The organism is Clostridium sp. YIM B02569 (genome assembly GCF_022320765.1).
GTDB lineage: Bacteria > Bacillota > Clostridia > Clostridiales > Clostridiaceae > Clostridium > Clostridium beijerinckii.
Map to the genome: position 1 here is coordinate 1 of NZ_JAKJJX010000009.1, position 115,343 is coordinate 115,343.

101 protein-coding genes, 2 riboswitches and 1 other annotated feature (1 of these 104 running past the window's edge) are annotated in these 115,343 nt (G+C 30.0%); of the genes, 18 read left to right on the plus strand and 83 right to left on the minus strand.

Annotated features, from left to right (window positions below; all coding sequences use genetic code 11):
• Positions 1-45: 45 nt before the first annotated feature.
• The 7 genes from L3B96_RS09590 to L3B96_RS09620 form a co-directional block, all read right to left on the minus strand.
• A complete protein-coding gene (locus L3B96_RS09590) occupies positions 46-594 on the minus strand; it encodes a VanZ family protein (RefSeq protein WP_238860558.1) in 549 nt (182 codons plus the stop codon).
• 178 nt (positions 595-772) lie between these two features.
• Positions 773-1,000 (minus strand): acyl carrier protein, encoded by a 228-nt coding sequence (locus L3B96_RS09595; RefSeq protein ID WP_238860561.1) that lies wholly within the window; start codon positions 998-1,000, stop codon positions 773-775.
• 177 nt (positions 1,001-1,177) lie between these two features.
• Complete coding sequence (locus L3B96_RS09600) at positions 1,178-1,390, minus strand: hypothetical protein (protein ID WP_238860563.1); 213 nt, start codon at positions 1,388-1,390, stop codon at positions 1,178-1,180.
• 24 nt (positions 1,391-1,414) lie between these two features.
• Positions 1,415-2,926: an amino acid adenylation domain-containing protein gene (locus L3B96_RS09605; protein WP_238860564.1), complete on the minus strand. Its 1,512-nt coding sequence runs from the start codon at positions 2,924-2,926 to the stop codon at positions 1,415-1,417.
• A gap of 15 nt (positions 2,927-2,941) precedes the next feature.
• Complete coding sequence (locus tag L3B96_RS09610) at positions 2,942-4,300, minus strand: lipolytic protein G-D-S-L family (RefSeq protein WP_238860566.1); 1,359 nt, start codon at positions 4,298-4,300, stop codon at positions 2,942-2,944.
• A complete protein-coding gene (locus L3B96_RS09615) occupies positions 4,287-5,885 on the minus strand; it encodes an MBOAT family O-acyltransferase (RefSeq protein WP_238860568.1) in 1,599 nt (532 codons plus the stop codon). The genes L3B96_RS09610 and L3B96_RS09615 overlap by 14 nt, the downstream gene beginning before the upstream one ends.
• A 547-nt stretch (positions 5,886-6,432) precedes the next feature.
• Complete coding sequence (locus L3B96_RS09620) at positions 6,433-8,115, minus strand: sensor domain-containing diguanylate cyclase (protein WP_238860570.1); 1,683 nt, start codon at positions 8,113-8,115, stop codon at positions 6,433-6,435.
• 1,049 nt (positions 8,116-9,164) lie between these two features.
• Between L3B96_RS09620 and L3B96_RS09625 the strand changes: the two genes are divergently transcribed.
• Entirely contained in the window at positions 9,165-9,716 is a 552-nt protein-coding gene (locus L3B96_RS09625; protein WP_238860571.1) for a hypothetical protein, read from the plus strand.
• 33 nt (positions 9,717-9,749) lie between these two features.
• Here the strand turns inward: L3B96_RS09625 and L3B96_RS09630 are convergent, their stop codons facing one another.
• The 19 genes from L3B96_RS09630 to L3B96_RS09715 form a co-directional block, all read right to left on the minus strand.
• Positions 9,750-10,799: a galactose ABC transporter substrate-binding protein gene (locus L3B96_RS09630; RefSeq protein WP_238860573.1), complete on the minus strand. Its 1,050-nt coding sequence runs from the start codon at positions 10,797-10,799 to the stop codon at positions 9,750-9,752.
• 220 nt (positions 10,800-11,019) lie between these two features.
• Complete coding sequence (locus L3B96_RS09635; RefSeq protein ID WP_238860575.1) at positions 11,020-11,220, minus strand: hypothetical protein; 201 nt, start codon at positions 11,218-11,220, stop codon at positions 11,020-11,022.
• Positions 11,217-12,059, minus strand: coding sequence for an Ig-like domain-containing protein (locus L3B96_RS09640; RefSeq protein ID WP_238860577.1), 843 nt, complete (start codon positions 12,057-12,059; stop codon positions 11,217-11,219). The genes L3B96_RS09635 and L3B96_RS09640 overlap by 4 nt, the downstream gene beginning before the upstream one ends.
• 131 nt (positions 12,060-12,190) lie before the next feature.
• On the minus strand, positions 12,191-12,277 hold the full coding sequence (locus L3B96_RS27430) for a hypothetical protein (RefSeq protein ID WP_343073086.1): 87 nt from the start codon (positions 12,275-12,277) through the stop codon (positions 12,191-12,193).
• A 506-nt stretch (positions 12,278-12,783) separates the two neighbouring features.
• Entirely contained in the window at positions 12,784-13,578 is a 795-nt protein-coding gene (locus tag L3B96_RS09645; protein ID WP_065416663.1) for an ATP-binding cassette domain-containing protein, read from the minus strand.
• Positions 13,544-14,446 (minus strand): ABC transporter permease, encoded by a 903-nt coding sequence (locus L3B96_RS09650; protein ID WP_238860579.1) that lies wholly within the window; start codon positions 14,444-14,446, stop codon positions 13,544-13,546. The genes L3B96_RS09645 and L3B96_RS09650 overlap by 35 nt, the downstream gene beginning before the upstream one ends.
• Positions 14,446-15,462: an ABC transporter substrate-binding protein gene (locus tag L3B96_RS09655; RefSeq protein WP_077855763.1), complete on the minus strand. Its 1,017-nt coding sequence runs from the start codon at positions 15,460-15,462 to the stop codon at positions 14,446-14,448. The genes L3B96_RS09650 and L3B96_RS09655 overlap by 1 nt, the downstream gene beginning before the upstream one ends.
• 530 nt (positions 15,463-15,992) lie before the next feature.
• Positions 15,993-16,406, minus strand: coding sequence for a HutP family protein (locus L3B96_RS09660; protein ID WP_023973440.1), 414 nt, complete (start codon positions 16,404-16,406; stop codon positions 15,993-15,995).
• A 798-nt stretch (positions 16,407-17,204) separates the two neighbouring features.
• Positions 17,205-18,023, minus strand: coding sequence for an acetyl-CoA carboxylase carboxyltransferase subunit alpha (locus tag L3B96_RS09665; protein WP_017210848.1), 819 nt, complete (start codon positions 18,021-18,023; stop codon positions 17,205-17,207).
• 2 nt (positions 18,024-18,025) lie between these two features.
• Complete coding sequence (gene accD / locus L3B96_RS09670) at positions 18,026-18,889, minus strand: acetyl-CoA carboxylase, carboxyltransferase subunit beta (protein ID WP_039771293.1); 864 nt, start codon at positions 18,887-18,889, stop codon at positions 18,026-18,028.
• A complete protein-coding gene (locus L3B96_RS09675; protein WP_017210850.1) occupies positions 18,882-20,234 on the minus strand; it encodes an acetyl-CoA carboxylase biotin carboxylase subunit in 1,353 nt (450 codons plus the stop codon). Before L3B96_RS09675 ends, accD begins: the two co-directional genes overlap by 8 nt.
• A gap of 14 nt (positions 20,235-20,248) precedes the next feature.
• Positions 20,249-20,677, minus strand: a complete 429-nt coding sequence (gene fabZ, locus L3B96_RS09680) for a 3-hydroxyacyl-ACP dehydratase FabZ (RefSeq protein ID WP_238860581.1) — start codon at positions 20,675-20,677, stop codon at positions 20,249-20,251.
• 3 nt (positions 20,678-20,680) lie between these two features.
• The gene (accB, locus tag L3B96_RS09685; protein ID WP_039771297.1) at positions 20,681-21,196 is read right to left on the minus strand and encodes an acetyl-CoA carboxylase biotin carboxyl carrier protein; all 516 of its coding nucleotides are present in this window, start codon (positions 21,194-21,196) and stop codon (positions 20,681-20,683) included.
• Positions 21,197-21,557: 361 nt separating this feature from the next.
• The gene (gene fabF / locus L3B96_RS09690) at positions 21,558-22,793 is read right to left on the minus strand and encodes a beta-ketoacyl-ACP synthase II (RefSeq protein ID WP_238860582.1); all 1,236 of its coding nucleotides are present in this window, start codon (positions 22,791-22,793) and stop codon (positions 21,558-21,560) included.
• A gap of 17 nt (positions 22,794-22,810) precedes the next feature.
• The gene (fabG, locus tag L3B96_RS09695; RefSeq protein WP_238860584.1) at positions 22,811-23,551 is read right to left on the minus strand and encodes a 3-oxoacyl-[acyl-carrier-protein] reductase; all 741 of its coding nucleotides are present in this window, start codon (positions 23,549-23,551) and stop codon (positions 22,811-22,813) included.
• 198 nt (positions 23,552-23,749) lie between these two features.
• Positions 23,750-24,694 (minus strand): ACP S-malonyltransferase, encoded by a 945-nt coding sequence (fabD, locus tag L3B96_RS09700; protein WP_238860585.1) that lies wholly within the window; start codon positions 24,692-24,694, stop codon positions 23,750-23,752.
• Positions 24,687-25,628: an enoyl-[acyl-carrier-protein] reductase FabK gene (gene fabK / locus L3B96_RS09705; protein WP_011968412.1), complete on the minus strand. Its 942-nt coding sequence runs from the start codon at positions 25,626-25,628 to the stop codon at positions 24,687-24,689. The genes fabD and fabK overlap by 8 nt, the downstream gene beginning before the upstream one ends.
• A 354-nt stretch (positions 25,629-25,982) precedes the next feature.
• Positions 25,983-26,954: a beta-ketoacyl-ACP synthase III gene (locus L3B96_RS09710; protein WP_011968411.1), complete on the minus strand. Its 972-nt coding sequence runs from the start codon at positions 26,952-26,954 to the stop codon at positions 25,983-25,985.
• A 14-nt stretch (positions 26,955-26,968) separates the two neighbouring features.
• Positions 26,969-27,418, minus strand: a complete 450-nt coding sequence (locus L3B96_RS09715) for a MarR family transcriptional regulator (RefSeq protein ID WP_011968410.1) — start codon at positions 27,416-27,418, stop codon at positions 26,969-26,971.
• Between the two features lie 494 nt (positions 27,419-27,912).
• Between L3B96_RS09715 and L3B96_RS09720 the strand changes: the two genes are divergently transcribed.
• Positions 27,913-28,524: a hypothetical protein gene (locus L3B96_RS09720; protein ID WP_238860587.1), complete on the plus strand. Its 612-nt coding sequence runs from the start codon at positions 27,913-27,915 to the stop codon at positions 28,522-28,524.
• A 274-nt stretch (positions 28,525-28,798) separates the two neighbouring features.
• Here the strand turns inward: L3B96_RS09720 and L3B96_RS09725 are convergent, their stop codons facing one another.
• From L3B96_RS09725 to L3B96_RS09830, 22 genes are all read right to left on the minus strand, one after another.
• On the minus strand, positions 28,799-29,332 hold the full coding sequence (locus L3B96_RS09725) for a hypothetical protein (RefSeq protein WP_238860590.1): 534 nt from the start codon (positions 29,330-29,332) through the stop codon (positions 28,799-28,801).
• Between the two features lie 358 nt (positions 29,333-29,690).
• Positions 29,691-30,626: a tetratricopeptide repeat protein gene (locus tag L3B96_RS09730; protein WP_238860592.1), complete on the minus strand. Its 936-nt coding sequence runs from the start codon at positions 30,624-30,626 to the stop codon at positions 29,691-29,693.
• A 265-nt stretch (positions 30,627-30,891) separates the two neighbouring features.
• On the minus strand, positions 30,892-33,198 hold the full coding sequence (locus L3B96_RS09735; RefSeq protein ID WP_238860593.1) for a M56 family metallopeptidase: 2,307 nt from the start codon (positions 33,196-33,198) through the stop codon (positions 30,892-30,894).
• A gap of 4 nt (positions 33,199-33,202) precedes the next feature.
• Complete coding sequence (locus L3B96_RS09740) at positions 33,203-33,571, minus strand: BlaI/MecI/CopY family transcriptional regulator (protein WP_238860595.1); 369 nt, start codon at positions 33,569-33,571, stop codon at positions 33,203-33,205.
• Between the two features lie 547 nt (positions 33,572-34,118).
• Complete coding sequence (locus L3B96_RS09745) at positions 34,119-34,421, minus strand: hypothetical protein (protein ID WP_017210862.1); 303 nt, start codon at positions 34,419-34,421, stop codon at positions 34,119-34,121.
• 359 nt (positions 34,422-34,780) lie between these two features.
• Positions 34,781-34,863: riboswitch (cyclic di-GMP riboswitch) on the minus strand.
• A gap of 243 nt (positions 34,864-35,106) precedes the next feature.
• Positions 35,107-36,357, minus strand: coding sequence for a phosphoribosylamine--glycine ligase (gene purD, locus L3B96_RS09750; protein WP_238860597.1), 1,251 nt, complete (start codon positions 36,355-36,357; stop codon positions 35,107-35,109).
• 415 nt (positions 36,358-36,772) lie between these two features.
• A complete protein-coding gene (gene purH, locus L3B96_RS09755; protein WP_238860599.1) occupies positions 36,773-38,281 on the minus strand; it encodes a bifunctional phosphoribosylaminoimidazolecarboxamide formyltransferase/IMP cyclohydrolase in 1,509 nt (502 codons plus the stop codon).
• A 13-nt stretch (positions 38,282-38,294) separates the two neighbouring features.
• Positions 38,295-38,906, minus strand: coding sequence for a phosphoribosylglycinamide formyltransferase (purN, locus tag L3B96_RS09760; protein ID WP_078116405.1), 612 nt, complete (start codon positions 38,904-38,906; stop codon positions 38,295-38,297).
• Positions 38,894-39,895 carry a phosphoribosylformylglycinamidine cyclo-ligase gene (purM, locus tag L3B96_RS09765; RefSeq protein ID WP_011968400.1) on the minus strand — a complete coding sequence of 334 codons (1,002 nt, stop codon included), beginning with the start codon at positions 39,893-39,895 and terminating at the stop codon, positions 38,894-38,896. Before purM ends, purN begins: the two co-directional genes overlap by 13 nt.
• A gap of 69 nt (positions 39,896-39,964) precedes the next feature.
• A complete protein-coding gene (purF, locus tag L3B96_RS09770) occupies positions 39,965-41,380 on the minus strand; it encodes an amidophosphoribosyltransferase (RefSeq protein ID WP_238860601.1) in 1,416 nt (471 codons plus the stop codon).
• A gap of 257 nt (positions 41,381-41,637) precedes the next feature.
• Positions 41,638-42,345, minus strand: coding sequence for a phosphoribosylaminoimidazolesuccinocarboxamide synthase (gene purC / locus L3B96_RS09775; protein ID WP_011968398.1), 708 nt, complete (start codon positions 42,343-42,345; stop codon positions 41,638-41,640).
• Positions 42,345-42,824: a 5-(carboxyamino)imidazole ribonucleotide mutase gene (gene purE / locus L3B96_RS09780; RefSeq protein ID WP_017210869.1), complete on the minus strand. Its 480-nt coding sequence runs from the start codon at positions 42,822-42,824 to the stop codon at positions 42,345-42,347. Before purE ends, purC begins: the two co-directional genes overlap by 1 nt.
• Before the next feature lie 506 nt (positions 42,825-43,330).
• A complete protein-coding gene (locus L3B96_RS09785) occupies positions 43,331-47,077 on the minus strand; it encodes a phosphoribosylformylglycinamidine synthase (protein ID WP_238860603.1) in 3,747 nt (1,248 codons plus the stop codon).
• 513 nt (positions 47,078-47,590) lie between these two features.
• Positions 47,591-48,292: a hypothetical protein gene (locus L3B96_RS09790; RefSeq protein WP_238860605.1), complete on the minus strand. Its 702-nt coding sequence runs from the start codon at positions 48,290-48,292 to the stop codon at positions 47,591-47,593.
• Between the two features lie 382 nt (positions 48,293-48,674).
• On the minus strand, positions 48,675-48,842 hold the full coding sequence (locus tag L3B96_RS09795; protein ID WP_011968395.1) for a zinc-ribbon domain-containing protein: 168 nt from the start codon (positions 48,840-48,842) through the stop codon (positions 48,675-48,677).
• Positions 48,843-49,108: 266 nt separating this feature from the next.
• Positions 49,109-49,795, minus strand: a complete 687-nt coding sequence (locus L3B96_RS09800) for an amino acid ABC transporter ATP-binding protein (RefSeq protein WP_011968394.1) — start codon at positions 49,793-49,795, stop codon at positions 49,109-49,111.
• A gap of 15 nt (positions 49,796-49,810) precedes the next feature.
• Complete coding sequence (locus L3B96_RS09805; protein WP_077855716.1) at positions 49,811-50,452, minus strand: amino acid ABC transporter permease; 642 nt, start codon at positions 50,450-50,452, stop codon at positions 49,811-49,813.
• Between the two features lie 63 nt (positions 50,453-50,515).
• Positions 50,516-51,349, minus strand: a complete 834-nt coding sequence (locus L3B96_RS09810; protein ID WP_238860606.1) for an amino acid ABC transporter substrate-binding protein — start codon at positions 51,347-51,349, stop codon at positions 50,516-50,518.
• A gap of 148 nt (positions 51,350-51,497) precedes the next feature.
• Positions 51,498-52,013: a hypothetical protein gene (locus tag L3B96_RS09815; RefSeq protein ID WP_017210874.1), complete on the minus strand. Its 516-nt coding sequence runs from the start codon at positions 52,011-52,013 to the stop codon at positions 51,498-51,500.
• Positions 52,014-52,198: 185 nt separating this feature from the next.
• Positions 52,199-53,017 (minus strand): EcsC family protein, encoded by an 819-nt coding sequence (locus L3B96_RS09820; protein ID WP_238860608.1) that lies wholly within the window; start codon positions 53,015-53,017, stop codon positions 52,199-52,201.
• Positions 53,018-53,476: 459 nt separating this feature from the next.
• Entirely contained in the window at positions 53,477-54,424 is a 948-nt protein-coding gene (locus tag L3B96_RS09825; RefSeq protein ID WP_171788732.1) for an SPFH domain-containing protein, read from the minus strand.
• 3 nt (positions 54,425-54,427) lie between these two features.
• Positions 54,428-54,859 (minus strand): NfeD family protein, encoded by a 432-nt coding sequence (locus L3B96_RS09830; protein ID WP_017210877.1) that lies wholly within the window; start codon positions 54,857-54,859, stop codon positions 54,428-54,430.
• Between the two features lie 317 nt (positions 54,860-55,176).
• On the opposite strand from L3B96_RS09830, the gene L3B96_RS09835 reads away from it, so the two are divergent.
• The 3 genes from L3B96_RS09835 to L3B96_RS09845 all read left to right on the plus strand — a co-directional run bounded on the left by L3B96_RS09835 (position 55,177) and on the right by L3B96_RS09845 (position 59,177).
• A complete protein-coding gene (locus L3B96_RS09835) occupies positions 55,177-57,075 on the plus strand; it encodes an NAD(+) synthase (protein ID WP_238860610.1) in 1,899 nt (632 codons plus the stop codon).
• 224 nt (positions 57,076-57,299) lie between these two features.
• On the plus strand, positions 57,300-58,328 hold the full coding sequence (locus L3B96_RS09840; protein ID WP_077830733.1) for a branched-chain amino acid aminotransferase: 1,029 nt from the start codon (positions 57,300-57,302) through the stop codon (positions 58,326-58,328).
• Positions 58,329-58,745: 417 nt separating this feature from the next.
• Complete coding sequence (locus tag L3B96_RS09845; RefSeq protein ID WP_238860612.1) at positions 58,746-59,177, plus strand: hypothetical protein; 432 nt, start codon at positions 58,746-58,748, stop codon at positions 59,175-59,177.
• A gap of 51 nt (positions 59,178-59,228) precedes the next feature.
• Here the strand turns inward: L3B96_RS09845 and L3B96_RS09850 are convergent, their stop codons facing one another.
• Positions 59,229-60,935, minus strand: coding sequence for an ABC transporter ATP-binding protein (locus L3B96_RS09850; RefSeq protein ID WP_161223292.1), 1,707 nt, complete (start codon positions 60,933-60,935; stop codon positions 59,229-59,231).
• Between the two features lie 97 nt (positions 60,936-61,032).
• On the opposite strand from L3B96_RS09850, the gene L3B96_RS09855 reads away from it, so the two are divergent.
• The gene (locus L3B96_RS09855; RefSeq protein ID WP_017212760.1) at positions 61,033-61,284 is read left to right on the plus strand and encodes a hypothetical protein; all 252 of its coding nucleotides are present in this window, start codon (positions 61,033-61,035) and stop codon (positions 61,282-61,284) included.
• Between the two features lie 37 nt (positions 61,285-61,321).
• On the opposite strand, the gene L3B96_RS09860 is transcribed toward L3B96_RS09855, so the two are convergent.
• From L3B96_RS09860 to L3B96_RS09875, 4 genes are all read right to left on the minus strand, one after another.
• Positions 61,322-61,990: an ABC transporter ATP-binding protein gene (locus tag L3B96_RS09860; protein WP_238860614.1), complete on the minus strand. Its 669-nt coding sequence runs from the start codon at positions 61,988-61,990 to the stop codon at positions 61,322-61,324.
• On the minus strand, positions 61,987-62,742 hold the full coding sequence (locus L3B96_RS09865) for an ABC transporter permease subunit (protein WP_238860616.1): 756 nt from the start codon (positions 62,740-62,742) through the stop codon (positions 61,987-61,989). Before L3B96_RS09865 ends, L3B96_RS09860 begins: the two co-directional genes overlap by 4 nt.
• Positions 62,717-63,715 carry an ABC transporter substrate-binding protein gene (locus tag L3B96_RS09870; RefSeq protein WP_238860618.1) on the minus strand — a complete coding sequence of 333 codons (999 nt, stop codon included), beginning with the start codon at positions 63,713-63,715 and terminating at the stop codon, positions 62,717-62,719. The genes L3B96_RS09865 and L3B96_RS09870 overlap by 26 nt, the downstream gene beginning before the upstream one ends.
• 791 nt (positions 63,716-64,506) lie before the next feature.
• Positions 64,507-64,926: a YaaR family protein gene (locus L3B96_RS09875; protein WP_238860620.1), complete on the minus strand. Its 420-nt coding sequence runs from the start codon at positions 64,924-64,926 to the stop codon at positions 64,507-64,509.
• A gap of 319 nt (positions 64,927-65,245) precedes the next feature.
• On the opposite strand from L3B96_RS09875, the gene L3B96_RS09880 reads away from it, so the two are divergent.
• On the plus strand, positions 65,246-67,858 hold the full coding sequence (locus L3B96_RS09880) for a calcium-translocating P-type ATPase, PMCA-type (protein ID WP_238860622.1): 2,613 nt from the start codon (positions 65,246-65,248) through the stop codon (positions 67,856-67,858).
• Positions 67,859-68,013: 155 nt separating this feature from the next.
• Entirely contained in the window at positions 68,014-68,316 is a 303-nt protein-coding gene (locus L3B96_RS09885) for a hypothetical protein (RefSeq protein ID WP_011968378.1), read from the plus strand.
• Between the two features lie 175 nt (positions 68,317-68,491).
• Here L3B96_RS09885 and asnB read toward each other — a convergent pair whose 3' ends face one another.
• Positions 68,492-70,336, minus strand: coding sequence for an asparagine synthase (glutamine-hydrolyzing) (gene asnB, locus L3B96_RS09890; protein WP_011968377.1), 1,845 nt, complete (start codon positions 70,334-70,336; stop codon positions 68,492-68,494).
• Between the two features lie 637 nt (positions 70,337-70,973).
• Here asnB and L3B96_RS09895 point away from each other — a divergent pair.
• Complete coding sequence (locus L3B96_RS09895) at positions 70,974-72,389, plus strand: spore germination protein (RefSeq protein ID WP_011968376.1); 1,416 nt, start codon at positions 70,974-70,976, stop codon at positions 72,387-72,389.
• Between the two features lie 73 nt (positions 72,390-72,462).
• Here L3B96_RS09895 and L3B96_RS09900 read toward each other — a convergent pair whose 3' ends face one another.
• Together L3B96_RS09900 and L3B96_RS09905 are read right to left on the minus strand one after the other, a co-directional pair.
• Positions 72,463-73,299 carry a S1-like domain-containing RNA-binding protein gene (locus L3B96_RS09900; RefSeq protein ID WP_011968375.1) on the minus strand — a complete coding sequence of 279 codons (837 nt, stop codon included), beginning with the start codon at positions 73,297-73,299 and terminating at the stop codon, positions 72,463-72,465.
• Positions 73,300-73,507: 208 nt separating this feature from the next.
• Positions 73,508-74,008 (minus strand): gamma carbonic anhydrase family protein, encoded by a 501-nt coding sequence (locus L3B96_RS09905; RefSeq protein ID WP_026015891.1) that lies wholly within the window; start codon positions 74,006-74,008, stop codon positions 73,508-73,510.
• Positions 74,009-74,191: 183 nt separating this feature from the next.
• Here L3B96_RS09905 and L3B96_RS09910 point away from each other — a divergent pair, with 183 nt between their 5' ends.
• Positions 74,192-75,202: a CehA/McbA family metallohydrolase gene (locus L3B96_RS09910; protein WP_017212753.1), complete on the plus strand. Its 1,011-nt coding sequence runs from the start codon at positions 74,192-74,194 to the stop codon at positions 75,200-75,202.
• A gap of 223 nt (positions 75,203-75,425) precedes the next feature.
• Here the strand turns inward: L3B96_RS09910 and L3B96_RS09915 are convergent, their stop codons facing one another.
• The gene (locus L3B96_RS09915; protein WP_023973477.1) at positions 75,426-75,746 is read right to left on the minus strand and encodes a hypothetical protein; all 321 of its coding nucleotides are present in this window, start codon (positions 75,744-75,746) and stop codon (positions 75,426-75,428) included.
• Positions 75,747-75,994: 248 nt separating this feature from the next.
• Between L3B96_RS09915 and L3B96_RS09920 the strand changes: the two genes are divergently transcribed.
• From L3B96_RS09920 to L3B96_RS09930, 3 genes are all read left to right on the plus strand, one after another.
• Complete coding sequence (locus L3B96_RS09920; protein WP_011968371.1) at positions 75,995-76,465, plus strand: Lrp/AsnC ligand binding domain-containing protein; 471 nt, start codon at positions 75,995-75,997, stop codon at positions 76,463-76,465.
• Between the two features lie 74 nt (positions 76,466-76,539).
• Positions 76,540-76,740, plus strand: a complete 201-nt coding sequence (locus L3B96_RS09925; protein WP_011968370.1) for a DUF378 domain-containing protein — start codon at positions 76,540-76,542, stop codon at positions 76,738-76,740.
• A 219-nt stretch (positions 76,741-76,959) separates the two neighbouring features.
• Complete coding sequence (locus L3B96_RS09930; RefSeq protein ID WP_238860624.1) at positions 76,960-77,718, plus strand: putative ABC transporter permease; 759 nt, start codon at positions 76,960-76,962, stop codon at positions 77,716-77,718.
• Positions 77,719-77,903: 185 nt separating this feature from the next.
• Here the strand turns inward: L3B96_RS09930 and L3B96_RS09935 are convergent, their stop codons facing one another.
• Complete coding sequence (locus tag L3B96_RS09935; protein ID WP_238860626.1) at positions 77,904-79,655, minus strand: phosphoenolpyruvate carboxykinase; 1,752 nt, start codon at positions 79,653-79,655, stop codon at positions 77,904-77,906.
• Between the two features lie 397 nt (positions 79,656-80,052).
• Between L3B96_RS09935 and L3B96_RS09940 the strand changes: the two genes are divergently transcribed.
• Positions 80,053-80,934, plus strand: coding sequence for a ComEC/Rec2 family competence protein (locus L3B96_RS09940; protein ID WP_238860628.1), 882 nt, complete (start codon positions 80,053-80,055; stop codon positions 80,932-80,934).
• 156 nt (positions 80,935-81,090) lie between these two features.
• On the opposite strand, the gene L3B96_RS09945 is transcribed toward L3B96_RS09940, so the two are convergent.
• The 8 genes from L3B96_RS09945 to L3B96_RS09980 all read right to left on the minus strand — a co-directional run bounded on the left by L3B96_RS09945 (position 81,091) and on the right by L3B96_RS09980 (position 90,124).
• Complete coding sequence (locus tag L3B96_RS09945) at positions 81,091-81,840, minus strand: ribonuclease H-like domain-containing protein (RefSeq protein WP_238860630.1); 750 nt, start codon at positions 81,838-81,840, stop codon at positions 81,091-81,093.
• Between the two features lie 14 nt (positions 81,841-81,854).
• Complete coding sequence (locus L3B96_RS09950) at positions 81,855-82,583, minus strand: HAD-IB family hydrolase (RefSeq protein WP_011968365.1); 729 nt, start codon at positions 82,581-82,583, stop codon at positions 81,855-81,857.
• A gap of 261 nt (positions 82,584-82,844) precedes the next feature.
• A complete protein-coding gene (locus tag L3B96_RS09955) occupies positions 82,845-83,381 on the minus strand; it encodes a nitroreductase family protein (protein WP_238860632.1) in 537 nt (178 codons plus the stop codon).
• 29 nt (positions 83,382-83,410) lie between these two features.
• Complete coding sequence (locus L3B96_RS09960; protein WP_238860634.1) at positions 83,411-84,565, minus strand: AI-2E family transporter; 1,155 nt, start codon at positions 84,563-84,565, stop codon at positions 83,411-83,413.
• A 131-nt stretch (positions 84,566-84,696) separates the two neighbouring features.
• The gene (gene argS / locus L3B96_RS09965; RefSeq protein WP_023973482.1) at positions 84,697-86,388 is read right to left on the minus strand and encodes an arginine--tRNA ligase; all 1,692 of its coding nucleotides are present in this window, start codon (positions 86,386-86,388) and stop codon (positions 84,697-84,699) included.
• Between the two features lie 181 nt (positions 86,389-86,569).
• Positions 86,570-86,848, minus strand: a binding site (T-box leader).
• Between the two features lie 55 nt (positions 86,849-86,903).
• On the minus strand, positions 86,904-87,545 hold the full coding sequence (locus tag L3B96_RS09970) for a site-2 protease family protein (protein WP_011968361.1): 642 nt from the start codon (positions 87,543-87,545) through the stop codon (positions 86,904-86,906).
• 483 nt (positions 87,546-88,028) lie between these two features.
• Entirely contained in the window at positions 88,029-89,069 is a 1,041-nt protein-coding gene (locus L3B96_RS09975) for a dipeptidyl-peptidase IV (RefSeq protein ID WP_238860635.1), read from the minus strand.
• Positions 89,070-89,089: 20 nt separating this feature from the next.
• Complete coding sequence (locus L3B96_RS09980; RefSeq protein WP_173706932.1) at positions 89,090-90,124, minus strand: phosphodiester glycosidase family protein; 1,035 nt, start codon at positions 90,122-90,124, stop codon at positions 89,090-89,092.
• A gap of 185 nt (positions 90,125-90,309) precedes the next feature.
• On the opposite strand from L3B96_RS09980, the gene L3B96_RS09985 reads away from it, so the two are divergent.
• On the plus strand, positions 90,310-91,281 hold the full coding sequence (locus tag L3B96_RS09985) for a biotin--[acetyl-CoA-carboxylase] ligase (RefSeq protein WP_238860637.1): 972 nt from the start codon (positions 90,310-90,312) through the stop codon (positions 91,279-91,281).
• Between the two features lie 754 nt (positions 91,282-92,035).
• On the opposite strand, the gene L3B96_RS09990 is transcribed toward L3B96_RS09985, so the two are convergent.
• Positions 92,036-92,986 (minus strand): L-lactate dehydrogenase, encoded by a 951-nt coding sequence (locus L3B96_RS09990; RefSeq protein WP_065416716.1) that lies wholly within the window; start codon positions 92,984-92,986, stop codon positions 92,036-92,038.
• Between the two features lie 262 nt (positions 92,987-93,248).
• On the opposite strand from L3B96_RS09990, the gene L3B96_RS09995 reads away from it, so the two are divergent.
• Together L3B96_RS09995 and L3B96_RS10000 are read left to right on the plus strand one after the other, a co-directional pair.
• Positions 93,249-93,878, plus strand: a complete 630-nt coding sequence (locus tag L3B96_RS09995; RefSeq protein ID WP_238860639.1) for a 3'-5' exonuclease — start codon at positions 93,249-93,251, stop codon at positions 93,876-93,878.
• Between the two features lie 160 nt (positions 93,879-94,038).
• Positions 94,039-94,200 carry a rubredoxin gene (locus L3B96_RS10000; protein WP_011968355.1) on the plus strand — a complete coding sequence of 54 codons (162 nt, stop codon included), beginning with the start codon at positions 94,039-94,041 and terminating at the stop codon, positions 94,198-94,200.
• Between the two features lie 233 nt (positions 94,201-94,433).
• Here the strand turns inward: L3B96_RS10000 and pflB (L3B96_RS10005) are convergent, their stop codons facing one another.
• The 3 genes from pflB (L3B96_RS10005) to pflB (L3B96_RS10015) form a co-directional block, all read right to left on the minus strand.
• On the minus strand, positions 94,434-96,665 hold the full coding sequence (gene pflB, locus L3B96_RS10005; RefSeq protein WP_173706933.1) for a formate C-acetyltransferase: 2,232 nt from the start codon (positions 96,663-96,665) through the stop codon (positions 94,434-94,436).
• 69 nt (positions 96,666-96,734) lie between these two features.
• A riboswitch (ZMP/ZTP riboswitch) is annotated at positions 96,735-96,833 on the minus strand.
• Positions 96,834-97,105: 272 nt separating this feature from the next.
• Positions 97,106-97,831, minus strand: coding sequence for a pyruvate formate-lyase-activating protein (gene pflA / locus L3B96_RS10010; RefSeq protein WP_011968353.1), 726 nt, complete (start codon positions 97,829-97,831; stop codon positions 97,106-97,108).
• A 343-nt stretch (positions 97,832-98,174) separates the two neighbouring features.
• Complete coding sequence (pflB, locus tag L3B96_RS10015; protein ID WP_238860641.1) at positions 98,175-100,406, minus strand: formate C-acetyltransferase; 2,232 nt, start codon at positions 100,404-100,406, stop codon at positions 98,175-98,177.
• Between the two features lie 639 nt (positions 100,407-101,045).
• Here pflB (L3B96_RS10015) and L3B96_RS10020 point away from each other — a divergent pair.
• Positions 101,046-102,428: a DUF2334 domain-containing protein gene (locus tag L3B96_RS10020; RefSeq protein WP_238860643.1), complete on the plus strand. Its 1,383-nt coding sequence runs from the start codon at positions 101,046-101,048 to the stop codon at positions 102,426-102,428.
• A 33-nt stretch (positions 102,429-102,461) separates the two neighbouring features.
• Here the strand turns inward: L3B96_RS10020 and surE are convergent, their stop codons facing one another.
• The 13 genes from surE to L3B96_RS10085 all read right to left on the minus strand — a co-directional run.
• Positions 102,462-103,223 (minus strand): 5'/3'-nucleotidase SurE, encoded by a 762-nt coding sequence (surE, locus tag L3B96_RS10025; protein ID WP_238860645.1) that lies wholly within the window; start codon positions 103,221-103,223, stop codon positions 102,462-102,464.
• 695 nt (positions 103,224-103,918) lie between these two features.
• Positions 103,919-104,593, minus strand: coding sequence for an orotate phosphoribosyltransferase (gene pyrE / locus L3B96_RS10030; protein WP_011968349.1), 675 nt, complete (start codon positions 104,591-104,593; stop codon positions 103,919-103,921).
• Between the two features lie 91 nt (positions 104,594-104,684).
• Positions 104,685-105,581 (minus strand): dihydroorotate dehydrogenase, encoded by an 897-nt coding sequence (locus tag L3B96_RS10035; protein ID WP_238860647.1) that lies wholly within the window; start codon positions 105,579-105,581, stop codon positions 104,685-104,687.
• 21 nt (positions 105,582-105,602) lie between these two features.
• Complete coding sequence (locus L3B96_RS10040) at positions 105,603-106,346, minus strand: dihydroorotate dehydrogenase electron transfer subunit (protein ID WP_238860649.1); 744 nt, start codon at positions 106,344-106,346, stop codon at positions 105,603-105,605.
• A 35-nt stretch (positions 106,347-106,381) separates the two neighbouring features.
• On the minus strand, positions 106,382-107,254 hold the full coding sequence (pyrF, locus tag L3B96_RS10045) for an orotidine-5'-phosphate decarboxylase (RefSeq protein WP_168981675.1): 873 nt from the start codon (positions 107,252-107,254) through the stop codon (positions 106,382-106,384).
• A 319-nt stretch (positions 107,255-107,573) separates the two neighbouring features.
• Positions 107,574-108,809: a dihydroorotase gene (locus L3B96_RS10050; RefSeq protein ID WP_238860651.1), complete on the minus strand. Its 1,236-nt coding sequence runs from the start codon at positions 108,807-108,809 to the stop codon at positions 107,574-107,576.
• A 19-nt stretch (positions 108,810-108,828) separates the two neighbouring features.
• Positions 108,829-109,260, minus strand: coding sequence for an aspartate carbamoyltransferase regulatory subunit (locus L3B96_RS10055; RefSeq protein WP_238860653.1), 432 nt, complete (start codon positions 109,258-109,260; stop codon positions 108,829-108,831).
• Between the two features lies 1 nt (position 109,261).
• Entirely contained in the window at positions 109,262-110,188 is a 927-nt protein-coding gene (pyrB, locus tag L3B96_RS10060) for an aspartate carbamoyltransferase (RefSeq protein ID WP_238860655.1), read from the minus strand.
• A 302-nt stretch (positions 110,189-110,490) separates the two neighbouring features.
• The gene (locus L3B96_RS10065; protein ID WP_011968342.1) at positions 110,491-111,267 is read right to left on the minus strand and encodes a serine hydrolase; all 777 of its coding nucleotides are present in this window, start codon (positions 111,265-111,267) and stop codon (positions 110,491-110,493) included.
• Between the two features lie 94 nt (positions 111,268-111,361).
• Positions 111,362-112,459, minus strand: a complete 1,098-nt coding sequence (locus L3B96_RS10070; RefSeq protein ID WP_077855655.1) for a 6-phosphofructokinase — start codon at positions 112,457-112,459, stop codon at positions 111,362-111,364.
• 601 nt (positions 112,460-113,060) lie between these two features.
• Entirely contained in the window at positions 113,061-113,921 is an 861-nt protein-coding gene (locus L3B96_RS10075) for an undecaprenyl-diphosphate phosphatase (protein WP_077855656.1), read from the minus strand.
• Positions 113,922-114,252: 331 nt separating this feature from the next.
• Positions 114,253-115,230: a type I phosphomannose isomerase catalytic subunit gene (locus tag L3B96_RS10080; RefSeq protein ID WP_011968339.1), complete on the minus strand. Its 978-nt coding sequence runs from the start codon at positions 115,228-115,230 to the stop codon at positions 114,253-114,255.
• Positions 115,231-115,298: 68 nt separating this feature from the next.
• On the minus strand, positions 115,299-115,343 hold the end of the coding sequence (locus L3B96_RS10085; protein WP_238860657.1) for a hypothetical protein. 1,776 nt of this gene lie beyond the right edge of the window; only the last 45 of its 1,821 coding nucleotides appear in the window; its start codon lies beyond the right edge, outside the window; its stop codon occupies positions 115,299-115,301.

Genomic DNA, 115,343 nt, shown 5'->3' on the forward strand with positions numbered 1-115,343 from the left:
CAAGGATTTATCATAGATGTTTTTTTATTTTATTTAGTTGTAAAATTATTCAAGTATTTTTGCACTATTATAGTCAAAACTATTTCTTTTATAAATCTTATAATAACAAAAGTAAAATAATCCCAATCCAATCATCGCTCCCATAAAATCAACTAAAATATCACTAACTAATGAAGTCCTTCCTGGTATAAAATATTGATGAAACTCATCAGTTACGGCATAAAATAAACAAATAAACAATATATAAATTATCATACCTTTTCCGCTTTTATTATAAGAAAAAAGTGCACCGCAAACTAGAATTGCTAGTACCATATACATAAATGCATGAGCATTTTTTCTTACTATATGATCTAAATTACTTGCTTCTTCCTGCTTAACATTAATGCTATTCTTATTTACCTGTGAACTATCACTACTGCTTACTGCCTTATCTTTATTTTCAGCTTGTGATTTTTCTTGATTTCTTTGAGCATTTTCAATTATATTAACCACCTTAGTGCTTTGTTCATGAGAAATTGTTCCGTTATTTCCTGACATATAAAATATAAATCCCATCCAGAACAAACATAAAAGTATAACGATTTTTTTCAAGTGACCACCTCTTTTTAATTAGACCGTTTGTGAATTTGATTTCAATACTGTTAATAGTTATCTTATATTATACCCCATAAATCACTTGCTTAAAACAAAAGTTGCACTAAACATAATTTAGTGCAGTAACTTTATATAATTATAATTTTTAATCTCGCCATTTAACTTATAATAAAATCTATTCCTCTAAAAGATGTTGTATCAAGTTAAAAATTGCTTCTGCACTGTTAAAATTTTCAGGAATTATTTCAATTGCAGGAACTTCAATATCATATTCATCATCAATTACATTAACAATTTCAACAATATCAAACGAATCTAAAATTCCTTCATCAACTAAAGTTGTACATGTACCAAAATCAACATCATCTCTAACACCTTGTAATAATTCAATTAACTTTTCCATAGTAGCTCTCTCCTTCATTTTATGATTTCACTTATTTAATAAATATAAATTTGTCATCTATCTCTTTTCACTAATCAACAACTTAAGAATTTGATTTATACTTTACACTAAATAACATACTAGAAAGGAGAAACATTTTTATGCAGCAGGCATTTGAAAATAAGCTGTTAAAAGTTCTTAAGCAGAGAACCCAAATCTTTGATTTGGAGAGAATCGCTTACTCAGCGAACGAACGTGAGTCGAGTTTCCTCTAGCGGTTGTTTCACTAATGCTTGTCACAATGAAATTGGGAGCAAGCATTAGTGATTCAACCTGCAATTTAGCACTTTCAGCGAAATTTTCATAGTCCTGCGAAATAACAATGTTTCTACTTTCGTTAGATTCCCGCATAAATCTAAATTTAATGTTGTTTATTTATTTTATATATTCTTCTATTAGCTTCTTACGATCAATCTTTCCATTCATATTTAGTGGCATACTGCTTCTGTTATAGCAGACATTAGGCAGCATATAACGAGGCAGCTTTTTCTTCAAATTCTGTGATAGTTTTTTAGTCTCAAGGTTTCCTGAATATACAGCAACAATTTGATCACTTTCTTTATTATATAGGCAGCAGCACATATCCACACCTTCTAAGGCGCTCATTGCATTCTCTATTTCACCTAATTCTATTCTATTCCCCATATGTTTAATTTGAAAATCTTTACGCGAAACATAAACCAATTCTCTATTTTCATTCCAGTAAACTAAATCTCCTGTACAATAAACAGTTTCAGGATAGTTCTTATTTAATGGGTTTTGAATAAATGCTTCTCTTGTTTTTTCTGGATTATTATAATATCCACATACCAAGAAAGATCCACGAATTAGCAATTCTCCAACTTTTCCACATTCCTTAACAAGTTGTCCATCTTCATCCACAATCAAAGCATCTACGTTATTACATGGCACCCCTATTGGGATAGGTTCATCATCATTAAACTCTCTGTCAACTATATAGTATATTCCTATATCTGTGATCTCAGTTGGTCCAAACAAATTTGCATATACTGCATAAGGAACATGTCTTCGCCATATATTAAGCTGTTTAGTAGGCATTGTCTCTCCTGCAAATAAAATCTTCTTTAAATCAGGCAGCTTAATGACATCTAAAGCTCCTAAATTAGCCACTATGCTTAATGCAGATGGAACCCAATAAATTGTGTTAACCTCTTTTTCATTTAAAAATCCAAGTAACTTTACTGGAAATGAAAATAACATTTTAGGAATAATGTATAATGTTGCTCCACTTCTAATAGTTGCAAATATATCTAATACAGACATACTAAAATAAAATGGTGTCTGATTTCCAAAAGTAGTATTTTCATTCAACTCAAAAGTTTTAACTACCCAGTCTGCATAATCAATTACAGATCTATGGCATACAATAACACCTTTTGGAATTCCTGTTGACCCGCTTGTAAAAAGAATGTACAAAGGATCAGTATCGATCATTTGTCTTCTTGCAGCCACTAATTTTTCTTCATTTTTTGGTAACATATAAATTTCATCGTACAATATTTTTATGCAATCTGTTTCTATAAGGGAAAGATATTTTTCTGTTTTATCGTCGTAAATTATAGCAGCTGGCTTCAATGTATCCAATATTATGTTAATACGCTCTACAGGCATTTGGGCATCCAATGGAACATAAAAACATCCTGCATATGCTGCACCCATGAATGCTGAAATATTCCGTGCGCCTTTTTCCATATAGACAACAACAGCTTTACGCATACCTATGTTTTCTATCAAAAAACTACCAATACTTTTAGATTCTTCAACTAATTCATGATAAGTCAATTCATATTTTCCATCAGAAAAAGCAACTTTATTTGGAAATTTCTTTTCTGATCTTTCAAGATAAGATAAAATGCTTTTTTCCATAATATTTCCTCCATATTAATTTGCTATTGTTTTAGAGACATCTTCGTCATAATGACGAATTTCATCATTATTTTTAGATCCTTTTGCCCTAGCATTTACTCGTATTTTAAACTTCTTATAAGACTTAGAATCAAAAACAAAATCTGGATTTTTATCATAATCTCGTATAATATGCTCCTGTCCGGTTTCTGAATCTAATAATACAAATTGATATTCTGGTATAACTTTAGACCCATGCAGAGAATCAGCCTTTAATGTTATAGTACTATCACTCTTTTTCCAATTGAACCATGCAGATGAAACATAATCTATTGATGCATAATATTCATCTTCCGTATAAAAATATTTGCTCATATCATCACCATTTTGGCGCTTCTTTAGGAAAGCTGCTAGAGACTTAGAGAAAGCTTCTACTCCCTTAGTATTCAAATGCTCAGTATCAGAAAGATAGTCATTTTTAAGCTTAAACAATTCTGCCTTTATTAAGTTATAATTGTAATATTGAATATTTAAGTTCTTTGCTATCTCCGCTACCTTATTATCAAATTCAAAGTAATTTTTTACTCTGAGAATTTGAAATGTAGGAAACGGTGTGGTTAAAAGAATTAACTCACAATTATTTTCCTTGCATAATTGAGATATCTTCTTCAAATATTCTGTATCTTTTGAGTTTATATCACCTATATTTTTATTAGAAGGAGGTAATTTTAAATTATCGTAATTTAAAGTTCCTTTTTGATCACTAGGATCAACCTTATTGAATCCTTTTCCTACATAGCCACTCTTATTATTTTCCATAGCTTCTACCTGTCCCGGTTTTGGATAATCTGTATAAAAAGAATCAAACTTTCCATAAATATTGTTCACTACATCTAGAGGTGATTTTACATCATATCCACGCCACGGAAATAGCCTGTCTAAGTAAGAACCATCTTGGGACGATGCAAAATAATATTCAAGCTTATTTAAAAATGATTTCATATATAAAGAAACTGAAAGAAATACTATTGGTTTTTCTTCCTTACTAGTAAAATTATCTGGATCAACCGTCAAAACAATTAGTTTAGGTTTATGGTAAGAAAACAGTTCTTTCAGTGAATAATAAGTACCAACAAACATTTGCTGAGAAAATGCATAATTAAAAGTATTCTCTCCCAATTCCTTGTCCATAATATACGGATTAATGTCTCTTTGAGATAGTGAAGCACCTGCAAATACCACATCAAAGTCTTTTTTCTCAGAATACATTTCACGCATTGTCATTCGTGAATAATTTCCCTTTGGCACAAGGGCAAATGCTAAGCCATAACTTAAAATAATAAATACCATTATAAATATGATTCCACTAAACCATTTATATTTAAAATTGCGCATACATAAATCCTCCTAGAAGATTTCCAGAACTAGCATCAAAGCTTATGACAGCAAAAATTAATGCATAAAATACTGCCCACCTAAAAACCAAATTTTGCTTAGATAAAAATTCACGTATCTTTACTCCTCTTTCTTGTAATACACTTACTGCAAACAAAATAACCGTTGCCCAAAATAAAATTCTAAAATCCTGTTCTTTAAGTCCAAGTTTATAAATTGTACCATCAAGTAATTGCGTAATTTTAAAATTTGCTACAGTATTATGTAACATGTATAGTGAAGAATTTAGATTACTCGCCCTATCAAAATACCATCCTAAATTTACAATAAAAAACGTTCTTAATATCCTAAATAAATGATATGAGAAGCATTCAGTATTTACTTTAGTTACTCTTTTTAACCATTCATAAAACGGTTCTAGAATAGTGCTAAAGGCAATAACAATTCCATTATATAATCCCCACGCTACGTAATGCCAATAAGCTCCATGCCAGATACCAACAACTAAAAATACCACTAAGTTAGAAAAGGCAACTGGAATGATTCTTCCTGCTTTTCTTCCAAGATGTTTATTTGCTAGTTTTGATACTTTGGACATTTTCTTTGAAAGAGCTAGTGGATAAAATATATAATCACGCATCCAAGCACCTAAAGTAATATGCCATCTGCGCCAGAATTCTGATAGCGAGGTTGAAAAATATGGTCTTCTAAAATTCACAGCCATGTTTATTCCAAGTAATTCAGAAATCCCCATAGCCACATCAATTCCACCTGAAAAATCTGCATATTGCTGTAATGAATAGAATAAAACTCCTACTACTGTAATTGCACCACTATAATTATCATAGTTCTTAAATGTTTCATTAACCAATGTAATTGCTCTATCTGCAATTACCATTTTCTTAAAAAGCCCCCATAAAATCAATTGGAGACCATATTTAAATTTCTGCCAATCAAACCTGTGAGTTTTATATAATTGTTCTGATAATTTATCAAATCTATTAATAGGGCCTTGTACAATTTGAGGAAAAAATGAAATAAACAGTGCAAATTTAAATAAGTTTTTTTCTGCTTTATATTTTCCATTATATACATCAATTAGGTATCCCATGGACTGAAAAGTATAAAAAGATATTCCTAATGGCAACAGTAAATCCAACTTCATTGGAACTGTTCCATGATGCGTTACCATGTTAAACAATCCAACAATGTTTTTTGATAAAAAATCAAAATATTTTAAAAACCCTAAAATTCCAAAATTACTTAATAAAACACACCAAAAAATTATTCTCTGCTTCTTCTTTGCCAGAGCCTTTATTTGTTTCTTACTTTCAGGTGTCAGTGTTTCTTTTTTTTCAGTTAATTCAATTTTCATATTTTCGCTAATTTTACTTATAATAATTGTTCCAACCCAGACTGTCAAAGTCGTAAAAATTATATATCCAACAGTCTTTACACCAGCAGATATATAAAAAATGTAACTTCCAATAAGTAAGCATATCCATTGAACCTTCTTAGGTAAAATATAGTATGTCAAAATCAATATAACAAAAAAAATACAAAAATTAAATTGCAAAAACGACATTATTCCACATCCTTATAAAGAGCTTAATATACATGTTTCAAAAAGTTTAATTCATAGAAATTTATCTTAAAATATATACTGCAAGTCACAATTTACAATGCACAATTTACAATCATGACTAAAATTCTTGCAATATTTTTAGAATTATGATGAAGAATCATTTTTTCAATATATAGTTTTATAAAGAATGAATTATACTATTTAAACTTATATATGGCAAAAAATATTTAATATCCAAACATTTTTTATTATAGCACTTTATAACATTTGTTCCATATGTAAAATAACAAATATAAGAAATTTTTAATACTTTTGTATAGATAACCCAACTAAGACCTAAACTTATGCATATAACTCGCCGAAATCATAAATTGTTTATCTATAGTCCACATATTATTCCACAAAAAATACGTTGTATCGACGGTAAGTGGTATTCCCGTCGGTACAACGCATTGCTATTTCATATGTATATTGGAAATATTTTTATTTATGTAATATCCTGATCTAAATTTCAGTGTGAAACTATATATTAATTTTGGATTATTTTTTAATCCATATTTAATTCTGGCTTCCATATGGTTACTTGATTCTTTCCATTTCGTTTTGATTTTAATGATGCTTTATCTGCATTTTTTATTAACATTTCCTTATCATAATTGACATCAACTAAAGAGCTAATTCCTACACTAATCGTAATATTAAAAGTGTTAGATATAGACTTAGATTTGCTTAGTCCAACTTTTTCAGAAATCCACTTCTTAAAGATATTAGAATTAAATAATTTTTCCGATTTGAAAGTGCTTTCTTTTATCAATTCTACATCTAATGCTGTTTCTTCTTCCTCTTTATCACCAATTTCAAATTTATAATCACTAATAATATTTTTTATTTGTTCCATAATAGCCCCTGCATCTTCACTATTAGTATAAGGCAAAATTATCGTGAATTCATCTCCACCATATCTAAATATGACATCTTCATCACGCAAAATGCTTCTCATAACTTCTACAACCTTTTTTAAAAGAAGATCCCCTACTGGATGTCCATAAGTATCATTATATTTTTTAAAATTATCTATATCAATCATTGCCATAGATAGATCATTCTCATCCTTTTGAACTTTTATAATATATTCATCAAGCATATCTTGAAAATAACGATGATTATAGACTCCTGTAAGTCCATCTCTTGTAGCTAATCTTTCTACATTTTTGTATAAAAAGGCATTTTCTAGTGCACTTGTCAAAGGTGTTATGGTTCCATTTATAAGTTCAATTTCTTCTATTGTCAATTTATTTTTTGTGTTTATATGTAAAATACCCATACAACTTTCTTTTGATAATAGTGGAATAGAATATATGTATCCTTTATCTGTTTTTATTTCAGCCATATGTTTCTTTTTAAAAGCTTCTTCCACAGTTCCACTAAACTCCAAACCTTTTTTATCATCCCCATAAGATGAAATAACACTAATCTTATTTTCATCTACTTTATCAAATATACCTAAAGTACATGAATGAACTTCTATAATCTCAGTTACTATCTTAATACCCATATTAGATACCTCTTCCAAATCCATAGATGAGGTTATTCTTTTAGTTAGCTCAAACAGTCTTTGATTATTTTGATTTTCTTTTTGAAGCTTAGCAGTTAATTTGGCATTATTTATAGCAAGTCCAATTTCTCCAGATATAGTATTAATCAATTTAAAATCTGATTCTCCAAAATCTGAAGCTTTTTTACTTCCTAAAACTAATACACCCAATATTTTTTCATGCATTTTTATAGGAATTGTAATCTGAGCTCTTGTATCACTTATGCACCGTATATATCTAAAATCCTTTTGAACATCATCCGTGAGTAACCCCTGTTCTTTATAAAATGTCCATCCAACAAGACCTTCACCTATTCTGAAAGTTGTCTTCTCTAACTCTTCATATAAAACATTAGAATGTGATTTCAGTTTAAGTTCATCTTTTTCTAACAAAAATATTAATCCAAAATCTGCATTTGTGTGAGTTACAAGACGAGCTAATATAGTATCTAATAACTCTTGGATAGATGCCATATTATATATAGCAAATGCTGTATCATATAAAATACTATTTTCAAATTTTAATATTCTTATACTTCTATTTATTTTATCTATTTCATTGAATAGAGATTCTCCATCTATTAATTTAACATCATTAGAATATTTCCTATCTCCAATATTTAAATTACTTTTCATTTGTTTTAATTTTATATATACTCTTATAATTTTATTTACAATAATGGCTAATAATAAAATAATAGTAAACATGAAATAAATAAAATTGCTAATTTCCCATTTTTCAAAGGATATAATTATTTTTTGCTGCACTAAAATAATAAATAATGTAGGCATTAATATAGCAATAGTACTAAAGATTAGATACAGTTTAAATGTAAAGCTTTTACTCACTATTAAATCTCCCTTTTCGATATAATATATGTTTCAATGCACAATGCACAATTCAAAACACAAGCCACAGTTCATAATTTTCAATGCATAGTTCACAATTACTGCTAGAATTCTTGCAGTACATATTCAATTTAATAAATATTAATCAAATTTTTATCTTTCACTTTTAACTATTTCTGATTGCATACTTCATAAACTTTGGCTAAGTAAACACATCCACAACTCCATATATTTAAAATCAATGCTTCTCATAAATAATTATCCCCTCTTGCTCTAGATCCAAAGAGAATAACTTTATTAATACTTTCGTACTTATAGCATATGCGCAATATATCATCAACAATTTTCTGTTCTAAATTCAAACTTATCTCTCATTTGGCTTGTCACACTTAACATACATAATATTATAACCTATAAATTATTTACTTAAAACAATAAATGTACTAAGTACTCTTTTATGGCTGTCACTATTAACTTCTGCCATAATATATTTTATATAAATTTTCATTCATCTATCTCAAACCCTCATGTTTCCTATAAATATTTACATATTTAAATATTTTCCTAGGTAAATATTTTTCTATAAACATACTTACCTAGAAAAATATATTCCCATGAACCTATTTTCCTAGAAACATTTAAACCTATTTTTATTCTAAAATATGAACCTAGAAACCTATGAATATATGAAAAAATTTAAATTTTTTCATATTAAAGTATTTATATATTTTAATATTTGCATATATCTTATATGAGGGGGTAATTAATTCTGCATATGATAAGGCTTATATAATCTATTATTTCTTCATATTTTAATACATAGGGAGGAATTATAAATGAACATGTCTGTAAAAAAATCTAAGGTAAAAGGCGAAATCAAGGATGATTTTTCCATTGAGGAAAATGAATCTTCAGATATATTTACCTTCTCAGAGGGAGAGCTTAAATTAGATGGGACTCTTATAAAATCTTTTTCTTTTGATTCTGATGAAGACCTTATTGAGCATCCTGCGCCACCCACAATTCACGATAACACCAACACCAACTACTACAACAATAATAGCAATAATAATAATAATAATAATTACAGTAACAATGATAGCACTAATACTACACCTAATTTAAATTCTCATGATATTCCATATAATCCTGATATCAAAAATGAAATTTTGGACCACAGAACTTTAAAAGTTAATCCAAATGGAAGAACACCATCTGTTGATGGCGAAGTTTTTGATATGGTAAGAAGCTATACTTTAAGACGCTCTACTGTAAGAATCTTAAGTAAAATTAAAGCTATTCATATTGATGATAATGTTTATTTAAATACCATTGTTGATGAAGCTATTCGTTATTACTACGAATACCTTAAAACTCAAAACAATTAAGTTAATCTTCTTCTATTTTAATACCTAATCAAATTATTTCTTATATATAATTTGATTAGGTATGCGAATTGCAACTCCTGTTTCATCAAATTTATAATCAGTACCTTCAATGGGATCTCTCCCTTGAACCATATTCATTCCTATAGTATAAAGTGCTTCTGCCATGGCCTTTGGATCTTGAAAAATAGTCCCTAACATTAATCCTTCGTTAATTAACTTCTGTGATTCTGGCAATCCCTCAACACCAACTACTGCAATATTTTTTTCTTTATCTCCTAAATTATATCCATAGGATTGTAGTGCTTCAATTGCACCTAATGCCATAGAGTCGTCATTTGCAATTATGACTTCAATCTTAGGTCCAGTTTTTAAAAATAGCGACTCTATGGCCTCTTTTGCGAGTTCTCTACTCCAATAAGCAAATACTCTTTCAATCTCCTGAGTTTCTACTCCTGCTTCACTAAGTGCTAAAAGAGAATATTTTGTTCTATCAGCTGCTACCAAATTATTTCTTTCACCTTCTAAAAGAACATATTGCATTATTCCATCATGGTTCTTATCAATGGAATCTCTACTTGTGTTCCATTCATTAGCAAGAATCTCGCCCTCCATAATTCCATCGCTTTTTGCATCTAACCCTATATATAGAGATTTATTGTATCTTTTAATCTCACTTAGCAGCGGCTCCCTATTAAAAAATATCACTGGAATATTAGCTTTAGCAATTTGATTAGTAACTCTTTTTACCGTTAATTCATCCCTGTTCTTAACTAGATGCATTATTATAAGATCAACACCTTCTTTAAGTACATTATCAAGCTGCTCATTTTGCACTGCTTGATTTGATTTAGCATCATAAAACGTAAATTCTACTTTTCCTGGATTTTCTTCTTGAATATCTTCTAAATCTTTACGCACTAAAGAAATATAATCATCACTAAAATTTATTAAAAATACAGCTACTCTAATAGGTCTTTTTTCAGCAGCATTAATACTCGCAAATGTGGCTTTTTCTTTAAAGCTAAATAACATATATGACATTATCATTAGAAACATTATAATAGATAGCATTTTCTTAAACATTTTTACTTCCTCCAACAGTAGAAATTTTCCACAATGTTATTATGTATATCGCGAAAATATTTATGCTAAGCTATTATGGGTATTTTACAATTATTTAATATTAAGTGTAAGTAAAATAGAGTGGTAATAAACACCACTCTATCGAAACTCTAAATTTTCATTCAGCATAATACTTATACTTGATAATTTTTATTTTCCACAGGAGTGAGGTTACCCAATCCTATTCAAATATATCTGGTAAAAATTTATATACTTCACTTTCATTTTTAAATATAACTTCTATTTGCTCAGAATATGGTGTACATTTACTTCCTTTAAAAAAGTTATATAATGCTGATGATATTCCCATAACAATTCTATTATGAGCCATTGATATTCTTGAGCTAATAAAATACAAAATTAATTCCAATATTAAATTCACTTATCTAACTCCACTTTAACTTCGTATTCATTTAAGATATTATTATCATCTTCATACTTTATGCTTGAATCTGGTTTGTTATTATATACTCTTATAATAAGAGTTGTTGTTCCTGGATCTAAAACAATATTATCATTATCGACAAGCTTTACTTTTCTAACTTCACCAATATCTGAATATGAAGTAACCCTAAATACTTTAATATACTTTTCATCTAATCTTTTTATATTAACACTTATATTATCTGATGACGCTTTTGCATAATAAGTTCTCTTATTTTTTGCTTCGCTAACTATATTATTACTATTATATTTGTCATCGCTATAAAGTTCCATTGCACTACCATCTTTATTTAGCAATCCTATTTTGTTGTAATAAGAATAATAAACTGTTACTTTACATGTATCTGATCTTCCACTTCCGTCATTTGCTGTACATGTAATTGTTGTAGTTCCTTCTGATATTCCTTTTACCTCTCCATTTGAACTTACCCTTGCTACATCTGTATTACTAGATTTCCATGTTACTTTTTTATTGTCTGCATTGCTTGGCAATACTGTTTCCTTTAGCTTTAAAGTATCTCCTTGATTAATAACTGCGCTTGATTCATTTAACATTACTCCTGTTACGCTTACTGTATCTTTATTATTAAGACTTTTATCTGATTCTTTTTCGGAATTAACCTTTAACTCTGATTCAACGTTGTTTACTATAGTATCCGTTGATTGAACTGAGTTTCCTTCCGTTTCTGTAGCATATATTTCTATAGGATTTAATACTGATACTGATGCTACTACCAGTAAACCTGATATTACTTTTATTAATTTAAGCTTTTCCATACCTCATTCTCCTAACCATTTTTATTTAATTATACCATATTTTTCTTTTAAAATTTCAGATTTTTTAATCTCACTATGTTATTACCGCGTATAAGTTTACTAAATTTAATAATCCTACCTAACATGGATTTTTATATTCCTGGAGTCCCCATTGCTCCATTATTATCAAAATAATACCATTTGGAAGATTTATCATCATAATACCAGCCAGTTTTCATAGCTCCATCATGAATATGATAAATTTAACTCTAAAATTATAGTTGTTTATTGCTTCATTTCGTTTAATATTATTGTCAGTATAGGTTAACCTTCTTAGAATTTTTGTGTTGCAACATAACCTAAAATATCAGAGGTATCTATGCTATTTCTTTATAAAATTTTATTAAAGCAATCTATGGATTTATATCTATAGAAGTATTTCTCAAATTTATACACAAGTCAAGTTACCTAAATTATAACAGAATCTGTTTAGCAGACTATAGATTTCACTTCTTTTAAAAGTTACCCATAGATTTCACTCGGCTATAATCTCTTTCGAAAAGTAAAACTATTTTCATTATACTTTACGAAGATTTTGCCTTCATAATCAGTTACTAAAGAATAAAAAAATACATCGTCAAATAGATATTATCTTTTTATGCCATATCTATTTGACGATGTATAATTTGATTTCTTATTTATTATTGTTAAATATACTTTGCTAAGCTTTAGCCGCTTAAGTATCCTATCCAAACAATGTCCTATCACTTAAGGCTTCTGCTCCATTAGCTTTCTCAAAGAGTCCAAGAAGTTTATTATTATCTAACTTTTCTTTTTCTTCCCCTTTGACGTCAACTAAAATCTTGCCTCTATGCATCATGAAAAGTCTATTACCATTTTCAAGAGCATGTTTAAGATTATGGGTAACCATAAGGGTTGTTATTCCGCTGTCTTTTACTATATTTCTTGTTATATCCATTATTATTTCTGATGTTTTAGGATCTAGTGCCGCTGTATGCTCATCTAGTAATAATAATTTTGGTTTAGACATTACTGACATAAGCAGAGTTAAAGCCTGTCTCTGTCCTCCTGATAAAAGTTGTACTTTATTATAAAGCTTATCTTCAAGCCCCAAATTAAGTTCTTTTACCATCTCTTTGTAATAATCTATCCTCTTTTTATTTATCCCAAAGCTAAGCCCAAAGGATTTTCCTTTATTATCTGCAAGAGCAATGTTTTCTAATATTGTCATATTAGGTGCTACACCCATTGATGGATTTTGAAAAACTCTCCCAATGGACTTTGATCTTGCGTATTCAGGTTTATTAATAACTTCATCACCATCTATTAATATTGATCCTGAATCTGCCTCAAGAGTTCCAGATATCATATTTAATAATGTTGATTTACCTGCTCCATTTGAACCTATTATACTTATGAAGTCACCTTGTTTAACATCCAATGATAATCTATCAAAAACCCTATTTTCATTTATTGTATTTTGATTAAACACTTTGGATAGTTGTTTCACTTTTAACATCTTTAGCACTACCTCCTATAACAGATTTTCTTTTCTTAAATTTCAAGACACCGCTATTAGAGCATAATGCTATAACTACAATTATAGCTGTCATTAATTTTAAGTCATTGGCATTTAATCCAAGTTTTAATACTATTGCTATTGCCGCCTTGTATATGATTGCCCCTAGTATTGATAAGGTAGTCACTTTAACAAAAGACAACCTCTCAAATAATGATGTTCCGATAATTACTGCCGCAAGCCCCATTACAACAGTACCAGTTCCCATTCCAACATCACTAAATCCTTGGTATTGTGCAGTTAGTGCTCCTGCAAGTGCAACTAATGCATTACTTATCATAAGACCTAACACTTTAACTAAATCTTTATTTACTCCAAGAGATGAAACTACTTGTTCATTATCTCCGACAGCTATAAGCAAAAATCCTGATTTAGTCTTTAAATATAGATCTAATAGTATTTTAACTACAATAACCATTATTAAAATCACTACTATAGCCGGAATTGATGACTTAAATAAATTAGGGGTATTAAATAATGGAACATTTGCTTTTCCCATTATTCTTAAGTTAATAGAATATAATCCTATCATTACTAATATTCCAGCCATTAAATTTGTTATTTTAAGCTTAACATGCAAAAATGCTGTTATTCCTCCAGCTATCGCTCCACCTAAGGTTGCTATTATTATACTACTCCATGGATTAACCCCATTTACCAAAAGAGCTGCGGAAATTGCAGCCCCAAGTGGGAATGTAGAGTCCACTGATAAATCAGGAAAATCTAAAATTTTATAAGTTATATATACTCCGATTGAAACCAATGAAAATAGCAGCCCTTGTTCTAAAATATTTATTAAAACACCCACTACTCAACGCCTCCAGTTACCTTTTTACAATTTGATTCGATATCTGCTGGAAGTGTTATATTCAGTTTCTTCACTACATCAGTGTTTATAGTAAATGACATATCACTTAATGTGCTTATTTCAACATCTGATGGCTTCTTTCCATCTAAAACTTCTGCTGCTTTATAACCAGCTTCTTTTCCTAATTTGTAGTAATCTATTCCTATTGAAGCAAGTCCACCTTTATTTACTACTGCTTCTTCTGCACCTATTATAGGAACGTTTTTATCTAAACAAAGTTTACCTACTAACGCATATCCTGAAGCAACTGTGTTATCTGTAGGTGTATATAATACATCTATTTGACCTAAAGCACTTGCTAAATTTTGATTTATCTCATTAACATTTGTAACACCAATTTCTTTTACTGCTAAGCCTTGTTTATCTGCCGCTGCTTTAAGCTCATCAACTTGAGTTACAGAATTTGTTTCTGAAGTGTTATAAATTACTCCTACTGTTTTTGCATTTGGAAGTAATTTTTTTAATAGTTCTATTTGCTTGTCCACAGGGACTTTATCAGATGTACCTGTAACATTTGTTCCTGAGCTCTTCCAATCCTTTGCTACTTCTGCTTTAACAGGATCTGTTACTGCTGTAAATATTATTGGAATATCTTTAGTTGAATTATAAGCTGCTTGAACTGCTGGTGTTGCAATTGCAAAAATCAAGTCTTTCTTTGCATCTGTAAATTGCTTAGCAATTGTTTGCGCATTAGCTTGTTCACCTTGAGCATTTTGCTGTTCAATTTTAATATTCTTACCTTCTTCATATCCCTTTTCTTTTAATCCATCGACAAATCCCTTATTAGATGCATCTAACGCATCATGTTGAACCAACTGAATTACTCCAATATTCTTCACTGCCGATGATGAAGCGCCTCCATTATTAGAATCCGTTGCACTTTTTCCACATCCCGCAAGAATTCCTCCAACTAAAACTGTACATAGCAGCATGGCTGCTTTCTTTTTTCCTACCATATTTCTATCCCCCTACTATATTCTTATTATCAATTTCCTACTATACTCCAAAATGCCAACTACCTTCTCAATAAATACAATCATAAATATATATCTATATTTATGATAAATATTCAAATAAATTGATAATAATTTATAAATCTTTTAAGTTATGATATCATATTTTGAAATACTTGTAAAGTTTCTACCTCTACTTTGCAAGCTTTTTTAGTTTTTTATTGTAAAAATTATAATTATGTGTTTGTAACCCTTAACAACAATAATCTTTGTAGCCATAAATTATAAATATTATATGACTGCAAAGATTACAGCATACATATATACGCATAGAGTATTTGAAAATAAAACATAAAAAAGGTTCTAGCATGAAGGTTTTTCCACTTTAGTTTGTCACACAAAGAGTGAGACTTTTTAAAACGAATACAACCTTGCAAGCCTAGAACCTTTTTTGTTTCATATCTTAAAATATTCAATATACCGAAAAGGACAATAACCCAAATAACAAAGAACTATTTTTCCGCCTATAAAATTTATAAAGGCAATGCCCTGTGACCTATTCCTATAACTACTTCATCCAAGTGCAGAAGTCCAATACTTAAGAATATACACACTGAAATATGTTCTCCACCTCTAGCTATTCCAATTTTCCCACCTACATTTTGGCCATTTGCTCTATTTGCAACTTGAATAACCGCATCTCTAGTTGCACCTATAACAGCACCTTCATGCAAATGTTCTTCTCTTATTAACTCGTTTCTTTTTGCAGCAACTAATGCACTTTCAAGTATTTTAGCTATTGATGAGTTTATATTTCCACCCACATTTACTGCGGTAACTTTAATCCCCTTCTCTGCATATACTTTTTTTAAATGCTCTTCTTCATGTCTATCACATATAGCCATTTTAGTAGCTATCTTTGCAACTCTTGTACTATTGCTTTCCATAACTTGATACCTCCAACGTATTCTCTAGGCACATTATAACACATTAACTTTTCTTATACTTCAAAATAATCTGATAATTCATAGATAAACAAAAAAATAGGACTAAAGAGTACTTCTCTACTCTTTAGCCCCTATATTAAATCTTGCCATATATAAATCAATTGTAAGCTATAGATAAACAATTTAAGAATTAGACTTATTAGATGAACATATTTACAAAGTCACTAAAACTTTAAGCTCATATCTTCACTAGAAATCATAAATATATTTGTGAAGAAAACATTTGAAAATGAGCTGTTAAAGGTTCTTAGCTGTAGGTTGTTCCATTTTAGCTTGTCAAACTGAAAGTTGGAGCATGCTAAAATGGATACAACCTGCTGCTTAGAACCTTCAGCGATATTTTCATAGCTTTTCGGAATCAAAATATTTATGATTTCGGTAAAGTATAATATAAGTCTAGTTTTACAGTTGGATATCTATAGATTTATACTATAGATAAACAACTTAAGAATTCGATTTATACTTTGCAATAAATATCATACTAGAAAGTAGAAACATTTTTATGCAACAGGCATTGAAAATGAGCTGTTAAAAGGTCTTAATTGTAGATTGTTCCATTGATGCTTGTCACAATGAAATTGGGAGCAAGCATTAGTGGTGCAACCTGCAATTTAGCACTTTCAGCGAAATTTTCATAGTCCTGTGAAATAACAATGTTTTTACTTTCGGTGGATTATTGCATAAGTCTAGGTTATATATTGTTTATCTATATAAAATATATCGCAACTAGAAATATAATTAATAAAAGTTTCCCATAGCTCTGAATTTATTATATCTATTATCTATTAGTTCATTTAAATCTTTTTCTTTTAATTCTAACAAGCTATCTACAATTGTTTTCTTAAGAACCTCTGCTGTTTTAACAGGGTTTTTATGTGCACCACCCCTAGGTTCTTTTACAATACCGTCAATTATATCAAAACCCTTTAAATCTTTAGCAGTAATTTTTGCAACTGCTGCTGCTTCTTTAACTCTGCTTGGATCTTTCCATAGAATCGAAGCAAATCCTTCTGGTGAAAGAACTGAATATATAGAATGTTCTAACATAAAAATTTTATCTGCAACTGCTAAAGCTAAAGCTCCTCCGCTTTCGCCCTCACCTGTTATAATTGAAATTATTGGTGTCTTTAATCTACTTAATTCAAAAAGATTATTTGCTATAGCCTGCCCTTGACCTCTTTCTTCTGCTCCCATACCTGGAAATGCTCCCATAGTATCTATAAAACAAATTATTGGCCTTTTAAATTTTTCGGCCTGCTTCATAAGTCTTAATGCTTTTCTATATCCTTCCGGATTAGGCATTCCAAAATTTCTTTTTATATACTCACTAGTATTTGATCCTTTAGTTATTGCTATAACTGTAACATTTATATCATTAATAGATGCGATTCCACCAATTATAGCTTGATCATCACCAAAGTTTCTATCTCCATGAAATTCAATGAAATCTTTAAATATAGTTTCTATATAATATTGCCCAGATGGTCTGTCTTTGTGCCTTGCTATTTCAACACTTTCCCATGGTGTTACATTAATTTTCATAAAATCTTTATCCATAATTAATTCCTCACTCCATGCAAAATAAGAATTTTATATATACATGCCCTCATATTCTTTCTTTCAACAATGGCATCAACAAAACCTTTTTCAAGTAAAAATTCTGCTTTTTGAAAATTATCCGGAAGAGTTTCTTTAATTGTGTTTTCAATAACTCTTCTTCCTGCAAATCCTATTAATGCATTCGGCTCACTTAAAATGATATCACCTTCCATTGCAAAACTTGCAGTTACTCCTCCAGTTGTTGGATCTGTTAATATAGAAATATATAAAAGACCAGCTTCACTATGCTTTGCTAAAGCTGCACTTATCTTCGCCATTTGCATAAGTGAAAAAATACCTTCCTGCATTCTAGCACCGCCAGATGCTGTAAAAATCATTAATGGAAGCTTATTTTCTGTAGCATGTTCTATAAGTCTTGTAATCTTTTCACCAACTACAGTTCCCATACTTCCCATCATAAAGAAGCTATCCATAATAGCACATGCTACTTCTATACCATTTAGCTTTCCAACTCCAGTAACAACAGCTTCTGTACTATCAGTCTTAGTGCTTTTCAATTTTTCTTCATAGCCTTTAAAATCTAATGGATTAGTAGTTTTTAAGTCTTTCCAGAATTCCTTAAAAGTATCTTTATCAAAAAATACTTTTATTCTTTCTTTTGCATTAAGTCTAAAATGATGACCACAAGTCGCACAAACGAACTTAGAATTTTCTAAGTCTTCTGCATATATCATCGAATTACACTTATCACATTTTTCCCACATACCTGATGGTATATTAGGCTTTTCTTCAGAAACACTCTTTTTTAACGTTGAGGATTTAACAGTTGCATATTGTCTTTTTACAAATAAATCCTTAAGCATTCTTCTTCACCATCTTTTCTGCTAAAAATGAAGTATCATAATCTCCTTCTAAGAATTCTTTAGTATGAAGTATTGATAATTCAAAATCAATATTAGTCTTTACCCCACCTACTGCAAATTCTGCTAATGCTCTATCCATTTTTACAATAGCTTCATTTCTATTATCACCAAAAGTAATTAATTTAGCTATCATAGAATCATAGCAATGAGGAATTTTATACCCACAGAATATAGCTGAATCAACTCTTACTCCCATCCCCCCTGGGACACAAAGCTCTTCGATTGTTCCCGGACATGGTCTGAAATCATGTTCTGGATCTTCTGCATTAACTCTGCATTCTATTGCATGACCTTTAATCTTTATATCATCTTGAGTATAAGCTAATTTTTCTCCTGAAGCTATCTTCAATTGTTCTTTTACTAAGTCTATGCCTGTAATCATTTCAGTAATTGGATGCTCTACTTGTATTCTCGTATTCATTTCCATGAAGTAGAAATTATTATCTCTATCAAACAAGAATTCTATAGTTCCTGCATTCTTATAATCTACAGCTAAAGCTGCTCTCTTTGCAATTTCACCCATTTTAGCTCTTAATTCTTCTGTTAATACATTTGATGGTGCTTCTTCTAAAACCTTTTGGTTCTTTCTTTGCATTGAACATTCTCTTTCACATAAATGTATAACATGGCCATGTTCATCAGCTAATATTTGAAATTCAATATGCTTTGGCTTTTGAACAAATTTTTCTATATATAATGAATCATCCCCAAAACAAGCTTTTGCTTCTGTTTTAGCAGTTTTAAAGCCCATCAAGAATTCTTCATCATTATTAGCAACTCTTATTCCTTTACCGCCGCCGCCTGCTGATGCTTTTATCATTATTGGGTATCCAATACCTTTTGCAATTTCTAAAGCATGGGCTTCATCTCTGATTTCACCTTCATATCCAGGTACTACTGGGACACCAGAAGCTTTCATAATTTCTCTTGCTTTAGCCTTGTTTCCCATAAGCTCAATTGTCTCATAATCAGGACCTATAAATTTAATATTGCACTGTCTACACATCTTTGCGAATTTAGGATTTTCTGATAAAAATCCAAACCCTGGATGTATAGCGTCAGCTCCAGTTAAAACACATGCACTTAGAATGTTTGTTATGTTTAAATAACTATCTTTAGGCATTGCAGAACCAATACATACAGCTTCATCTGCAAGTTGAGTATGAAGTGCTTCTTTATCTATTTCTGAATAAACAGCTACTGTACTTATTCCCATTTCTCTACAAGCTCTAATTATTCTAACTGCAATTTCTCCTCTGTTGGCAATTAGCACTTTCTTTAACATTTTTATCACCTATCCTACTGCAACGCAAAAAGTATTTCAGCTTCACAAACTGTTTTTCCATCTACTGAGGCAATCCCTTTTCCAATACCTATAGGTCCTTTAATCTTAATAATTTCACAGTATAAATCTAGCTTATCTCCAGGTACAACTTTTCCTTTAAATCTAACTTTATTGATACCTGCAAATAATGGAGTCTTACCTTTAAATCTTTCCATTGAAAGAATAGCAACTGTTCCTGTTTGAGCTAAAGCTTCAACTTGAAGTACTCCTGGCATAATTGGTTCTTCTGGATAATGCCCTTGAAAGAATGCTTCATTTGCAGAAACATTTTTATATCCTCTTACAAATTGTTTTTCTTCTATTTCCATTTCAGTTACTCTATCTATTAAAAGCATTGGGTATCTATGTGGTATAATTTTTTTTATTTCATTTATATCAAGCATTAATTATTCCCCCTTAACCTTAAATAATGGCTGGCCATATTCTACCATATCTCCGTCATTAGCTAAGCGTTCTACTATTACTCCATTATATTCGCTTTCGATTTCATTCATAAGTTTCATAGCTTCTATAATGCAAATAACCTTTCCCTTAGAAACTGTGCCGCCAACTTCTACGAAAGGTGAGCTTTCTGGTGATGCTGAAGAGTAAAATGTTCCAACCATAGGAGAAGTTATAATACTTACATCCTTATCGTCTATAACTACTTCTTTTTCAGCAGCCTTTACTTCTTCTTTCTCCACTATATGATTTTCTGATCTTTCTACTGAACTAAGTGAACTAGCAGCAGTGTTAACCTGATTATTTACAGCTGGAGTATAATTTCCTGAGCCATTATCAGCTAATCCTCTAGTTAATGATTTATCCATCTTTATATGATCATTTCCACTTTGAAGCTCAAAAAAGGCTAAACTTGAAGAGTCAACCAATTTAACAAGCTCTTTAATTTTTTCAAAGTCCATAAAAATATCCTCCTCTTATATATGTTGCAATTCACAATTCACAATTCATAATTTAATTCACAATTCATAATGCACAATTCACAGCTTAATGCACAATGCTCAATTCACATTTCAATTCGCAATGCACAATGCTCAATTTTTAATTCACATTTACGTGTGAAATTCTTGTAATATTTTTAGAATTATTCTTAGGAATTATTTTCTGCAATGTATATATATATATATCTTATTCAAAAATATTATTTATATATTTTATGCCGTACTAAGTTACATTCAAAAGTTAATATTTCTTATTAACTGCATTTAACTTTTCTGGCATAAAATATATGTAACACTTTTTATTTTACCAAATATATCTTTATTATTTCCACTTTTTCAAAAGTAAAGTGGCATTATGTCCACCAAAGCCTAAAGAGTTAGTAAGTGCATATTCTAAATCTTGCTTTCTTCCAACATTAGGAACATAATCTAAATCTAATTCTTCATCTTTTGTTTTATACCCGATTGTTGGTGGGATAAATCCTTCTTCAAGAGCCTTTGCACATATTATTGCTTCAATTGCTCCTGCCGCTCCTAAAAGATGACCTGTCATAGATTTTGTTGAAGATATTGGAACTTTGTATGCTTCTTCTCCAAACGCTTTTTTAATAGCTGCTGTTTCAAATTTATCATTTAATTCTGTTGAAGTTCCATGAGCATTTATATAAGAAACTTGTTCTGGTTTAATTCCTGCCTCTTGCAACGCATCAGCCATAGCTCTTGAAGCTCCTGCTCCTTCTGGATCTGGAGATGTAATATGATATGCATCACAAGTTGATCCATATCCTACAACTTCAGCTATGATATTTGCACCTCTAGCTTCAGCATGTTCTAAAGATTCAAGAATTACAACTCCTGCACCTTCTCCCATTACAAATCCACCTCTTTCCTTATCGAAAGGAATAGAAGCTCTTTCTGGATTATTTCCTGAATTTAATGCCTTCATACTATGGAATCCAGTAACTCCAAGTCTAGTTATAGGTGCTTCTGCTCCACCTGCAAGCATTACATCTGCATAACCATGTTTTATTGTTCTAAATGCATCACCAATATTGTTTGTTCCTGTTGCACAAGCAGTTACTGCTGATGTACATGGTCCTCTTAATCCATATTTAATAGCTACATTTCCTGCACCTAAATTTATTATTGTCATAGGAACGAAAAATGGAGATACTCTTTTAGACTTTCCAGTTGCAATTTTAGTACATTCAGTTTCAATAGTCTCAAATCCACCTATACCAGATCCAAGCATTACGCCAAATCTCTCTAGATTTTCTTTTTCTAAATCTATTCCTGAATCCTTTATTGCCTCATCTGATGCAACCAAAGCAAATTGAGCAAATCTATCTAATCTCTTTGCTTCTTTCTTACCTATTAAAGTATCTGGATCAAAGCCCTTAACTTCTGCTGCTATTTTTACATCTACTAAATCTTTATCAACTAAAGTTATATAATCTATTCCTAGCTTTCCGCTTTTTGCATTATCCCAAAACGTACTTACATCATTTCCTATCGGAGTCAGAGCTCCCATCCCCGTAATTACTACTCTTCTTTCCATAAATCTAACTTCCTCCATTACATTAACATTCCACCGTCAACTTGGATAACTTGCCCTGTAACATAATCTGCACTTTCACTTGCAAGGAAAGCTACAACATTTGCTACATCACTTGCTTTTCCTAATCTCTTAAGCGGTATAGTCTTCTTCATCTCTTCTTTGTATTTATCTGCTAGAGCTTCTGTCATATCTGTTTCGATATATCCTGGTGCTACTGCATTTACAGTAATTCCTCTTGAACCAATTTCTCTAGCTAGTGATTTTGTCATTCCAATTACCCCTGCTTTAGATGCAGAATAATTTACTTGACCTGCATTTCCAGTAATTCCAACAACTGATGAAAGATTTATTATCTTTCCATGTTTCTGTTTCATCATAATTGGAGTGATAGCTTTTAAGCAGTTAAACACACCTTTTAGATTTACATCAATAACATTATCAAAGTCTTCTTCTTTCATTCTGATTATTAATCCATCTTTTGTGATTCCTGCATTATTTACCATTATATCTATAGTACCAAATTTTTCTTTGGCAGAATTGATAAGATTATCAACTTCTTCTGACTTAGATATATCACCTTTTACACATAAAGTTTCTACACCCATGCCTTTTATTTCATTTTCAACTTCTAATGCTTCTTTTTCATTACTTCTATAATTTAAAACTATATTAGCTCCAAGAGATGCAAGCTTTAAAGCTATTGCCTTTCCAATTCCTCTTGATGCTCCTGTAACAATTGCACATTTTCCTTTTAGCATATATTAAATTACCTCCTATTGTTATAAACAATTAACCTATAACTGAGCTGCAAATAATTATTTATAATCTATCTACTCATTCTAAATAATTATTCTTATATTTTACAATAATAAGCCTACATTTAAAATCCTAGCAAACCAGGTGTCAGTTAAGATAAAAATGCAGAGACTTACTTTTAATAAATATATATTTATATATTAAAGATTGCTTTTAATCTTATCAATTGTATTTTTCAATGAATCCATATCCTCAACATTTAAAAGACTTGCACTCTTATCTATTTTCTTAACAAATCCTCTAAGTGCTTTTCCAGGACCTACTTCTATGAATGTATCAACGCCGCTATCTATCATATGATTTATAGTCTTTTCAAAAAGGACTGATGTTCTTATATGTCTCTTTAATAATTCTTTAACATCATCTTCTTTTTCATAAGGAAGTCCTTTAACATTTGAATAAACTACTTTGTTAAGTTCTTTAATATCAACATTTTTTATAGTATTAAAGAATTCTTCACTTGCAGGCTCAAGAAGGGAACTATGAAATGGTCCACTAACCTTTAGCGGAATTCCAAGGCCTCCTAATTCTTTTGCAATTTTTACGGCTTCATCGATTGCTTTGTTTTCTCCTGAAATAACTACTTGGCCTGGGCAGTTATAGTTAGCCCCTTCAACTATTCCAAATTCACCTGCTCTAGTTAATAACTCTTGTATCTTTTCATCATTTAATTTTAACACAGCAGCCATTTTTCCAAGGCCTTCTGGTAGCGCACTACCCATTATTCTTCCTCTTTCTTTTATAAGAAGTAATCCTTCTTCTAAAGAAAGTGCTCCCCCGTATATTAACGCTGCATATTCTCCTAAGCTAAGGCCTGCTGCATAATCTGCTTCAATGCCATTTATCTCTAGTGCTTTTAACGCGATAAGTGATGCAACAAGTATTGTAGGTTGTGCATTTTCTGTTGCTGTTAAAATTTCGTCAGGCCCTTCAAGCATCATTTTCTTAATAGGCATATTTAAAATTTCTTCACTACGATCTAATATTTCTTTACATTCTGGTATATTATCGCAAAGTTCTTTTGCCATTCCAATAGTTTGAACTCCTTGACCTGGAAAAAGAAATGCAGTCTTACTACTATTCATGATTCCCTCCAAAACGCTTAAATATTTCATTTGATTCTGTAAATAATTCTTCAATCATTTCCTTACATGATTGTTCCTTGCAAATAAGTCCTGCTATTTGACCTGACATAAGTGATCCATTATCCACATCACCATCTACAACAGCCTTTTTAAGCGCACCAATTCCAAGCTTTTCTAATTCTTCAGCAGATGCTCCTTCTTTTTCTAACTTAAGATAAGTTCTTGCAAGCTTATTTCTTAGAACTCTAACTGGGTGACCTGTTGGTCTTCCTGTTACTTCTGTATCTATATCATTGGCTTTTAGTACTTTATCTTTATAATTTTGATGTATTGTACATTCTTTTGCCACTAAGAATCTTGTTCCAACTTGAATTCCTTCAGCGCCTAGCATAAATGATGCAGCTACTCCTCTACCATCACCTATTCCTCCAGCTGCTATAACTGGTACGCTTACAGCATCAACAACTTGTGGTACTAATGTCATAGTAGTTAACTGACCTACATGCCCACCTGATTCAGTACCTTCTGCAATAATTGCATCAGCTCCTGACTTCTCCATTCTCTTAGCTAATGCTACAGAAGCTACTACTGGTATAACCTTTATTCCATGAGCTTTCCATTTTTCCATATACTTTCCTGGACTTCCTGCACCAGTTGTAACAACAGATACGCCTTCTTCACATACTAATTCTGCTATTTCCTCAGCATTTTCTGCCATTAACATTATATTTACACCAAATGGTTTATTTGTTAATTCTTTTGTTTTCTTTATCTGTTCTCTTACCCATTCAGTTGGTGCTGCCCCAGTTATTATTCCAAGTCCACCAGCCTCACTTACTGCTGAAGCTAAAGATGCATCTGCAATTCTTGCCATAGCACCTTGAAATATAGGATATTCTATTTTTAACAGGTCACATACTCTATTTTTTTCCACAACATATTCCTCCTACCATTACCAATCACAAAATATCGCTTAATGTACTATCTCTTACTATAATAATGGAACTTCCTGTATTTTAATCTTATCTATGTATAATAGTCATTTCACCTATCATGATAAGTAATTTTACTATTATAGCATATTTTTATCAATGAGATTACTAAAAAGTTAAAAATAAGTTCATATTCTCCAACGTTTATACATTGGTTTTTTTATAAATATTAAATTGCATCTTGTATTATTTTTAATCTCAAATGATATGATATTTATTTCCATAACCATTCCATTCTTATATATAAATCTATTTTAAAGTTAAATAATAAAAGCTTATTTAACTATTATTTTTAATTACCACTCAAGTAATGTTGCTGCATAAGTTAACCCACCACCAAATGCGACAAGAATAATTTTATCACCTTTATTTAGTAAGCCTTTTTCATACATTTCATTTAAAGCTATAGGTACTGTTGCAGCTGATGTATTTCCTACCTTTTCTAAGTTCAAATAAAACTTATCTTCGCTTAATTTCAACTTTTCTGCTGCTAATTTTATAATTCTATAATTTGCTTGGTGAGGTACTATATATTTAATGTCATCAAATGAAACATTAGTATCTTTCATAACTTCAGTAACGGCTTCATCTATTGCAGATACTGCAAATCTAAGTATTTCTCTACCATTCATATCGATAGTTCTTTTAGCTAATTTTTTCTCTTTCGAAAAAGGAGTATCAAAATCAGTAGCGCCTATAGTAAGTGCTTCCCCCTTTTTCCCATCCGCTCTTAAATATGATTTAATTATTCCTGGTGCCTCATCCCTCTTAAGTACAGCAGCACCAGCGCCATCTCCAAATAAAATACAAGTGCTTCTGTCTGTCCAGTCTGTTACTTTTGAAAGAACTTCAGCTCCAACTACTAATGCATTTTTATAATTCATAGACATCATTAAAGCTTTAGCTGTCTCCAAGCCGTATACAAATCCTGAACATGCAACACTTATATCAAAACAAGCTGCCTTACTTGCATCTAAATTACTTTGAACTAGACATGCAACCGATGGTATAAACATATCTGGACTAATTGTAGCAACAATAATAAGTTCTAAATCTTTTGCATCAATACCAGCTCTTTCAAGGGCAAGCTTAGCTGCTTTTGTTGAGATATCAGATGTATTTTCTCCTTCTGAGATTCTTCTTTCTCTCATACCTGTTCTTTGCACTATCCACTCATCACTTGTTTCAACGAATTCACTTATTCTATCATTAGTAACTACTAGAGATGGAAGATATGCTCCAATTCCAGCAATTTTAATATTACTCATATTTTTCTCCTTCATTATACTAATTCATATTTTTCTTTAAAAAAGTTATTTATTTTACTTAAAGAAGAAATTAAAATTTCTTCCTCTTCTAACGTTAATCCTTCTATTGCATTATTTATCATTTCTCCATGAAATCTCTGATGGATTCTGAATGCTAACTTTCCTTTTCTAGTTAATTTAATAAGGACAACTCTTCTGTCTGTTTCTATCCTGTTTCTTTCTACATATCCTTTTTTAATTAATTTATTGATAGCAGTTGTTAAAGTACTTACTGTAATTTTTAATTTCTGCGCTACCTCTGACATTGTTCTTTCACTGTACATACCAATAGATTCTATAGTATGAATTTCTGTTATTGAAAGATCTGAAAGTACACCATTCTTTAAACTTTGCTCCTCAATTTGTAAGACATCATTAAATAACTGCACCAAAAGCTCGTTAATCAGTTTTGTTGATTTATCCATTTATCTGCACTCTCCATTTTGGCATCCAAAAATATCTTCTAACAAAAATTATATTCAGTGTTTATAAAATGAAAAATTTGGTAATGAAAATTCTAAATATCATACCAAATACGCAATCTATTGACCAATTAGACATATGAAATAAAATAACAAGCAAACGACATAAAGATATTTTGTCCTAAGATTGACTGAGGAAAGTTCATTTTGAATTCAGAATGAACTACATGAAAAGTTTCACTTTACTTTAGACAAAATATATAAACAAACATATTTACTTTATATTTTCTGAGTATGCCTCGCCTTTAATCAAAAAGTTTTAAAATCAAATAGTTTGATAATCAAAATATACTATACTCAAAATACATTGTCAAATTTTTTTCAATTTTTTCCAGTCTCTTGTATGCTTTTAATTAGCAATTTCATATGATATAATTAATTAAATTAGTTAATATTATCTATAATATTAATTTTTAAACATAGGAGGTGTACATATCATGACTAGAAAGTTAATTATAGCTACAGTTTTAATGTTAAGTACCGTAATGGTTTCTTGTAGCACAAAGCCTAGTGATTCCCCTAAGCCTAGTGATAATAACACTACTACTGTAGAGCAAAATAAAGACGACAATGGCTCTTCTAATGCTGATAGTAAAAAAGCTAATGAAGCTACAAGCGATACAAAAAAAGTAAATAAGGTAAAACTTTCTATATATAGTATAGATGATAATTCTTTAGAACCAAATGAATCAGGTACTATTGAGGTAAATGAAAATTCAACTCTACAGGACAAGCTAAAAGAATTAGCAAAAGCTGTATCAGAGAAAAAATTTGACAATTTACCAATTGAAGTTAAATCTATAGATACTGTTAACGGCAAAAAAGTTGCTACTATAAACTTAACTGACTCAAATAATAAAAAATGGGTTCCAAAGTTTCAAGGATCAACTGGTGGTTCAGTTACAGCTAATACTCTAATTGAGAATTTCCTTCAATCTAATAACAAATCTAAAGGCGAATGGATTGATGGTGTAAAATTCCTATATAATAATGAAACAATAGAATATGAACATGCATCAGACTTATCTACTGTTAAGTATGCAAATTAATTACATTAAGTTATAACAAAAAGAAGCCAAGCTTTAATATTTAAAACTTGGCTTCTTTTGCTTTTTATCTTATTATCCAGTATTTCAACAAAATCTCTTCTTATATAATGGTATCTATTTCAAAGTTCTTCAAATTTTTCTTCATTAGAATATATATATGTTGCAAAAATAATTCTTCATCATAATTCTAAAAATATCGAAAGAATTTTAGCCTTAATTGTGAACTGTAAATTGTAAAATGTGCATTGTGAATTGCAATATATATTTCAATTTATTAAGAAATTACTGTATATGTTTGAGTATAAGCTATTTGTTCATCACCTAATGTAAGGTAATAATATATAGGTATCATATACGTTGAATAAAATAACGTTGAAGCTTCCGGCACATTGCTTTCTATTGCTCTTACTAAGAGTTGTTGGTGCTTTAAGCTTACAATATAGCAATTAGCTATAATTACAATTTGTTCTGCAAAAAACACGTCAGAAATTGAATTTGAATATTTATCCGCATGATTTACCAAATTAGTCCTAATAATTCTAAGCTGCTCAATATAACGCTGTATCTCAACATCAAACTTCTTTAAGTCATCAACTGGTGTATCTGGTTTTATATTATATACAGTTAAATTTGCCCGTATAACTTTAATTTGATTTAAGCTGTTAATAATATCCTCCTTATTCTGCAAATTAGATATTTTAGGGCCAAACTGCTGAGGTATACTTGGAATTTGTGCATATACTAAATTACTTGTGAATACTGTTATGAATATTATAAACGTTATCAAACGAATTATTCTTTTACGCATTATTATTCCTCCATATTATAATAAATCCACCTTATTTACAAAAAGAATTCTTTAAGTTTATCCTTTGTTATTTTAAATATTTTATTCCTAAAAAAGCAGATTATATTAATGAGGATATGCGCACTGCTCAAAGGGCAGCCGTTCTATTGTTTCCAGTACTGTATATAGGTATCCAAGCTAAGACATGAACTTATGCATATAACTCGCCGAAATCATAAATATTTTGTTCCAAAAAGCTATGAAAATATCGCTGAAGGTTCTAAGCAGCAGGTTGTATCCAATTTAGCACTTTCAGCGAAATTTTTATAGTCCTGCGAAGCAACAATGTTTCTTCTTTCGGTATACTATATGCATAAGTCTATGTCTCAAGTTGGATATCTCCCCAAAGGTTCTTATATTCTTCAAGTTCTCTTATTGGATCCAATTCTTTGTCTTTCTTCATATACTCCAAAAAGAATTCATTTAATTCTATACTTTTTTCTACATCTCTTAATGCTTTTAAATTTTCATTTATATTTACATAATAGCAAGCTCTATTATAATATAAAAAACCTTCATCATCATTTTCTTCTATTCCCTTACTTATTACTTCAATAGCTTTTTTAAAATTACCTTCTTCTCTATATTCTACAGATAAATTTAAAAAACTATAGGGATAATTGGGATTTGCTTCAATAGACTTGTAATAATATCCTTTACTCTCTTCTATCTTATTTAACTTATTTAAAATTACTGCTTTATTAAATAATATCTTGTAATGTCTATCATCAATTTCTAGAGCCTTATTTATATAATTCAGTGCATCAATATTTTCATTGTTTTCTTCTAAAATACAAGCTACATTTGCATATGCCCACATATAATTAGGATTTATCTCAATAACCTTTTTATAGTTACTTATCGCCTTATCCTTTTCACCTGATTCATCATATATATTGGCTAAAAAGAAATATGCTTTATCATAATTAGGATTTTTTTCTATGGCCTTCTCATAATAATTTTTAGCCTTTTCTAACTCATCATTTTCATCATATATTATTGCCAAGCCATAATATGCTCTAGCATCATCCTCATCTAATTCAATTACTTCTCGATACTTTTTCTCTGCATCACCAGATAATCCAATTTCATCATAAATTAATGCCATATCCATCAGCAATTCTATATCTTCTTTTCCTATATTTAAGGCATATGCCTTCTGATAAAATGAAATGGCTTTTAATAAGTTATTTTCTGACCTTAAATTTCTCGCCATATTTATATAATTATTGTATAAATAATTTTTGTTTTCCATCTTGTTCTTCATCCATTCATTTGATTTGTTAATTCTAATATTTATTATGCTCAAATATACTCTTAAATTTAATCCTGATAAAATAATTACTTCCTTAGAATTATATCACTAAAATAATAGAATACTCAATTTATATACAATTGAGTATTTTATCATATTGAACTTATATAAATTGCAATTCACAATGCACAATTACAGTCAAAATTCTTCTAATATTTTTAGAATTATGATGAAGTATTATTTTTGCAACATATATATGAAATGTTTACTTTTTATATACATCTATAACATTTTCAGTTTTATAATGACCGTAGTACCAAGTATTTGTATAAGAAGTTGATCTAAAATTCAAAGAATCAGCAAGCTTAGTTTCTACTCCATCCTTTGTCTTCCATAAACTAAATGAATCTCCATCTTTTCTTACAAATAATATTTGGTTTTCTGATAAATATTTTGGCATGAAATCAAATGATTTATTATTTGTAATTTGAGTTATTTCTTTTGTTTCAGTGTTTACTTGATAAATATAGTGTGGTTCACTTTCCCAGTTTTTCGAACTTTGTGACATATCATCTTTTAAGGCATCAGCTCCAGAATATGCTATACTTTTTCCATCACTAGAATAATCCGGTGTCATTGATACTTGATTTTCTGGAATTAGACTTGTAAATTTGTTAGCTTTGATATCGAAAATTCCTAATGTTTTGTTGCTATACATATCTCTATATTCTCCATTGTTAACAGCAACTATGCTGCTATCTACTGGATTTTGAGAAATATTATCTTTATATGCCAATGCAATCATATTATTATTTTCTATAACTTTATTGTTTAAAAGATCATATACTGCAAATTCTGTCATATCTGCTGACATTGAGCCTGAATTAGGTTTGTTCCATATATACATATATCTATCATCACTTGATACCCTCTCAACATTAGGTCTTGATCCAATAGATTCAAATAATTCAGATACTGTATATTGATTTCCAATCTCTTTATTATTTCCTTCTTTTTCTTCCAAAATAACCTTTTCTTCTTTAGTATCTAAATCATAGCTAATTATACCTATTGATTTAATAGTTCTCCCTTTGTCTGTAGTAGTTTCTAGCTGTTTGTTAGCATATACCTTATTTTTACTATCGCAATTGATATTAAAATAATCATACTCATTGCTTATAATATCCACTAACTTTTTAGTATTGGTATTATACATAGACATCCCTGCATTTTTAGAAGAGCAAATTAAGTTTCCTGAGTTATTCCAATCATATGACTCTACATTTTTAGCTACTTCAATTACTTCACGAGTCTCTATATTGCAAATATATAAATTATCTTCTTTAGTATAAGCAACATATAACCCATCTTTAGATATTTTCGGCAATTTAATTTTTTCATTTTTATCAAGAAGAATTGGGTTATTTTCTTTTAGTTCAGACATGTATAGCCCATCATCTGATACAAATACTGCAAATTCTGCTCCTTTAGCACTTTTTGCTGTATCACTATTACTAGCAAATACAGTTTTTGAAGCAAGCAAACTAGTAGATGTAAAAATCATGGTTACCATAAGTGAAATACAAACAACTATTTTTTTTGACTTTTTAAAAAACACTATATTTTTCAAGCGTGTCTCAATCTCCTTCCTACTTTTACAAACTGATGCCCCTAAGCTTAGGGATTTATTCTGAGAATATTCTATTAACTCTAATATAATTTCTCCATAATATTTTCTTTTTGATTTATCCATATTCTTTATAAGTTGTTCATCTAAAGACAGCTCACAATTTATATTTATCCTATTTCTAATAATATAAACAATAGGATTAAACCAATTGATTATATTTGCTAAAAGCGCTACTGCCTTCACCCATAAATCTTTACGTTTAAAATGAATTAATTCATGATCCAGTATTATTTCAAGCTTGTCCAAATTGTGGTTCATCTTAGGAATTGTGATAGTAGGTGTTAATATTCCTGTAATCATTGGACTTTTAATGCCACCACATTCTTTTAGATTTATCTTCCTATATATATTTAATTTTTTCTTACAGTTTTCAAAAACATCAATTATTGATTTATCATCAATAATATCACTTACACTTTTAAGTTTTTTATAAAAAGAAATATATACGTAAGTTTCCTTAATTACTAGTATGAGTACACCTAATATCCATGCATAAATCAGCATATTTCTATTCATTATTTTTTGCATCATACTTGTCTGCTTTAAATCCACTTGGCTTTGGCTTACAGGCTTAAGAGTACCATCCCCTTGCAAAACTCTTATCTCATCACTTTTATCATTGCTCTTAAGCATCTTTTCATAATTTTGCTGTGCTACTGTATTTGTATCCTGCATTGATAAATAATTCTTATATTCCACTATTTGAGGCAGTTTAACAAAACTCCCAATAGGTATAATAAAAATCAAAAGCGTTATAAATAGCATATAATAATTCCAAGTAGCACTAAAAGTTTTCTTAGTAAATGGCCCAAATAAACAAAGTATTAAAAACATAAAACTGCCTGCTAGTGACATTTGCAGAATATAATTTAGAATATTCATATGTCTACACCTCTTTGAGCCATTCTTTCAACTCTGCAATATCCTTATTGCTTATTTTCTTATTATTAAACAATGTTGCCATAAAGCTTTTAACTGATCCCTTATGCATATCTTCTAAGAAATTATCAGTTTGAATAGCTTTATATTCTTCTTCAGTAATTTTAGGAAAATAATTATTTAACTTTCCTACTTTAGTTACACTCAAAATCCCCTTTTCAGTTAATCTTGATATCAACGTCATTATTGTTGTTACCTTCCATGAATTTTCTTTTGGAAGCGCGTCTAAAATCTCAGCTGTAGTAATTTGATCATTCTTGTTCCATATTATTTTCATTATCTCCATTTCAGCGTCCGATATCTTCCCTAACTTCATATTCAATCATCTCCTCTATATAATTCTACAAGGTGTAGTATTCATGTTTTTATACTACGCCTTGTAGAATTGCATGTCAATATATTCCTATGAATTTTTAATAAAAAACTTATTGCATATGCATGTTACAATTCACAATGCACATTTCACAATTATGGCCAAAATTCTTGCACTATATATGTTGCAATAGAATTTCTCCATTTTGGTTTTAACTAAACATTCACTTCACTAAAATTTTAATGTAAATTTATTATTTCAATATATCTATTCAAACCAAACTACACAAAATAAGCTATTAAAAACAGTTAATGCAGGGCTAGTCTCCTTTTGCTTGTCCTAATGAATTAAGAACATGCGCAAGAAGATGTAACCCTGCATTAGTACTTTACAACGAATTTTTCATAAATCTGCTAAGTAAACATATATGTTGAAATTCACAATGCACATTTCACAATTACACCTAGAATTCTTACAATATTTTTAGAAATTTTATGAAGAATTATTTTTGCAATATATACTGAATTAATTTATAGCAATTTTTATTTTTCTATTTCACTTTCCATTTATATCTTGTTTCTAAAAATTCCCCTTGTCTATCATATCCTTTTATATTATATCCCATCTTGTTATATCCTTGCCTGTCATATCCTCCACTATTATATCCTTCTTTATCATATCCATATTTATCGTACCCGTCTATATTGTAGCCTTCTGTATTAAAATATGTGCCATTTTTATGAACCCCTTTTTTATCAAAACCCTCTTCATTAAATTTTGTACCGTTTTTATGAATTCCTTTTGAATCAAACCCATGTTCATCATATTTCTTTAACCTATTAAAAAATAACATAAAGATTGCACCTCAATTTTAATTTATTATCTATATACTTATTTATAGATATGCCAAGTGAAATCTAAATCTATGCATATAGCTCACCGAAATAAGGATTATGCTGTTGTTCCAGTTTCTAAAGAATTATGATGGATGATTCTAAGATTACAAGTTGCACCAAAGATGCTAGCTTCAAAGACAAGCTTTGAACTAGCATACTTGGAACAACTTCCAATCTAAGAATCAGAACCATCAAATTCCTAATGAAACATTTCACAAAAGCATAATTCTTATTTCTAGTTAGTACATATTTCATAGTCTAGATATAGTTTATAGTTGGCTTATCTATATTCGAGTCAACAAAAAAAGACCGACCTTAATAAAAAGGTCGGTTGCACTATTAACTCATCGAATATAAAGTGCCCAAGTAAATATTCGAATCACAGTTTCCTTATATACATAATATTACTATTTCATGATTATTTTAACATGGAATTAATTACAAATCAATGAACAAATGGTGAATAAAATGAAACAATTTTAAATTTTAACATATACATTGCAATTCACAGTGCACAATTCACAATTACGGCTAAAATTTTTAGAATTATGATGAAGAATTATTTTTGAAATATATATAAGCTATTAGGTGTTATTGATTAAATAATAATAATACCTAATAGCTCATTTCTTTAATATATATTTATTTATGTGTTCCTATATCACTTCTACAATATGCCCCTTCAAAAGTGACATATTTAATATTTTCGTAAGCGTCTTTTCTAGCTTCTTCTAGAGTTTTTCCAAGACCAATAACTGATAGCACTCTTCCACCGTTAGTCTTTAAAACTCCGTCTTCTGCTTTAGCTCCTGCTAAGAATACTTTATCTTTAACTTTTTCATCAATTGTTATCTCATAACCCTTAACAAAGTCTCCTGGATATCCTTTAGATGCTAAAACAACATTTATGCAGACACCATTATTCCACTTAACTGTGGTTTTATCTAGTTCTTCTCTTAATGCCGCTTCGATAACTTCTACTAGGTCACTTTCCATTAGATAAAGAACTGATTGTGTTTCAGGATCTCCCATTCTTACATTATATTCTAAAAGATAAGTTCCTTTTGCAGTAATCATGATACCAAAGAAGATTATTCCTTTATAATCAAAGCCTTCTTCTCTAATACCAATTAAAGTCTTAGCCATAATATTTTCTTCAAAATCCTTCATCACATCTTCTGTCACATAAGGATTTGGAGCTAATACACCCATTCCACCTGTGTTTGGTCCTTTACCTCCATCAAATATCTGCTTATGGTCTTTACCTGATATGAACGGAATTATCGTCTTCCCATCAGTGATAGATAGAATTGAAGCTTCAACACCTTCTAGGAATTCTTCAATTACTATTTTTTGACCCGCTCCATTGAAGATATCATCTACCATATAAGATTTTACTGCTTCTATTGCTTCTTCTTTAGTTTCACATATAGCAACGCCTTTTCCTGCTGCGAGACCATCTGCTTTAACTACTGTTGGATAAGGACAGACTTCTAAATATTTAAGCGCTTCATTGACATCTGTAAATGTTTCGTATTCTGCTGTCTTAACGCCATACTTTTTCATAAATTCTTTAGAAAAGCTTTTACTTCCTTCAAGCATTGCTCCATTTTCAGCTGGTCCAAATATCTTTAATCCTTCTGTTTTAAACTTATTAACAATTCCCTTTGTTAAAGGATCTTCTGGCCCAACTATTGTAAGGTCAATAATTTCTTCTTTAGCAAATTTAATTAATTCATCAATATCAATTATGTTTACATTTTCGCATTTATTTTCAATTGCAGTTCCGCCGTTACCTGGAGCAACAAATATTTTTTCAACCTTTTCACTTTTTGCAAGTTTCCAAGCCAAAGCATGTTCTCTACCACCTGAACCAATTAAAAGAAGTTTCATTTACATACCTCCAAAATAATATTCCGTTATAGATAAACAGCATACACTCATAGCTTATGTTACAACCAACCGAAAGAAAGGATACTCTGTTGTTTCGGTTGTCTTAGAGAATACAACTTTGGATTTCTAACATTAAAAGTTGCGTCCATTTCTGCATGCTCCCAATGCAAGATTGGTACAAGCAAAAATGGAACAACTTCTAATGAAGAAATCCTACAGCCATATTCTCAGATGCAACACTGCACAAAAGAGTACCCTTTCTTTCTAATGTGGGAGTCATTTCAAAGCATAAGTCTAATTCATAACTTGTTTATCTATAACAATTAACTTAAAAAAACACAGGGTTTTTATTATATATTTTCAATCCAATATAGAATTTATTGCTTAATCACCTAATATAAATAACTTATCTATATTAATGCTTGAAGTGTCTATATCCTGTAAATACCATTGCTATTCCATGTTCATTACAAGCATCTATTGATTTTTGATCATTCATTGAACCACCTGGCTGAATTATAGCCTTAATACCACTTTTCGCTGCTTCATCAACTACATCTCTAAATGGGAAGTAAGCATCTGATGCAAGGATTGTAGCTCCTTTTCCTCTCTTTAAAGCATCTTCTGTTGGCCAGATTCTGTTAACTTGACCCCCGCCAATTCCAAGTGCTATTCCGTTATGAGCAACAACTATAGCATTAGATTTAACGTATTTAACTACTTTCATTCCAAATAATAAATCATTCATTTCTTCATCAGTTGGTTTCTTTTCAGTTACAACTTTAATTTCTTCTACTAATTTATTATCTTCCTCTTGAACAAGCATTGCCCCATCAACTGTAACCATATATTTATCTGCCTTTGGAGTTTTATGGAATTTAAGAACTCTTAAGTTCTTTTTAGTCTTTAAAACTTCTAAAGCATCTTCATCATATTCTGGTGCAGCTATAACTTCTAAGAAAATTTTAACCATTTCCTCAGCAGTTTTCTTATCTACTTTTCTATTAAATCCAATGATTCCCCCAAATATTGAAGTTGGATCTACTTCATATGCCTTCATATAAGCTTCATAAGAATCTTTTCCAATTGCAACACCACAAGGTGTATTATGTTTTAATGCACAACATGCTGGTTCATCAAATTCATTAGCACATTTCCAAGCTATATCAACATCTTTAAAGTTATTATAAGATAATTCCTTACCATTTAATGTTTCAAAAGTATTCATAGCTCCATCAAGCATTGTTGATGCGTAAACAGCTGCAGTTTGATGTGAATTTTCACCATATCTAAGGCTTTGCATCTTCTTATATGAAACTGAAAGATATTCTGGATATTCTTCCTCATCATCAGCTAACAAGAAGTTTGAAATAGCCCCATCATAAGCGCTCATAAGATTAAATACTTTACCAGCTAATTTCTTCTTAGTCTTATAAGAAGTTTCGCCATTTGCTTCAACCTCTTCCATAACAACTTTATAGTCATTTTTATCAGAAATTACTACAACATCCTGAAAATTCTTAGCTGCTGCTCTAAGCATTGTAGGTCCGCCAATATCTATAAATTCAACCTTTTCTTCAAATTCTAAATCTTCTTTAACTTTCTCAAAGAATGGATATAGATTTACAACTACATAATCTATGGTATGAATATTTCTTCCTTTTAATGTATTCATATGCTCTTCATTGTCTCTTATAGCTAATATTCCAGCATGAACTAATGGATGAAGTGTTTTAACTCTTCCATCTAACATTTCAGGAAAATCAGTAACTTCATTGATTTCAATTACATTTAATCCATTTTCCTTCAAATATTTATAAGTTCCACCTGTTGATACAATTTCAACATCTTTAGATACTAAAAATTTAGCAAAATCTAAAACTCCCTCTTTATCAAATACGCTTATTAAAGCTCTCTTTTTCACGAAAAGGCCTCCTTTATTCTTCTATCTTGACTCTACCATCAATTACTCTAATTTTATTTTCGCTAATTAACTTAATTGCCTTAGGTAATATTTCGTGTTCTTTTTCTAAAATCCTCTTTTGAAGAGTTTCCGCATCATCTTCAAAATAAACTGGCACAACTTCTTGAAGAAGTATTGCACCACCATCAACTTCAGAATTTACAAAGTGAACTGTACATCCTGAAAATCTTACACCACTTTTAATTACGGCTTCATGAACCTTTAATCCGTACATTCCAGGTCCACAAAAAGATGGAATTAAAGATGGATGAATGTTTATAATTCTATTATCAAATTCTTTTAATATTTCCCCATCTAAAATTGCCAAAAATCCTGCAAGAACTATTAAATCAACCTTTCCCTTTGTTAATTCTAAGATCTTGTTAGAGGATTCTTCACCATATTCACGCCTATTAACAACAAAAGTATCTATATTATGCTTTTTTGCTCTCTCTAAAGCATAAATATTATCACGGCTTCCTATAACCATCTCTATCTTAACATTCATATAGTTACTTTCAACCGCATCTATTACCGATTGTAGGTCTGTTCCGCCCCCAGAAACCAAGACCGCTATTTTAAACAAATACCTTCACCCCCAGATGTTACGTATCCTATTTCATAAGCTTTTTCTCCCATTTCTACTAAAGCCTTTATAATAGGTTCCACATCTTCATCTTTAACAGCAAGAACAAACCCTATTCCCATGTTAAAAGTGTTATACATATGTTCCTTATCTACACCTTTTTCAATGATTCTTTCAAATATAGCTGGAAGTGGATATGAATCTTTGTTAATTACAGCTGTGAAGTCTCCACCATTAAACATTCTTGGAACATTTTCTATAAATCCACCACCTGTAACATGAGCCATACCTTTAATCTCATAGCTTTCCAACAATTTAAGTACTGGTTTCACATAAATCTTAGTTGGTGTAATTAATGTTTTCCATACTTCTTCACCATTAAATTCTTCATTTAAATCTGGGAATACTTTTCTGATTAATGAATATCCATTAGAATGTATTCCAGAAGAGGCTATACCAATCAACTTATCTCCATCTTTAATATTGCTTCCATTAATAATCTTATCTTTATCAGCTATACCAACTGCAAATCCAGCCATATCATATTCTCCATCTGAATAGAATCCAGGCATTTCAGCTGTTTCTCCACCAATTAAGGCACAGTCAGAATCAACGCATCCATCCGATATACCTTTAACTAAATCTGCTGCAACTTCAGCTTCAAGCTTCCCGCAAGCTATATAATCTAAGAAAAATAATGGTTTTGCCCCATGGCATAAAATATCATTTACGCACATAGCCACGCAGTCAATACCAACTGTATCGTACTTCTTGTTCTTAAATGCTATTTCAAGCTTAGTTCCTACTCCATCAGTTCCAGAAACTAAAACTGGTTTTTCATAGCCTGATGGTAATTCAACCATCCCAGCAAAACTTCCAAGACCATTTAAAACATATTGACTCATAGTTCTTGCTGCGTATTCTTTTATAAGCTTAACTGACTTATATCCTTCTTCTATGTTAACTCCCGCTTCTTTGTAAGTAATCATTTATTAACTCCACCTTTCAAAATGCTATTGACATATTCAAAAAACAATAGATGAATGTGCCGTAGATGTCTATATCTCTTTCTCTACTGGTGTTGCAACTGGGTAAACGCCATTAAAGCATCCCATACAAAATTCTTCTCTATCACCGCAGCTCTTATAAACGCCTTCTTCACTTAGATATCCTAAATAATCTGCTCCAATCATATCTCTAATCTCTTCTATAGTGTTATTAGCAGCAACAAGCTCACTTCTATAAGGTGTATCTATTCCAAAATAACATGGATACTTAACACTTGGTGATGCTAGTAAGAAACTAACTTCTTTTACACCTACACGTCTAAGTGATTCAACTAAATGTTTTGATGTAGTACCTCTTACTACTGAGTCATCAATAAGTATAACTCTTTTTCCTTCTAAATTTGATTTTAGTGGATTTAACTTTACTGCGACTGCTCTTTCTCTTATTTCTTGAGATGGTGATATAAAAGTTCTTCCAACGTATCTATTTTTAATAAATCCAGTATCATAAGGTATACCAGAAGCCTTTGCATATCCGATAGCTGCTGGTATTCCAGAGTCTGGAACTGCTATAACAACATCTGCATCTAATGGATGCTCTTTATATAACTGCTCTCCTGCTTTAACTCTTGTTGTGTGAACTTCAAGACCATCAATTCTCGAGTCTGGTCTAGCAAAATAAATATATTCAAAAGCACATGTCTGACATTTAGTATTTTCAGAATATCTGTATGATTGTATTCCTTCACTATCTATTATAACTATTTCTCCTGGTTCTATATCCCTTACAAATTCAGCACCTATTGCATCTAAAGCGCAGCTTTCTGAAGTTAGAATGTAACCTTCTTCAATTTTCCCCAATGAAAGTGGTCTAATTCCATGTGGATCTCTAGCCCCAATTAATCTATCCTTTGACATAATAGTTAATGCAAATGATCCTCTAACAGCCGACATAGCATCAACTACTGCTTTTGCAAAACCTTTTTTAGCACTTCTTGCTATAAGACATGCAATTACTTCAGAATCTGTTGTAGTATGGAAAATTTGTCCTCCATCTTCAAGCAATTCTTTTATTACATCTGCATTTACTAAAGTTCCGTTATGAGCCATCGCTATTGGTCCCATTTTTGATGAAACGAGTATTGGCTGAGCATTTTCAATACCTTTTCCACCAGCAGTTGAATATCTTACATGGCCTATAGCTATATGACCTTTTAGCTTTTCTAAATCTTCCTGCTTAAATGCTTCAGTGATTAAACCTAATCCTTTATGTATGTCAATTTTTTCACCATCTGCTACTGCAATTCCAGCACTTTCCTGCCCTCTATGTTGAAGAGCATAAAGTCCATAGTAAGTCATTGATGCTACATCTATTGGCTTATTAGTATATACTCCAAATACCCCACACTCATCCTTAAATTTATCATTACTTGGATCCATTATTAATTCAAAATTCGGATTACTCATCTATACAATCCTTTCACTAATCTATTTTTGAAAAACTTAAAATACATGAGAACTAATGCACAATTAAGGATGAAATTTTTTTGGACTTCTAAATCACATAATTCATCAAAATTCATCAGATAGATAAGAATTTAAAATAACACTCAAGACTTAATGTACGAATTCTCAACCTTCCTCTGTGAACTTAGTTCCCTCATTGTGCATTGCTAATTGCATTCTAATATAAATTTTATAGTAAATTTGATTCTAAATATATACTACTTAGAAATTCTCTTTAATATTTCAACATAAGCATCTTTAACATTACCTAAGTCTCTTCTGAATCTATCTTTATCTAATTTTTCTCCTGTTGTTGCATCCCAGAATCTACAAGTGTCTGGTGATATTTCATCAGCTAAAACTATTGTTCCATCTGCACATCTACCAAATTCAACTTTAAAGTCAATTAAGTTTATGTTTTGTTCTTTAAATACAGCTTTAAGAGTGTCATTAATTTTTGCTGTCATATCATAGATTACTTTTAATTCTTCAAAAGTAGTTGCACCAATTCCAACTGCATGATAATCATTTATTAATGGATCTCCTAGTGAGTCATCTTTATATGATAATTCAAATACAGTAGTCTTAAGCTTAAATCCTTCTTCAAGACCTAATCTCTTAGCCATACTTCCAGCTGCAACATTTCTAACTATTACTTCAAGTGGAACTATTTCAACCTTTTTACATAATTGTTCTCTATCATTTAGTTTCTCTATAAAGTGAGTTTTAACTCCTGCTTTTTCTAATATTTCAAATAATACTGAAGTTATAGCATTATTCATTATACCTTTGTCTTCGATTTGACCTTTCTTTTCTCCATTGAATGCTGTTGCATCATCTTTGTAATATACAATTACTTCATCAGCCTTATCTGTTGCGTAAATTTTCTTTGCTTTTCCTTCATATAACATTTCTAATTTTTCCATTATAGTTCTACCCCTTCCGCATTTTCCTCAATGAATTTTTTCTTCATATTTAATCTGAATTCTTTTAATTTATTTTTTAATTCATCATTATTAACTGATAACATTTGAACCGCTAACATTCCTGCATTGTAGCTGTTATTTATACCAACAGTTGCAACTGGGATTGATTTTGGCATTTGTACTATAGAATATAATGCATCAACACCTTCAAGAGCTGCCTTAACTGGAACTCCTATTACAGGAAGTATTGTCTTTGATGCTATTACTCCTGGTAAATGTGCTGCAAGACCTGCTCCAGCTATAATAACTTGACATCCTTGAGCTTGAATTTCTTCTAATGTTTCTTCTAATTTTTCTGGTACTCTATGAGCTGAAAGTATAAACGCTTTGTATTCTACTCCAAATTCCTTTAAAGCATTTGCTGCTCCTCTCATAACTTCTGTGTCTGATTTACTTCCAAAAAATATTGCTACCTGCATTTTTAAGCCTCCTGTTTTTGTAATGTTCCTATTAACATTTATATATTTCTCTTAAGGGCTGTACCCCGCATTATAAGTGAGAATCGAAATCTTTGATTTCGCCCTTCGAACTTAAGCAGACATCTCAAAAGTGAGTGTCCAAATTTTATATTTGGAAACATGAACTTTCTCTTTGAGCATCTATGATTTGATGATGGTCGCTTACTCTGTGATCACTCAGCGAACGAAGTGAGTCGAGTTTCCTTTAAATATCCCCAACCCGCATTACAACTATAAATATTTACATATTTATCTTTTTAAATATTTATATACTTAACTTTATACATATTTAAAAATTTAACTTTTTACATATATACCTTTTTAAGTTTTTAAATATAAAACTATTTTTATATTTGAGTTTTTATATTCTGTAAACTTTATTACATCCATCAACAATCCACATATATCTTTTCAAATTCTAAAGGAATTTGCTCCTTCGCTGCGAAATGTGCATTGTAAATTGTGCATTACTTAAAGTAATTTACTCCTGCTTTGAATATCTTTTGATCAAAATCTCCTGGAATATTTCTATATAAATCTGTTCCTATTCTTTCACTATGTGCCATCTTACCTAAAACTCTTCCATCTGGACTTGTTATACCTTCTATTCCGTACATTGAGCCATTTGGATTGAACGGCATATTTAGTGATACATTTCCATCAAAATCAACATATTGAGTTGCTACTTGACCATTGACAATTAATTCTTTAATTAAGCTTTCTGGTGCAACAAATCTTCCTTCACCATGAGAGATTGCAACTGAATGTATGTCTCCCACATTAACTTCACTGAACCAAGGTGATTTATTTGAAACAACCTTTGTACTTATAATTGAAGACATATGTCTGTTTATATTATTGTAAGTCAGTGTTGCCATATCTTCTTTAATATCTACTATTTCACCATATGGTACTAAGCCTAATTTAATTAACGCTTGGAAGCCGTTACAAATACCAAGTGCTAATCCATCTCTATTTTTAAGTAATTCCATTACGCTATTGCTTATCTTTTCATTTCTAAGAGCATTGGCAATGAATTTACCTGAACCATCTGGTTCATCCCCTGCTGAGAAGCCTCCTGGAATCATAAGAATTTGAGCAGTACTTATTTCTTTTGCAAGTCTTTCAATAGATTCATTAAGTGCTTCTTTAGTAATATTTCTAAATACTACTTGAGTAACTTCTGCCCCTTCTTTTTCAAATGCTCTAGCACAGTCATATTCACAGTTGTTTCCTGGGAATACTGGAATTACAACCTTTGGCTTAGCTACTTTAATAGCAGGCGAAAGTGTTGATTTCTTATCATATAAAACTGTTTCTACTTTTCCTTCTACATCTTCAGTTTTAATTTTAAATACTGAGCTTAATTTTTCTTCGTATGTTTTTTCTAAAGCTTCTATATCTAAATTCAAATCATATTCCTTAGAAATTATAACTGCTGAACTTATTGTCTTACCAACTTCTTTATATAAACACTCTTTGAATTCTTCTTCTACATTAACACCATTCTTAACTTCTAGTACTATAGTTCCATAGTTAAATCCAAATAACTCATCCTTTGTTAAGTTTTCAATTTCTGCACCAATTCTATTTCCAAGTGTCATTTTAGTAACAGTTTCTGAAACTCCACCATACTTAACAGCAGATGCTGAAATTACTTTTCCGCTTTGAATTAAGTTATATAGTACATCTAAGTTCTTCTTAAGCTTTTCGACATTTATAGTTCCATCTTCTAGTTTTTCAGTTTGAAGTAAAACTAAACTTGATCCTGCTTCTTTAAATTCTGGTGATATTATATTTCTAGCTTTTTCTACTCCTGCAGCAAATGATACTAATGTTGGAGGTACATCTAAATCACCAAAACTTCCTGACATAGAATCTTTACCACCGATTGCTGCTGTTTCAAATGCCATTTGAGCTTCATAAGCACCAAGCAATGCTGCAAATGGTTTGCCCCATCTTGAAGCTTCTATTCCTAATCTTTCAAAGTATTCTTGGAATGTAAGTCTAGCTTTTCTGTAATCTCCACCCATTGCTGCAAGCTTTGACATACTTTCAATTACTGCATAGTATGCCATGTGATACGGGCTCCAAGTACCAAGTTCAGGATTAAATCCGAATGTCATTAATGTAGCATCTGCACTTTCTCCATCTAGAACTGGGATTTTAGCTGCCATTCCTTCTGCTGGAGTTTTTGCATACTTCCCACCAAATGGCATAAGTACTGTTCCATGTCCTATTGTTGCATCAAATCTTTCTGATAATCCTTGCTTTGATGATACATTTAATTTTCTTAAATTATTTATCCATTCTTCTTTAACATCAATATCTGCTACTACATATGGATAATTAACTGGCGCTTTAACTGTAACATTTGTCTTTTGAGTAGCACCGTTTGTATCTAAGAAAGTTCTCTTTAAGTCAACTACGTTTTTACCTCTCCAGAATAATCTAAGTCTATCTGTATCAGTAACATGCGCTACTAAGTTAGCCTCTAAATTTTCTTCATTTGAAAGTCTTATAAATTCATCTGCATCTTCTTTCTTAACAACTACTGCCATTCTTTCTTGTGATTCTGAAACCGCAAGTTCCGTTCCATCTAAGCCTTCATATTTCTTTGGAACTTTATCTAAATCTATATCTAATCCTCTGCAAAGTTCTCCAATCGCAACTGAAACTCCACCTGCGCCGAAGTCATTACATCTCTTAATCATCTTTGCTACTTTAAAATTTCTAAATAATCTTTGAAGTTTTCTTTCTGTAGGAGCATTACCTTTTTGTACTTCTGCTCCACATTCATTTATTGAATCTACCGTATGTTCCTTAGATGAACCTGTAGCCCCTCCAACACCATCTCTTCCAGTTCTTCCACCTAGTAAGATAATTACATCGCCTAAAACAGGTTCTTCTCTTACCACATTTTCCTTAGGTGCTGCTGCAATAACTGCTCCAACTTCCATTCTCTTAGCTGCGTAATTTGGATGATATACTTCTTCAACCTGACCTGTTGCAAGACCAATTTGATTTCCATATGAACTATATCCATGAGCTGCTCCAAGTGTTATCTTTCTTTGAGGAAGTTTTCCTTCTAATGTATCTTCAACTGGAACTGTTGGATCTGCTGCCCCTGTAACTCTCATTGCTTGATATACATAAGTTCTTCCTGATAGAGGATCTCTTATAGCTCCACCAAGACATGTTGCCGCTCCCCCAAAAGGTTCGATTTCTGTTGGATGATTATGTGTTTCATTCTTAAACATTACTAAATAATCTTCCATGCCTTTATCAGTTTCAATTTTCACGTTAATTGAACAAGCATTTATTTCTTCGGAAATATCCAAATCTTCAAGTTTTCCTCTTTTTCTAAGTTCTTTCATAGCAATTACTGCCATATCCATAAGAGTTTTATCCTTTTCTTTCTCGCCATAAACATATGATCTAGATTTTATATAACTTTCATAACTTGCTTTTATTGGAGCTGTGTATTTATTATCTTCAATTTGGACATCTTCTAAGATAGTTGAGAATGTTGTATGTCTACAATGATCTGACCAGTATGTATCTATAACTTTAATTTCAGTTATACTTGGATCTCTTTTCTCTCCTTTGAAATAATCTTGAATCATAAGAAGATCATCAATACTCATAGCTAAACCTTGTCCACTATGAAATTCTTTTAATTGATCCAATGTCTTGCTGGTAAATCCATCTAAGATTTGTACATCTTTAGGTATGTTTGAAAGCGATGATAAATCTTTGCTATTTATATCTACTTCCCTTGAATCGACTGGGTTTATATAATATTTCTTAATTTTTTCAATATCATCTTTTGAAAGGTTTCCTTTTAATAATACTACTTTAGCTGATTTTATTTCAACCTTGTCTTCTGCGGTTAATAGAGCTAGACATTCTGAAGCTGAATCTGCTCTTTGATCGTATTGACCTGGCAAATATTCTACACCAAAAGCTACTTCTCCTTCATTCATTGGTAATTCTGATTCGTAAACTACATCTACTGTTGCTTCAGAAAAAATTGTGTGTAAAGCCTTATTATAATATTCTTCAGGTATATCTGATATTATATATTTATTAACAAGTCTTACGTCTTCTAATCCAGTTACTCCTAAGTTATCTCTAAAATCATTTAATAAACTTTGAGCTTCTACATTAAATCCTTTTTTCTTTTCAACGAATACGCTTCTAATATTTAACATTTTAATTCCTCCAAAAAATATTATGAGATTTAGCCTAGGTGCATTCAAAAAATACCGCATCAATATACTTGTATATTGGACTTGTTATTTTTTTAATTTACCTACTCACTACACCTTCGTAATGGCGAATGTTTTCCGATAACACTCTACTAACTTTCGTATCGATACCATAAGATTATCATCTAACACGTATGTTGTCAACTCATTTCATGTTAAAATTTCATTTAATTTGCTTTTATGCGAATTATATATTCATATTTTTCTTTTATAATTCGTATTTAGTGTGTTTATTATTTTTTTTGTGTACTATAGGGTATTTTTTCTTTTTCTTAAATTTTGTATGTTTTTATTGTGTAAAGCATCAATTTGAGCATACATATATGCTCAAAAAAAGACGCAGATAATTATTAAGAGCTTCAAATTAAAGCTAGAAATCTAATAAATAACGCAAAAAAGACTTACCTTTTAGCATAAAAGTAATAAGTCTTTTTTATTTAAACAATGTGAAGTTTATTATACCGAAAACTTATATTCAAACCTTTCATTAAAATTTCCATTCAAGCTGTAATATACTGTATGAAGATTCTTTGAGTAGACCATAGAAAATGCAGTAATCCATTCTCCATTTCTTTGACTTACGGTGTCAAGAATAGTAAATGCTGTTTCAACATTTACTTGTTTTGTCTTTTCTAATGCACATGACACTGTTTTAAATCTATTACAATCGCACTTAATATTTTCATATAAATTATCCCATAGTGAGAAATTCGTCATAACATAAAATGGTGAAGATTTTGCTGGATTACTTATACTTCCACGACCAGGCTCTACTATCCAAACATTTGCATTAGAGTCGCAAATCATATTGTGGCAACTCCAGTTTGGCATATTAACAACTTCAATGTCTTTTAGATACTCTTCTAAATTTTCAGTACAAATAACATCATTAATAATATCTATAATAAGTTTGGTTGTATGAGTAACTTTTTTGCTTGGTCTTCTGTATAAACCTTTACCATTTGAATCGACTGCAAGATTGTTGAAAAAACGTCCAAACTTATCCACTCCAAATGATGGAGATTTTCCACGCCCACCATCAACAAGTATGGTAAACCAGTTAGGATTTTTAGTATCAATAGCATACTTCATACCATTGTTATCAAAGTTCATCCCAATAATTGTATCTTGTCCCCTATACACAAAGCTTGTACACATAAAAAAACCTCCATCATATTAATTTACATTTAGATAACTCTTTTTCGTTATTCAATTACAATTGTATATTAATATTGTATTTTAATTATCCTATATATACAAATATTATTAAAAGATATGTATGTAAAAATAGCAATAATACTTTAGAATATTACCGCTATTTCTACGTTACTTTTTATGATATTTCACTATTTTGCAGCTCGAAACAGAAACTGTCGGATGATTATAGTGTTTTTTTATTTTTCTAACTGTATACTTCTCTATCTAAATACAGTGATTTACGTAATACCTGATAAAATAAAACATTCAGCATTTCAAATTCTATAATTCTCTGCACAAAAAATAAAGAGCCATAAGATTTCTCTTATGACTCAACAACTTACTATCTATCGAAGTTTCTGTTGTTTCTTTGTTGCTTTCTAGCTCTTCTACAATCAGGACATCTAACTGGATCGTTATCAAATCCTTTTTCTTTGTAGAATTCTTGTTCTCCTGTTGTGAAAACAAATTCCTTTCCACAATCTTTACATACTAAAGTTCTATCTTCCATTATAAAAATCCTCCCTTTTTCCAAAGATTATAACCTGATACCTAGACCCAATCTCTGAAACAGAGGCGAATGTACAGTATTGATTAAATCTTGAATTATCTTACATTCTTATAATACCACACTTTGCCACATATTTCAACACTAATTCGTGTAATTAAATTATCAAATTTAAACCTTCTCAATTTATAATATATCAAAACTTACATTCTTAAATATATAATTTGTTAAAAAAAATGAGGTTTAATCCAACCTCATTCTTGATATAGCTAGTCTTCTTCAAACATCAGACCCTCTTGCAATTTTCCAGCATCCATTGATACTATTCTATCTGACACTTTTTTAGCAAAATCCATATCATGAGTTATAATCATCATACTCATGCCTTTTTCACTTAAACGCTTTATTAAATTTGCAACTTCCCCAGTTAATCCTGGATCTAGTGCAGAAGTTGGCTCATCAAAGCACATTATTTTAGGTTCAAGCACTAATGCTCTTCCAATAGCAACTCTTTGTTTTTGACCACCAGATAATTCAAATGGATAGTTATTTTTCTTTCCTAACAAGTCTAAGAAACCTAAAGTTTCTTCTGCTTTCTTTATTGCTTCTTCTTTTGACCATCCTAACACCTTTTGTGGTGCTTCAATAAGATTTTCTAAAACACTCATATGCGGAAATAAGTTAAAATTTTGAAATACTAATCCTATATCTTTTCTTATTTCTTTTAACGCATTTTTATCTACATACTTACCATTTTTACATAAAACTTTTCCGTTAACTTCTATATCGCCTTCATCACAATGTTCCAATTCATTTACACATCTAAGTAAAGTTGTCTTTCCGCCACCTGAATTTCCAACGACAACTAATATTTCACCTTTTTTTATATGAAGATTAACACCTTTTAAAACTTCTGTATTTCCGAATCTCTTTTTCAAATTACTTACTTTAAGCATATAATCTCCTCCACACTATTTATAATAGTCATACTTCTCTTCAATTTTCTTTAATACTTGACTGAAAATTGCTATTACTACTAAGTAAACAGCACCAACTATTAAAAGTGGTACCAACGAAACATCTCTATTAGCAGCAGTCTTACCTATCTTTAATAGCTCGTCCATACCAACTACATAAACTAATGAAGTATCCTTCACTAAAGTTGTTATTTCATTCGCAACTGGTGGTATTACTGTTTTAAATGCTTGTGGAAGTATTATTCTAAAAAATGTTTGTTTAGAACTTAAGCCTAGAACCTTAGCCCCTTCAACTTGTCCATTATCTATAGACTCTATACCTGCTCTAAATATTTCTCCAAAATAAGCTCCATAATTTAAAGTAAACGCTAAAATTGCTGCTGGAAATCTATCAAAGCTGATTCCTACTAGAGGAAGTCCAAAGAAGATCACAATAATTTGCAATAACAGAGGAGTGCCTCTCATTATAAGAATATATATTCCACTTATTTGTTTAAGTATTAGAGATTTAGATGTCCTCATTACAGCGATTATTACTCCTAGCGGAATAGATAATACTAAAGTAAGTACAAAAATTTCTAATGTAACTTGTAATCCCTCTAATACTTGAGGCATTATCTCTAAAATATAACTCAAAGTTATTTCCTCCTCTTTATTTTCAAACTATTTGTATAAATATTTGTGATTATCTAATTTGCACTATTTAAGAATTATATCTTGTTCGAACCATTTCTTTGATATGTCTGCTGCAGTTCCATCAGAAATCACTTCATCTAAAGCTTTGTTAAAAGCTTCTACAAATTTAGTATCACCTTTTCTAATTCCAACACCGTACTTTTCACTTCCAAAATTATCAGTTAAGATTTTATATTTTTCTTCTCCTCTTGCTTTCATATAATATCTTGCTAAAATCTCGTCTACAACAATGGCATCTAATCTCTTTGCTTCTAAATCCATTAATGCAGCGTTATTATCTTCAAATGTAACAAGTTTTCCACCATCAAAAGATTTTTCAATATCACCAGCTGCTTCAACTGCATCTACTGCTGTTGATCCATTTTGAGCACCAACTTTTTTACCTGCTAAATCATTTTTAGATTTAATATTAGAATCTGCTAATGTTACTATAACTTGAGTATTACTTAAATATGGCTTTGAAAATTCAACTTTTTCTTTTCTTTCATCAGTAATTGAATATCCATTCCATATTAAATCTATATTACCGTTATTAAGTTCAGTTTCTTTCATACTCCAATCAATTGATTGAAATTTCACCTTTTTATTAAGTTTTTTACCTACTGCATTTGCTAAATCAACATCAAATCCAACTATTTCCCCGTTCTCATTCTTAAATCCCATTGGAACAAAAGTATCATCTAAACCTATTACTAATTCATCCTTATCTAATGCACTTTTTGCTGCCTTTGATTCTGATGATTTATTGGCATTCCCGCCACATGCAACCAAGCTTACTCCCAATGTAGCTATGATAGCAACTACTGTTAATTTTTTTATTAAACTATTTATTTTCATATGTAATAACCCCCTACATCACTTTCTATTTATCACTTTATCATACTAAAGCAAAAGAATCAAGTATTTTTTATATTCTAAATTATAACAGGCATAATGAAAGCTTCATTAGCCCATCATACCTGTCAAAAATTTGGAACTATAAATTTTATCTAGTGGTCGCTATTCTATCTATCGCTCTTTCAAGGTTATTCATATGTGATGTAAATTCATCTACTGTATCTGTTACTTGCTTTTTATCAATTGGATCCTTAAATGTATCTGCTCTATCTTTTGCATCATCAACATTATCTTTAATTTCATCTAATTTATTAGATATATCATCAAATTTATTTTTAATATCTTCACTTTTTCCTTCAAAATCAGCATTATTGAGCTCGTCCGTTAATTCATCTGCTTTATCATTTAATTCTTTCATTACACGTGTAGTATCACTATCTACTTCATTAACTTTATCAGAAATTTCCTTAGGGTTAGACTTTAATTTATCCATTAATTCCTTCATCTTATCTGATTCAAAAACTTCATTAACCTTATCTGCAGATGGCTTTTCATCTGTATCTTCTTTTGTTTGAAGTATATAATCATCTTTAAGATTACAACCAATTAAAGAAAAAGAAAGTATTAATAAAAGTATAAAGCTCATTATATTTTTCTTTTTCATTTCTTCACCTCAATTTGTTTTATAATATATATTACACAAATAATCCTTCATCATAATTCTAAAAATGTTACAAGAATTTTAGCCGTAATTGTGAATTGCAACATATATAGTCTATATTAATATTTTTTTGCTAATCTTTCAATAATGAAATTGAGGCTCACTCAAACGCAACAAGTTCATCTAAGCTAAAGCGTATTTTTCAATTTAGATAATAATCTTTTTTTATATTTTATACTTGCCACTTCGCTTATATCAGCTAATAATCTATAATTTGATATTCCACCATATACTCCAACTATCGGTATCCCCTGAATAACTTTTGACACAACTATATTTTCAGATAAACATTTTGAAGCTGACTCAATTAATTCATTTATATCAACCTTAAGGTCATGATTATTTTCAATACTATAAGCAATTCTATCCACTTCATTTGAGTATAGAATTTTTTCATCTGTTTTTATAGAACTTGCACAAATTATATTTAATATAAATGCCTTTTCACTTTTAGACTTATAATCAAATCCATAATTCACACAAATCTCATACACAGTTTTTAATATTACTCCAATAAACACGGGTATATCCGGTATTCCAATTCCTAATATACCAAGTAATGTGCCTTCGGCTGCTGTGATTCCTTTATTTATAAGTACACCTTTTTTCACTCTTTTATCTATTCTGCTTAAATTTTTGTTATTCATCTGCTTAGATAAAATATACTCATCTATATCTGCTTCATTCTTAATTTTCTCTGAATTATAGCTTTTCTCTATTACTGTAGTACCTTTTTCAAAGACATAATAAAATCCCTTTTCAAATGCTTTCTCAAAAGTTTCTATCATATTTTTCGGAATTTTTTCTTCTAATTGCTCTTTTACAGGCAATATTTTATTTTTTATATATTCATTTTCTTTTTTATAAAAGAATTTTTCTTCCCTTTTTATTAACTTTTTCATTTGACTATTTAATATTCTCTCTTTTCTTTTATCTCTATAATCCATGCGCAGCTATACCGAATCCCTTCTATAAATAATAAATTACTGTATTTAATTAACCTACTTATATAATATAATAATTGCACCAAAAACGGTATCTTAAACACAATTATTCTATTTACTCAAAATCATATATATTGCAAAAATAATCCTTCGTCATAATTCTAAAAATATTACAAGAATTTTAGCCATGATTATGAATTGTGCAACGTGCATTGTGAATTGCAATATATTAAATATGTAAAAGTTCTAGCAAATAAATTAAAATTTGCACGCTCTACATTGGTTCTCTACTTAAAGGAAACTCGATTCACATTCGTTCACCGGGTACTCACAGAGTAAGCGACCATCATCGAATCATAAATTCGAGATGTCTGCTTAACTGATTCACACAAAATCAAAGATTTTGGTTCACTACTTAAAAGAGAGCAATTATCTTGCTCTCTTTTAGGTGTATTTAGTTTATTATTTCTTTCCTGATCCTTTTAGCATTTCTCCAATTGCAGCTATACTCCCAAGAGATGATAAAGTCTCATTTGGTAATATAAGCTTGTTTGCTGGACTGTTAGCCATTTCTTTAAGTGCTTCAACTTGCTTTAATGCTATAACAGTTTCATTTGTTCCAGACTCAATAATAGCTTGGTTTACTTTTCGTATAGCTTCTGCTTCTGCAGCAGCTATTTCTTCTATAGCCTTTGCTTTACCTTCTGCCTCTAATAACTGAGATTCTTTTAAACCTTCTGCTCTTCTTATATTTGCTTGCTTTTCTGCTTCTGCCGATAAAATCTTAGCTTGTTTTTCTCCTTCTGCTTTTTCTATTTGAGATTGTCTCAAACCTTCTGCTTGAAGAATCATAGCTCTCTTATCTCTTTCAGCTTTCATTTGTTTTTCCATTGCTTGTTGGATTTCAGCTGGTGGAACTATATTTTTAATTTCAACTGAAAGTATTTTTATACCATAAGCATCAGTGACTTCATCAATGATGCTTAATAAATCTTGATTTATCGCATCTCTTCCTGATAAAATTTCATCTAATGACATATTACCTAAGATATTTCTCATATTAGTTGTAGCTGAGTATACAATACCTGATTGAAAACTTTCAATATTATAAACTGCATCTCTTGCATTCAATACCTTATAAAATATAACATTGTCTACTAATATTTTAACATTATCTTTAGTTATAACCGATTGTGGCTCCACATCTAAAATTTGTTGTTTTGTAGAAATCTTCCTTCTAACAAAATCTACAAATGGCACAATAAAATGTAATCCTGGTTCCAATACTCTATGGAATTGTCCAAATCTTTCTACAACATATAAATGCCCTGTATTTACAACCTTAATTGATGAGATAACTACTATTAATATTAATAGTAAAATAACCCCTAAAATTATAATAACACTCATAATCTAGTCCTCCTGAACCTTTTCAATTTTTAATTTTATACCTTCTATTCCTTTGATAGTAAACTTGTCCCCTTTGTGAATAATATCGCCTTCATTTATTACAGTCCAATATTCTCCACCAACTTTAACTTGGGCTTTATCTCTAATCTCTTTTTCGCTTATCATAATTTTTCCTACATATGTTTCTTCCATAAGTGGTATTCTTTCGTTTGCTGCTTTAAATTTTTTCTTGAGTAACGGGTATCCAACTGCAAATGATATTATATTCAGTACAGAAAATACTATTATTTGAATTATAAATGGTACTTCCATTACTCCACACACTGCAGCTACGACAGCACCTACTGCGAATAGTGTAAAACAAAAATTACTAGTTAAAATATCTATTGCAAATACGCATATAGCTATAACTAACCAAAAAACTGCCGCCCCCATACAACTTCCCTCCTTAAAAATATCATAATATTAGTTCTAAGATTTACTGTCCAATTTTTACATACATACTGGAATTTGTAATCTTATTTTATATTATACAGTGTATTTATGAATATTTCAAGATATTTATTAACTTAAAAAGAGTTATTTTATACCTTTTATCTTTTTTTGATTTCACAAACATGTTAGTATATAATTATTAGGATATGTTTATGTTTACTAAGCAAAATATACTTAAAACGTATTTAATTATATTAGAACTATATCTTATAAACCAATAAAAAAACTTAAATTTTATAATTGCAAGGAGTGATTAAATGGATTTTATAAAAGTCGCAGCTGCTTGCCCTAAAACTAGAGTTGCAGATGTTGATTATAATGTTAAAAATATTTTACAGTGCATAAATGATGCAGGAAAAAATGAAAGTAAATTCATAGTTTTCCCAGAACTTTGCTTAACAGCTTATACTTGTGGAGATTTGTTTTTACAAGAATACTTACTAAACAAAGCTTTAGATGGAATTTTTGAAATATTAGAATCTACTAAAGACTATGATACATTAATTGCTGTAGGTGCTCCACTTCTCTGTGAAAGTACTTTATACAATTGTGCCTTTTTATTATTTAAAGGAAATGTTTTAGGAATAGTTCCTAAATCATATCTTCCAAATTACAGTGAATTCTACGAAAAAAGATGGTTTACTGAAGGTCTTTCAATTGAGGACGAAAGAGTAGATTTACCATTTCAAAAAGATGTTCCTTTTGGAGTAAACTTAATTTTTTCATCAAGCATTGCAAACTTTGGAGTTGAAATTTGTGAAGACTTATGGGTAACAATTCCACCAAGTTCTTATCTTTCTCTTATGGGAGCTCATATAATTGGAAACCTTTCTGCATCAAATGAGCTTGTTAGTAAGATGGATTATAGAAAAAGCCTAATATCAAATCAAAGTGCTAGATCAATCTGCAGCTATATATATTCTTCTGCTGGTGTTCACGAATCCACTACAGATGTATTATTTAGCGGGCATTTATTAATAAGTGAAAATGGTTCATTATTAAAAGAAAATGACAGATTTCAAAGAGAAAACGAAGTAATATATTCTATAGTTGATGTATTCAAATTAAAGTCTGAAAGAATGAAAAATTTGAGTTTTAGAGATTCATCTAAGTTTATCAATAAGAATCCTAACACAATTAAATTTGAATTTAGTGATGTTTCAATAAGTACATTTGATAGATTTGTAGATAAACATCCATTTGTACCTTCTTACGAAAAAGAAAGAGAAGTTCGCTGCAAAGAAATATTTAACATTCAAGCTGCTGGCTTAGCAAAGAGATTAGAGCATACAGGTTCTAGAAAAGCAGTGGTTGGAATTTCTGGAGGTTTGGATTCCACACTAGCCTTACTTGTAATAGTAAAGACTTTTGAATTACTTGGTATTGATAAAAAAAATATAGTAACCATTACTATGCCTGGTTTCGGTACTACTGATAGGACTTACAATAATGCTATTAATTTATGTAAGGAATTAGGTACAGATCTTAGAGAAATAAATATAGTTAAAGCTTCTCTTCAACATTTTGAAGATATTGGTCACGATAAAGACATTCATGATGTAACTTACGAAAATGTTCAAGCAAGAGAAAGAACTCAAATTTTAATGGATCTTGCTAATAAAGAAAGAGGACTTTTAATAGGTACTGGTGATTTATCAGAGCTTGCTCTTGGCTGGTGTACATATAATGGGGATCATATGTCAATGTATTCTGTGAATCCATCTATTCCAAAGACTCTTGTGAGATATTTAGTTCAATATGTAGCTCAACATGAATCTACTGAAGTTGTACGCGATATTCTTATGGATATACTAGATACACCTGTAAGCCCTGAATTATTACCTAAGGATGCTAACGGTGAAATCGCTCAAAAAACGGAAGATATTGTAGGTCCTTATGAGCTTCATGATTTCTTCTTATATCACTTTATTAAACATGGCTCAACTAAAGAGAGAATATTCTTTTTAGCTAGGGCTGCCTTTAAAGATGATTACTCTGATGAGGAAATACAAAAATGGCTTGATAAATTTATTTTTAGATTCTTTACTCAACAATTTAAAAGAAGTGCTCTTCCTGATGGACCTAAAGTCGGAAGTATTTCTTTAAGTCCTAGAGGTGACTGGCGTATGCCATCAGATGCTAAGGCTTGGGAATAATCTACTATTATATATAATTTGATGAAAAACCTTAATTGATTTATTATTAGATTACTTAAGGTTTTTTGATGTGGACATTTTTTCAAATGTGAAAAGTTCTTAATTGTGCTTTACACTTTTTTCAAATGTGTGGAAATTTTTTTTGGATAGTGCTAAAATAGATGTTATTAAATAACAATAATAAACAATGGCAATAAGCCTTATAGATTTGGAGGAATATAAAAATGGGGAAAAAAGCTGATATAGACTGGGGTAAATTAGGATTTGATTACATAAAAACAGATCTTCGTTATATTTCAGTTTGGAAAGACGGAAAATGGGATGAAGGAAAACTTGTCGAAGACAATATGCTTAGTATAAGTGAGGCTTCTACGGTTATTCACTATGGCCAAAGTTGTTTTGAAGGACTTAAGGCATATACAACAAAAGAAGGAAAAATTCAATTATTTAGACCTGACTTGAATGCAGATCGTATGAATGAAAGCTGTGACAAACTTCTTATGCCACATATTCCAAAAGAAAAATTTATCGATGCGGTTAAACAAGTTGTAAAGGCAAATGAAAAATATGTACCACCTTATGGAAGTGGTGCAACTCTATATATTAGGCCATATTTAATGGGAGTTGGTAACAACATTGGTGTTAAGCCTGCTCCAGAATATATTTTCGGTGTATTTTGTATACCAGTAGGACCTTATTTTAAAGATGGTGTATCTCCTTGCAATTATATAGTTTTAGATGACTTTGATAGAGCTGCTCCTCATGGTACTGGCGGAAATAAAGTTGGTGGTAACTATGCTGCTTCATTACAAGCTCATGCTGAAGCTGTAAAAAAAGGATTTGCTGATTGTATTTACCTAGATCCAGCTACTCATACAAAGATAGAAGAAATAGGTGCTGCAAACTTCTTTGGAATAACTAAAAATGATGAATTCGTTACTCCTAAATCACCATCTATTTTGCCAAGTATAACAAAGAGATCTCTTCTTTACATTGCTGAACATTATTTGAAAATGCCTGTTTATGAAAGAGAAGTATTTATTGATGAAATAGATCAATTTAAAGAGGCTGGTGCTTGCGGTACTGCTGCAGTAATAACTCCTATTGGTGGAATCCAACATGACGATAAATTGCATGTATTCTTTAGCGAAACTGAAGTTGGTCCTATAACTCAAAAATTATATGACTTACTTTTAGGAATTCAACTTGGTGATGTTGAAGCTCCAGAAGGCTGGATATACGAAGTAGAATAATATTTATAAAATAAAGTTAAAAAATAGTATGAACTTAGCTAAAAAGTAGTTCATACTATTTTTTTATACTATTATTTAGAATCTCTGTATCATATCTTTCAATCGAATTTGAATCTTCCATTCTTAAATAAGTGCTTAAGCTTTAGAATGTTAAGTATAAATTTATTATATCATCATATATTTTACTCTCTTATTATATTATATATGTTGCAATTCACAATTACAGCTAAAATTCTTTTAATATTTTTATAATTATGATGAATAATTATTTTTGCAACGTATATATATTAATCTAATAAATATACATTATATTATAGAATATTTAGTAAACTTTTCTAGTAGATATACGAATATATAAGTAATATATTAATACTAATTATTGAAGCTGAATTTATAATTTTAGGGAGGGGATATTATATGAGTGATAACAGAATAATTTCTAGAAGTGAATATATTGTGGCTAGTGTATCTGGTGCTGCTATAGATAATAAAATAATAAAGAGACCTTATACTAACCCTCGAAATCCTTCCAATAAAAAACAAAATAATGCTAAATCTTTTGACAATACTTTGCATTCATCAGCTTCACAATCATCATCAAATGACAATTCAACGACTTTTTCAAATGAATTGGAAAATATGGCAAGATTAAAAAGTGAAGAAAACTCCAGATTAGTTCAGGCAAAGTTCAACAACAAAATAAAAGATTCTGAAACTAGCGAGAAGAATCCTACTGAAACTGAATTGCATAACAAGCTTGCTCAAGCTATGGATGTTGATGTGGATATATCTACTATATATAAAAAAGTACAATTGCTAAATTCATTAAAAAATGAATCTAATAACTGATAAGAGGTTGCCAAAACATATGGTTTTTGGCAACCTTCTTTTATCTAAAGTTTACACTGCTGCTAGTCTATGTAAATTACTGTACTCTCCTTGTTTCTCCATTAATTCTTCATGAGTTCCTGCTTCTATTATGCCTGTTTTTCCAAGTACAATAATTTCATCTGCATTCTTAATGGTAGACAATCTATGTGCAACTACTATGGTTGTCCTTCCAGCGCATAACTTTTCTAAAGATTCTTGAATTATGCGTTCTGTTGCATTATCTAGTGCCGATGTTGCTTCATCCAAAATTAATATTGGAGGATTCTTAAGAAAAACTCTTGCAATGGAAATACGCTGCTTTTGCCCACCAGATAATTTAACACCTCTTTCACCAATGTAAGTATCATACCCTTCTGGTAATGTATTTATAAATTCATGAATATTAGCCATCTTAGCGGCTCTTAGTAATTCTTCTTCAGTTGCATCTGTCTTTCCAAACAGTATATTATCTCTTATAGTTCCTGTAAATAAGAAAACTTCTTGCTGAACTATTCCAATATTTTCTCTAAGAGAATCTAATTTAACATCATAAATGCTCTTATTATCTATTAAAATATCTCCACTATCCACTTCATAAAATCTTGGGATAAGATTACAAAATGTTGTTTTACCTCCACCAGAAGCTCCTACTAATGCCAACATCTTTCCTTTATTTATTTTAATAGAAATATTTTTCAAAACTTCTTTTCCTTCATAGCTAAAATTAACATCTTTAAATTCTATTTCCCCTTGAACATTTTCAAGTTCAGTCGCATTTGCTTTATCTTTTTCTTTATCTTGACTCATTATTTCTATATATCTTTGGAAACCAGTAATTCCATTTTGAAATTGCTCCATAAAATCAATAAGTTTCTTTATTGGGGTCATAAAGATTTTTATAAACAGCATATATGCCATAAAATCTCCAATGTTTATAAGTCCAATAAGTGTAAATATTCCTCCCCCTATTAAACCTACGTAACTTAGCACGTCCATTCCAAATCCTGCACCAGAAGAATATTCTGCCATTACTTTGTATGCTCTTTCTCTTGCATTGATGAACTTTTTGTTTCCTTTTTCAAATTTTTCTTCTTCGGCTTCGTGACTTACAAATGCTTTTGATATTTTTATTCCTGAAATACTATTTTCAAGATTTGCATTGACTGCTCCTGTTTCTACTTTAGTTTCAAGAAAAGCTTTATTCATCTTCTTTCTCTCATATAAAGTAAACCATACTATAAATGGTATGAATGCAAATATTAAAACTGTAAGAGGTATATTGATTGTACACAATATTATAAATGAACCTATAAGCATCACTATTGATATAAATAAATCTTCTGGCCCATGATGAGCAAGCTCTGAGATATCCATTAAGTCATTAATTATTCTAGACATTATATCCCCTGTTTTATTATTATCAAAAAAGCTATTAGGTAATTTTTGAAGGTGCTTAAATATATGTCTTCTCATATCCCCCTGCATTCTAACACCTACAACATGTCCCCAATACTGCATGAAGTAACCACATGCAGCCTTGATTCCAAAAATTATAAGTAATGCTATGGCAAATACAATAATTGTCCTTAAATCTTTATTAGGAATCGATTCATTTACTAGATCCCTTGTCATAACTGGATATACTAAATCGCATAAAGATGCGATAAGTGCTACTACTAAATCTAAAATAAATAATAATTTATATGGTTTATAAAATGAAATAAATTTTTTTATCATTTAAAATCTCCTTCCTCTAATGAATAAAATTCATATGGCTTGTATATACTTTAATATAATACATAATTTCCCAATTGTAAGGTGGTGAATAACTTTTATGAAAAAGCTATTTTATTTTGTAAGCTTCTGCTTAGCAATTCTATTGCCTTTATTTTCACTAAATATCATAGCAAGTAAATCTGATCCAGATTATTTTTTCCCATTAATCTTTATTTGCTTAGGCCTTTGTGATACATTGCTTGGCATTAATTTATTAAATGCAAATAAAAAATTTTTGGGTATTTCCAGTTTTGTAATAGCAAGTTTCTTATTCGTTTTAGTTGGAAGCAAAATTTGTATATATAATTAAAAATGTGTACTAGTAGTGCATTCCTACTATATAACTTTTATATTATATTTAAAATTTCTTCCTTACATTTATCTAAATTCTCAATGAATGTTCCTGCTATTTTAACTGGTCTATTGTTAAATACTATTATATTCCCTCGGAAATATATAGCTTCATCTAGATCATGAGTAACCAATATAACCATTCTTTTTTCTTTATCTAATAAATTTTTAAATTCATCAATTATGGCATATTTCAACTTATAATCTAAAGATTTAAAAGGCTCATCCATTAAAATGACCTTTGATGGCTTTCCAAATGCTCTTGCTATGTTAACTCTTTGTCTCATTCCTCCGCTAAGTGCATTTGGATATTTGTTTTTTGTATCGTAAATTCCAACTAAATTTAATACTTCATCAATTCTATTCTCTAAATCAGAATCCTTGAAATATTTTTCTAATGCAATTTCCAAGTTTTCTTTAACAGTAAGCCACTCAATTAACCTATCTTCTTGAAATATATAGCTTATATCACTTAATGAAACGCCACTTATCTCTCCACTTTGAACATCTATTAGACCTGCTATAATGTCTAATAGAGTACTCTTTCCACACCCAGATTTTCCTATTATACAATTTATCTTATCGTCGTAAAAATCTATGTTGAAATTCTTAAAAATTTTCTCAGTTCCATATGACTTATTTAGACTTTTAATACTTATATTCATTTGGACCACCTATATGTTCTTTTCCTTAACAACTTATTTAAAAACTCTAAAACTAGAGATACAATAACAATAATTACAATCCATGCAAAAATCCCTGGAGTATTAAAATTAACTTTTTCTACCTGTATCTGTGATCCTATCCCAAACTTTGGCTGCCCGTATACTTCTCCTGCAATTACAACTTTAAAAGTCAATGAAAATGTCGATACAAAGATGCTCATAAAATAAAATTTCATAGTTGGAATATAGATCTTTTTGACCTTATTTTTTAGGCTCACTTCATATATCTTCGTCATATCGATTATTTTTTTATCTATTTGCAAAAGGTTATTTCGTATACCTTCATAAAGGATTGGAAAAATGATAGCAAATCCTGCAACAAATGGTGTACTATCCTTATCAAACCACACCAATGAAAGAACTACTAACACCATAGTTGGAATTGTCTTGCTAAATGAATTTACAGGCTCCATTAAATACTTGAAAAAGGGATACACTGTTGCGAGCACCCCTAAAATCATTGAAAAAATCAAAGCTAATACATAACTAGTCGCAGTCCTGTAAAAACTGCTAAAAATTATCTTTAACGAATTTTTATCACCAAAAATATTCTTAATAGCTTCTAATACTTGTTCTAATCTTGGAATATATATGTCATTATTTATTATTACTGCAATTAGCTGCCATATCCCTATAAAAAATATACATGATAGTAAAGTATATAATCTACTTTTCCATGAATATTTCATCATTTGGTATACTTCCTCCTATTGTTTTTGGATCAAATTCATTTAATTTTTTAAAATAAGTTTCATATTCTTTATAACAATCCTTTATTCCTACGTATTTTATATTTGACCTATCAATAGCTTTTACTACTATTGGCTTCTTTGCCGAAACTCCTATTTCTTCGCAATAATCTCCAACAGTTTCTTTATTATTATATATCCACTCTTCTGAATCTTTAACTTGCTTCAAAAGTTCTGAAACAAATTCCTTATCATTTTCTAACAATTCCTTCTTAACTATAATTGTTGATTGAGGATATCCATATTGAGAGTCGTTTAATTTTTTCCATTCTTCATTTAAATTTAGCATTACATTAAACTTATCATTTTTACTCTGAACTGTTGATAAAGCCGGTTCTGGAATTACTGCATATTCTGACTTTCCAGATAAAATTATTGGTGCAAGCTCATTTACTGTATTCACATAGCTAAAGTTAATTTCTTTATCTGCATCAATACCTTTTTCTTTAAGTATTGTTCTTGCAATTATATCAGGCGTTAATCCCTTCCCAATATTGTAAACTTCTTTTCCTTTTAAATCTTCAACGCTTTGATTTTGATTAGTTGTACCTATATAAAACGATCCAAATCCAACTGTTCCTGCTATTTTATATTCCTTGTTCTTATTAAACACAGTTGCCGCCACGTTTGAAGGAACAATTGCAATATCTGGCTCACTCTTCATAACGCTTGTAACTAAGCTGTCAGAGTTTTGCTCTATGGTATAATTAACATCATATCCAGATTTAATTTCTGGTTTTTCTTTTATAAGTTTAGCTACTGCTATAGCTGTAAGCCCATCTGGTGTTACAAAGCTAATATCTTTTGTTGATTTCTTATTATCTTCAGATTTGCTTTGATTTGAGCTACTGCCACAACCTGCAAATGTAAGAACGCACAATATCATAATCAAAAATGATGATACCTTTTTTTTCATTCTAATTCCCCCTAAAAAATATTAATATCTAAATTAAGAATTAAATCAAAATACTTAATAGTAATATTAATTAATTGATATTCACTATTAATTATAATAACATATTAAAATTGAAATACCAAATCTGTATGAATATCCAACTTTAAAACTATATTTATGCGATAACTTACCGAAATCATAAATATTTTGTTCCGAAAAGCTGTGAAAATATATTTATGATTTCTAGTGAAGATATGAACTTAAATTCTTATCAACCTTGTAAATATTTTCATCTAATAATTCCAATTTTTGATTGGATATCTATATAGATGCCCCGATTATAAGTTAGATTTATACTATGAAATATATCTCAACTAGAAATAAGAATTATGCTTTTGTGAAATGTTTCATTAGGAATTTGATGGTTTTGATTCTTAGATTAAAAGTTGTTCCAAGTATGCTAGTTCAAAGCTCGCCTTTGAGGCTAGCATCTTGGGTGCAACTTGTGATCTTAGAATCATCCATCATAATTTCCTTAGAAACTGGAACAATAGCATAATCCTTATTTCGGCGAGACATATGCATGAGTTCGGGTCTTAATTGGGGTATCTATATATAATTTCAATAAAGATTAAAAACGACAAAAGAACATGTAGAATAATTATTAAACATGTTCTAATATATTTCTATTTATAAAAAATATACATTTATATGCTTACTGAAATTAGATTTCCACATTCCCATCTTGATTGAACGATTAACTTAATAGCCTTGTAAATGTGAATATGTTATTGCAACACGTATATCATTTATTATCTATATATATCAACAATCATCCCTTGAATTTCATCAATTGTTGACGCTATATTTATATTATCTTTTTCATCAGAAAGGAGTGCTTTTGTTAATTCTTCAAGTTTTCCATCAACAGTATCAACCGTTACGAAATACTGAGTCTGCCAAAAGCTAATATCTTTTTTAGTCTCATACATGAACTTTAGTATCGATTCTAAATATTCTTTTATCATCTTCTTGTACATAACTACATCAACATAAGTCTTAGTAGTTACGAGCCTGTTACCCCTTTTTTTTATGTCATCTATCATTTTTTTGAGTTGTTCTTCTGATTTTTTATGTCTTTCCTGACTAAAACTTTGGGAAAAATCCTTTTTTTCAGGAACAATTTTTCTCTCAGAAGTTACGGTACCTCTTCGCACTCTACCAATCTCCATGTATATTCAATCCTTTCTTAACTCAAAAATAAAGTTTATCTAAAAGTTTAAAACTCTAAAAATAGCTAATTACGCTCTATTGTACATATGTTGCAATTCACATTTCACAATTAAAGATAAAATTCTTGCAATGTCTTTAAAATGATTATGAATAATTATTTTTGCAATATATATAATTAATTATATCAAAATCCAGTTATTTTCTCTACTTAATATTTGATTTTGATATGTATATTTCATTTTTTCCCATGTATATAAATTCATTAAACCTCTAATATATATATGTATATACTAAATTATGAATGGAGTGATGTTATCCATGTGGTTTGATGCACCTTCACAAGAAGTTCTGCAAAAATTAAATGTTAATCCTGATGTTGGGCTTTCCGAATCAGAGGCAAAAGAGCGCCTTGAAAAATATGGAGAAAACAAATTAGCTTCTCAAAGCAAAAAGAGCCTTTGGCAGCTATTCTTATCTCAAATAAACGATGTTATGATTTATATACTTTTAGTTGCAGCAATTATTTCTGCATTTATGCACGAATATAGTGACACAATCGTGATACTGCTTGTAATTTTAATAAATGCCCTAATAGGGGTATTTCAAGAATCTAAGGCTGAAAAATCTCTCGAAGCATTAAAAAAATTATCTACCCCAAAAGCCATAGTTAAGCGAGATGGTATTATAAAAGAAATACCTTCTGAAGAAGTTGTTGTGGGTGACATTATTGTACTAGATGCAGGAAGATATCTCCCTGCTGATTTACGATTAATTGAAAGTGCTAATTTAAAAATAGATGAGTCAGCATTTACTGGCGAATCAGTCCCTGCTGAAAAAGATAGTAATGTTACCCTTGCAAATGGCAATATACCTATAGGTGATATGATAAATATGGCCTTTATGTCCACTTTAGTGACTTACGGACGCGGAACTGGTGTCGTTGTAAATACTGGAATGAATACACAAATAGGAAAAATAGCTGATATGCTAAATAAAGAGGAAGACAATACGACTCCATTGCAGCGAAGACTTGCATCTCTTGGAAAAACTTTAGGCTTTGGAGCTGTAGGTATTTGCGTGTTAATCTTTGTCATATCAATGTTTCAAGGACGAGATTGGTTCGAAATGCTTTTAACAGCTATAAGTTTAGCTGTTGCTGCAATTCCCGAGGGCCTTCCAGCAATTGTTGCAATAGTACTAGCAATGGGTGTACAGCGAATGATAAAGCAAAATTCTATAGTAAAAAAACTTCCAGCCGTTGAAACTTTAGGCTCTGTTAATATAATATGCTCTGACAAAACTGGAACCTTAACTTTAAATGTAATGACAATAAAAAAATGCTGTATAAATAATAAACTTGTATCTATTGATAATTGCGATCTAGGTGATAATGATACCAAATTGTTGTTTGAAGGAATGATTTTATGCAATGATGCTACTTCAAAAGATGGTAGTAAAACAGGAGATCCTACTGAAATTGCTTTGCTTGATGCTGGAATCAAGTATGACTTATATAAAGAAGATTTAAGCACAGATCACTCAAGGGTTGATGAAATTCCTTTTGACTCCGATAGAAAGCTTATGACTACAGTAAATAAATATGATTCACATTTTAAAGTCTTCACAAAAGGAGCTATTGATAATTTACTTAAACTTTCAAACAAAATCTTATTAAATGGAGAAATAATTGATTTCACACAAGAAAAAAAGGATGAAATCCTAAAAATATCTAATCTAATGTCTGACGAAGCCTTAAGAGTCCTCGGTTTAAGCTATAAAGACATAAAGGATGAAAGCGTCAGCATAGATTCTCTCGAAAAAGATTTAACTTTCGTAGGATTAATGGGAATGATAGATCCTCCTAGAGAGGAAGTTAAACCATCAATTGCTTTATGTAAGCAAGCTGGAATAACTCCTATTATGATAACTGGAGATCATAAAAATACTGCTTTTGCAATTGCTAGTGAACTTGGAATTGCAAATAGTATAAATGAATGCATGACTGGCGCTGAAATTGATAGCTATAGCGATGAAGAATTTAATAAAATAGTTAACAATTATAAGGTATTTGCTAGAGTTTCTCCAGAAAATAAAGTTAAGATTGTAAAAGCATTTAAATTCCATGGGAATATTGTATCTATGACTGGTGATGGCGTTAACGACGCTCCATCTTTAAAGGCTGCTGATATAGGTGTTGCTATGGGTATTACAGGGACTGACGTCGCTAAAGGTGCTGCTGATATGATTTTAACTGACGACAACTTTACCACAATAGTAAAAGCTGTAGAGGAAGGAAGAAATATTTATGCAAATATAAGAAAAGCTATAATATTCTTATTGTCCTGTAACTTGGGCGAAATAGTTTCTTTATTTGTAGCTATTCTATTAAATTTTGATCCACCATTATTACCAATTCATATTTTATGGGTGAATTTAATAACAGACAGTTTTCCTGCTCTTTCTCTTGGTATAGATCCAAAGGATCCAAGCGTAATGGAGCATCCACCTAGAAATCCAAAAGAATCACTTTTTGCAGAACACATGGGGTTATTTCTGGCTTTAAATGGTGTACTAATTGGTGGTGTAACATTAGCTGCTTTTCTTCTTGGTGAAAGATTGTATATGAGCTCCCTAGTTCATGCTCAAACTTTAGCTTTTGTAGTTTTAAGTTTTTCCCAATTATTTTTTTCACTCTCTATGCGAAGCAGAGAAAAATCTCTTTTAAAGGTTGGACTCTTCACAAACAAATATTTATTGCTATCAATTCTACTTGGTATGTGTATTCAATTTTTAATAATTATAATTCCATTCTTCGCTGATGTATTTAATGTATTTATTTTAAGTGCCAGAGATTGGCTTCTAGTCATATGTATTTCTTTAATCCCATTCTTGCTTAACGAAATATTTAAGTTAATTAAATATCATAGATAAGCATAAGGTAATTAAAACATTACATTTATTACAATATTTTAATGATCAATTTTTATGAATATTGACAAACTTTTTTTATCTTTTTAATTATAGTTGAAACAAGATAATATCTATAGTACAATCTATCATATAAAAGGGATTTAGGAGGTATTAAAATGATAATAAAATGTATAGATAATGATCTTTGTTCAACTTTAACTTTAAATAAGGAATATGTGGTCATAGAAGAAGCACCTGAATATTATGTAATTATTGATGATAAAAATGATGAAACAACTTGCAGAAAATCAAGATTTGAAATTATTGAAGATGGTGGTTTAACTAAGAAAGCTAAAGCTACTATTACAGAATTAACTTATCAATTAGAAAATGATTTTAAAGACATAAAACAATTTTCAATTAGAAAAAATTCAAAAGGTGAAATTAAAGAAATATCTGTAAAGTTCAAATATATCTAGAAAAAAGTTCTGCTGGAAGGCAGAACTTTTTTAATTCACAATTCACAATTCACAATTCACAATTCACAATTCACAATTCACAATTCACAATTCACAATTCACAATTAAATTTTTAGATATATATTTTTAAAACTCCAAAGTAGCTTACCCATAATTGTGAATTATGAATTGAAAATTAAATTAGTAGATTAACATTATATTCTTCAAGCCAAATATTTACTTGAATCAAGAAAGCAAGCAATTGTGGTCCAGTCATTAGCTGCCCATACCATGGAGCTTTATATGATTCTCCTTTTGTGAGTATTATCTCTCTAACTACCTTTTCATCAATGATTTCATGAATTGGTGAAGATTTCTTATCTAAAATCTCAGTTATCATCTTACATACAATGTCTGTATAAACTGGATTATGTGTCTTAGGATAAGGACTCTTCTTTCTGTATATAATGTCATTTGGCAATATTCCTTCAAAGGCTGCTCTTAATAATCCTTTTTCTCTGCCTTTATATAATTTTACATCAGCTGGCAAGTTGAACGCATAATCAACCAATCTAATGTCGGCAAATGGAACTCTTGCTTCTAATCCATTATACATACTAGTCCTATCTTTTCTTGTAAGAAGCTGAACCATGAACCATTTTAGATTTAAATATGACACTTCCCTCATCCTATAATCTCTCTTACTCTCCCCATCAAGATGAGGGACTTTACTTAGAGATTTTTCATATTGAGTTCTAACTAATTCCTCTAGCGGCATATTTTTTAATTTCTTATTAACTATAGCCTTTCTATCATTAACAAACCTTGACCATGGGAATGTATCTAAATAGAACATTTCATCCCTTGTAAACCAAGGATATCCCCCAAAGATTTCATCAGCACACTCTCCTGTAAGTCCAACTACAAAGTCTTTACGAATTTCTTTGCAAAATAGAAGCATTGATGAATCGATATCTGCCATACCAGGTAAATCTCTTGATATCACAGCATCTCTTAATGCAGCTGCTAAATCTGAATGATTCAAAACTACTTTTCTATGATCACTATTTATAAACTTTGCCATTTCTTCTGACCAGTATTCATCTGATGTCGGTTGAAATAATGACGCTTTAAAATACTTTTCATTGTCTTCATAATTAATCGCATAAGTAGTAAGCTTCTTTCCCTGTTTTCTAAATTCCTCAGCAGCTATTGCTGATATAATTGAGGAGTCTAATCCCCCTGATAGGAATGTACAAACAGGTACATCTCCAACTAATTGTCTCTTTACTGCATCTATTAATAATTCTCTCGCATGAACTATCGCTTCTTCTGCTGTTTCATGAAATTCTTTTGCTTCAACTGTCCAATATTCCCACTTTTTAATGTTTCCATCACCTGAAACTAATAAACAGTTGGCTGGTGCAATTTCTTTTATATTCTTAAATACTCCGCTTCCTGGTATTGTCGCAGGTCCAAGCCCAAATATTTCAGTTAATCCTTCCATATCAATTTCTCTTTTAACTCTTGGATCTGCTAAAAGAGTTTTTATCTCAGAACCAAAAACAAGGGTATTATCATGAACAGTATAGAATAATGGCTTAACCCCCATTTGATCTCTAGCTAAAAAAACTTCTCTTTTATCTTCATCAAAAACTCCAAATGCAAATATACCTATAAGCTTATTTACACAGTCCTTCCCCCAACAAATATACGATGTAAGCAATACTTCAGTATCTGAATAAGAATCAAAAGTAAATCCTTTAGCCTTTAATTCTTTTCTTAAATCCTCAGTATTATATAGCTCACCATTATAAACCAATGTGTATTTCTTACCCTCAAATATTTTAGTCATAGGTTGCAATCCACCTTCTGGATCTACAACTATAAGCCTTCTATGGCCTAATAAAACATTTGGAGATATATAATATCCTTTTGCATCAGGTCCCCTCTTCTCCAAAGTCTTTATCATATTATTTAATATATCTTTATCTTGTACTATATTCTTTTTAAAATTTACTAATCCAGCAATTCCGCACATCCATTTCACCTTCTAATAGTATTGATACTATTAAAATATGCACATTTGAAAAAAGTGCGATAGCACATTAAGAACTTTTTACTTTAAAAAAAGTGCGACAGCACAATTAAGATCTTTTCAGCTTTGAAGAAGGTGCGACAGCACATTAAGATCTTTACACATTTGAAAAAAGTACGCACAGCTAAAAAGAGCACAAAGTGCATTTAGGATCCTTTCACAGTTAAAAAGAGCACGAAGTGCAATTACGATCATTTCACATCTAAAAAGAGTGCGACAGCACAATTAGGAACTTATTAATCACAGTTAATATCTTTTCACTTCTGAAAAAAGTATACTCCTTTAAAGAGAGCACACAGTTCAACCAATATCATTTCACACAAAAAAAGTTCGAACCACAATTAGGAACTTATCAAGTACAGTTAAAAACTTTGCGTACAAAAAGTGCACTATACCCAAAAAACTTTTCATATTTATGAGAAATGCATCACCTATAAAAGTGAAATAGCATTAAAAAAACTTCTCCCTCTAATAATTGTATAAAGAATTATAAACTTATATATTTGATAAACATGAATACTATTTCTTATCTGTAACATACTAGATATGTATATTTAAATAGAGAGAGAAGGTAAAATAATTGAATGTTGCAAACAATTACCAAGCAAATATTGACTTAATTCATTCAAATTTAGTTGTAGATAAAAGTTTCGATATCGTTGAACGAAACTTCATTGTTGGGGGAAGAAGCTCTGTTTTATATTTTCTGAATGGTTTTATTAAAGATGCTATCATGGAGGAAATATTAAAATCTTTCTTTAAGATAACACCTGAAACAATGAATTCATACAAAACAATTGATGACTTTATCAACAATAAAGTCTCACACGTATCCGTTAAAACTGAAACTGATTTAGACAAAATTTTAATCGCGTTATTATCTGGCCAAACAATAATGTATGTTGATGGCTATGATTCATTTATACTCTTAGATTTGCGTACTTATCCAGGTTCAGATTCATCAAAACCTGAAAAGGAAAAAACTTTAAGAGGTGGAAGAGATGGCTTCATTGAAAAGTTAGTATTTAATGCTGGTTTCATTAGAAGAAGAATAAGAGATCCTAGATTAGTTTTTGATATACATCAAGTTGGTAATGTCTCAAAAACAGATGTATGTATCGCGTATATAGATGGAGTAGCAGATAAAAAAGTTCTTGATTTAATAATTGATAGCATATCAAAAGTAGATATAAAAGCTTTAACGCTTTCTGACCAAAGTTTAGTTGATGTAATGTGCACAAAAAATTGGCTTAATCCATTTCCAAAGGTAAGATTTACCGAAAGGCCTGATGTGGCTGCTGCACATATAGTTGAAGGAAAAATAATTATTATTGTGGATAATTCTCCAAACGTAATAATTCTCCCAACAGGAATTTTCGATTTTTTACAAGATATAAATGATTATTATTTCCCTTTATTCACTGGAAACTACCTAAGAATTGTTAGAAATTTCGTAATGTTAGCGACAATATTATTAACTCCAGTCTATTTGATGATTGTAAATGGGAATATTTTTATACCGAGTTATTTTGACTTCTTGAAACCGCAAGAGGAATTTGCTTTGCCTCTGCTCGGTCAATTCATGCTTTTAGAATTTGCTGTTGATATATTAAAGCTGGCTGGTTTAAATACTCCAAGCCCACTTGGAAGTGCAATGTCTTTGATTGGTGGTTTAATCCTTGGTGATTACGCTGTAAAAACAGGCTGGTTTATTCCTCAGTCTATATTATATATGTCCATCGTTACCATAGGAGACTTTACTCAACCTAGCATAGAAATGAATTTTGCTTTAAAATTTGCAAGGATGATTTTACTTATACTTTGTGGATTCTTTGGTTTCTGGGGCTTTATAGGTGGTATTATATTTATTCTAATAGTTATGGCAAGTACAAAAACAATAGCTGGTGATAAATATTTCTATCCTTTAATTCCATTTAACTGGAAAGCTCTTAAAAATTTATTATTCAGAACACGAATATCAAACGATGTGCAATAATTTCCATAAATAAAAAGTGAGATATTTAGAATTAAGCATTTTAAATATCTCATTTTCTTATATAGGTATATTATTACAATAACCTAGTTCCCTCTTTATCCTGTGTAATTAGTTTCTCTCTCATTAGCCCGCCTAATGTCATTTTAAAATAATTTTTACTTGTATTAAATTCTCTCTTTATATCATCAGGTGACGATTTATCATTATAAGGCATAAATCCACCATTTGCTTTTAAATAATTAAGTATTGTTTCACTTAATTCACTTCTTGCTTCTAACCTTTTCTTTCTCGTTGTAACTCCAATAGTCCCATCTTCATAAATCCTCTTAACTCTTCCCTTTATTTCCTGTCCAGGATATATGTACTCAAAATGTTCATTGGCTAATATTAACCCTCTATATTCACCATCTATTGCAACATTTAAGGTCGCATTCTCATTTATTTCATAAACTATAGCATTTACTTCATCAGAAACTTTATATTTACCTTCTTCTGCTATATCTAAATAAGAGTGTATTCTAGTAGTTGCCGCTAATCTATCAGTTTTATCTACATACATATAAAATAGATATTTTTTTCCTTCTTTAAGCTTGTAACTTTGCTCTTTTAATGGGACGAATAAGTCTCTTTCAAGCCCAAAGTTTACGAATGCCCCAATATTATTTTGGCTTACAACTTCTAGATAACCAATCTCTCCAACTGTTAATAATGGTTTTTTTAGAGTTGAAATCATCCTATCCTTTGAATCTCTATAAATGAATACTTCTAATTGGTCGCCTTCTTTTATTTCATGTCCCTTTGCCGCACTGTTTGGAAGTAAGACCTCATCACCAAAATTATCTTCAAGATAATATCCAAAGTCTACTTTTTTACTTACTTTTAATTTACTATATTGCCCTACTGATATCATTTTTAATTTCCTCCATTAATCATAACAACTTAATCGATGTTATCTTCTTTATTACTTTTCTTGATCATTCTATATATTGAAATTAACTTTCTACATTGCTATCCTCAATTTGGTACTCACATTACTAGAACCTTGAATGTAAATTTATTACTACACAATATGATAATAACTCGTATCTTTTCTTTATATAAAACATGTTAAATCTAAATTACTTGAAATCTTTACTCAATTCCAGATAACTTATATATGATTTCTTAATTCCTTCAATTTCTTCTTGTGTTAACTTTCGTATCACTTTTGCTGGATTTCCAAGTATCAAAACGCCATCTTCAAATTCTTTATTTTGAGTTATTAAACTTCCTGCTCCTATAATTGTATTATTGCCTATTTTTGCTCCATTTAATATTATTGATCCCATACCTACTAAAACATTATTTTTAATGGTGCATCCATGGATTATTGCGCCATGCCCTATAGTACAACCATCTCCTATAACTGTATTATATCCATAATCAACATGTACCACACAATTTTCTTGGATGTTTGTATTCTCTCCTATAGTTATTGATGCTTCATCACCTCTTATAACAGCACCAAACCATATATTCGCATTTTTCTTAAGTGTTACGTCTCCAATAATTACTGCAGTTTCTGAAATATAAATATCGCTATCCAAAACAGGTTTTTTGTCTTTATAAATTTTCACCATAACAATCACCTCACTAAACACTAAGGTTATTTTAACATTACATTCACTTATTGTCATTATTTTGCTCACTTTAGAAATACGAAATAAAATAATAATTTAAACCATAATTAATTATTAATTGTGAATTGTGCATTGTGCATTGCAATATATATATACTATAAATAATTTTTAGAGGTAATAACTTTGGGGAAAAAAAAATCACCTAAAAATAAGCTTAATATAGATGATCTGAATTTTTACTATGGAATTCCTCATGCTCATTGCAATTTTTCCACTGGACATGGAACTCCAATTGAAGCATTTGATTATGCACGACATAATGGCCTTAATTTCCTTATTTTAACAGACCATAATAATCATTTAACAAAAACAATAAAAGTAAAAAGCTCTGAGCTAAGTAGATGGGATGCGCTAAAATATTTAACTGTTCGTTATAATAAAAAACATGAAAACTTTTTAGCTGTGGTTGGTTTTGAAAGCAAAACTAATCCGTTTGGAGACATTAATGTAGTAAATCCAAACAGGTTCTTTACTGGAACAGTAAATAATATGCAACTATTAGTTTTATGGATGCTTAATAATCCTAATGCATTTATTTCAATTAACCATCCCCACAAAACAATAACATATTTAGAATACAACTCTATTTTAAATAAACTAATAACTTCAATAGAAGTTGGAAATGGATCTTATCCAAACAAGTATTTAAGATATGAAAAATATTATTACCATTTACTCGATAAAAACTGGAAACTAGGCGCAATCAATGGTCAGGATAATCATAGATTAAACTTTGGTGACGATGAAAATTTAACATGTATAATTGCAGAAGAGCTTACAACTCAGTCTCTAGTCGACGCTTTTAGAAAACGACACACTTATTCAACAGAATCCAGAACTTTAACTATGTACTTTACAATAAATAATGAATTTATGGGCGATATTATACCTATGGAAGATGATAATTTACAATTTTCAATTTTTGCCCATGATCCTAATCACAAAATATTAGAAATTGATATAATATCTACTGGTGGGACTATAATAAAAAAAATATCTAACTTGAATTTAAATAAAGTAAAATACTTGTATTCTCACGAGCCCTTAAAAACTGAGTTGTGGTATGTAATAAAAATAGCACTGGATAATAACAAAATCGCTATTAGTTCTCCCATTTTTAGAGGTCAAGAATAATATTGTTTATATACTTAAAATATATATGTTGCAATTAGCAATTCATAATTCACTATGCACAATTACAGCTAAAATTCTTGCAATATTTTTAGAATTATGATGAAGATTTTTTGCAACGCATATATATTCTTAAAAAAATAATTCATATAAAAAGAAATAGAATATATAATTTCAAAACATTTACATTGTTATAAATCATACATTCTATTTCTTTTCTATGTTTCTATTTATTTTTTTTAACTCTATTTGGTTTAGCTTTTGGCTTAATCACTATTTGCTTTTCTTTTTTCTTAAGTCCGCCTCTTTGTGTAATATCCATGAACCATAAGAAAAATAGAACTGCAAAAATAGATAATCCACTTGAAATATAAGTATTTGATGCACCTACGAATATTTGGGCCGCAAATAATACTGCAGCTATCGCTAAAGGTATCCACTTATTTATACGCACTTTACCAAATATAAATTTTTTGCATAATGCATAAGCTACAAATATAACAAGAAGCATTACTACAAATAAAATAATTGATGTAAAAAGATTCATCTACTCACATATCCTCCTATAAAAAAGTCTATATGGTTAATGATAATTTATATATAAACTATTATCAAGCATTCCTTTTAATTGGTGTTGATTTCATCAGTATACATTATAATCAAAAAGTAATAATTTTTATTAAAATATCAATATTATAATTTTTTTTTAACAAATTTATAGTTTTATCTTTAATTATTCGCGTATATTTGATAAAATAGAAAAAGTATATGATATAAAAGATATGAGGTGATATAATGAATTTAATTTCAAATAATCATTTAGATGAATTAGATTTACAAATACTTGACTTATTAATAAAAGATTGTAGAACTCCTTACTTGGAGATTGCCAGAATATGCCACGTAAGCGGTGGTACTATTCATGTAAGAATGAAGAAAATGGAAGATCTAGGAATAATAAAAGGTTCTAGAATAATTTTAAACCTTCCTAAGCTAGGATACGATGTATGTTGTTTTGTAGGTATCTATGTTGATAAAACATCTTCTTTTAACTATGTATTTGACCAAATGTCAAACATAAAGGAAGTAGTTGAATTGCATTTAACTACTGGTGATTATTCTATGTTTGCTAAAGTTGTATGTGCTAATATTTTAGATTTGCAGAATGTTTTACTTAACAAGATAAATAACATTGATGGAGTACAAAGAACTGATACATTTATTTCTCTATCTCAACCTATAGACAGAAATATATCATTAGAATAATTATAAAAAAATAGAATAAAAACACATTTTTATATACATACTAAAGGTATCTTATAATAAGGAGTGTGTTTTTTATGAAAATTTTAAATTCAATTTCACTTGCCCTTATAATTATAGGCGGCATTAATTGGGGCTTAATAGGTTTTTTTAGATTTAACTTAGTAGATTTCCTTTTTGGAAGTTTTTCAATGTTATCTACAATAATTTATTGTTTAGTTGGAATTGCCAGTTTATATTCTATCTCTTTTTTCGTTCAAGAAAGATCTAGAGTATAATGCAGCATAATAAATATTAATATTATATTTGTTAAAATAAAAATGACTTAAACGCTAATTCTATAGCTGCTAATCTCAATATAATATTTATTTATACTTAAGCTTTATACATAGTGATAAGAAATTTTTAATGTAAAATTAATATTTCTTTAGCTATGTTTTGATATATAATGGAATAAATTATTAATACTTATATTTTACTAGGAGGTTAGTATACATTTGCGTACAGTATTAAATTTTAATTTTTATAATTTAATATATTTTTTTGTATTCTATTCATTTGCTGGCTGGTGCCTCGAAGTCTTGTATTATTTTAAAAATGAACGTAGGTTTGTTAATAGAGGCTTTTTATATGGTCCCTTTTGTCCTATATATGGATTTGGTGTCTTATTTCTTGTAGTCTTTCTTGATAACTACAAACATAATATTTTCGCCTTATTCTTCTTAGCCTGTTTCTTTACAACAGTCTTAGAATATATTACTGGTTTTGTATTAGAAAAAGCATTTAAGACAAAATGGTGGGATTATACTGGCGATCCATTTAATATACATGGTCGTGTTTGTTTACTTTATTCTCTACTCTGGGGAGTTGGTGAGGTAGGCATAATTAAGATAATACATCCTATAGTGGTAAACATAATCAATAATATTCCCAAAACACTTGGTGAGGTATTTATTTTCTTTATTATTATTTATTATCTTATTGATTTTAGTTTAACTATAGCTTCGTTAATGCAATTTGAAAAAATGTCTTTTGCATTTCAATTTGTGCCAGCTAATTTTTTATTTGATAAACCAAGTTCATTATTGAGCTTTACAAAAGAAAAAGCTGTTGGTAGAATTAGACACTTTGAATCATTTTTCAGTAAGCTAAAAATGAATTTATATAATAGACAATCAAGACAAAACTTTTCAAGTATTTCTTATAGATCTTTAAATATTTTTAAGGCTTTAAGAGATAAATTAAAAAGAGATTAAGGTAAAGTATTTACCTTAATCTCTTTTAGGCACATGAAAATAAATAACAATTCCAAAGTTGCCATGGATATTTTTCGTTAGACAAGGCGGCAAATTGCCCTCATAGCGGGTCAATTTGCCAACGTAGCATAATGGTAAATAGGCTGGCAATTGGACTTGTTATTTATTTGATTGTGCCTTAGTATTTATTTCATGCCTTTAATTTCATCGAATAATTCTATAGCTGCATTTCTTGGCCCATTTTTTTCTTGCCCTTTTACACCTAAACAAGTTCTAATTTGTCCAACTTTCACTTGTCCATTTTCAAACATTATCTTAAAATATTTTTCTATAAGAATATTTGTTTCATCCTGCTTTTGCGCTGGCCCAAATGGATTTGCAAAAAATGACTCTACTAACCCCTTCTCCGTTGTTGTTCCCTTCGCCATTCTAGCACCTGCTTTAAATACTTTAATTGCTTCCTCTGGAGTTTTAAAGTAATCTAAATACTTTTCTCCTTCATTAACGCCGTCGTAGTTATTAGCATAGAAGAAAAAGTCTATTGGATGTCCCTTTGATATTTCCTTATATGATGCTACTGGTACTACAAGTCTAGCGTTGACCTTATCAGGATTCATAAATATACTTCTATCCATTTCTTTAAAGGCGTATCCTTGATCTAAGTCATCCAATCGGACAAATGCACCAATCTCAGTTCCATATCCATTAATTAATCCATCCTCTATTTTAAAAGTTCCCATATCATCAAAGATAATAGTCATATCTGAAATATAATCTTCGCTTAAACTACGAAAAGCTTCTAAACTTTCAGATTTACCAGCTCCGCTATCTCCCATGATAACAACATTAGCTTCATCTCCGCTTTTTAAAATAATATTCACCATTGAACCATGTATTGGCAAATATCCTCTCTTTATCATTATTAAGTTGTATAATGTTAATGTCATCTTCTTTATATACCCAAAATAATCTATCTTTTCTGAATGATTTACATATCCAAGCATTATATCATTTTGAACATCATCAAAGAACACTGTTTTTAGATCTTCATCGTTATCTTTAGCTCCAAACACATAAATAATATCAGGCTTTCTTCCCCTTGTTTCTTCACTTCTAGCCATCTCGAACAGATTACATAAAGTTATTCCATGTTCCATAAAATCTCTATGGAAATAAATGAAAGTAAGTAACCCGCCTATCTTAGCTGGATAACAAAACCAATGTTCTTTATTTATTTGTGCATACTTTAATGGGTTATATTTTATCTCTGTGAACATTCCATCTCTTGTATTCTTTTTAGGATAAGTTATAAATGGTGTTTCTAAAAGTATATGATCAATAAATGGTACTTCCTCTAAAGCTTCATATCCATTTGGTCTTACCCATTCCATTTCATGAATCATTATGCAGGCATTTCCACCAGCTGGTATTTGTCTATAAACTTTTGGCTGATATCCTGCAACATGCTGTTCAATTTTTCTGTACAAACTTAGAATTAATGTAGAAAAGTTAGCATTTGCTTCTGTAAAACTAACTGCTGCAAGGCCTTGTTGAACCTTATATCTATGAACTATTGTATATCTTTCAAGCTTTCTCCAAAATAAATAGAAATCTTCTATAAATACTACAAACTTGTCCCTATCTTCCAATAATTTCGAATATGAGTCACTAATCTCCATAATTTCCTCAACACTCATAACTGTTAAATATTTTATTACTACAGTTAAATCTCTCCTAATGTCTATAAGACTATCTGTATCTAATGTCTTACTTAAATATCTGTATGCTACTGAATTTTTCTTTTTAGCTCTTCTTAGATAAACCTCTAAAATTCGTCTAAATCCATCACTTTCTAGTATAGCCTCAAAGCTATTACAGTACTTTGCTGTAAAGTTTATCATCACTTTGTCATTACTCATAGAAAATTCTTTCTTCATTTCATGGCCCCCCATATGAATTTTTTCATATTTAAATATTGCATTTTTCTTTTCAAATTCCACATATTGAAATAATTATATCATACTTTTTGCAATATTCAACCTTTGCATTTTTCATTTTAAAGTTTTTTTCATCTAGAAATCATTCGAGTTCATAAGAAATTTCTTAAATTAAAATTCAACAAAGTTAATTCCTCCACCCCTATCTGACTATGCTATAAAAAAGCTCAAAAAGCTCATTATATGAATATTATATCGTCTTTTTACAATTATGTTCGTGTTTTATTTTAACTTTTTATTTTTCTTTTGCTTGCATTTAGAATAATTTTGTTTCCATTACATTTCCTTAAATGGTAGAATTATATTAAAACTATATAATCAAGGAGACAACTTTTTTATGAACAAAAATAAGTATAATATTAAAAAATATTTATTAACTTTTCTTGCAATTCTATTATTTTCATTTTCCATAGTAAGTTGTGGCCTTACAAAATCCAATTCAAATAAAGCTAATAACGCTGATACAAACAAAATACTTGTTCATTATATAGATGTAGGCCAAGGTGATTGCATTCTCGTTCAAGTGAATAACAAAAATCTTTTAATAGATTCTGGACCTAAATCTGATAGAAGAAAACTTTTTAACTATTTATCAGGGCTAAATTTAAATAAATTAGATTATGTAATTGCAACTCATCCACATGAAGATCATATTGGTAATATGGATGATATAATAAAAACTTATAGTATAGGAACTTTCTATGCTCCAAAAGTTGAATCCACTACAAAAAGCTTTGAGGACATGGCAGATGCTTTAAAAGATAAAAATTTAAAGGTACATGTATTGAAAAATAATAGTAATTCTATTGACTTAGGTGAAAATACTAAAGTAAATGTCTTCTCTCCTAATAAGGATTTTTATGATAATTTAAACAACTACTCTCCTGTAATAAAAATTCAATATGGTAACACTTCTTTTTTATTTACTGGTGACGCCGAAAAGGAAGTAGAAAAAGAAATTCTTAATAATAATGAAGATATCAGTGCAGATGTGCTTAAAGTGGGACATCACGGATCCTCAACTTCTACTAGTAAAGACTTTCTAAAAAAAGTTAATCCTTCAATAGCAGTTATATCTGTAGGTAAAGGCAATATATACAATCATCCTGATGCTATTACTACAAAATTATTGGATGAGAGCAATATAAAAACTTATAGAACAGATAAAGATGGAACCATCGTCATTTGCTCAGACGGCTCTAACATATCAAAAAAATAGATCAACACAGAAAGGGATGCTTTATTATATTAAAAGCATCCTAGCTGTTATTAAAGCATTAAAATAGACCCCAAAAACTTGGAGTCATTTAAAAATCAGAAATAAAATTTAATTATTTCTAAATTATTTATTTCTATCTTATTTATTTTGCAGTCATTAATTAGAATTATTACTCAATGAATTTTCTTGAATATCATCCGCTTCTTCTAGATTTTCTAAATCTTCAACTTCATCTTCAGCGATAGCTTCTTCGATGATATCTTCATAAATATATTTTTTCCAGTTTACATATATATAATATAAATTTATGACATCCTGCTCATTATACAGAAGAATTTTTTCAATTTTCTCTTCTGGCATTCTTTTGAAATAGCTTTTATCTTTCATAACTTTGTGAAAAGTTTTAGCTAAATTAGATCCGCTGATTACCTCTCCCTCTCTTACAATATCAAAAACTTTTTCTAACTTTTTAAGCCCAATAGACAATTTTTTATTCTTTTCATATTCTTTTTGAATATCAATCGAATCAAATTCTTCACTAAAATTATAATATATATTATTTTCTTTGAAAAGATAATTAATAACTGAAAAATCATTATTCCCTGAAAAAGTGATAATGGCCTTTTTTCCTTTTTGTTTCATCTTTATAAAATATTCTTTAGCGAGATACAATATATGTGTCGCCTCATCTCTATCTTCAATCATATATTGGGTTACTAGAATATTATTATTTTTCTTATCATACTCACACGCCCCAAATACTCCAATACACTTAGGCTTCTTATATACATAATGCTCTAAATCAAAGAAGATAATTTCTTCTGGTGTATATTCTTTATCTAGAGACTTCATCATAAATTCTTCACTATATTCTTCAACCTTCACCTTATTTTCACGAATAATCACAGTATCACTCTTTTCTATAAGAATTGTATATCCTCAATGTCCAAATTGTATATTACATCCTTTCTTTCAACAACAACATTCACTCTTTTTATTAATTCTCGATCTTTCAATACTTTTTGCAAAAGTTCTTTAGTTGGATTCATACAATAAGGATGTTTTACATTTTTAAACATAGTATAATCGCCTGCTGTATCTCCATATGCATAACTATCGTTTAAATCTATATCATACTTTTTAACAAATTCATTTATCGCCTTCGATTTACTTTTACTATCCCACATTGGTGTAACTTGCCCTGTATATACATTTTTATCATCTATAATATATTTTGCACCTATATAATCTGTAAAGCCATATTTCTTGGCCATCTCTCCAACAAGTTCTGAAGGCGATCCAGATATTATAATTAGAGTATGGTTATTAGCTTGATGCCACTTTATTCTGTCCCTCGTAAAAGTATATACTCTATCGCCCTTTTGTTCTACAACTTTCTTAGCTATATATTCCATTTGATACTTCTGTAATCCTTTAATTGACTCAATATATATATCAATCATTTTCAACAGATATTGATCATAATCACCTTGCCTCTTATCCCACTTCATAAAGTAAGGCCTTAAATCATTATACCATCTTTCTGAACCTATAATTTCATATTTAACCATCTTTTTAAATACTTCTGTTATTAGTCCTTCTCTGTATAAAGTTCCATCTAAATCAAAAAACGCACCTATATTTGCCATTAACTCACATCCTTTTATACTTATTTATTATACTTTATTTTTTCATTTCAGAAAAGCTTATAAAATCTATCTGATTAATTTAAATATATATGTTGCAATTCACAATGCACATTTCACGATTCACAATCACGACGGAAATTCTTGCAATATTTTTTGAATTATGATAAAGAATTATTTTTGAAATATATCATATAAATTGTATAAGTAAAAACACTACCAAATATATTTATTATTGATAGTGTCGTTAAAATTTATCCATGACTATTCTATAAAAGTTAGAATTTCATCTATATTCTTTCTCACTTTTTTTCTTATATTATCATTTTCTGGATATCCAACAGCCACTACTAATCTAATTCGCTTTAATTTATTTATATTTAAAAGTTTCTTTAGTTCTTTTTCATTAAACCAACCTAAAATACAAGTACCTAAATTTTGTTCTGTTGCCGCTAAACATATATGCTCAGTTGCAATCCCAATATCAACAGATCTATAATCCTGCTGTTTAATTAATGCTCCAGCTCGTGAAGTTAAATTTCCACTTTCCTCCACCACTATTATAAAAGCTGGACATTCTGTAGTAAATTTATTCATAACTGCATCCTGTAAGCATTCTGAAACCTTAGGCACTAGCTCTTTATTATTAACTACTACAAAATGCCATGGTTGGCTATTACATGCTGATGGAGCTAATCTGGCAGCATCAATACATTTTACTAACTTTTCTTTTTCAACAGGTTTATTTAAATACTTTCTACAACTTTGACGTTCATTTAATAAATCAATAAATTCCTTCATAAAACTTCTCCTAAATTCTTTATAATCTTTTATAAATCAATTTCTCCAAGACTTTCTTTCTTAACTAATCCTGGATTCTTTTTTCTAAACTCCTCTACTGTTTTCTCATAATATATTTTTATGGTTGCCATTGTAGGTGATCCTAGAAGCATTCCAAAAGGTCCCCAAAAGCCACCGCCTATTGCAACTCCTAATATTATCCCTAATGGACTGACTCCAACCTTTTTTCCTATAAGCTTAGGATCAAGGTACCAAGCATCAAAAAGATGAATACAAAGTAAAAGTATAAACACCATAAAAGTCTTCATAGGTGAAACAAATATTGCAACTCCTGCACCGACTGCTTCACCAATGAGTGGTCCAAAATAAGGAATCATATTAGTAATCCCTTCTATCAGGGCTATTAGTGGTGCATAGGGTTCCCCAACAATTAATAGACCTATAAGTGATATAAAACCTATTATTGCTGAATCAATTGCTTTTATCCCTATATAAACTCCTATCATTTTATTATAGGTTCTAATAAATGTAACTAACTTATTCCCCTTTTCTTCATTAAAAATCATATATATTATGGTTCTAGCACGTTTTAACAACTTTTCTTTATCCATTAAAACATAAATTGAAATTAAAAAGCCAAAAATCACACTAACTAAATTTGATGTAAATGATAATAAGTACATAATAAAATTTTGTAGTAGCCCTATGGTTACACTTCCTATCTGGCTTGACATTTCCTGTAGCTTATTTAAAAGTCCTGCTTGTACAATCAGTGTCTTTATTCTTTCATTTTGAAGAAGAGTATTGATCCACTTTTGTATAATTTCCACATAGGCCGGCATTTCTTTAGTTATATTTACTATACTGTCTACTATACTTGGTATCGTAAAAAATAATATTATAATAATTAAAGCTATAATTATAAAATATGTAATCAATATCGATATTGCTCTTTTAGTTTTGAAATTACTTTCAAAAAAACTTACTACTGGATTTAATATATAAGCACAAATAATAGCATATATAAAAGGCAACATAATAGATAAAACTTTTCTGCCTATATCAAAGAAAAAATTATAATTATCTATAAGTTTGTATCCAATTACACCTATTAAAGCAAATATTAAGATATCCCTATATTTAATATTTCTATTTATAAACAATTCATTCCACACCCTCTCCATGCTTTTTTCAATTATACCATATATCACTTTTTTAAGGCATATAAAAGAAATTAATGAGTCAAAAAATAGAGGGTTGCTACATAAGACACCCCTCTATTTCAAAAAATTATAATAAATTTAATATTAAATAACTACATTTTTTCTACTACATCTATTCCAAGTAACTCTAATCCATTTTTTATTACTTGTAAACTTGCTTTAACTAAGTTTAATCTTGTAGCTTTTAAATCCTCATCTTCTAAGTTCAATACTGAATGCGCATTATAGAATTTATTAAATCCTTTTGCAACTTCAATTACGTATCTTGTTAATATTGAAGGTTCTAACTTATCTAAGGCTAAAGTTATTACGCTATTAAAGTTAGCTATACTCTTAACTAACTCAAATTCTTCTTTTGAAGATAATTTACTATAGTCAACAGTTCCAGTACATTCTTTACCTCTGTTTAATATACTATTTCCTCTTGCATATGAATATTGAACATATGGGCCAGTTTCTCCATCAAATGATAATATTTCCTTCCAATCAAAAACAATATCTTTTTCTCTTGAGTTTTTAAGATAAGTAAAGATTACCGCTCCGACACCAATTTTCTTTGCAACTTCCTCTTTATTTTCAAGTTCTGGATTTTTTTCATTTATAACTTCCATTGTCTTCTCTACAGCTTCACGAAGTAAATCATCAAGTAAAACAATCGATCCATTTCTAGTTGAAAGTTTTCTATCTGCAAATTTAACTAACCCAAAGCCTACATGAACACAGTCTTTAGACCATTCATGTCCTGCAAGTTCTAACACTTTAAATACTTGTTTGAAGTGAAGTGCTTGAGGAGTTCCAACTACATAAACACATTTATGAAAATCATAAGTTTTCTTTCTATACATAGCAGCTGCTAAGTCTCTTGTAGCATATATCGATGCCCCATCACCTTTAAGTACTATACAAGGTGGCATATTATATTCTTCAAGCATTACAACTTGAGCCCCATTACTTTCTACAAGAAGTCCTTTTTCTTTCAATTCATCAACAACAACATCCATCTTATCATTATAAAATGCTTCTCCAGCTAATGAATCAAATTTAACTCCTAAAATGTTATAAACTCTTTCAAATTCTTTTAAGCTCAACTCTCTAAATCTAGTCCAAAGTGCTGTTGCTTTTTCATCACCAGTCTCTAGTGCCTTAAAGTTTGCTCTTGCTTCATCTTCTAATGAAGGATCTTTTTCAGCCTCTTCGTGGAATTTAACATATATTCTAAGTAATTCATCAATTGGAGCCTTTTCTAATGCCTCTTCGTCTACCCATCTATCATACGCACTTATAAGCTTACCAAATTGAGTTCCCCAATCTCCCAAGTGATTCAATCCTACAGTATTATATCCTTCCTTCTTAAACATCTTATATAAAGAATTACCTATAGCTGTAGTGAATAAGTGACCAACATGAAAAGGTTTTGCTATATTAGGCGAAGAATATTCAACGCAAACTGTTTTCCCTTCCCCTATATTTGATGCTCCATAATTTTCTCCATCTGCTAAAACCTTTTTGATCGTATTTTCTGCAAATACTCCTTTATCAACGAAGAAGTTAACATATGGCCCTAAATTCTCAATTCTTTCAAATCCATCAGTTGACATAGAATTCTTCAATTCTTCTGCTATCATATTTGGAGCTTTTCTCATAACCTTTGACAATTGGAAACATGGAAATGCATAATCTCCCATTTCTGGCTTTGGCGGTATTTCAATCAATTTTTCAATAGCTTCAATTTCTAATTCCACATGTTTTTTTATTAGTTCTGCAACTTTACTTTTATAATCCATAATATCCTCCTTATATTTAGACAAACTCTTCATAAATTAAATAGCTTTATAATTTGTAAGAATGTATTTCTTTATTCTTCCTCAAAATTTAATTTTCTTAGTCAGTATTTCTCATAATAAATGCACAAATTTAACTTCGATATAGATTCCTAAAGAACAAAAAAAATCCGCCTCTTAAATAAAAAGAGACGAATTATCCGCGGTACCACTCTTATTGTATTTTATATAAATAAAATACCTCTCAACTTTTAACGCAATTTAACTTGCGACCAGCCCTACTAAAGGTTTAAAAATAATAATTAATATATCATACCAGCTATATTAGATTATTATCTTTTTAACTACTTATTTCAGGTGATTTCTCCAAGGCTCTTTTCACTTAATCTATCCATAGGGCTTACACCATCTCCCTATTCGCTAAAGGAATTAATTAAACTACTTTCCTCTTCTTAGAATTTTTCAATATTAATGATAATAAATTATACAAATTATCTTAAATTTTGTCAACTTTATTTTTAAAATAGGAAACGTGTTATTAAATTAGTAATTCCTAAAAGCATATTACGTATAACGCCGGCTGGTATAGAAATTATTCTTCCTCCAACAAAGATTAACGCTAACATAATGAACATTTGATATTGATAAAATTTTTCTTCAAATCTATAGAACGTATTTGGACTTAAATCTCTTAAAAGACTAAAGCCATCTAGTCCTGGTATTGGTATTAAATTAAATAATCCTATATTTACATTAATAACAAGCGTCATATATATCATTCGCTCTAAAACACCAGCTAATGCATCTGGTAAAAATCTATATGCAAAACTATAATAAAGTCCCAAAACTATTGAAGTTGCTATGGCAACTAAAAAATTTGCAATTGGTCCAGCTAAACTTACTTTCAAGTCATCTTTATAATAGTTTTTATATGCCGATGGATTAGTTTGTACTGGCTTTGCCCATCCAAAGCTAAAGATAAGTACAGCCACAAATCCTATAGGATCAATATGCGCAATTGGATTTAAAGTCAATCTTCCTTGAAACCTTGGTGTCTTATCTCCCATTCTATCTGCTATTAATGCATGTGCATATTCATGAAATGTAAAAGCGATAAGCATCCCTGGAATCATTAAAATCATATTAAGTACTGAATTCATGTTTTCCTCCTTTTTCGATATGTATGTTTTATATTATATCATACTTAGAACAAATCCTATTAAAAGAACATATATATTTCAACTAAATAATATTACTCTGTTCTTATAGACTTATTCATTTTTGCCACCTAATAATTTAAGATAAATTTTTATAAATCAAACTTTTTAGGTATATATATTCTTTATCTTCCTTACGCTATTATAGTGTCTTAAATGTTTATATAAAATGTATATATTGATTACTATTTATTCCCAACATTATATCATAAAAGATTACTATCAACAATGTAAATGCACTCATTAGTTTATATCAGAACATTGTTCTATATGTTGTACTAATAAACCTACATTTAAAATTTTAGTAAAACAAATGCTCAATTAAGACAAAAGGTAGAAACTCAGTTACAACATATACATTATAAGATCTAATTTAATAAAGAGTGTTTAATTTCAATTTAATTAAACACTCTTTATTTACAATCTTTATTTACTATTATTTAAACTTTTATAAACTAATTTTCCGCTATTATCTTCAGTCGCTATGAAATCTTCTTTAATCTGAACAAGTTTTCCTTCATATTCAACTTCTTTTCCTGTACTTAAATTCTTAACACTACCTTTAAGATTATCATTGACTAGTATTTCACTTTTATTACTAAAATACAAGTCATTAGCACTTACAACCGAATCAAGTGTTGCCTTTTTCCAATTTGCTGTATCTTCATCAACTTTTCCATAAGTGATACTGGTAATTTTATCACCGTTAAGCTCACCAATATAAATCACATCATTTCTGTCGATTCCAAGAAGCGTCAGATTTTTATTACCACTAAATGTTAATTGCTTATTAGGACTCGTAACAAAAAATTTACTATTCAACTTATCTTCATATATTAATCTATCGTTGTGGGGAACTACTTGCATATTTCCTAAGACATTAGTCTTAAGTTGCACTTTACTCATATCATTATTTATATCAATTCTATAAACTATACTCTTTAATCCACCTTTATAAATATCTACATAATACACATTTGTAAATATAGATGCACTTATCTTACTAACTTCCATATCATCTTCAGCTGAGCATATTTCTTTAACTAAAGACTCTGTTGAATTCTTTACATTATAAGTTATAATTTGAACTTTAGATTCGCCCTCTTTTTTGGCTTTCTCTGCTATTACTAATATGTCTCTTTCTTGAAGCCAATCACAATACATAATAGTTCCTTTGCTTTCTGTTGTGACCTTATTACTCGTACCTGTAGCAGTGTCCTCCAAATATAACTCTTCATCTAATTTATATATTAAATACTTACCATCATATGATATGCTAACATCCTTAGCTTTACTTGGAATACTAGCCTTAATATCTTTTGTAATATCTTTCTTCTGAACTTCTATTTTATTACTTTTAAATTCTGACGTATGCTTAAAAATAAAATTTTCTAAAATATATAAGCCAGAAATTTGTAATAGTATAGATAACAATGCCCATGCAGTTATCTTCTTAAACATCTTCATAATTCTACCTCACCTTCTGTTTATTTAACAATAACTGCTGTTGGAATAGTTCTTTCTCCCATACTATTTGATGGTTTATTTCTAACTTCTCCATAGTAATACAATGTTGTCGATTTTCCACCATCCAAGTTCATTGCATTCCATGCACCTAGCTGATGCATAATCTCTTGTAATTCCTTTAATGTTGCTCCTATGCTTCCAATTTCTCTACCATCTATAACTAGGAGAATTATTGAGCCATCCTTCATTTGTCCTATAGCAGTTTTAGGGGCTGTCCCAAATCCTCCATCACCGTTTATCTTTACCATATTTCCATTAATTATTAATGCCGGACCAAAACTTAAAGCTTCCTGAATTCCAAGCTCTTTAAGTTTGTCTACTGTATAATCACCTACAACCATCACTCCATTTTTATCTATCCCAAAAGTTGTTGTTGGGTTATCTCCTACATCATTAACTTTCACTTCACCACCAGTCATTACAATTCCTGATGCCAATCCACCATTTCCTGTCCACTGAGCAGCAGAGGATTGATCCGTAAATGCTCCACCATTAATGGCAGCTATAGCATCATTGTTTTCAGCAATTGTTGATGTAGTCTCACCTTCAACTCCCAATTTAGAACTTACTCCAATTTTAACTCTTGTTGGGTCCTTTACCACTAAATAATAACCAGTATACTTAGAATTTTCTATATCATGAAGTTCTATAGTATCATCTTTAACCTTTGGAACTTTAATATCAGATATATTAGTAGTTTCACTAGTTTCTTCAGTTGAGTTTTCTCCCATAATTTCAGCTATTTTTTTATCTGATAAGAACCATGTAGCCAGATATTGATGACTCATTGAAGTCATTGCTGCTCCAACATATTGGCTTTTCGCATTATCAAATGGTCCATATAAAAGTAAAAATGGGAATGTACATCCAGTAAAAAATAATTCAAATGCAAAAAATATAGCTAATGTCTTAAATGAAATCTTATTTACTCTTTTCTTGCTTTTTTTTACCTTAGATTTCTTATTTATATTCTTATTTTTTCTATTTATATCCATTTTATTATCCTCTCTAAAAATGCATTTTAGTTGCATTTATAAAAATTACACCAGACCTAATTATATAATATTTTCAATTAGATTACAATAATTTCATTTTTCCAGCATTTTATTCTATTTGGTACTTGGATTTTGCTTTTAAATACTCACATTATGTTATAATTAGTCTTAGGAGGTATATATAAATGGAAGATAAAATTTTAAATGAATTAAAAAAATCTCAAGATTATGTTTCTGGCGAATACCTAAGTTCTACTTTAAATGTTTCACGAACTGCTATATGGAAACATATAAAAAACTTAAAATTAAAAGGCTATATAATAGAAGGAATTTCTAATAAGGGATACAAATTACTTAATTCTCCTGATTTATTAAATAAAAATGAAATTCTACCTTTATTAAAAACATCTGCTATTGGAAAAAGCATAGTTTACTTTGATGAAATAGATTCTACAAATATTAAAGCAAAAGAGCTTGCACAGAAAGAAATCGAACACGGTACTATAGTAATTGCAGAAAAGCAAACTTTAGGAAGTGGTCGCTTCAATAGGAAATGGGTTTCTCCAAATGGCGGTCTTTGGTTTTCATTAATATTAAGACCTAAACTTCCTCCAACGGAAGCTCCTAAAATAACTCAAATTGCTGCTGCTTCTGTATATAAGACACTAAGTAATTTAGGTATTAATTCAACCATTAAATGGCCTAATGATATACTTTTGAATGACAAAAAGTTTTGTGGAATCCTAGCTGAAATGAAATGTGACATGGATAGTGTTCATTATTTAGTTTTGGGCGTAGGGATGAATATTAATATAGATGAAAGTGACTTTGATGATAGTATAAAAGCAATTGCCACTTCACTAAAAATTGAATATGATAAAGATTTCAAAAGAAGTGAGATACTTTCAGCCTTCTTAAATAATTTCGAAGTATTATACAATAACTTCATAAATAAATTAGATCTTTCCGAGACAATTTCAATCTGCCGAGATCATTCCAACATTTTAGGTCGAAAGGCAAAATTAATCACATATAATAATGAAGAAATTGTTACCTGTGTTTCTGTTTCTGATAACGGCGACCTTATGGTCATAGATGGCAGCGGAAATGAAAAAGCTGTAATTACTGGAGAGATTAGTTTTAATGGAATGAACTAAAAAACAGTATTGCGAAACACTCAAAATGATGAGATAAGCAATCGAAAGAGAATACATATATGTTCCACATGACTAGAAAAATTTCGTTGGATATATCTAAATAGAAAGTTGCACCATTTCTTCATGCTCCTGCGACAAGCGCAGGACAAGCAAAAATAGAACAACTTCCCATTAAGATATAAGCAACTTATTTTTCAATGCCTGCTTCACATATATGTATTCTCTTTCTTTGTTTTGCTATCATTTTGAGTATTTCAAATATTATAAATTTATGATGATAGTTATAAGAAAAAGTCACAGACGAATGTGTAGTGGTATCTTTTACCAGCTGCTTTTTCAAATATATGTGAGAAAAACTTAGGAATCAATATAGACTCTAAAATATTTAAGTCAATTATTAGATGGGATATTGCTAAATGCAGAAATATAAAAATACTTGCATAAATATGAATTTGATTTAGGTTTACTACTAAATAAAGAAAGAGAATATCTGCTTTTGTGGAGTGTTCATTAGAAGATCTTGCTGGCTGTGATTCTTAGATTAGAAGTTGTTCCAAATATGCTAGTTCAAAACTTGCTTTTGAGGCTAGCATTTTGGGCACAACTTCTACTTAGAATCACCCGGTAAAATCTTCAGAGAACCAGAACAAACGCATATATTCCCTTTCGAGAGTTCAGCAGTAAACTTAGAACCTACTCTACTGCAAGTATTTTTATATTTCGCTTAATACACAATACATTTAGTTAATTCTAGTTATTTATTCACAACTTTTTCAATATGTCCTTTTAGAACAGTTGCTGATTCTTTTAACTTTTTCAATTCTTCATCATTTAGAACAGGGTTTACAATTCTTACAACACCCTTACTATTTAAAATTGTTGGGACTGCTAAGTAAACATCTTCTATTCCATACTCTCCCTGCATCAAACACGATACAGTTAAAATAGTATTTTCATCTCTTAATATAGCTTCTACTATTGTATTTACTGCTAATGCTACAGCAAAATAAGTCGCATTTTTCCTACTTATTATTTCATAAGCTGCATTTTTAACATCGCTTTCTATTACTGATTTTACATCATCATCCCACTCTAAATTGAACTTTTTAGCATATTCTTCAAAAGTTTCTCCAGCTATGCTTGCAGTACTCCAGCTAACAACTTCGCTATCACCATGTTCTCCCAAAACATACGCATGGATATTATTATTATTTACATTAAAGTATTTACCAATAACGTATTTTAATCTTGACGTATCTAATACAGTTCCTGATGCTATTACTCTTTCCCTAGGGAATCCAGATAACTTATAAGTTATATATGCAAGCACATCACATGGATTTGATACTACTAACAAAATAGCATTTGGGCTTGCTGCTGCTATTTGTGGAACAAAGCTCTTAAATATATTGTAATTTTTTTCAATAAGATCTAGTCTAGTTTCCCCTTCTTTTTGAGCTGCACCAGCTGTAATTATAACTATATCTGAATCTCTAGTTTCTTCAATACTTCCTGCATAAATGCTAACAGGCTTTACAAAAGAAGTACCATGAACTAAATCCATAACTTCTCCCATTGCTTTATCCATATTTATATCAAATAAACATATTTCTGTAGCTACTCCACTATTCATTAATGCATATGCTGTTGTTGCACCTACAAAACCTGCACCAATCACAGATATTTTACGTTTTCTTTCTACCATTATATATTCCTCCTAATTAATACAATATTAATTCTATTCTTTCCAGATAACAAATTTATTATTTGCTCATAAAAAGTTTCATCTTAAATTATTATCCAACAATTTTATTAATTAATAATCATTCTTATCTGATTATACCTTATTTGAATTTTTTCGTAAATACTATATAATTAAATTTAGCAACTTAATAATGAATTTATTAGTAAGCATATAGACGTAATTATTTTTAAATGTTTTACGCAGAAGATGGAGGTACACTTTAATGAAATTATTATTTTTTGATACAGAAACCACTAGTATAAAACCCGGCAGCATATGTCAGTTAAGTTACATAACTGTTGATGCTAGTACAAAACCTCAGATAACTACTGGTAAAAACTTCTTTTTTACAGTCGATGAGATGGATCCTTCTGCCCAAGAAATTCATGGTTTTTCTTTAGAGAAGCTTTATGAATTATCTGATGGACAATATTTTGAGGATTTAGTACCTGAATTTCTTGATGATTTTATGACTGCTGATTTTCTAATTGGTCATAATGTTAATTTTGATGTTAGATTTTTAAAACATGAACTATTATCTTTAGGAGAGGATTTTTATCCAAAAAATGTTTTCTGTACTATGGCTTACTATAGAGATATATGTAAGATTCCAAAAGCCAATGGAGAAATCAAAAATCCAAAATTATCTGAAGTGATAGATTGGTTAAACATATCAAGCGAGCAAATTGTTGAGACATCTGAAAAATTATTTGAAGGTAGTGGAAATTATCATGATGCCAGATTTGATACAGCTGCAACATATTTAACTGTTATCGAAGGATTAAAGAAAGGCCACTTTCCAAAAGGGTATTTTTCAAATCTTCTAGCTAGCAACTCAAACGGTTTAAAATAAAATATAATTTTTATTAATTAACACCTCAATAAAAATATCATATAATATACTATAACTTGTTGTTTTTACTCTATATATTCTTTATGGTATCTAGAATTTTAGATTTAGACAGTTTTAAAATTTATTCTTGTCTTGTTTAATTTATAAATGAGGTGATAAAATGAAAAAATATGTTTGTGAAGTATGCGGATATATTTATGATCCAGAACTTGGAGATCCTGATGGTGGAATTGCTCCACATGTAGATTTTAATGATTTGCCTGATTATTGGGTATGTCCCATTTGCGCTTTTAACAAAGATAATTTTTCTGTACTAGAATAACACATTATAAAAATTATATTTAACTCATCTCGTAAAAATTAGTATACTTAAAGACAATTTAAATTAATATTTTCATATGAAACCAAAAAGACTATATGGACTGGAATATTATGTCCTATAGTCTTTTTATATTTGTAATTAATTTATTAGCCTCAATCCATTTATGTTTTCTTAAAATTTTTGTGCATTTAAATTCATCAAAACTTTACTATAAACACAATAATTTTATTTTACTAAATACTTTCATGGAATGTTCTGCTTATAACTTCTAATTGCTGTTCTTTTGATAATCTACTGAAGTTAACAGCATACCCTGAAACTCTGATTGTAAGTGTTGGGTATTTATCGGGATTTTCCATAGCATCTATCAATGTTTGTCTATTAAGAACATTAACATTTAAGTGATGAGCTCCTTGAGTGAAATATCCATCTAATATTGCAACTAGGTTATTAATCTTTTGATCTTCATTTTTTCCAAGTGCATCTGGAACGATTGAGAATGTATTCGATACACCGTCTTGGCAAATTTCATTATATGGTATTTTAGCTACTGAGTTAAGTGATGCTAATGCTCCATTAATATCTCTTCCATGCATTGGATTTGCTCCTGGTGCTAAAGGTTCACCTTTCTTTCTTCCATCCGGAGTTGTCCCTGTCTTCTTACCATACATTACATTTGATGTGATTGTTAGCGCTGATAATGTATGTTTTGCATCTCTGTATAGTGGATGTTTCTTAAGCTCTCCAGAGAATTTAGTTACTAATTCTACGCCTAAATCATCTGCTCTATCATCATCATTTCCGTATTTAGGGAAATCTCCTTCAACTTCAAAATCTACAGTTATACCTTCTTCATTTCTAATTGGTTTAACTTTTGCATATTTTATAGCTGATAATGAATCTATTGCTACTGATAGACCTGCAATACCAAATGCCATTAATCTTTCTACTGCTGTATCATGAAGAGCCATTTGACTTGCTTCATAAGCGTATTTATCATGCATAAAGTGGATTATGTTCATTGTATCTACATAAACTTTTGCTACATACTCTAATACTTTGAAGTAATTTGCTTTTACTTTATCAAAATTAAGAATTTCTTCGTCTGTAAGTTTTTCAATTCCTGGCACTACCTTAATACCTTTTAATTCATCTACTCCACCATTTATGGCATATAAAAGTGATTTAGCTATATTTGCTCTAGCTCCAAAGAATTGCATTTGTTTACCAACCTTCATAGCTGATACGCAGCAAGCTATTGCATAATCGTCTCCATATATTGGTCTCATAACTTCATCATTTTCATATTGAATAGAGTCTGTTTTTATTGAGATTTCTGCACAATATTTCTTAAAGCTTTCAGGTAGTTTATCTGACCATAAAACTGTTAAATTTGGCTCTGCTGATGTTCCAAGATTAATTAAAGTATGAAGATATCTAAATGAATTCTTAGTTACAAGTGGCTTACCATTAATGCCCACACCACCAATTGATTCAGTTACCCAAGTTGGATCCCCTCCGAATAACTCATTGTATTCTGGAGTTCTTAAGTGTCTTACCAATCTTAACTTTATAATTAATTGATCAACTATTTCTTGAGCTTCCTTTTCTGTAATTAACCCTGCTTCTAAATCTCTTTCAATGTATATATCTAAGAAAGTTGAAGTTCTTCCAAAGGATGTTGCAGCTCCATTGTTTTCCTTAATTCCTGCTAAGTATCCAAAGTATAAATGTTGTGCTGCTTCTTTTGCATTTGATGCTGGCTTAGATATATCAATTCCATATTTCTCTGCCATTGATTTTACTTCACCTAAAGCTCTAATCTGCATTGAAACTTCTTCTCTTTTTCTTACTAATTCATCAAGCATATCACCGTTTAGATTATCAAGATCCTTTTTCTTTTCTTCTATTAAGTAATCTATACCATAAAGAGCTACTCTTCTATAATCACCTATTATTCTTCCTCTACCGTATGCATCTGGTAGGCCTGTTAATAATCCAGCACTTCTCGCTGCTCTTATTTCTTTTGTATACGCATCAAATACACCTTCGTTGTGAGTCTTTCTGTATTTTGAAAAATGCTTATTAATTTCTGGATCAAGTTCATATCCATATTCCTTTAATGAACTTTGAACCATTCTCATTCCACCAAATGGATTTACTATTCTCTTAAGTGGTGCATCTGTTTGAAGCCCAACTATAACTTCGTTATCTCTATCTATATACCCAGGATCATAATTATCTATCCCTGATACTCTATCTGTAGCAACATCAATTATTCCCTTTTTTACTTCCTCAACTATTAAGGCATAAGCTTTGTCCCAGACTTTGCTTGTCCTTTCTGTTTTCTCTTCTAAGAAACTTCCATCACCCTCGTATAATTTATAATTTTTTTGTATAAAGTTTCTTACATCAATACCCTCTTGCCATGTTCCGTTTTTGAATCCTTCCCATTGTTTAAACATAATTTTTCCTCCCTAAAATAATTTAATTATATAATTTTTTCCATATAAAAAAGCCGACGCAATCCAGGCTTTTTTTGCCCAGACGGTCGGCTTTTTGTGGCATATAAGATAATATGCCTAGTCATACTTCATGTGGTAACTCCACTTCCGTCAGTCATATGACTAATATCTAATATAAGAATAATACCAAACCATTTAGTTTGTCAACAAGAATAATTTTACACTTATTAGTATTAGGCATAATGAAGAAATAACGAGCCCATCTGTAAAACATATTTTCCATTATGCTTCATCAGCAGATTTCACTAATAGGCTCGCTATAAGCCCAATCTGCTTCTTTGCCTACTAAAAAATAATCATAGCATTTTGGACTCGTTATTTTATTTCATATGCCTTAAGTTAATCTTAATGCTAAATTTAAAATCCCCATTGAACCCATCTTATTTGCCATAAGAATAATCTCCAAATATCTCTTTCTGGTATTTTTTAATTAATTCTTTATCCATAGCTTTTACATTTTCAAGAGGATATTTAATCCCTAGTCCTTCATACTTATTTGTCCCTAATAAATGATATGGAAGTAATTCTACTTTCTCAACATTAGGTATCTCGTCAATGTATTTTTTAAGTTCCTTTAAATGTTCTACATCATCTGTTAATCCTGGAACCACAACATGCCTTATCCACATCTTTGTATTATTTCTCTTCATCGCTTCTAAGAATTTCAAGGATTCATCTATATTCATTAAAGTTATATTTTTGTATCCTTCTGGTGTAAAATGTTTTATATCAAATAAAACTAAATCTGTATATTTTAATATTTCATCATAATCACCAAATCCATAACCTGCTGTATCAATACAAGTATTAATTCCTTTACTTTTGCATAGTTTAAGAGTTTCTAGTAGAAATTCTGGCTGCCTTAAAGGCTCTCCACCTGAGAATGTGACTCCTCCTCCACTACTTGCAAAATAAGTTTTAAATCTTTCAATCTTATTAACTAGCTGTTCTGGAGTATATTCCTCTCCACCATTAGTAGCCCAAGTATCAGGATTATGACAATACTTACATCTTAACGCACAACCTTGTAAAAATACTACTACTCTAATTCCTGGTCCGTCTACAAGACCCATGCTCTCTATTGAATGAACATTACCTTTTACCATTTGTTACACCCCCTATACTTTATTATACTTCAAATTAATATACATAAGTTCTAAATAATATAATTCATCCTCTATAAAATTATTTGGGGACATTATCTAGTATTTTAAGAGAACGCTTATTGAATTAACACTTTTAGAATATATATTAATTTATTATTCCCTTAAATAAGCTATTAATATTTAAGCGAATTGTATATGGTACACTATATCATTACTTAATATTATCTAACTCTATTGTTTCTTCATCATAAGGCAAAAGAAGGGAAAGTTCACCTTCCCCTTCTTCCAAAAATTTATTTATTTTATAGTAATCCTTAACTAATATACATTACTGTACTTCTCATTAGATGCTCTCATGGAATGTTCTGCTTATAACTTCTAATTGTTGTTCTTTTGATAATCTACTGAAGTTAACAGCATACCCTGAAACTCTGATTGTAAGTGTTGGGTATTTATCAGGATTTTCCATAGCATCTATCAATGTTTGTCTATTAAGAACATTAACATTTAAGTGATGAGCCCCTTGAGTGAAATATCCATCTAATATTGCAACTAGGTTAGTTATCTTTTGACTCTCATCTTTTCCAAGTGCATCTGGAACGATTGAGAATGTATTAGATACACCATCTTGGCAAATTTCATTATATGGTATTTTAGCTACTGAGTTAAGTGATGCTAATGCTCCATTAATATCTCTTCCATGCATTGGGTTTGCTCCTGGAGCAAGTGGTTCACCTTTCTTTCTTCCATCTGGAGTTGTCCCTGTTTTCTTACCATACATTACATTTGATGTGATTGTTAGCGCTGATAATGTATGTTTTGCATCTCTGTATAGTGGATGTTTCTTAAGCTCATTTGAGAATTTAGTTACTAATTCTACGCCTAAATCATCTGCTCTATCATCATCATTTCCGTATTTAGGGAAATCTCCTTCAACTTCAAAATCAACAGTTATACCATCTTCATTTCTAATTGGTTTAACTTTTGCATATTTTATAGCTGACAATGAATCTATCGCTACTGAAAGTCCTGCAATACCAAATGCCATTAATCTTTCTACCGCTGTATCATGTAGTGCCATTTGGCCTGCTTCATAAGCATATTTATCATGCATAAAGTGAATTATGTTCATTGTATCTACATAAACTTTTGCTACATATTCTAATACTTTGAAGTAATTTGACTTTACTTTATTAAAATCAAGAATTTCTTCGTCTGTAAGTTTTTCAATTCCTGGTACTACCTTAATACCTTTTAATTCATCTACTCCACCATTTATAGCATATAAAAGTGATTTAGCTATATTTGCTCTAGCTCCAAAGAATTGCATTTGTTTACCAACCTTCATAGCTGATACGCAGCAAGCTATTGCATAATCATCACCATATATTGGTCTCATAACTTCATCATTTTCATATTGAATTGAATCTGTTTTTATTGATATTTCTGCACAATATTTCTTAAAGCTTTCTGGAAGCTTATCTGACCATAAAACTGTTAAGTTTGGCTCTGCTGATGTTCCAAGATTAATTAAGGTATGAAGATATCTAAATGAATTCTTAGTTACAAGCGGCTTGCCATTAATACCTACACCACCAATTGATTCAGTTACCCAAGTTGGGTCCCCACCAAATAATTCATTATATTCTGGAGTTCTTAAGTGTCTAACTAATCTTAACTTTATAATTAGTTGGTCAACAATTTCTTGAGCTTCTTTTTCTGTAATTAATCCTGCTTCTAAATCTCTTTCAATATAAATATCTAAGAAGGTTGAAGTTCTTCCAAATGATGTTGCAGCTCCATTGTTTTCCTTAATTCCTGCTAAGTATCCAAAGTATAAATGTTGTGCTGCTTCTCTTGCATTTGATGCCGGCTTAGATATATCAATTCCATATTTTGCTGCCATTGATTTTACTTCGCCTAAAGCTCTGATCTGCATTGAAACTTCTTCTCTTTTTCTTACTAACTCATCAAGCATATCACCATTTAGATTATCAAGATCCCTTTTCTTTTCTTCTATTAGGTAATCTATACCATAAAGAGCTACTCTTCTATAATCACCAATTATTCTTCCTCTACCATAAGCATCTGGAAGACCTGTTAATAATCCAGCACTTCGGGCAAGCCTTATTTCTTTTGTATACGCATCAAATACACCTTCGTTGTGAGTCTTTCTGTACTTAGGAAAATATTCTTCGATATTTTTATCTAACTCATATCCATATTCTTTTAAAGAGCTTTGAACCATTCTCATTCCACCAAATGGATTTACTATTCTCTTAAGTGGTGCATCTGTTTGAAGTCCAACTATAACTTCGTTATCTTTATCTATATATCCAGGTTCATAGTTATCTATTCCTGATACTCTATCAGTCGCTACATCTATAATTCCTTTTTTAACTTCTTCTACTATTAATTCATAAGCTCTCGCCCATACTTTGCTTGTTTTTTCAGTTTTATCTTCTAGGAAAGTTGAATCTCCTTCATATAACTTATAATTTTTTTGTATAAAGTTTCTTACGTCAATACTCTCTTGCCATGTTCCGTTTTTAAATCCATCCCATTGTTTAAACATTAGTTTTCCTCCTTTATACTTTTGATTAAAAACTTTGTTAATTTTTAATCAATTAATTCATACCATTATTGTATACTTTAATTAAATACATGTCAATGATATCTTTTATCAATTAGTAATTAGTTTCACTTTTTTGTTAATAAATCTATCAGACTTTCATAAGATAATATTTCTATAAGTTCGCGAAATAAATTTTCCCCTTAACTTGTCACTTATTGCTAATTAAGATATTATCTTTAATTTATAAAAAATATTATTAATAAATCAAGTTATTGATTTATTTATCTCTAGATTACTAACTGCAAATATTATAACCTTTACCATTTCTTAAATTTATAATATTTTTCTTTCAGTGTATAAATCAATTTATATTGACATATTAGTATTATCAGAAAACGTTTTAAACATAATGTTATTTACATTTATAATTTTTAAATATTCTTCAATCTTTTAAAATCCATTTTTGAATTTCATATTTTAGATTCATAAGCTTATAAAACTATACCAAAAAGTTTTCTTTGTCAACTTTTTTTAGAATTTATAACATAAATTTAACATTCATACAAAATAATTGACACAAAATAATGATATAATTTTGTTACAATATTGTTTATACATAATTCAAAGGGGAGAAAACATATGCAAAGGAATGCTAAACTATCTTTATTTTCTTTTTTAGCAATAGCTCTATCTGTCTTTATATTATATCAAGTTCTTTCTTATTTTAATTTTTTTAGAAAGAATCTAACTATTATTAATAAAACATTATACTCAAGTATGCTACCAGAGGAAAAATTTAAAAGTACGTATACACCCAAAATTAAATTTTCGGACAAACCTGTAACAAAAGTAAATGATGTAACCATAAATATTTTGAACACAGGAAATCTAACTAATGTTCCAATACTGCTAAAAGCCCAAAGGTATTATATACCTCTAACTTTTATTTGCAGTAAACTCAATTATACCTTAGATACTTCTAATAATTCCATATCAATATATAATGATAGTAATAAAATTTTCTTAAATGAAACCACTTATGAAAAGAATTCTAGAAAAGGTAATCTTCGTGGTAATTTACTTAACAATAATGGTAGCTATTATATTTCAATTTCAGATATAGAAGAAATTTTTGATTTATTTGCCGTATTTGACTTTCAAAACAAAAAAATAAACCTAATACCTAACGATGTAAAGGAACCAGAAGATTCAGCTATACTATATAGCGATAAAATTGGTTTAATACGTTTTGAAGATTTTGGTTGCGGTTATACAAATGTTGTAGATAAAAATCAAACCAAAATAAAGATAATGGCTAATTTGCTATTTTCCCAAGGACTGAAATTTCATATTTCATGGATACCTAGATTTGTAGTTCCTTCAGCAAATTTTGATAATGATTTGTTGACGAATGATAACATTGTAAATGTAGGATTTGTAGATGTATTAGATTATGCTCTTAATAAAGGTGGAGAAATAGGTTTACACGGATATACTCATCAATCTGGTAATGACTCAAGCGGAACTGGTGAAGAAATGTCTAAAGACGTAAATAGTACAGAAGCTGAGACTAGAGCAGTGATAGAAAAAGGTATAGATACTGCAAGTGCTCTAAATATTCCTATCTCGTATTACGAAAGCCCTCATTACAGAGATACTGAGCAACAAAAGAAAATAATTAGTGAATATTTTCAGTTCATATACGAGCCATATGATTATACAAAAAAGAACATATATAAGCCAGATGATTCTCACTTATTTGTTCCAACTCCATTAGGTCGTATAGCTGATCCATCAACAGATACGACTCGTATGGTAAATACGATTAATGAAGGAGATGATGATACGCTTAATAGCTTTTATTATCATCCATCTATAGAAATAGATTATATAAACTTTAACCTAAATGGAAACAAACTTAACGTGAATTATGATACACGTTCACCTTTGCAACAAATAGTAAAAGCACTTAAAGATAATGATTATACTACTGTTCATATTGATAATCTTATAAATAAGTAGTAAAAAAGGCTTGCCACGCATATGACAAGCCTTTTATTTTTCAAATATTTTCGTAACATCACTTAATATTGCAAAATTAGTAAAATCAAAATGAAGCGGTGTTAATGTAACATATCCTTGAGATAGATAATATAAATCACTTTCTTCTTCCTCTATAGCATTTCTTGTTCCTTTTGTTGTATACAAGTCACCTTCTTCATTACTTTCTAAAAGTATATATTCTGTTTTATATGTGGACCTTCCAATCTTACAGACTTTGATGCCCTTTATATCTCTTTCATTAAAATTTGGAATATTAAGATTTAATACCACATCACTTTTTAAGTATTCTTCCTTTGCTATATTTAAAACTTTTATCGCCCATTTAACAGCCTTAGAATAATCCTCATTATCTTTCCCATATTCAACATCCATTGAAACCGCAATTGATGGAATTCCATATATAGTTCCTTCTATTGCTGCCGATACCGTACCTGAGTATAAAATATCAGTTCCTACATTTGGCCCCTTATTTATACCAGATATTACAAGTTCTATATTCTCTTTCAAAAAGGATAACCCAACTTGAGTACAATCAGCAGGCGTTCCTGAAACACTATAAGCCTTACAATCTAAGCCTTCAATGAATTCTTCTTTAATTTTAATCGGACTATGAATAGATATTGAATGACTAGACGCACTTTTTTGATCCTTGGGCGCAACAATTGTAACCTTATGCTCCTTAGAAATTTCCTTTGCTAAAGCAATTATTCCTGGTGCATTTATTCCATCGTCGTTAGTAATTAAAATATTCATATTTCCTCCTTACAACTGTATTTTGTTTATAACTTAATGTAACGCAATGAATAACCGAAATATAAAAACACTTGCAGTCTTATGAACATTTAAATTTCCTGCTAAACAACCGAAATGGAATATATGTGTTTGCTCCGGTTCTCTGAAGATTTTACTGGGTAATTCAAACAATATAAGTTGCACCCAAAGTGCTTGCTTCAAAGGCTACGCTTTGAACTAGCACATTTGGAACAACTTATATTCTAAGAATTACTTCCAGCAAAATCTTCTTATGAACACTCCTCAAAAACATATATTTCATTTCTTTGTTTATCTTAAATTTAAAGTAAAGCATATTTAGGCAAGTATTTTTATATTTCTGTTGTTACAATACCTTTATTTTAACTATATTGTAACTTTTTATAAAATATATATTCTCTTTTTCTATATTAAGTGTTACTAAAAGAACTAAAGTGATAATAAAACAAAGAAAGAGAATACATATATGCGGAACAGGCATTGAAAAATAAGCTGCTGCATATATTAACGGGAAGTTGTTCCAAGTCTGCTTGTCATGGGCTTGTCGCAGGAGCATGCAGACTTGGGTGCAACTTCGCATTTAGATATGCTAAGCGAAATTTTTCACAGTCCTGAGAAACATATATGTATTCTCTTTCGGTTGTTCATTGCTTCACGTTGAGTTGTTCTTAATACTTTTATTTTGCACCATATTGTTTGTAATATTCGTCAATTCTACCTTTAACTTCGTCTGTTATAAGTATAGTTCCGTTAATCTCTTTATTGTATAAATATTCTATAACTTCCGCCATTGTAACTATGGCACAAGTTTTAAATCCGAATTTTTCTCTGATTTCAGTTAAGGCTGATTGTTCACCTTGCCCTCTTTCCATTCTATCTACCGATATTATAAGACCTTTAACATTAACATCTGCTTGGCTTTTTAAGATAGGCATAGTTTCGTAAATTGATGTTCCTGCTGTTGTAACATCTTCAACTATTAGTACTTTATCTCCATCATTTAGTTTACTTCCTAAAAGAATTCCTGTATCTCCATGATCTTTTACTTCTTTTCTATTTGAACAATATCTTACATCAATATCAAATGAGCTAGACAAAGCAATAGATGTTGTAACGCTTAGAGGAATTCCTTTGTATGCAGGCCCAAATAATACATCATAATCATCTGCAAAGTTTTCTTTTATTGCCTCTGCATAAAATTCTCCAAGTCTTCTTAACTGGCTTCCTGTTTGATAGTTACCTGTATTAACAAAGAACGGAGTCTTTCTTCCACTCTTAGTAACAAAATCTCCAAATGTAAGTACTCCACATTCTATCATAAAATTGATAAATTCTTTCTTATATGCCTTCATTTAAAATTCCTCCAATATCTACTTTGTAATTATTAATATTCACTTATCAGTTGCTTATTTTCATTATTAGGAATTAGGATTTATGATCAATTTATATTATTCCTATAATCTCGTTAATATCCTTAATTCCTTGTTCCTTCAAGAAACTTTCCATTTCTTCAACTATTTCTTTCCCAGCCATAGGATTTACAAAATTAATCGTTCCTATCTGTACTGCGCTAGCTCCTGCCATCATAAATTCTACGGCATCTTTACCACTTGATATTCCTCCAAGTCCTATTACTGGAATATCTACAGCCTTAGCCACTTCATAAACCATTCTAAGAGCAATTGGTTTTACAGCCGGCCCTGAAAGACCTGCAGTTATATTATTAAATACCGGCTTTCTTTTATATACATCTATAGCCATCCCTTTTAAGGTATTTATTAATGATATAGAGTCCGCTCCTGCTTCCTGGCACTTTACAGCCATATCTACTATATCTTCTGCATTAGGAGATAATTTAACCATCAACGGCTTCTTAGTCATGGCTTTAATTTCTCTAACCACATCATATGCTACTTTTGACTTAATCCCAAAAGCCATACCACCATGTTTTACATTTGGGCAGGAAATATTAAGTTCAATCATGTCAACATCACTGCTATCAATTTTTCTTACAGCATCTTCATAGTCTTCCAAGCATCCTCCCCCAATATTTGCTATAACATTAGTTCCGTACTTCCTCATTTTCGGAAGCTCATTTTCTATAAATGCATCTATTCCTGGATTTTGTAATCCTACTGAATTCATCATTCCTGATGGTGTTTCATATACTCTTATCCCTTCATTTCCTTGCTTTGGGTTTATTGTAAGCCCTTTTGAAGATATTCCACCAAGAATTCCAACATCATAAAAATTATTAAATTCTTCACCAAAACCAAAGGTTCCCGATGCTGCTATTACAGGATTTTTAAATTCTACATTATTAATAGTTACTTTCATCATATTCTTCTTCTCCTTTGGTTATTATAGTTCAACATAGTATCCATCAAATATTGGACCATCTTTACACGTTCTCTTATGTCCATCTTTTGTTCTACAAGTACATACTAAACATGCACCCACTCCACATGCCATATGCTTTTCCATAGATACATAAACAGCCACTTTCTTTTCTTTGCACATATCTATGACTTTTTTCATCATAATCTCTGGTCCGCAGCATAACACTGTATCGTAATCTTCTGGTTTTAAAATTTCAGTAACAAATCCTTTATGCCCATTTTTTCCAGTGTTTGTAGATATATAAACTTCATTTACATATTCTTTTAACTCATCTATTAAGTAAACATCATCTCTGAATCCTGCATAGAGATCTATCTTTTGATCTGGATTTTTCTTTCTTAATTTCTTTGCTAGTTCAAGCATTGGTGCTGTTCCAATTCCCCCTGAAACTAGTGCTACCTTGTTATATTCTTTCTCTAAATCAAACCCATTTCCAAGAGGCCCTGTTAAGCTTATTTCATCATCTTCTTTAAGCTTAGTAAATTCTTTAGTTCCGTTTCCTACTACAGCATATAAAAATGTTAGTTTATTCTCAGATTTTTCACATATACTTATTGGTCTTGGCAGAAATGTTGCACCATTTAGCTTTAACATATAAAATTGTCCTGCCTTTATTTCTGCATCATCTTCTACTACTAATTTATATATATCTTTCGAGATTTCTTTATTTGAAACTACTTTTGCATTTCTGTAAGTTATAGCCATAACCCTGCCTCCTTAAGTTATCTTTAATGTAAAATTTATACGTTCTTCACTGCTTCTCTTATTGCATCTCTCATCTTTATTGCTTCTTCTCTAGCGCATAAAGCAAACTCTTTTTCTCTATTTTCTTTTTTGTAGGCAAGGAGTATTCCTCTTGAAGAATTTACAACCCCACCATTTCCATTGTTTAAATATAGTGCAACATCTTCAGCTTTCCCGCCTTGTGCACCATATCCAGGTATTAAGAAAAACATATTGCTATAGTTTGATCTTATTTTCTTTCCTTCTTCAACATGAGTACATCCTATAACACCGCCAATTGCTGTATATCCACAACTTCCAGTATAATTTTTTCCCATTTCAGTAATTTTATCTGCTACAACTTCGTAAACTTTCTTATCTCCAGTAGTATCTAGATACTCAATATCTTCCGCACCTGGATTTGAAGTTCTAACTAAGCTAAACACACCTTTACTTCCCTTTTCTAAATAAGGTAGATATGGTTCAATACTATCCATTCCCATATATGGACTAAGTGTTATAAAATCAGCTTCAAAATCCCCATCAAAATGAGCCTTTGCATACATTGTTGCTGTAGCTGCTATATCCCCTCTTTTAATATCAGCTATTATAATTTCACCTTTATCTCTTAGGTAGTCTAGCGTTTTCTTATAGGCAATTAATCCTTCAAGTCCTAACGCTTCATAGTAAGCAATCTGCACCTTAAAGCATGCTGATACATCCCACGTCGCATCTATTATTTGTTTATTGAATTCAAAGATAGCTTCACTGTCAGTTCTACCTTCTTTTATATGATCTGGAATATAGCTTAATGCAGTATCCAACCCTACACAAACCACTCCTCTTTCTTCAACTCTATTGTATAATTTATCAATTATGTAATTTGTCATTTCAAATCTTCCTCCAACCCTATTTAGTCCACAGTCAGAATTCACAATTAATTCCTTTAGGAACTCATATCTTATAATTTTCTTAATTACGGTCTCCATTTTTTACTTATGATATTATTTAAGCCACTCTTATTTTACACGTGTCCGCTTCCTAATTTATAATCATAATTGCGCTTAAAAGTTCTTTATCTAGCTGTACGCTTTTTTTGATATGAAATGTTCTTAATTCACCCAAAAATTCTTTATTACGATTCTCTCATATTTCATATGTGTATGATTTTTTAATACGAAATGTTCTCTTTTGTGCTGCACTCTTTTTCTAATGTGAACTGTTCTTAATTGCGCTTCGCGCACATTTCATATGTGTATACTTAATTTCTCCACCCTTTATTGTCATAAGAATTTCACCGTAGAATTCCATACCTGTAAATGGCGTATTCCGTCCTTTTGATGCAAATTCTTCTGGATTCACTTTTAAGCATTTATTAATATCAACTAGAACTAAATCCCCTTCTACTCCAATGCTAATTTTTCCTTTATTCATTCCTAGGATCTTTGCAGGATTATATGACATAAGCTCACTTAATTTATTTAGTGAAACATTGTTCTCTTTCACTAATTTCGTATAACATATTGAAAATGCAGTCTCTATTCCAACCATTCCAGGTGAACCCTTCATCTTCTCCTCCGCTGTATGTGGAGCATGATCCGTTCCTATTGTATCAACCATACCTAATTTTATGGCATTTATTATTGCCTCTACATCCTCTTTTTCTCTAATTGGAGGATTTACTCTGTAATCATTTATATCTCTTGTTAAACCAATATGGTGAGGAGTAACTTCTAGTGTTATATTTGCGCCACTCACTTTTCCATCAATTATACATTTTATAGCTTCCTTTGTGCTGACATGGCACATGTGTAATCTAGCTTTACTTAGTTTAGCTAATTCTACATCTCTTATTGTCATCATATTCTCAGCTATCCTCATATCTACTTTGGAGAATTCAGGACTTTCAGCATGAGACATTATAACCCAGTTATTCTTCTTGGCAATTTCCATGGCTTCAAGCATTGTATTGGAGTTTGATATCCCAACTCCATCATCTGAAATTGCTTTAATTTCCTTATCACCTGAAAGCTCTTCTAAATGAGTTAATGTCACTCCATCAAAATCCTTTGTTACTGATAAACATTGATGAATATCTATTAAATTAATTTCTTTAGATTTATTTCTTACGTATTCTAGAACCTTTTTTGATGAACATATAGGGTTTGTATTTGCCATAAGACAAACTCCTGTGTAACCACCTTTTAGCGCTGCTCTAGATCCTGTTTCAATATCTTCTTTCCATGTAAGACCTGGATCTCTAAAATGTGCATGTGTATCTATAAATGATGGCATTAAAATCTTTCCTTCACACTCAATAGTTTCTACATCTATCTTAAAGATCTTTTGCCCTATTTCTTCAATTATTCCGTCCTTAATATAGATGTCGCCTATAAAATCTTGGGTTACATCTACTATCCTCGCGTTTTTAATTAACAGTTCCATATAACACCTCTTAATTCTTCTAAATTTCTGAAAGCTTTGTTATCTCATCGCAATATTCACATCTATATCTTCCATTCTCTTTATCTACTAAAATAAAAGAATGAGGTACATATTCTTCCTGACTAGTTATGCAACTTGGATTTTTACACTTAATTATATTTTCCACCTTATTAGGTAGCGTTGGCGTAACTTTATTTATTATTATTTCATCTTTTACTTCACAAATTGTTATTGTAGGTGAAAGTAGACCTAAAACAGTATAGTCAAGTTCAAAGCAGTTTTCTATCTTAATTATATCTTTCTTTCCAAGCTTCTTACTATCTGCGTTAATTATCAAAGCAACACTACAATCATTAGTGTCTAGTTTTAAGTACTTAAATATCTTAACTCCAACTCCAGCTTGGATATGATCAATTACTATTCCATTCCTAATACTTGTTATTTCAAGCATCTTACATCACCCCCAAAAGCTTAATCATTAACGCCATTCTTACATACATACCGTATTCAGCTTGCTTAAAGTATGAAGCTCTTCTATCTTCATCTACCTCATAAGCAATTTCATTTACTCTTGGCAGCGGGTGCATTACTATCATATCGTCTTTAGCTAGATCCATTTTCGCTCTATCTAATATATAACTATCTCTTAGTCTTAAATACTCTTCTTCATTAAAGAATCTTTCTTTTTGAACTCTTGTCATGTATAGAATATCTAACTTATCAATTACATCTTCTAATTTTTCTACTTCTATATATTCAATATTATTCTTCTCTAATATTTCTTCTCTTATATATTGTGGTATTGCTAATTCTTTTGGTGATATTAACACAAATTTATTGTTATTGTATCTAGACATTGCTTTTATAAGAGAATGTACTGTCCTTCCAAATTTTAAATCACCACAAATTCCGATCCTGTGGTTATTTAAACCGCTTTTCAAACTTGTAATCGTAAGTAAATCTGCTAAAGTTTGAGTTGGATGTTGATGTCCACCATCACCAGCATTAATTATTGGAACGTTAGAATAGATACTTGCAACTTTTGCTGCACCTTCTTTTGGATGTCTCATTGTTATTATATCTGAATATATTGATACCATTTTAATTGTATCAGCTAAAGTTTCTCCTTTAGAAATTGATGTTGAATTCGGCTCTGAAAATCCAAGAATTTTACCACCAAGTCTCATCATTGCAGCTTCAAAGCTCAATCTTGTTCTCGTACTTGGTTCATAAAATAATGTAGCTAAAATTTTCCCGTCACAAATATGAGAAAATTCCTTTGGATGTGCGATTATTTGATGTGCTAAATTGAATATTTCATCTAATTCCTCTACCGTAAAATCCATAGGCTCTATTAGATGTTTAATATCTTTTATCATTTTATTATCACTCCTTCTTAACCTCTCCGTGTTAATTTAAAGGGAAAAATTATATAATACTATATAATAAAAAACCTTCCTTAAAATAAAGGAAGGCATAATAATCCTAGATCATTGGTATTATATAACTTCCTTATTGATCTCTCTGAATCAAATTAAAGGTTATTCTTTGTGTAAGAATACCATTTCTTTGAGGTTGTGTCAATAAAAATTATTTTATATAAATTTCAGATAAATTAGTTTAAATTTTAATTAGGTTATAAAAATAACTCCTAGTTTTCTAGGAGTTATTAATTATGTCTCTAAAAGTTGTTCATTATGTTATCCCACATCATTTTTCCACATTTAGCAAGGGTAACTGTTCCGTAAACACTATTAGGAATTCCCATTGAAAGAACAGTAAATGTAAAAGATCCTTTTGGTGAGTGGATCAAAGCTGTATCGTTTTCAACGCTAGCCTTATCGCCTGTCTTGCTTGATATTTCATATTTTAAATCATCAGGTATATAAAGTGCTAATTTGTTTTTCATTTGTTGTCTTTGTAATATATCCATAAGCATTTTGCTATTTTTCTCATCTAAAAAGCTTGAATTATATAAGTGTTTCCATATCTTTGATAGATCTAAAGCGCTTGTTATATTTTCAATTCCATTACTTACAGCTCTTTCATCTGAAGTTTTTCTATTTAATTTAGTATTTTTCAATCCTTGTGCTTCTATATCGTCATTTATCTTATCTATACCAACTATATCTATGAGCTTATTTGCTGCCGTATTATCACTTTGTATAAGCATTGCAACTAACAATTCAAATATAGTATATTCTCTATTATCAAATTCATGGAGTATTCCTGTTCCATAAACTTTATCTTCTTCTTCAATTTTTATTTTATCTAAAAATGTACTGTTCCCTTCTTGAACATGCTTTATTATAGATACTGCTATCGGCAATTTCATACACCCTGCACTTGTCATTTGAACATTTTCATTGTATCCATAACTAAAACCACTTTCTAAATCCTCAAAGAAAAATGAATATGTTCCTATTCTAGACTCTAAATATCTTTTTATTTCTTTCATAATACCCACCGCTTTCTAAAAATACTACTAAATGTCATTAGGTATCTTATGAGTACTAAATCACTAGTATAATTTGGTACTCATATTAAGTTAACTAATCGGCAAATGATATCCCTATTCTCTTAGCTACAGCTACTAACTCTCCATCTTGATCTACTTTCTTGTTATTACCAATGACATTTTCTAAACTATCATAAGTAATTTCATTACCTTTTAAGCATACCATGCTTCCGAACTTACCTTTATTGATAAGCTCTATTGCTTCAACACCATATCTTGTTGATAATATTCTATCATATGTTGATGTAGTTCCACCTCTTTGAATATGACCAAGAACTGTACATCTAACTTCTCTATCCTTAACTAACTTTTCCAAATCTTCAGCTATCTTATTTCCAACACCACCAAGTCTAATTGGATCTGGACTATCTTCAACTATCTTAGATACTATAACATTGCCGTTCTTAGGTCTTGCACCTTCTGCTACAACAATTATAGTGAATAACTTTCCATGTTTTTTTCTATCTTCAATTTTTTCTACAACTTTATTTATATCATATGGAATTTCAGGTAGTAGTATAACATCTGCTGAACCAGCTATTCCTGATTCCAATGCTATAAAACCTGCATTCCTTCCCATAACTTCTAGAATCATAATTCTATGATGAGATTCTGCAGTTGTATGCAGTCTATCTAATGCTTCCGTTGCTATACCTATAGCTGTATTAAAGCCAAACGTTACATCAGTTGACCCTAAATCATTATCTATAGTCTTTGGAACGCCAATAACATTTACTCCTTTTCTTGAAAAATCTCTAGCTGATGTTAATGTTCCATCTCCACCAATTACAACTAAAACGTCTACACCCTCTTTTTTTAAATTCTCAACTGCTACATCTGATACATCTTTTTTTACTATTTGACCATTTTCTTCTACTGAGTAATCAAACAAATTATCTTTATTTGAACTATAAAGAATTGTTCCTCCTCTTGATATAAGGCCTGATACAGCTCCTAAATCTAATGAAATAAAATCATTGTTATATAATCCTCTGTAACCGAATTTATATCCAATAACTTCATATCCATAATTTAAAATTGCTGATTTCGTTACTGCACTTATTACTGCATTTAAGCCTGGGCAATCTCCTCCTCCAGTTAATAGAGCTATCTTTTTAATATCTTTGGACATCTTCTAATCCCCCTATACCATAATCTTCATTGGAAATTATTGTTCCGATTAAATTATCATTATTTTCTGACTATTTACTTAATAATATCACAAACTTTAATTTATGAAAAGTATTAATTTACAATATATTCATTCTTTAAATAAGAATTGAAATTTTTAATTTTAATATTTAGTCGTTTCTCTTATATCTTCATTATTATTCCTAGGAATTTTTATCCAAACTTATTATAAAGAAAGACTATTTTGAATTTTAACTACATTAATTACTATACCCAAACTTACATTAAGTATTATATTTTATAAATTAATATTTAGAAGTGTTATTTCTATTTTTATTAATAAATTCCGTAGATTATTAACCATTATATTATAATTAACTTCTTATAATAATTAATCTTAAGTGTTATTGTTATTTACGTTTCTTTTTAACATATATACTTAATTGCGTTTCTACATTATTGGTCCTAATTAAACTCTTAATATATTTAAATGATAAATATAAATTTACTATTTAAATACACTTATTTGTTTTATAAGTTAAATTTAATTCTTTTTTATAAAAAAAGTTGAATTAGCGTGAAGCTAATCCAACTCTTTATTTTTATAATGTAAAATTTAAAAAACCAAAGAACATAAGTATTCCAAATACTATACCTGCACCTATTCTATAAACTGCAAATACACGCATTGGTCTTTTCTTCAAATAAGAAACAAATTTATCCATAACAACGACTGACACTACAAATGCCACAATAAAGCCTACTACTAATGATATCCATGAAGTCAAATTCATTCCTGAATAATCAAATTCCATAAGGTCTTTTGCAGATGCTCCTATCATAGCTGGAATAGCTAAAAAGAATGAAAATTCAGCAGCTATTGGTGTTGAAAGACCTGCAATCCATCCTCCCATAATAGTCGATGCACTCCTTGACATTCCTGGCCATACTGAAAGTACTTGGAATACGCCTACCTTTAGAGCTTGCATTGGAGTTATACTATCTAGACTCTTTGTTGCATGTTTGCTACTTTTTCTAAACATGTTTTCAATTATTATTAATAGAATACCTCCAACTATAAATCCTATAACAACAGCTTCAGCATTAAATAAACTTTTTATCTTTTTATAAAATAATAATCCTATTATCAGCATTGGTATGCATCCTACTATTACATTTATACCAAAGTTAAAACCTGTTTTACCTTCTTTTCCTTTTGTAAATATATATCTGAAAAATTCAATTACACTGTCTTTTATCTTCTTCCAATATAAAACAACAACTGCCAATATTGCACCTAATTGAATTACAACCTCATACATTTTAACAAAGTCACCCTTAAAATTAATGATGCTTGACGCCAGTATCATATGTCCAGTTGATGACACCGGAATAAATTCTGTTAATCCTTCAACTATTGCTATTATTATAGCTTTGATTATAAATAAAATATCCAATCCCACTTAATTTTCACTCTCTTTCTTTTTTGTTTACTTATTTACTTTTTTAACCATATTAATATATTTTAAACCTATTAGGTCTTATTTCATATTAAAAAATTATTAATTTTTTAATAAATTCACTATATTTCTCTTTACTCTCACCAAAATTCACTTTGCTCTCTATTTCTAAGATAAATAATACTTTGTCCAATTTTAATGCTTATAAGATTCTAAACACAATTTATTATTTCAATATATAAATTATAATGACTATTCCTTAATCAAATTCTTATTTTACAAGTTAATCAAACAATTAAGGAGCAACTTAATAGTTCCCCCTTAATCTTTATTATTATTTCTCTATTACACTCATTATGCTTTTTTCTTCATTTTCTATGTTTGGTACATAGCTCTTTAATACTGTAAAATTACCAACTAATTCGTAATCTCCAAGAGTTGCTGGAATGAAGATACTATCTCCCATAAGCATTTTTTCTTCTCCACCACTATATTTAATTACACCATTACCTTCAACACATGTAAATAAATAAAATCTTCCCTCATCACTCGTTTCTTTTACAGATGTAGTAATTTTATATTTTTGTATTGTAAAATATTCATCTAAACAAAGATATGATTTATCATATCCATCTCTTTCAATTAGAATTCCTTTTGAATTCTCCCCTTTAAGAGAAAAATCTATTACATCTAATGCCTTTTCTACATGAATTTCACGACCTCTATTATAATCGTAAACTCTATATGTGGTGTCACTATTTTGTTGAATTTCAGCAATTAATACCCCTTCACATATAGCATGAACTAATCCACTTTGCACAAAGAAAAAGTCGCCCTTTTTAACCGGAATCTTATTTAAGTACTTATCTAATTCCCCTTCTTCTATTGCTTTTTTAAATTTTTCCTTATCGCAATCTTTTGTTCCCACTATTAATGAAGCATTTTCTTCTGCATCCACTACATACCAAGCTTCTGTTTTTCCAGAATCTTTTTCAACCTTATTTGCATACTCATCATCAGGATGGACTTGGACCGAAAGTTTATCTTCTGCTGTTATTAGTTTAATTAAAAGTGGAAATTCTTTAGTACTTATTTCAGTACCTAAAAGTTTTTCTCCATATAGATTTATTATTTCATCAAATGTTTTACCTTTTAATTCTCCATTTTCTACTTTACCAGTCCCATTTTTATGACAAGCTATATCCCAACTTTCTCCTATTACACCTTCTGGAACATTATTTCTAAATTTCTCTAGGTGCTTTCCACCCCATATTCTCTCGTAATATAGGTTTTCAAACTTAATTGGATACATACTACTCTCCCCCTATCAAATGACTATTTTATACTTGTTTACAAGTTTATATTATATAAATAATTATCTTAATAAAATAATTTTAAATCTGGTATTTTTAATGTTGCCCCGTT

Bases quoted from the DNA above. Each gene is read 5' to 3' on its own strand.
- L3B96_RS09595 (WP_238860561.1), bottom strand. From the start codon at position 1,000: ATGGAAAAGTTAATTGAATTATTACAAGGTGTTAGAGATGATGTTGAT.
- L3B96_RS09600 (WP_238860563.1), bottom strand. From the start codon at position 1,390: ATGCGGGAATCTAACGAAAGTAGAAACATTGTTATTTCGCAGGACTAT.
- L3B96_RS09605 (WP_238860564.1), bottom strand. From the start codon at position 2,926: ATGGAAAAAAGCATTTTATCTTATCTTGAAAGATCAGAAAAGAAATTT.
- L3B96_RS09610 (WP_238860566.1), bottom strand. From the start codon at position 4,300: ATGCGCAATTTTAAATATAAATGGTTTAGTGGAATCATATTTATAATG.
- L3B96_RS09615 (WP_238860568.1), bottom strand. From the start codon at position 5,885: ATGTCGTTTTTGCAATTTAATTTTTGTATTTTTTTTGTTATATTGATT.
- L3B96_RS09620 (WP_238860570.1), bottom strand. From the start codon at position 8,115: ATGAAAAGTAATTTAAATATTGGAGATAGGAAATATTCTAATGATGTT.
- L3B96_RS09625 (WP_238860571.1), top strand. From the start codon at position 9,165: ATGAACATGTCTGTAAAAAAATCTAAGGTAAAAGGCGAAATCAAGGAT.
- L3B96_RS09630 (WP_238860573.1), bottom strand. From the start codon at position 10,799: ATGTTTAAGAAAATGCTATCTATTATAATGTTTCTAATGATAATGTCA.
- L3B96_RS09640 (WP_238860577.1), bottom strand. From the start codon at position 12,059: ATGGAAAAGCTTAAATTAATAAAAGTAATATCAGGTTTACTGGTAGTA.
- L3B96_RS27430 (WP_343073086.1), bottom strand. From the start codon at position 12,277: ATGAAAACTGGCTGGTATTATGATGATAAATCTTCCAAATGGTATTAT.
- L3B96_RS09645 (WP_065416663.1), bottom strand. From the start codon at position 13,578: ATGTTAAAAGTGAAACAACTATCCAAAGTGTTTAATCAAAATACAATA.
- L3B96_RS09655 (WP_077855763.1), bottom strand. From the start codon at position 15,462: ATGGTAGGAAAAAAGAAAGCAGCCATGCTGCTATGTACAGTTTTAGTT.
- L3B96_RS09660 (WP_023973440.1), bottom strand. From the start codon at position 16,406: ATGGAAAGCAATAGTACAAGAGTTGCAAAGATAGCTACTAAAATGGCT.
- L3B96_RS09665 (WP_017210848.1), bottom strand. From the start codon at position 18,023: ATGGATAAAGATTTTATGAAAATTAATGTAACACCATGGGAAAGTGTT.
- accD (WP_039771293.1), bottom strand. From the start codon at position 18,889: ATGCTTAAGGATTTATTTGTAAAAAGACAATATGCAACTGTTAAATCC.
- L3B96_RS09675 (WP_017210850.1), bottom strand. From the start codon at position 20,234: ATGTTAAAGAAAGTGCTAATTGCCAACAGAGGAGAAATTGCAGTTAGA.
- fabZ (WP_238860581.1), bottom strand. From the start codon at position 20,677: ATGCTTGATATAAATGAAATAAAAAAAATTATACCACATAGATACCCA.
- accB (WP_039771297.1), bottom strand. From the start codon at position 21,196: ATGGACTTTGAAAAAATTAAAGAGCTTGTTAAATTGGTTGACTCTTCA.
- fabF (WP_238860582.1), bottom strand. From the start codon at position 22,793: ATGGAAAGAAGAGTAGTAATTACGGGGATGGGAGCTCTGACTCCGATA.
- fabG (WP_238860584.1), bottom strand. From the start codon at position 23,551: ATGCTAAAAGGAAAATGTGCAATTGTTACAGGAGCATCAAGAGGAATT.
- fabD (WP_238860585.1), bottom strand. From the start codon at position 24,694: ATGAATAGTAGTAAGACTGCATTTCTTTTTCCAGGTCAAGGAGTTCAA.
- L3B96_RS09710 (WP_011968411.1), bottom strand. From the start codon at position 26,954: ATGAGTAATATTAAAATTGCTGGAATTGGAGCATATCTTCCATCTCTA.
- L3B96_RS09715 (WP_011968410.1), bottom strand. From the start codon at position 27,418: ATGGATAAATCAACAAAACTGATTAACGAGCTTTTGGTGCAGTTATTT.
- L3B96_RS09720 (WP_238860587.1), top strand. From the start codon at position 27,913: ATGACTAGAAAGTTAATTATAGCTACAGTTTTAATGTTAAGTACCGTA.
- L3B96_RS09725 (WP_238860590.1), bottom strand. From the start codon at position 29,332: ATGCGTAAAAGAATAATTCGTTTGATAACGTTTATAATATTCATAACA.
- L3B96_RS09730 (WP_238860592.1), bottom strand. From the start codon at position 30,626: ATGGAAAACAAAAATTATTTATACAATAATTATATAAATATGGCGAGA.
- L3B96_RS09735 (WP_238860593.1), bottom strand. From the start codon at position 33,198: ATGAATATTCTAAATTATATTCTGCAAATGTCACTAGCAGGCAGTTTT.
- L3B96_RS09740 (WP_238860595.1), bottom strand. From the start codon at position 33,571: ATGAAGTTAGGGAAGATATCGGACGCTGAAATGGAGATAATGAAAATA.
- L3B96_RS09745 (WP_017210862.1), bottom strand. From the start codon at position 34,421: ATGTTATTTTTTAATAGGTTAAAGAAATATGATGAACATGGGTTTGAT.
- purD (WP_238860597.1), bottom strand. From the start codon at position 36,357: ATGAAACTTCTTTTAATTGGTTCAGGTGGTAGAGAACATGCTTTGGCT.
- purM (WP_011968400.1), bottom strand. From the start codon at position 39,895: ATGATTACTTACAAAGAAGCGGGAGTTAACATAGAAGAAGGATATAAG.
- purF (WP_238860601.1), bottom strand. From the start codon at position 41,380: ATGAGTAATCCGAATTTTGAATTAATAATGGATCCAAGTAATGATAAA.
- purC (WP_011968398.1), bottom strand. From the start codon at position 42,345: ATGGAAAAATTAGAAATGTTATATGAAGGAAAAGCAAAGAAAATTTAC.
- purE (WP_017210869.1), bottom strand. From the start codon at position 42,824: ATGCAGGTAGCAATATTTTTTGGAAGTAAATCAGACACAGAAGTTATG.
- L3B96_RS09785 (WP_238860603.1), bottom strand. From the start codon at position 47,077: ATGTTAAATATTAGAAGCGTATTCGTTGAAAAGAAAAAAGGATTTAAT.
- L3B96_RS09790 (WP_238860605.1), bottom strand. From the start codon at position 48,292: ATGTGTACAAGCTTTGTGTATAGGGGACAAGATACAATTATTGGGATG.
- L3B96_RS09795 (WP_011968395.1), bottom strand. From the start codon at position 48,842: ATGGAAGATAGAACTTTAGTATGTAAAGATTGTGGAAAGGAATTTGTT.
- L3B96_RS09800 (WP_011968394.1), bottom strand. From the start codon at position 49,795: ATGCTTAAAGTAAGTAATTTGAAAAAGAGATTCGGAAATACAGAAGTT.
- L3B96_RS09810 (WP_238860606.1), bottom strand. From the start codon at position 51,349: ATGAAAATAAATAGTTTAATAAAAAAATTAACAGTAGTTGCTATCATA.
- L3B96_RS09815 (WP_017210874.1), bottom strand. From the start codon at position 52,013: ATGAAAAAGAAAAATATAATGAGCTTTATACTTTTATTAATACTTTCT.
- L3B96_RS09820 (WP_238860608.1), bottom strand. From the start codon at position 53,017: ATGGATTATAGAGATAAAAGAAAAGAGAGAATATTAAATAGTCAAATG.
- L3B96_RS09825 (WP_171788732.1), bottom strand. From the start codon at position 54,424: ATGAGTGTTATTATAATTTTAGGGGTTATTTTACTATTAATATTAATA.
- L3B96_RS09830 (WP_017210877.1), bottom strand. From the start codon at position 54,859: ATGGGGGCGGCAGTTTTTTGGTTAGTTATAGCTATATGCGTATTTGCA.
- L3B96_RS09835 (WP_238860610.1), top strand. From the start codon at position 55,177: ATGGATTTTATAAAAGTCGCAGCTGCTTGCCCTAAAACTAGAGTTGCA.
- L3B96_RS09840 (WP_077830733.1), top strand. From the start codon at position 57,300: ATGGGGAAAAAAGCTGATATAGACTGGGGTAAATTAGGATTTGATTAC.
- L3B96_RS09845 (WP_238860612.1), top strand. From the start codon at position 58,746: ATGAGTGATAACAGAATAATTTCTAGAAGTGAATATATTGTGGCTAGT.
- L3B96_RS09850 (WP_161223292.1), bottom strand. From the start codon at position 60,935: ATGATAAAAAAATTTATTTCATTTTATAAACCATATAAATTATTATTT.
- L3B96_RS09855 (WP_017212760.1), top strand. From the start codon at position 61,033: ATGAAAAAGCTATTTTATTTTGTAAGCTTCTGCTTAGCAATTCTATTG.
- L3B96_RS09860 (WP_238860614.1), bottom strand. From the start codon at position 61,990: ATGAATATAAGTATTAAAAGTCTAAATAAGTCATATGGAACTGAGAAA.
- L3B96_RS09865 (WP_238860616.1), bottom strand. From the start codon at position 62,742: ATGATGAAATATTCATGGAAAAGTAGATTATATACTTTACTATCATGT.
- L3B96_RS09870 (WP_238860618.1), bottom strand. From the start codon at position 63,715: ATGAAAAAAAAGGTATCATCATTTTTGATTATGATATTGTGCGTTCTT.
- L3B96_RS09875 (WP_238860620.1), bottom strand. From the start codon at position 64,926: ATGGAGATTGGTAGAGTGCGAAGAGGTACCGTAACTTCTGAGAGAAAA.
- L3B96_RS09880 (WP_238860622.1), top strand. From the start codon at position 65,246: ATGTGGTTTGATGCACCTTCACAAGAAGTTCTGCAAAAATTAAATGTT.
- L3B96_RS09885 (WP_011968378.1), top strand. From the start codon at position 68,014: ATGATAATAAAATGTATAGATAATGATCTTTGTTCAACTTTAACTTTA.
- asnB (WP_011968377.1), bottom strand. From the start codon at position 70,336: ATGTGCGGAATTGCTGGATTAGTAAATTTTAAAAAGAATATAGTACAA.
- L3B96_RS09900 (WP_011968375.1), bottom strand. From the start codon at position 73,299: ATGATATCAGTAGGGCAATATAGTAAATTAAAAGTAAGTAAAAAAGTA.
- L3B96_RS09905 (WP_026015891.1), bottom strand. From the start codon at position 74,008: ATGGTGAAAATTTATAAAGACAAAAAACCTGTTTTGGATAGCGATATT.
- L3B96_RS09915 (WP_023973477.1), bottom strand. From the start codon at position 75,746: ATGAATCTTTTTACATCAATTATTTTATTTGTAGTAATGCTTCTTGTT.
- L3B96_RS09920 (WP_011968371.1), top strand. From the start codon at position 75,995: ATGAATTTAATTTCAAATAATCATTTAGATGAATTAGATTTACAAATA.
- L3B96_RS09925 (WP_011968370.1), top strand. From the start codon at position 76,540: ATGAAAATTTTAAATTCAATTTCACTTGCCCTTATAATTATAGGCGGC.
- L3B96_RS09935 (WP_238860626.1), bottom strand. From the start codon at position 79,655: ATGAAGAAAGAATTTTCTATGAGTAATGACAAAGTGATGATAAACTTT.
- L3B96_RS09940 (WP_238860628.1), top strand. From the start codon at position 80,053: ATGAACAAAAATAAGTATAATATTAAAAAATATTTATTAACTTTTCTT.
- L3B96_RS09950 (WP_011968365.1), bottom strand. From the start codon at position 82,583: ATGGCAAATATAGGTGCGTTTTTTGATTTAGATGGAACTTTATACAGA.
- L3B96_RS09955 (WP_238860632.1), bottom strand. From the start codon at position 83,381: ATGAAGGAATTTATTGATTTATTAAATGAACGTCAAAGTTGTAGAAAG.
- L3B96_RS09960 (WP_238860634.1), bottom strand. From the start codon at position 84,565: ATGGAGAGGGTGTGGAATGAATTGTTTATAAATAGAAATATTAAATAT.
- argS (WP_023973482.1), bottom strand. From the start codon at position 86,388: ATGGATTATAAAAGTAAAGTTGCAGAACTAATAAAAAAACATGTGGAA.
- L3B96_RS09970 (WP_011968361.1), bottom strand. From the start codon at position 87,545: ATGAATTCAGTACTTAATATGATTTTAATGATTCCAGGGATGCTTATC.
- L3B96_RS09975 (WP_238860635.1), bottom strand. From the start codon at position 89,069: ATGAAGATGTTTAAGAAGATAACTGCATGGGCATTGTTATCTATACTA.
- L3B96_RS09980 (WP_173706932.1), bottom strand. From the start codon at position 90,124: ATGGATATAAATAGAAAAAATAAGAATATAAATAAGAAATCTAAGGTA.
- L3B96_RS09985 (WP_238860637.1), top strand. From the start codon at position 90,310: ATGGAAGATAAAATTTTAAATGAATTAAAAAAATCTCAAGATTATGTT.
- L3B96_RS09990 (WP_065416716.1), bottom strand. From the start codon at position 92,986: ATGGTAGAAAGAAAACGTAAAATATCTGTGATTGGTGCAGGTTTTGTA.
- L3B96_RS09995 (WP_238860639.1), top strand. From the start codon at position 93,249: ATGAAATTATTATTTTTTGATACAGAAACCACTAGTATAAAACCCGGC.
- L3B96_RS10000 (WP_011968355.1), top strand. From the start codon at position 94,039: ATGAAAAAATATGTTTGTGAAGTATGCGGATATATTTATGATCCAGAA.
- pflB (WP_173706933.1), bottom strand. From the start codon at position 96,665: ATGTTTAAACAATGGGAAGGATTCAAAAACGGAACATGGCAAGAGGGT.
- pflA (WP_011968353.1), bottom strand. From the start codon at position 97,831: ATGGTAAAAGGTAATGTTCATTCAATAGAGAGCATGGGTCTTGTAGAC.
- pflB (WP_238860641.1), bottom strand. From the start codon at position 100,406: ATGTTTAAACAATGGGATGGATTTAAAAACGGAACATGGCAAGAGAGT.
- L3B96_RS10020 (WP_238860643.1), top strand. From the start codon at position 101,046: ATGCAAAGGAATGCTAAACTATCTTTATTTTCTTTTTTAGCAATAGCT.
- surE (WP_238860645.1), bottom strand. From the start codon at position 103,223: ATGAATATTTTAATTACTAACGACGATGGAATAAATGCACCAGGAATA.
- pyrE (WP_011968349.1), bottom strand. From the start codon at position 104,593: ATGAAGGCATATAAGAAAGAATTTATCAATTTTATGATAGAATGTGGA.
- L3B96_RS10035 (WP_238860647.1), bottom strand. From the start codon at position 105,581: ATGATGAAAGTAACTATTAATAATGTAGAATTTAAAAATCCTGTAATA.
- L3B96_RS10040 (WP_238860649.1), bottom strand. From the start codon at position 106,346: ATGGCTATAACTTACAGAAATGCAAAAGTAGTTTCAAATAAAGAAATC.
- pyrF (WP_168981675.1), bottom strand. From the start codon at position 107,254: ATGACAAATTACATAATTGATAAATTATACAATAGAGTTGAAGAAAGA.
- L3B96_RS10050 (WP_238860651.1), bottom strand. From the start codon at position 108,809: ATGGAACTGTTAATTAAAAACGCGAGGATAGTAGATGTAACCCAAGAT.
- L3B96_RS10055 (WP_238860653.1), bottom strand. From the start codon at position 109,260: ATGCTTGAAATAACAAGTATTAGGAATGGAATAGTAATTGATCATATC.
- pyrB (WP_238860655.1), bottom strand. From the start codon at position 110,188: ATGATAAAAGATATTAAACATCTAATAGAGCCTATGGATTTTACGGTA.
- L3B96_RS10065 (WP_011968342.1), bottom strand. From the start codon at position 111,267: ATGAAAGAAATAAAAAGATATTTAGAGTCTAGAATAGGAACATATTCA.
- L3B96_RS10070 (WP_077855655.1), bottom strand. From the start codon at position 112,459: ATGTCCAAAGATATTAAAAAGATAGCTCTATTAACTGGAGGAGGAGAT.
- L3B96_RS10080 (WP_011968339.1), bottom strand. From the start codon at position 115,230: ATGTATCCAATTAAGTTTGAAAACCTATATTACGAGAGAATATGGGGT.